This is a genomic window from Micromonospora sp. NPDC005291 (assembly GCF_040607415.1).
Lineage (GTDB): Bacteria > Actinomycetota > Actinomycetes > Mycobacteriales > Micromonosporaceae > Micromonospora.
Genome location: NZ_JBEXGR010000018.1, coordinates 56,007 through 139,834, shown reverse-complemented (window position 1 = coordinate 139,834; position 83,828 = coordinate 56,007). Strand labels below are relative to the sequence as shown.

Here is an 83,828-nt window from a genome sequence, read left to right as displayed (position 1 = left end):
TTCCCCCCCCCCCCCTCGTTTCCCCCGTGCGGGGGGGGGGGGGGGGGGGGGGGGGGGGGGGGGGGGGGGGGGGGGGGGGGGGCGGGGGGCGCGGGGCGCGGGGCGCGCTACGAAGCGGCCGGGCCGGCTCCGCGAATCGCGAAGCCGGCCCGGCCGGTGCTGAAGCGACAGCTCAGCAGTCGTAGTACATGGCGAACTCGTGCGGGGTCGGGCGCAGGCGCACCGGGTCGACCTCGTTGGCGCGCTTCCAGTCCACCCAGGTGGAGATGAGGTCCGGGGTGAAGACGCCACCGTCGAGCAGGTAGTCGTGGTCGGCCTCGAGCGAGTCGAGCACGGCCGACAGCGAGCCCGGCACCTGCTTGACGTCGCCCCACTCCTCCGGCGGGAGGTCGTAGAGGTCCTTGTCGATCGGCGTCGGTGGCTCGATCTTGCTCTTGATGCCGTCCAGGCCGGCCATCATCATGGCCGAGAAGGCCAGGTAGACGTTGGCCGACGGGTCCGGAACGCGGAACTCGACGCGCTTGGCCTTCGGGTTGCTGCCGGTCACCGGGATGCGGGTACAGGCGGAGCGGTTGCGCTGCGAGTAGACCAGGTTGACCGGCGCCTCGAAGCCCGGCACCAGGCGACGGTACGAGTTGATCGTCGGGTTGGTGAAGGCCAGCAGCGACGGCGCGTGGTGCAGCAGACCGCCGATGTACCAGCGGGCCATGTCGGACAGGCCCGCGTAGCCGGTCTCGTCGTAGAAGAGCGGCTCACCGTTGAGCCAGAGGCTCTGGTGGGTGTGCATGCCGGAACCGTTGTCGCCGAACAGCGGCTTGGGCATGAAGGTCGCGGTCTTGCCGTTGGCCCAGGCCTCGTTCTTCACGATGTACTTGAAGAGCTGGAGCTGGTCACCGGCGTGCAGCAGGGTCGAGAACCGGTAGTTGATCTCGGACTGGCCGGCGGTGCCCACCTCGTGGTGCGAGCGCTCCACGTTGAAGCCGCTGTCGACGAGCCGACGCACGATCGAGTCGCGCAGGTCGGCGTAGTGGTCGACCGGCGGCACCGGGAAGTAGCCGCCCTTGTACGCGGTCTTGTAGCCGCGGTTGCCGCCCGGCTCCTCGCGGCCGGTGTTCCAGGCGCCCTCGATCGAGTCGATGTAGTAGAACGACTGGTGCGCCGAGGTCTCGTGGCGGATCGAGTCGAAGATGTAGAACTCCGCCTCGGCGCCGAAGTAGGCGGTGTCGGCGATGCCGCTCGCCGCCAGGTACGCCTCGGCCTTCTTCGCCACGTTGCGCGGGTCGCGGCTGTAGGCCTCGCGGGTGAACGGGTCGTGGATGAAGAAGTTGAGCGCGAGCGTCTTCTGCGCGCGGAACGGGTCGATGAACGCGGTGGCGACGTCCGGGAGCAGGAGCATGTCCGACTCGTGGATCGCCTGGAAACCGCGGATCGACGAACCGTCGAACGCGAGGCCATCGGTGAAGAGGTCGTCGTTGACGGACTCGACCGGCAGGTTGAAGTGCTGCATCACGCCGGGCAGGTCACAGAAACGTACGTCGACGAACTTCACGTCCTCGTTCTTGAGGTATCGCAGCAGTTCCTCGGGATTGGCGAACACACATCCTCCTGGCACGTCCACGGGGTGGCTAGGCTTCTGGCGACGCTATGGCCAAGCGGTTGCCCGGCCGTGTCTCCGTTGTTTCTGCCGTGTTACGTCCCTCGCGGAGCGTCAGCGACGCTCATGTTCACGCCTCGGCCCGCCGCGAAGGCCGCACCGGCTGTGCCAGTCTATGGCATCTGATGCCTTTGGCCCGATTCGGCACACACTGGTGGCGGCACCCGGCGAGCCCTCATCTCGGCGCGGATACCCTTGACCGCTGTGACCAATCCGCACTCCCCGGCAGCGCCGGCCACCGACCCCACCTTCACCCCGCCGAGCCTCGGTCGGCGGTTCGGGGCGCTGATCATCGACTGGGTGCTCTGCCTGCTGGTGTCCAACTTCTTCGCGGATCCGGTGCGCGACGGCTGGGCGCCGGTGCTGGTGCTGGTGCTGGTGTACGGCATCTTCCTCGGCCTGTTCGCCCAGACTCCGGGCATGTACATCACGAAGGTCCGCTGCGTGAACTGGCACGACGGTGGCCGGATCGGGCTGCTCCGGGGGCTGATCCGGGGCCTGCTGCTGGCCCTCGTCGTCCCCGCGCTGATCATGGACGAGCACCGTCGTGGCCTGCACGACCGGCTCGCCGACTCGGTCATCGTCGACGCACCGCGCGGCTGAACCCGCCACCAACGGAAAGAGCCGGACCCGCACGGGTCCGGCTCTTTCCAGGCGTACGCGAAAAAGGGTCAGCGGCCCCGCGACTGGCGGGAGGCGCCCGGCGGCCGCATGTTCTTCGGAATCGCGCCCTTGGGCATCTGCGGCCGGGCGGTGAGTGCCTTGAGTCGCTTGTCCAGCGAGTTGACGTCCTTGCCGGAGAGCGCGCGGGGCAGACGCAGCAGCGTCGTCCGCAGCTTGCGGATCGGCAGCTCGCCCTCGTCCTGCCCGATCACGTAGTCGTGCAGGGGAGCGGAGCCGATCACCTTGGACAGCCGCCGCTTCTCCTGCCCGAGCAGGCCGCGCACCCGCTGCGGGTTGCCCTCGGCCAGCAGGATCACGCCCGGACGGCCGATCACCAGGTGGACCATGTCCATCTGGGTGGTCGAGCTCACCGCCGGGGTCACCCGCCAGTCGCCGCGCATGTTCTCCATGATCTGCGCCGCCGCGCCGGGCTGCCCCTCGGCGGCGTTCATCATCGCCTTGTTGGACCGCAGGTTGAGCACGATCAACACCGCGAGCAGGATGAACAGGATGCCCAGCGGCAGCCAGATCCAGCCCCAGAAGATGACCGCGACCACGGTGAGGGCGAGCGGGAGCAGCACCGCGGCGGCGACCAGGGGCGCGAACCACCGGTCCTGCTTGGCGGTGAACTGGAACACCATCCCGATCTGCTTCAGCCGCTGGCCGAACGAGACCTTCTCTTGGGGCTTTGCCATGCCGCAGAGTCTAGTGGTCGCCGTCGGCCCCGTTGATCCGCGTCCGGGTCCCGACGCAGCTGAGTACCTTACGTCGCCGTACGGGTCCGGACCGGGCGGGTAAGGAGGGTGGCGCCCGCGAAGATGAGGCGCTGTCCCCATGCCGGGGTGGGGCCTTCGCGCGAAGAGTCGTCAACAGAAGACGACGACGCCACGAAGGAGCCCGACATGTTCGGCAACGACGTAGATTTCCTGCTCTCCCTGCACCGTACGCACACCGCTGAGCTGCGCGCCGAGGCGGCAGCGGAACGGCTCGCCCGGTCGCTGCCGCGTCCCGCCGGCCGCACCTGGTTGGGCCGCCGCCAGCAGGCTCGCCACGCCAGCGACGACCGCCGGTGACCGCGCCGGCCCCGCTCGCCCCGACCGACCAGGTGGAGCCCGTTCCGCCCGCTGGTCGGGGCGGGAGCGGGTCAACCGCCTCGCCGCCGGGTCGGGGCGGGCCCGGGGCAGCCGCCCCACCGTTGGCCCGGCGGCGGATCGGCCTGGCCGCTGGCTCGTCCGCTCATGGCATGCTCGGTCCCGTGACCGTACGTGCCGCCAGTTCCGTCCTCATCGGCCGCCAGCGCGAGATCGCGGGGCTGCGGGACGCCCTGGGCCGGGCTCGCACCGGCGAGCCGGCCACCGTGCTGGTCGGTGGTGAGGCGGGTGTGGGCAAGACCCGGCTGCTGGAGGAGTTCGCCGGCTGGGCCACCGACGGTGGGGCGCGGGTGCTGGTCGGCCAGTGCCTGGAGTTGGGCGAGGCGGGCCTGCCGTTCGCCCCGTTCGCCGCTGCCCTGCGCGCGGTGCTCCGCGCCGACGGCCCCGGGGTCTTCGCCGGCTACGAGGCGGAGTTCGCCCGGCTGCTGCCGGAGCTGGGCCGCGCGTCGGCGACGCTGGCCGCGCCGAGCACCGGCCCACTGAACGACGCCCCCCGCGGATACCTGTTCGACCTGGTCGCCGAACTGTTCCAACGGCTCGCCGACGCCCGACCGCTGGTGCTGGTGATCGAGGACCTGCACTGGGCGGACCGCTCCACCCGGGACCTGATCGGCTTTCTGGTCCGGGCGGCCCGGCCGGGCCGGCTGCTGCTGGTCTGCACCTACCGCACGGACGAGTTGCAGCGCGGCCATCCGCTGCGCCCGTTCCTGGCCGAGCTGGACCGGGCGCGCGCTGTCGAGCGGTTCGAGCTGGGCCGGCTGGACCGCAACGGCACCGGCGCGATCCTCGCCGACCTGCTCGGCGCCGAGCCGGCCCCTCGCGCCGTCGACGACATCCACGACCGCACCCAGGGCAACCCGTTCTTCATCGAGGAGCTGGCCGTCGCCGGCGACCCGCTCGGCTGCGCGGCGCTGCCCGAGACGCTGCGTGACCTGCTGCTGGCCCGGGTGGATCGGCTGCCCGACCCGGCCCAGCGGGTGCTGCGGATGGCCGCGGCCGGCGGCACCCGGTTCGCCCACGACCTGATCGCCGAGGTCGCCGGGCTGCCCGAGGCCGAGTTGGAGGACGCGCTGCGCGCCGCCGTCGCCGCCCAACTGGTGGTGGCCGACCCGGACGGCGACTACGAGTTCCGGCACGCGCTGGTCCGCGAGGCCGTGCACGACGAGCTGCTGCCCGGCGAGCACGCCCGGCTGCACGCCCGCTTCGCCGCCGCGATCGAGGCCCAGCCGCACCTGGTGGCCGCCGGCCGCGCCCCGGCCGAGATCGCCCACCACTGGTACGCCGCGCACGACCACCCGCGCGCCCTGGTCGCCGCGCGAGTCGCGGCCTGCGCCGCCGCCGACCGGTACGCCTACGCCGAGCAGCGTCGGCTGCTGGAACGGGTGCTGGAGCTGTGGGAGCTGGTGCCCGACGCCGCCGACCTGCTCGGCATGGACCACCTGGCGCTGCTGGAACAGACCCTGGGCGCCGCCGTCACGGCCGGCGACTTCAGCCGGGCCATCACGTTGACGCGGGCCGGGCTGGCCGAAGTGGACGCCGACGCCACACCGCTGCGCGCCGCCCGCCTGCTGGACCAGCGGGGCCGGCTGCTGGCGTTGCTCGGCAAGAGCGACGGCAGCCGGGAGCTGGGTGAGGCGTACCGGCTGGCGGCCGGCGGCCCGCCCGGCGTGGAGCGGGTCCGGTTGCTCGCCGACATCGCCGCCCACCTGGTCAAGATCGATCCTGAGCAGGCGGCCCGGGTGGCCGCCGAGGCGAGTGTGGACGCCGAGGCGCTCGGCGAGGAGCTGGTCCTGCTGCCGACCCGGATCGCCCTGCTCTGCCACCACGAGCGGGACCTGGAGCATGGGCTGGCCGAGCTGGGCCGGGCCGAGGCCGTCGCCCGTGCGGCCGGGGACACCCCGGCCCTGGTGCTCGCCAAGGTTTTCCGGTCGGACCTGCTCTGCGAGCTGGGTCGCTACGCCGAGTCCGCCGAGGCCGCCGAGGCCGGGGTGGCCGAGGCGCGGCGGGTGGGAATCAGCCGCTCGACCGGGGCGTACCTGCTGTCCAACCGGGCCGAGGCGCTGATCGCGCTGGGCCGGTGGGATGAGGCCGAGGCGGTGTGCGCGGAGGCCGCCCGGATCGACCTGTCCGGTGTCACCGGGCTGCACTGGCTCCAGTTGGGCGCCGGGCTGCGGCTGGCCCGTGCCCACCCGGGCGCCGACGAGCTGGTCGGCCGGGCGCTGGCCTTCCTTGGCCGGCCCTACCTGTGGCCGAACCACCGGCTGCCCCTGCACGAGCTGGGGATCGAGGCGGCCCTGGCCGCCGACGACAAGGTCGAGGCGGTTCGGGCGGCCCGTGCGGCGGTGGCCGACGAGTGGCTGCCGCAGCTGCCCCGCGAGGGCTGGCCGGTGCTCAGCGCCGTCGCTCGTACCGCCGCCCGGCTGGGTGACCAGGAACTGGCCACGGCCGTCGCCGCGCTCGCCGCCGACCTGCCGGCCCGCCACCCAGCCGCGCGGGCGCACGCCGCCCAGGTCACCGCCCTGCTGGCTGCCGGTGACCAGGTGCTGCCGGCGTGGCGGGCGGCGGTGGACGCGTGGCGCGCCGACGGGCAGCCGTACGCGCTCGGCCGGGCGTTGGTGGCGCTGGCCGAGGCAGCCGCCGCCGCGGGCGAGCGGGACGAGGTGTCGGCTGCCGTCACCGAGGCCGCGGAGATCGCCCGGCGGCTGGGTGCGCCGCCGCTGGCCGAGACGGCCGCAACCCTGGCGCGACGGGTCGGCCTGCGCGCGACGGGCCAGGCCGGGCCCGGTGCCGACCTGCTGACCTCCCGGGAACGGGAGGTGCTGCGGCTGGTCGCCGAGGGGCACAGCAACAGCCGGATCGCCGAGCGGCTGTTCATCTCCCCGAAGACGGCCAGCGTGCACGTCTCCCGGATCATCGCCAAGTTGGCCGTGACCAACCGGATGGAGGCCGCTGCCCTGGCCCACCGCCTGGGCCTGCTCAGCCCCACTGACTGACGAGATCACCCCGGCAGGTAGATCCGCCAGCCGTCGATCGTGACAAGGTCCAGGCTGCCCGGGGCCGCGCGTAGCCGCTCGTCGAGCCGGGCCGCCAGCGGCGACCCGGCCGGCGCGACCCAGGCCGGCGCCGCCGCGCGCTCCACCTCCCGCCGGTACGCGGGGTAGCGGTCGAAGCCGGGGCGGAGCGTGTCGTCGACGACGGCGCAGACCACGTCCTCCGCGCTGGCGAAGGTGAGCCGGTTGCAGGTCCAGTAGTCGGCGCGGACGTGTCGTACGCCGAGCTGGCGCAGCGTACTCGCCAGCTCGGCGTGCTGGGCTTCGGCGGCCCGGGTCGCCGGGGCGGTCTGCGCCGCCTGCCAGGTGGCATGGGCGGCGGTGCCCAGCGTGGCGACGAGAACGACCAGCGCGACCGGCCGGGCCAGCGTGGACCCGACACCGCGCCGGTCGGTCATCGACGGGCGCAGACCGTGCCGGGCCACTGTCCACACCGGCCAGAGCAGCCCCGGCAGCGAGATGAGCAGGCAGGACAGATAGCGGGAACTCTCCACGGGGGTGAGCCCGGCGGCACTGCTCACGGTGTACGCGCCGAGGGTGGCCACCGCCGCCAGCACGAGCGCCAGCCGGATCGCCGCCGCCACCCGGGGCGACAGATCCACCGGGCCGGCGGGGTCGGCTGGAGAGGCGGCGTCGGCTGGAGAGGCGGCGTCGGCTGGGGCGGCGGGCGGCCGGCGTAGCGCCCGCCAGGCCGTGGCGGCGGCGGCGACCAGCAGCACCGGCAGGGCGAGCGCCCACCACAGCTGCCAGGTGGCGCACTGCCCGGGAGCGCAGAAGCCCATGCCCAGCGGCGGGCCGAGCAGCAGGCCGCCGTGCAGCCGATCTGCCCAGCCCGCGGTGGCGTTCGCACCACTGGCGGCGAGCACCGCGTGCAGCGGGTTCCGTCCGTTCACCAGGCTGTGCAACAACAGCGGGGCCGCCCCCAGCACGGCGGCCACCCCGAGCAGCGCCCCGGCTGCCCCCCGCAGCTCCCGGTGGCAGAACCCGACGAGCACCGCCCCGGTCGCCACGACGTACGGCAGCACGAGCGGATCAACCCAGAGCATCAGCCCGGCCAGGAAACCCCAGGCCGCCCAGCGCGCCAGCCGCCACCCCGGCCGCCCGGTGGCCAGATCCACGGCGAGTACGGCCAGTGCCACTCCGGCCGCGTTCATCTCGGGATAGCCGCCGCCGGCGATCAACTGGTTCTTGACCACCCGATCGGAGCCGAGGGCCAGCAGCGCCACCACCAGCAACCCGAACCACCGGTCCCCGGTCAGCCGCAGCGTCAACCGCCAGGCCAGCAGCAGGAACAGCACGTACAGCGCCAGCGTGGGCAGCCGCAGACCGAACAGCGACGGCCCTCCGGCCAGGGCGAACACCGGCGCGGCAAGGTACGCCTCCAGCGTTCCCATGTACTGCTGGCCGTAGAACCAGACCGGGAATCCTTCACCCCGGGCGATGTGCAGCGCGGCCAACCCCATGGTGGCCTCGTCGCTGTTCGTCGGCGGCGCGGCGTGCCCCAGCAGCCAGAGGCGGTAACCCACCCCGGCGAGCATGGCCAACCCGGTGAGCCAGCCAACCAACCCGGGACGCGCGCCGGGCCGCGGGCGCGGGGTGCCCGCGCCGCGCGGCTGCTGGCGTACACCGACGGTCACCACACGATCATGGCATCCGGACGCCGAACGGCCCGTGCGGCGCTGCCGGCGGAGTCAGCCCGCGGTGGCGACCGACGTGGCCGCGCGGGCGTCGAGGGCCTGCTGGTAGAGCCGACCGGCCCGGTACGACGAGCGCACCAGCGGCCCGCTCATCACCCCGGCGAAGCCGATCTCCTCGGCCTCCTCGCGCAGCTCCACGAACTCCTCCGGCTTGACCCAACGGGTGACCGGGTGGTGCCGGGCGGAGGGGCGCAGGTACTGCGTGATGGTGATCAGCTCGCAGCCGGCCTCGTGCAGGTCGCGCAGCGCCTGCGAGACCTCGGCCCGCTCCTCGCCCATGCCCAGGATCAGGTTGCTCTTGGTGACCAGGCCGTCGGCGCGGGCCTGCCGGATCACGTCCAGCGAGCGGTCGTAGCGGAACGCCGGCCGGATGCGCTTGAAGATGCGCGGCACGGTCTCCACGTTGTGGGCCAGCACCTCCGGGCGGGAGCCGAAGACCTCGGCCAACTGCTCGGGAACGGCGTTGAAGTCCGGGATCAGCAGCTCGACGCCGCAGCCGGGCTGCAGGGTGTGGATCTGCCGGACGGTCTCGGCGTACAGCCAGGCGCCGCCGTCGGGCAGGTCGTCACGGGCGACGCCGGTGATGGTGGCGTAGCGCAGCCCCATCGAGACCACCGACTCGGCGACCCGGCGGGGCTCGTCGGCGTCGAACTCGGCCGGCTTGCCGGTGTCGATCTGGCAGAAGTCGCAGCGCCGGGTGCACTGGTCGCCACCGATGAGGAAGGTGGCCTCGCGGTCTTCCCAGCACTCGTAGATGTTGGGGCAGCCGGCCTCCTGGCAGACGGTGTGCAGCCCTTCGCGCGAGACGAGCCCGCGCAGCTGGGTGTACTCCGGCCCCATCTTGGCCTTGACCTTGATCCATGGCGGTTTGCGCTCGATCGGCGTCTCGGCGTTGCGCGCCTCGATCCGCAGCAGGCGACGCCCCTCAGGGGCGGCCGTTGCGGTGCTCGCTGCCTGGCCGGTCATCGGCGCGGAGTGCTCGATCGTCACGAAAACGAGCCTACGCCCGACGGCAGGTGTCTATGTACGCCAGGCGACCGGCGTCACGCCGCAGATGTTGTGACGCCCGACACCGGCCTGCCGAAAATGGGCGTCACACGTGCGGGCGTCGGTGCTACGGTCACCGCCAACAGCGACGACGGAGCCGAGTAGCGCCCCGACCCGCCAGTGCAGAGAGCCGCCGGTGCTGAGAGGCGGTCTGGCGCCGGTGCGCGAAGACCCTCCTGAGCTGCGGGAAGAACGGTTGCGGGTCACCCCCGTGCCCAGTAGAGCCCGCCCGGCTGGCCCCGGTCATCAGGCGACGAACGAGGCTCCCGCTTCGGCGGGAGCGAAGGTGTGGTGGCACCGCGAGGTTCCCGCTCGCCCACACCTCCCTGGGGCTGATGCGACGCTTCGCCACCCCAGGGCGGCGAAGGCGTGGCGATCGACCGAGGAGCAGCCCGCCATGCAACGAACCCTGTCCCACCAACTGCACCTTCATGTCGGCGCGACCGTGCGGATCGCCGGATGGGTGCACCGCCGCCGAATGCTCAAGTCGGTGGCCTTCCTGATCGTGCGGGACGCCGCCGGCCTGACCCAGGTGGTCGTCACCGACCCGGCCGTCCGTGCCGAGCTGGAGAAACTCACCGAGGAGACGGTCGTCGAGGTCACCGCGACGGTCACCGCGAACGGAACTGCGCCCGCCGGGGTCGAGCTGACCGACCCGACGGTACGTCCGCTCGGGCCGCCCGCCGTGCCGCCACCGTTCGACCTGTACCGGCCGGCGCTCACCGCGAGCCTGCCCACCCAGCTCGACAACGCACCCACCGCGCTGCGGCACCCCACCCGGTCGGCCGCGCTGCGGATCTCGGCGGCGGCGGTGGCCGGCTTCCGGGCCGCGCTCGACGCCCACGACTTCGTGGAGATCCACACCCCGAAGGTGGTCAGCTCCTCCACCGAGAGCGGGGCGAACGTGTTCGCGCTGGACTGGTTCGGCGGGCCCGCGTACCTGGCCCAGTCGCCGCAGTTCTACAAGCAGCTGATGGTCGGCGTCTTCGAACGTGTCTACGAGGTGGGGCCGGTCTTCCGCGCCGAGCCGCACGACACCGTCCGGCACCTCGCGCAGTACACGTCGCTCGACGCGGAGCTGGGCTTCGTCGTCGACCACCGCGACGTGATGCGCGTGCTGCGCGACACCCTGGCCGGGATGCTGGGCACCGTCGGCGAGCGCGCTGGCGGTGCCCTGGCGACACTCGGCGTCACGCCGCCGGAGGTCCCGGCGGAAATTCCGACGGTGCACTTCACCGAGGCGCTGACTATCGCCGGCGCGCCCGCCGACGAGCCGGACCTCGCGCCCGCCCACGAACGGGCACTGGGGGAGTGGGCACTGCGCGAACACGGGTCGGACTTCCTCTTCGTCACCGGCTACCCGATGGCGAAGCGGCCGTTCTACACCCACCCGGACCCGGCGCAGCCCGCGTACTCGAACGGTTTTGACCTGCTCTTCCGCGGTCTTGAGCTGGTCACTGGCGGGCAGCGACTGCACCGGCACGCCGACTACCTGGCGGCACTGGCCGCGCGGGGCGAGCCGGTCGAGCCGTACGCCGGGTACCTGGACGCGTTCCGGCACGGCATGCCGCCACACGGAGGCTTCGCCATCGGCCTGGAACGCTTCGTGGCCCGCCTGGTGGGCGCAACCAACATCCGGGAAGTCACCGCCTTCCCCCGAGACCTACACCGCCTAACCCCATAACCCCGCCCCCCGCCTGCCGCCCCCCGCGCCCGCCGCCCCCGCCGCCCCCGCGCCCCGCGCAGCCCTCGCCCCGTCGATCTAGGGCAGATCGTCGTGCTTGGAGATCAACGAGCGACGATAGTCCCTAGATCGACGGGGCGACGGGGCGACGGGGCGGCGGGGCCGGCGGGTGCTTAGACCTTGGTCAGGGTGGACAGTCGGCGCTCGACCACTGGGAGGACGTCGGCGACGGTGATCGGGCGGTTCAGCTCGGCGGTGAGCGAGGTGACGCCAGCGTCCCGGATGCCACAGGGCACGATCCGGTCGAAGGACGTCAGGTCGCAGTCGCAGTTGATCGAGAAGCCGTGGAGGGTGACCCCCCGGGCCACCCGGATGCCGATGGCGGCCACCTTGCGGGCCGGCCCCCGGTCGTCCTCGGGCACCCAGACCCCGCTGCGCCCCTCGACCCGGCCGGCGGCCAGCCCGAACTCGGCGCAGACGTCGATCAGCAGCTCTTCGGTGCGGCGGACGTAGGCGACCACGTCCACCGGGTCGGGTAGCCGCAGGATCGGGTAACCGACGAGCTGCCCAGGCCCGTGCCAGGTGATCTTGCCGCCGCGGTCGACGTCGACGACCGGGCTGCCGTCGGTCGGCCGGTCCCACGGCTCGGTGCGCTTGCCCGCGGTGTAGACGCTCGGGTGCTCCAGCAGCAGCACGATGTCGCCGCGCTCGCCAGCTACCACCGACTCGTGCAGGCGCCGCTGCTCGTCCCAGGCGGCCTGGTAGTCGAGCAGGCCGGCACGGACGGCCGTCAGGCCGGAGGTCCTCGTCGTCACGTCCTTCAGCGTAGTCCCGTGACCGGCGATGATCGCTGGTGAGCCGTCTCACCAGGGTGTGGCCACCCTGGCCGTGGGCCTCCGTTCCCGGCCGGCGTCAGGCTGCGGGGTCGGGCGTCAGGCCGTGGTCCGCGTTGGCGGCGGAACCACGCCGATGCCGTCGGCGGACGAGCAGGGCGATGGCGAGCAGCGGCGGCACGGCCAGCGCGAGGTAGAGCCAGAGCGGGGCGGCGAACGGTGACGGCCGGGGCTCCGGACCGCCGAACGCGGCCCGGGTCAGCAGGTCACCCGGCACCGCCAGGTCGTTCGACCCGGGCGGTGCGGTCACCAGCACCTCTCGGCCGCCACCGGGCAGCAGCGCGGCGAGGATGGCCTGCTGGTCTGTGTCGGCCTCCGTCCCGCTCACCTCCTGCACCACCGGGTCGTCGCCGCGCCAACCGACGACCTTGCTGGTCGAGGCGGCGACCGGCAGTGGCTGGCCGACGGCTCGGCCGGTAGTGGTGTCCAGGAACTCGATCCGCATAGTGCGCGCCACCGTCTGCTCCGTCGTGCAGCTGGGCCCCGCACAGCCGTCGAAGGCAAGGAGCGCGATCCGCCGGCCGTCCGGGTGCCAGGCGGCCGGGCCGGCCAGCATCCGCCGATCGCCCAGGTCAACCTGCCAGCGAATGCCGCCGCCGACCGGGTCGATGACGACCAGCCGCTGTCGTTCGGCTAGCGACGCGGTCACGTCGGGGGGACCGGTCACCGCCACGACGTCGCCGCCGGGCGACCAGGCCGCCGCGTGGTGGGCGGCGAAGGTGCCGGCCGCGACGACCTGCTCGGTGCCCTGGTACGGGTCGACGACGAGCAGGTCGTCGGGCTTTTCCGGGTTGTTGAGCTGTTGGTTGTCCGGTCCGTAGGTGATCACTGTGTCGTCGTTGTCACGGGTGCCGAGCACGCGCCGCCCGTCCGGCGACCACGCCAGTGGGCCCACCCCGGGGCTCATGGTGCGGCGCTGCCGGCCGGTGGTGAGGTCCAGCAACTCGCCGGAGCGTGGCCGCAGGTAGTGCCGTCCGTCGGGGGAGAGCAGCCCATGCCCCTCGCCGATGTGCAGCGGGATCAGCCGGTATGCGCCGTCCCGGTCGACCAGCGTCCCGGTCGACTCGAAGTAGCGGGTGCGGTCGGTGAAGAACACGAGTGCGGCCGGGCCGGCAGGCCGCTGCCCGACGGTGGCCTGCCACAGCCACGGATCGTGCACCCGGGACGGCACCGCGCCGGTCGTGTCACCGCCGGCCGCGCTGGCGGTTGGCGCGCTGAGGGAGGCCGCGCTGGCGGCTGGCGCGCTGAGCGCCACGAGCGCCAGCGCGACGCCGACGGCAACGCCGCGCCACAGTCGCCTGCCGGTCTCTCGCATCACCCGATTAAACGCGACGAGGGCCGGTCTCGATGCCCCGGTCGACCGCGCCGCGCCTATCGGTCGGCCGGTGGGATGCGCCAGACCCAGACGTCGTCGACCCGTTGCGGCTCGCCGAACAGGGCGGTGGCGGTACGCCGGAGCGCCTCCTCGTCGACCTCGAACTTCGCGCCGTGCACCTGGTCGGCGAGCACCACCGTCTCGATCTGCCAGTGCTGCAGGTCGGAGCGGACCTCCCGGATGGTCCCGTCGGTGACGATCGGCACCATCCCGGTACGGCCGGCCTGGTCCATCAACGCGCTCAGGGTGCGCGGTACCGGGCCGATCCGGCCGCGCCCGTCCGGCCCGCCGGGGCCGAGGAAGAAGCCGCCCGGAATGGAGAACTCGCCCTGCCGGTGCGACAACGCGTACGCCTGCCAGCGCTGGCCGTCCGGGTAGATGTCCACGGGCAGCGGCACCGGGGTGAGCACCCCGTCCGGTGAGACGTAATCACGCCAGGTGCCGGAGGTGATGAACCGCGGGATGGGCTCCCGCTCGTCGGTGAGCAGCGGGGTGGGCAGCAGCGGAACCAGGGCCACCACGAACCCGAGCGCCCAGGCCAGCTCCGTGGAGCGGTGCCGGGGCGGAGCGGCGCGTAGCTGATCGACGGTGTACGCCAGCAACAGCCCGATCACCGGCGCGACCACCAGAGCCAGCCGGGCCGGCAGCGCGGCGTTCACCACCGGTAGTTGTGCGAGTAGGTCGAACGGCATGGGCAGATCGGTGCGTCGCCCGTCGACCTTGGCGACCGGGCCGAAGGAGAGCACCGTGAAGATCAGCGCGAGGGCGCCCAACGCCCAGAGGGTGGCCCGGCGGCTCGCGTCGGCCTTCCGCCAGAGCGCCACGAAGCAGACGACGGTGAGCACCAGCAGGGGGATGCCGAAGAACGAGTTCTCCTCGGTCGGGTTCGGCGCCAGTGCGGTGCCCAGTCCTGCCTCGCCGGCCAGCGAGCGGCGCGGGAAGGCGGCGAACGCCGCGATGTCCTCGGAGTGGACCAGCGGGTCGAAGCCGGTGCCGTGGAACCGTTGTGGCCCGGCGAAGTGCAGCCACAGGGGGTACGACAGCAGCACGCCGGCCACCACGGCGGTCACCCCGAGCCCGCGCAGGAAGGTGGGCAGCACGGCGCGTGCCTCGGCCCGGTTGGTCGGGTGCAGTGCCCAGATGGCGACGAACAACCCGAGCGCCACTGCGGCGAAGAAGAGCCCTTCGGCGGCGATCGAGAAGGCCACCGCCACCAGTACGCCGAGGATCACTCCGTCGCGAAGCCAGTGCCCTGGACGGCGCAGCGCGAACAGCCGCCAGATCAGCAGCGGCACCAGCCAGCCTGCGGTCCAGTTCAGGTGGGCGTTGGCGTGCGAGACCATGCCGGGGGAGTAGGCGATGAACAGGGCGCCGATCCCGGCGGCCAGCCGGCTGCGGACCAGGTGCCGGGAGAGCAGCCAGTACCAGGTCAGCGCGGTGGCGAGCAGGTTCAGGGTGAGGATCACCAGGAACGTCGCCGGTGGCCCGATGAGGTACGTGAGCGGGGCGAAGACCACCGCGTACACCGTGATCGAGGTGTTGACCGCGAGGTTCACGCCGTCCGGGACGTTGATCAGGTTCGTGAAGAGCGGGTTCTCCCCGTGGGTGACCGCGTGCCCGCCGAAGGCCAGCAGCCACTCGAAGAGCGCCTGGTCGCTGGAGTTGACGGTGATGGTCCGGGTGTTCGGGTCCCGCCACAGCCCACTGGTCACCCAGACGGCGAGCGCGAGCGCCACCAGCGCGACGATCAGGTCGGCGCGGCGGTCCCGGGCGACGCGCGGCGGTGAGCCGGGTGCGGGCTCGGTGGCCAAAGACGGGGAGGACGGCACGCAGCGGACGTTACCAACCGGACCTGGGCGGGCCGGTCATACATGCAAGGAGGGGACCCCTGTTATCGCCTGAGGTAGAGGAGGGACACCTGCTTGACAGTCGATGGTCTGGCGTACACAACGGTGGTCGTAAATGTGTGACTGTGCCCCATGTCATAGCGGCGACACATCGTCGTAACGTCACGGCAATTCGACCGTGACTCAGTTCACAGTTCGCCCCTCAGGAGGCCGTCCGTGCGCCGCTCCTCGTCCACTCTCACCCGGCTGATCGGTGCGGTCGCCGGGCTCGTCCTCGCCGCAGCGGGCGCGGTCGCCATCGCCGCACCCGCCCAGGCGGCCACCCTCACCCAGGTCACCGGGTTCGGCTCCAACCCGGGCAACCTCGCCATGTACGCCTACCGACCGGACAGCCTGCCGGCCAACTCCCCGGCGGTCGTCCTCCTGCACGGGTGCACCCAGAACGCCTCCGGCTACTTCGCCAACTCCGGGTGGCAGAAGTACGCCGACCAGTGGAAGTTCGCCCTGATCGTTGCCCAGCAGCCCTCCGGCAACAACGCCAACTCCTGCTTCAACTTCTTCGAGGCCGGAGACACCGCCCGGGGTCAGGGCGAGGCGCTGTCGATCAAGCAGATGGTCGACCACGCCAAAACGAACTTCGGGGTGAACGGATCCCGGGTCTTCGTCAGCGGTCTCTCCGCGGGCGGGGCGATGAGCGCTGTCATGCTGGCCACCTACCCGGACGTCTTCGCCGCGGGATCGATCATCGCGGGCATCCCGTACCGCTGCGCCACCAGCATGGTCAACGCGTTCAGCTGCATGAGCCCGGGCTCGGACAAGACTCCGGCAGCCTGGGGCGACCTGGTCCGTGGCGCGTACTCCGGCTACAGCGGCCCCCGGCCCCGCGTGGCCATCTGGCACGGCACGTCGGACCCGACGGTCGTCCCGCTCAACGGCACCGAGTCCCGCGACCAGTGGACCAACGTGCGCGGGGTCTCGCAGACCCCGAGCAGCACCTCGTCACTGCCCGGCAACACCAGCCTTGAGGTGTACGGCAACGACGACGTGCGGCTCTACCGGGTCTCCGGGATGGGCCATGGCACCCCGGTCGACCCGGGCTCCGGGGCCGAGCAGTGTGGCACCGCTGGCGCGTACTTCCTGGACACGATTTGCTCGACGTACCGCGACGCGCTCTTCTTCGGCCTGAACAGCGGCGGCACCACCCCCACCCCCACCCCGACCGCAACCCCGACGGCCACGCCCACCCCAACCCCCACCCCGACGGCCACCCCGACCCCGACGCCGACCACGCCGCCCACCTGCGTAACGGCCAGCAACTACGCACACGTCGTCGCCGGCCGGGCGTACCAGTCAGGCGGCTACGCCTACGCGAACGGCTCCAACCAGCGGATGGGCCTCTACAACACCTTCTACACCAGCGCCCTCAAGCAGACCGCCCCCAACTACTGGGTAATCGGCTGCTAACCCACCCACCCCACCCCGGGCGCTGACCCCTGTCGATCATGAAGTTGTTGCCACGACACGCCGAGATGAGTGGCAATAACTTCATGATCGACGGGGGTTCAGGGGTTCAGGGGTTCAGGGGTTCAGGGGGTTCAGGGGGTTCAGGGGGTTCAGGGGTTCAGGGCCGACTGGAGGGCACTGGGTAGGTCGGGGTGGCGGTAGGGGTAGGCGGCCCGGGTCAGGACGCCGGGCAGGACTCGGGTGCTGGTGAGGGCCTCGTGGGCGAAGCCGCCGAGTGCCACCTTGAGCGCCAGCCCTGGAATCGGGATGACCGCCGGTCGGTGCAGCTGCCGGGCCAGCTCCCGCGTGAAGTCCGCGTTGGTCACCGGGTTCGGTCCCACCACGTTGACCGGGCCGGCGATGTCGTCGCGGTCCAGCAGGAAGCGGATCGCCTCCAGCCAGTCGGCCATTGAGATCCACGGCAGCCACTGCCGGCCGCTGCCCAGCCGGCCGGCGATGCCCAGCTTGAACGGCAGCAGCTGCGGCTTGAGCAGCCCGCCGTCGCGGTGCAGCGGCAGGCCGGTGCGTAGACGTACCACCCGTACCCCGGCGTCCTCGGCGGGACGGGTCGCGGCCTCCCACACCCGGCAGACGTCGGCCAGGAAACCCTCGCCGGCCGGCGCGTCCTCCTCGACCACCCGGTCGCCGGTGTTGCCGTACCAGCCCACGGCCGAGGAGTTGAGCAGCACCCGGGGGCGCTCGGCGGCGGGGAGCCCGGCGATGGTGGTCGCCAGTGTGGTGGTGCTGTCCACCCGGCTGGTGCGGATCAAACGCCGGTAGCCGTCGTTCCAGCGCTTGTCGCCGACGCCCGCGCCGGCCAGGTTGACCACCGCGTCCGCCTCGGCGACCACTGCCGGGTCGAGCTGCCCGGCGGCGGGGTCCCACCGACGTTCCTGCGGCGCGCGCGGCGCGCGACGAACCAACCGGGTGACCTGGTGCCCGTCAGCCGTGAGTTGGTCGGTCAGCCGGGTGCCGAGGAAGCCGGACGCACCGGCCAGAAGGATCCGCATGCCCCCATCTTCGCCCGGAACGCCGCCCACGGACGCGCCCCGGCCCCACTCCTCGCCGATCTTGCATTTCGTGTCGCCGTTCTGCCCAGGTAAATCCGTTCTGTCGTGACAGCAACTGCAAGATCGGCGAGGGGTGGGGTTAGGCCGCGTGGGCCGGGCGCAGGTCGGCGAGCAGTCGCTCCACCTCGGCGTACGTCTCGGCGCTCAGCGGGCCCAGCGTCAGAGTTGCCAGGTTCTCCTCGGCCTGGGCCACGGTGCGCAGGCCGGGGATCGGCACGGTACGCGGGCTGCGCGCCAGCAACCAGCCGAGCGCACCCTGGGCAAGGGTTCGCCCGTCGGCGGTGAGTGCCGCCCGGACCTGATCGACGCGGGCCGCCCAGCGCGGCGTCGGGCGGCCGTCGGTGAACCAGTCCAGCCACTCGGGCGCCCGGCCGCGCACGTCGTCCGCGCCGACCGCCCGGGTCGATCCGGTGAGCAGGCCCATCGCCAGCGGCCCGCGGTTGAGGCTGGCCAGGTCGTAGTCGTCGCAGACCGCCAGCACCGCCGCGTTGTCGCGCAGCACCGACTCGTCGTGCTGAATGACGGCGCAGTGCGGGCCGGCAGCCGCGAACGCCTCCGCCGAGGCGGGGTCGTCCGTGCTCCAGCCGTACGCGCGAATCTTGCCCTGGGCGACCAGGTCCTCCAGGGTGCCGACCAGATCGAGCGCGGCGGGCACCGGCAGGTTGTTGATGTGCAGTTGGTAGAGGTCCACGTGGTCGGTGCCGAGCCGGCGCAGCGAATCCTCCAGGCTGCGCACCGCGAAGGCCGGGCTGGCGTCGGTGCCGAGTGCCCGCCGGGTGGCCTCCTCACTGACGTTGCCGAACTTGGTGGCGATCACCGCGCTGTCCCGCCGGCCGGCCAGGGCCCGGCCGAGGATCTGCTCGCTGTGCCCGGCGCCGTAGTTGCTGGCCGTGTCGAACAGGGTCACCCCGAGGTCGAGCGCCCGGTGGATGGTGCGGATCGACTCGTCGTCGTCGACCTCGCCCCAGCCGAACGGCTGCCCGTCGTCGCCCCAGAGTGGGCCGCCGATCGCCCAGCACCCCATCCCGATCGCGCTCACCTCGATGCCGCTGCGTCCCAGCGTCCGTGTCGTCGTCATGGTGACCAGCCTCCAACCTGGAGTGCGCTCCAGGTCAAGCATTATCATCTCGGGGCATGAGCGGTTACGCCCCCTCGGAGGCCGCCCGCCGCAGCGGCTTCAGCCTGGACACCCTGCGGTACTACGAGAAGATCGGTCTGCTCGCCGATGTCGGCCGCACGGCGGGCGGGCAGCGGGTCTTCACCGACGACGACCTGAGCTGGCTGCTGCTGTTCCGCTGCCTGCGCGACACCGGGATGCCGATCGCCCACATGTGTCGCTACGCGTCTCTGGCCCGCGAGGGCGAGCACACCGTGGACGAGCGGCGTGAGCTGCTGCAACACCACGCGGCGCGGGTCGAGGACCAGATGCGCCTGCTCCAGCGCCAGTACGACCACCTCCGGGAAAAGATCCGCTTCTACGAGCGGCTGCCCAGCCCCGACCCGGGGCCGGAGGCTGAGCAGCCGACGGCGGCCAGCCCCTGACGGGACAGCCGTCAGCCGGGCGCGGTCAGGCCGAGGAGTTCCTCGGCCGTTCCGGGTCGACCGGTGAGTGCGTTCAGCGCGGTGACCAGTCGCTTCTCCTCGTAGCGGAAGTGCGACTCCAGCAGCGCGGCCAACCCGTCCAGCTCGGCGCGCACCTGGGCGAGCGGCACTGCCGCGTCGCCGGCGAGCAGCGCCTCGACCCGCTCCAGGATCCCCGCCACCACCTCATGGTCGACGATCAGGTTCGCGATGACCGGGCGCAGCTCGGGGGCCTGGTCGGCGAGCAGCCGGAACGCCCCGCCGTCCTCACCGGTGTGGTGTCGGCCAAGGGCGGCGCAGAAGGTCAGGCAGTGCGCCCGCAGGTCCCGGGAAGGGCGTGCGTCGCCCGTGGTGTCGAGGCTTTCCCTGAGACGGGCCAGTTCCGCGCTGAGCCAGAGGTGGATCTCGATCATCTGATTGCCGACGGCGGCGAGCCGGCCGGCTGGTGAATCGGTTGGGTGCACGTTTGTCCCATGCTGTCCCCGCGCCTCCATGCCCACGACGGCCTTCGTGCCGGGTGCACCGCGACGCTGCGCCGGAGTCTATCCGGGTGGCTCACGGCGTGGTTGGCTCGTCGGGCTCCCGGACGTCGTGCCAGCGCGCACGCCAGGCGGCCTCGTGGGCTTCGTGGGTGGTCCGCTCCTGAAAGACGGCGGACCGCAGCGCGTGCCGGGAATTCGACATCACCAGCACCTCGACGGCCACCAGCCCCACGCAGATCACGGTCGCGAGGATGAGCGTGCCCAGCGCCGGTAGGTGCTGACCGATCGGGAGGGCCACCGCGAGCACCACGATGACGCCGACGCGGGTCCAGCTGACGGTGTGCAGGGTGCGTAGTTGGAACAGCATGTTGACGGTGAAGTAGCAGATCAGCCCACCGAAGAGCATCGGCACGGCCGGTCCCTCGACCCGTTCCGCGATTCCGCCAGCCGGTTCGGTGATCTTGTGGAGGATCTCCTCGTTGCCGATCGAGAAGAGGATCACCCCGGCGATCATCGGCAGGTAGAGGTACGCGTACGCGTCGCGAGCCATCGCCACCCGGGGCTCACCCTCCGCCGCGTGCAGTGCGATCCGGGCGGCGGGCCCGATGAAGTCGAAGTGCGCCCACCAGAGTGCGGCGGTGATCACGATGCCGAGCGTGGCGGCGGCCACCGCAGGCCAGGTGACCGGCTTGCCGAGCAGGTTGCCGCCCACGCCCGTGGAGATCACGGATTCGCCCAGCGCGATGATCAGGATGAGGTCGTAGCGCTCCGTCCAGTGCTCAGCGCTTGTCACTCCCCAGCCCCAGGTGCCGACGATGAAGCCGGTGGCGTACTGGACCACCACCACGGCGATCCACAGCGCGTCGCGGACCATGGCGGCGTCGTCCGGGTCGGTGATCTGCGGCGGGATCAGCGCGGCAGCCAGCAGCAGCGCGATGCTCACCGCCAACTCCGGGGCGAACCGCCGCAGTTGCCGGCGCTCCTGCGGGCTGTCCCGTACCACATGCTGATAGAGGATCATGTGGACGGCGCGGACCACGACGTAGCTGACGGCCACCAGCATCGGGCCGCCGGCGCTCCCCTTCGGGTCGCTGAACGCCTGCGGCAGCGCCAGCGCGAACGCGAACAGGGCGGCCATCGCGATCACCATGAGCACCGGGACGTAGCCCTCGCCGAGCCGGACCCGGGTGGCGACCAGACTGTGCACCACCCAGATCCACCAGAGCACGGCGAGCACCAGGCCGGCGTGCAGCAGTTGCCGTCCGGAGATGTTCGCGGCGGTCGCCCGGGTGATGATGAAGAACGAGAAGACGAAGACCAGGTCGAAGAAGACCTCGAACTTGTCCACCCGGGCGCCGGGAGCGATCGGGACGGCCGGTCCCAGCTGTCCACCCCGCCGGTAGCCGCCCACCGTCCCACTCTGGCAGCGTCCGGCCTGGTCGGAGGCACGAACGGCGATGGCGATGCTGCCGAGCGTTACCTCCGGCCCGGGACGGGAAAACACCAAGACCGCGGCCTCCAGCAGCGGGCCGGTCGGTCCGCCTCACCCCGGACAAGGATGGACAATGACGACGAGCAACCCGATCATCACACCGTTCACGCACGAATCCACCGCCATGGACGTGGTCCAGGGCGTGGACCTCGGCGGCCGGCGGGTGATCGTCACCGGCGGGTCGTCCGGCATCGGCGTGGAGACCGCCCGCGCCCTCGCCAGCGCCGGCGCGGAGGTGACCCTGGCCGTCCGTAACACCGACGCCGGCCAGAAGTCCGCCGACGACATCACCGGCACCACCGGCAACGACCGCATCCTGGTAGCCCCGCTCGACCTCGCCGACCAGGACTCGGTCGCCGACTTCGTGGCCAACTGGGACGGCCCGCTACACGTCCTGGTCAACAACGCCGGCATCATGGCGGCGCCCCTGACCCGGACCCCGCAGGGCTGGGAGATGCAGTTCGCCACCAACCACCTGGGGCACTTCGCGCTCGCCACCGGGCTGCGCCCGTCGCTCGCCGCCGGCGACGGGGCCCGGATCGTCTCGGTCAGCTCCGCCGCCCACCTACGCTCACCGGTGGTCTTCGAGGACATCCAGTACGACCGCCGGGAGTACGAGCCGTGGCAGGCGTACGGGCAGTCCAAGACGGCCAACGTGCTGTTCGCCGTGGAGGCGACCCGGCGCTGGGCCGACGACGGCATCACGGCCAACGCGCTGATGCCCGGCGCGATCCAGACCAACCTGCAGCGCTACGTCACCGAGGAGGAGCTGAACCGGCTTCGCGCGGGCAACGCGGCGGCCTGGAAGAACGTCGAGCAGGGTGCCTCGACCTCGGTGCTGGTCGCCGCCTCGCCGCTGCTCGACGGGGTGGGTGGTCGGTACTTCGAGGACAACCAGGAAGCCGGCCTGGTTCAGCCCGGCGAGCGGAAGGGCGTCGCACCGTACGCGCTGGACCCGGAGGCCGCCGAGCAGCTCTGGCAGGCCTCGACCACGCTGCTGAAGGGCTGAGACTCGCAGACGAAAGGGCGCCCCGGTCGACGACCGGGGCGCCCTTTGGCGTTGGTGTCAGATCAGGCCAGGCCCAGCTCCGACTCGAAGTTGCCGGCCTCCAGCCGCTCCTTGACCGCAGACAGGAAGCGGGCCGCGTCGGCGCCGTCGATCAGGCGGTGGTCGTAGGACATGGCCAGGTAGACCATCGACCGGACCGCCACGACCTCGCCCAGCTCCGGATCGTTGACCACGACCGGCCGCTTGACCACGGCACCCGTGCCGAGCATCGCCGACTGCGGCGACGGCACGATCGGGGTGTCGAAGAGCGCACCCCGGCTGCCCGTGTTGGTCAGCGTGAAGGTCGCCCCGGCGAGCTCGTCCGGGCTGACCTTGTTGGTCCGGGTCCGCTCCGCCAGGTCGGCAACCCGCTTGGCGATGCCGCCCAGGTTGAGGTCACCGGCGTTGTGGATGACCGGCGTCAACAGCCCACGCTCGGTGTCCACGGCGATGCCGAGGTGCTCCGCGTCCGGGTAGGTGATCGTCCCCTCGGTCAGATCCATCCGGGCGTTGACGACCGGGTACGTCTGCAGCGCCTCGACCGCGGCGAGGGCGAAGAACGGCAGGAACGACAGCTTCACGCCGTGCCGCTGCTGGAAGGAGTCCTTCGCCTGCGCCCGCAGCTTGGCGACCCGGGTGACGTCCACCTCGACCACCGTGGTGAGCTGCGCCATCTCGTGCAGCGACTCGTGCAGCCGCTTGGCGATGGCCTTGCGGATGCGGGGCAGCTTCTCGGTGGTGCCCCGCTTGCCGCTCGGCTGCGGCTTCGCGGCCGGCTTGGCCGGAGCCGCCGACGGGGCGGCGGCCTGCTGCGGCGCGGCGGGAGCGGCCTGGGCCGCCTTCGCCTTCTCGGCCGCGTCGAGGACGTCCTGCTTGCGGATCCGGCCACCCACACCGGTGCCGTTGAGCGTGGACAGGTCGACGCCGTGCTCACTGGCCAGCTTGCGCACCAGCGGAGTGACGTACCCGGCGGCCTCCTCGCCGCCACCCTGCGCAGGGGCGGACGGGCGCGGCGGCGTCGCGGCCGGCGCGGCCGGCTGCGAGGCCTGCTCGGTCTTCACCGGCTGCGACGAGCTCTCGGTCTCCGCGGCCGGCTCGTTGTACGACATGCCCGGCGTCGGCTCCTCGACCTTCGGCTCGGGCTTCGGCTCGGCCTTGGGCGCCGGCTTGGCCTCCGCCGTCGGCTCAGGCTTCGGCTCGGGCTTCGTCTGTGCGGGGGCCGCGCCGGCAACGCCGATGATCGCCAGGTCGGCGCCGACCGCGGCGGTCTCGTCCTCGGCGACCTTGATCTCCAGCACCGTGCCGGCGACCGGAGACGGGATCTCGGTGTCCACCTTGTCGGTGGAGACCTCCAGCAGCGGCTCGTCGACCTCGATGGTCTCGCCGACCTGCTTGAGCCAGCGGGTGACCGTACCCTCGGTGACGCTCTCACCCAGGGCCGGCATCTTCACCGCGGTGCCCTCGCCCGAACCGGCGGCGGCCGGGGCCGGGGCCTCATCCTGGGCCACGTCGTCCTGGGCCACCTGGTCGGCGGTGCCCTCGGCGGCGGCCGTCGGCTCGGCGGCCGGCTCGACCGACTCGGCCGGGGCCTCCTCCTGCGGGGCGGCCTCGCCACCGCCGGTCGACTCGCCCTCACCGGAGATGACGGCCAGCTCGCTGCCGACCTCGGCAGTCTCGTCCTCGCCGACGACGATCCGGCTCAGCACACCCGCCGCGGGCGACGGGATCTCGGTGTCGACCTTGTCGGTCGAGACCTCGAGCAGGGGCTCGTCGACCTCGACCGTGTCGCCCTCCTGCTTGAGCCAGCGCGTGACGGTGCCCTCGGTGACGCTCTCGCCGAGCCGGGGCATGGTGACCGATACCGGCATTTTCTGAGACTCCTTCATTCCCCTGGTGGGATCTTCGCCCGTCGCCGGACGCCGCGGTTGGATGATCAGGCGTGCGCGTGCAGCGGCTTGCCGGCGAGGGCCAGGTGCGCCTCGCCCAGGGCCTCGTTCTGGGTCGGGTGGGCGTGCACGAGCTGGGCGACCTCCGCCGGGTAGGCCTCCCAGTTGTAGATGAGCTGCGCCTCACCGATCAGCTCACCCACCCGGGCGCCGATCATGTGCACGCCGACCACCGGGCCGTCCTCGACACGGACCAGCTTCACGAAGCCGGTGGTCTTGAGGATCTGGCTCTTGCCGTTGCCACCCAGGTTGTAGTTGTACGTCTTGACCTTGTCGGCGCCGTACTGCTCCTTGGCCTTGGCCTCGGTCAGACCCACGGACGCCAGCTCCGGGTCGCAGTAGGTGACGCGCGGGATGCCGACCTCGTCGATCACGGCCGGGGTCTGCCCGGCGATCTCCTCGGCGACGAAGATGCCCTGCTGGAAGCCGCGGTGCGCGAGCTGGAGGCCAGGCACGATGTCGCCGACCGCGTAGACGTTCGGCACGCTGGTGCGCAGCCGCTCGTCGGTCAGCACGTAGCCGCGGTCCATCTTGACGCCCTGCTCCTCGTACCCGAGGTTGGCGGTGTTCGGGCCGCGACCGACGGCGACGAGCAGCAGCTCCGCCTCGACGGTGTCGCCGCCCTGGATGGTGAGCTTGACGCCGCTCTCGGTCTTCTCGACCTTCTCGAACGGCTTGCCGACCTTGAAGTTGATCTTCCGCTTGCGGAACGCCCGCTCCAGCGCCTTGGACGACTCCTCGTCCTCGGCGGCGACCAGCCGGGGCAGCGCCTCGACGATCGTCACGTCCACACCGAAGGACTTCCACACGCTGGCGAACTCGACACCGATCACGCCGCCACCGAGCACGATCACCGACGACGGCACCCGGTCCATGGTGAGCGCGTGGTCGCTGGTGATGATCCGCTCGCCGTCGACCTCCAGGCCGGGCAGGCTCTTGGCGTACGAGCCGGAAGCCAGGACGATGTTGCGGCCGGTGTAACGCTTGCCGTCCACCTCGACCACGTTCTTGCCGACCAGCTTGCCGTGGCCCTCGACGATGGTGATCGCCTTGTTGCCCTTCAGCATGCCCTGCAGGCCCTTGTAGAGCCGGGCGATCACGCCGTCCTTGTACGAGTTGACCCCGGCCATGTCGATGCCGATCAGCTCGGCCTTCACGCCGAACTGCTCCGACTCGCGGGCCTGGTCGGCGATCTCGGCGGCGTGCAGCAGGGCCTTCGTCGGGATGCAGCCGTTGTGCAGGCAGGTGCCGCCGAGCTTGCCCTTCTCGACCAGCGCGACCTTCAGGCCCAGCTGGACGGCGCGCAGCGCGGTCGCGTAGCCGCCGCTGCCACCTCCGAGAATGACGATGTCGAAGGTCGCTTCGTTCGGCTCGCTCACGTCCAACTCCCAGGTCGCGTCGCTGCATCGGGGGTCACAGAGGTGTAACACGGACACACCCCACCTCGGTCATCTTGTCACCACTGGGCACAGGGTGCGTACTGAGGTGCCCAACGACACGTCATCGACACGTACCCTTGGCATCCTTGTCGATGACGCAACGTGGGGGAGAGGTCTGTGGGGTTGTTCCGGCGCCGCAAACAGGCGGGTGTGCCGAGCCATGACCGTGCGGCCGATCGAGGCGACCTCGACCATCTGGAGAACTTCATCCGGAGCCGGCGTGGCGTCGAGGCGTTCATCGAGCCGCGCACGACGGTGACGGAGACGACGGTGATCCTGATCGCCGACGACGGGGAGTGGACCCGTCGCCGGATCGACGGTCCGGACGGTGCCCGACGATTCGCGTACCGGATGGGCATCCCGGTGTACGACGTCCGGCTGATGGGCTACCCGCAGCGGATGCGCGACTTCAACGAGCGCCGCAAGCGTCGCCCCGACCGGTACTGAGATTGCAAGGAGGGCCCCCGGCGTCAACGCCGGGGGCCCTCCGCACGTCCGTCAGCCGTTGACGGCGACGTCCTCAACGAGCTGCACCAGGGTGCGGACCGGGACGCCGGTGCCGCCCTTGGTCCAGTAGCCGGCCGGCTCACCGGAGTGGTAACCCGGCCCGGCGATGTCGATGTGCGCCCAGGCCACGTCATCGGCCACGAACTCGCGCAGGAACACCCCGCCCTGCAGCATGTGCCCGGCCCGGTCCATCCCGGCGTTGACCTGCGAGATGTCCGCCACGTCGGAGTCCATGCCCTTGCGCACGTCGTCCGGCAGCGGCATCGGCCAGGCCGGCTCGCCGACGGAGTCGCCGACGGTCCGGACCCGCTCGCACAGCTCCGGGGTGCCCATCACGCCGGCCATCCGCTTGCCGAGCGCGATCACCTGACCGCCGGTCAGCGTGGACGTCTCGAACAGGTAGTCCGTGCCGTCCTCGCAGGCGCGGGCGATGGCGTCGCCCAGGATCATCCGGCCCTCGGCGTCGGTGTTGAGCACCTCGACCCGCTTGCCGTTGTACATGGTGATCACGTCACCCGGCCGGTAGCTGGTGCCCGACGGCATGTTCTCCGCCATCGGCAGGTAGGCGCTGACCGCCACCGCCGGCTTCAGCGCGGCGATCGCCAGCATGGCGGCGCCCACGGCAGCGGCGCCCGCCATGTCGGACTTCATCTCCCACATGCCCTGCGCCGGCTTGATCGAGATGCCGCCCGTGTCGAAGGTGATTCCCTTGCCGACCAGCGCGACGCGCTTGCCGTTGCCGCCACCCTGCGGGGTGTAGGTGAGCTTCACCAGCCGCGGCGGGGCCTCCGAGCCCTGCCCGACCGCGACGATGCCGCCGTACCCGCCAGCGGCCAGCGCCGCCTCATCCAGCACCTCGACGTCGAGGCCCGCGTCACGGGCGGCGCCGGCGACCGCGTCGGCGAACGACGGCGGACGCAGCTCGTTCGGCGCGGTGTTCACCCAGTCCCGGCTGAGCCGGACCGCGCCCGCCACCACCTGCGCCCGGGTGACCTCCGCCAGGGCGCCCGCGTCGCTGGCGTCCGGCACCGCGATGAGCACCTCGGCCACCGGCTCCCGCCGGGTCGGCTGGGGGCGGGTCTTGTAGCCGGCGAACCGGTACCCGCCGAGCAGCGCACCCTCGGCGACCGCGCGCAGCGCGGCCGAGGCGTCGGCGTCGTCCGGCAGCGGCATGGCCAGCGCGACCTTCGGCGCCCCCGCCAGGGCTCGGATCGCCGAACCGGCGGCCCGGCGCAGCGTCTCCGGGGCCGGGGCGGCGCCCAACGGCTCCGGGCCGAGCCCGACCGCGACGACCAGCGGGGCGGTCACGGTGCCCAGCGTGGCCAGCTTGATGACCTCACCCGGCCCACCGGTCGCGCCGAGCAGCGCCAGGGTCTCGGTCAGCTTGCCGTCGAACGCGACGGCGATGCTCTCCGCGCCGCTGGCGAGCAGCAGGGTGCCGGCGAGGCCGCTGGTGGCGCCCTGCTCTCCGGTCTGGCTGTGCACGCCGATCACGATCGCGTCGACGGCGAGCTCGGCCGGGTCGGTGTCGACCAGGCTCAGGTTGGTGGTGCGGGGTGATGTCACTGAAGCTACTCCGGGCGGGCCGGGCCGGTCGCGGCGTCGCGTACCAGCGGTGAAGGTCTCCGGCGGAACCTACCCGCCGGACGTCATGGCTGTCCCGCCGACAGCGCCAGCGGGCTCCCGCCGATGCTAACCAGCTACGTTGCCCCCGGTAAGTTGCCACCCATGACCGACGTGACCTCCGACGCCGCCGCGACCCGGCTGCGCCGTTCCCCGCTGCACGAGCGGCACATCGCCGCCGGCGCCAAGTTCGCCCCCTTCGGGGGCTGGGAAATGCCGCTGGAGTACGCCGGCGGCGGGGTGCTCAAGGAGCACACCGCGGTGCGTGGCGCGGTCGGGGTCTTCGACGTGTCGCACCTGGGCAAGGCCCGGGTGAGCGGCCCCGGCGCGGCCGACTTCGTCAACGCCTGCCTCAGCAACGACCTGGGCCGGATCGGCCCGGGCCGGGCGCAGTACACGCTCTGCTGCGACGACGCCACCGGCGGCGTGGTGGACGACATCATCGCCTACCTGTACGCCGACGACCACGTCTTCCTCATCCCGAACGCGGCGAACACCACCGAGGTGGTGCGCCGGTTGCGTGCCGCCGCGCCCGCACAGGTCACCGTCACCGACGAGCACGAGGCGTACGCGGTGCTCGCCGTGCAGGGCCCCCGCTCGGCCGAGTTGCTGGCCGCCCTCGACCTGCCCACCGACCACGGCTACATGAGCTTCTCCGCCGCGAGCCTGGCCGGGGTGGAGCTGACCGTCTGTCGAACGGGTTACACGGGTGAGCTGGGCTACGAGCTGGTGGTGCCGGCGGAGCACGCGGTGACCGTCTGGGACGCGCTCTTCGCCGCCGGTGCGGCGTTCGAGCTGCGGGCCTGCGGGCTGGCCGCACGGGACACCCTGCGTACCGAGATGGGCTACCCGCTGCACGGGCAGGACCTGTCCCTGGACATCAGCCCGGTGCAGGCCCGCTCCGGCTGGGCGGTCGGTTGGGACAAGCCGGCCTTCTGGGGGCGCGACGCGCTGCTCGCCGAGAAGGCCGCCGGCCCTCGGCGTACGCTGCGCGGCCTGGTGGCCGTCGACCGGGCCATTCCGCGGCCCGGGATGACCATGCACGTCGGCGACACCCAGGTCGGCACGGTAACCAGCGGCACCTTCAGCCCGACGAGGAAGCAGGGCATCGCTCTGGCCCTGCTGAACACCGACGCGAACCTGGCGGACGGCGACGAGGTCGAGATCGACATCCGAGGCCGCCGAGCCCCCCTAAAGCTGACCAAACCCCCCTTCGTCAACCCCTCAGTCAAGTAACCCCACACCCCCAACCCACCCCCACCCCGTTGATCATGAAGTTATTGCCGTGACACGCCGATGGCGGTGGCAATAACTTCATGATCAACGCGTGAGGGTGGGTTGGGTGGGGGTGCGGGGTTAGGGGGTTTTGGGGGTTGGGGGTTCGCCGGAGTCCAGGACCGCTTGCGTCCAGCCGCCCTCGATGACGCCGGTGGCGTCCAGCACCGCCCAGTCGACCACCTCGGTCGCCTCGACCACCACTGGGGCGCCGATCCGGACCGCCGGGTCGGTGGCGGCGTCGCTGGCGCTCACGCCGACGATCCGCTCCGAGGTCTCCCACGAGGTGACGCCCGCCCAGACGTACTCCGGGCCGTCGTCGCCGGGCAGGCCGTACTTGACCACCAGCTGCGACTCCGCGGGGAGTTGGCCGGCGACGAACCGGGCCCGCGCGTCATCCAGCGCGGCTCGGGCGGTGGCGACCGCCCGGCTCATCGCGTCGCCGACGCGGGCGTAGCGCACGTCCGGCTGGATCCCGGAGAACAACGTCGCGCAGGCGGCGGCGTAGTAGCGCCCGTCCGGACCCGGGTGCCCGACCGGCGGGCGCAGGCTCAGGAACGAGTCGGCCTCCGGGTCGGTGGCCGGGTCCAGTTCCAGGCGCAGCAGCACCGGGGCGGTGGCGCCGTGCTGCTCCGGGTTGCCGTACGCCACCGCGATGTCGTGCCCGGTGACCGTGGCCAGCACCGGCAGCTGCACGAACGCCGGCACCTCCTCGCCGGTGAGCCCGTCGGTCCAGTCCCGCAGCAGCCGGCGTGCCGCACCGGTCATCACCGCACCCCAGGCGCGGGTCAGGTGGTCGGGCACCCCCTGGGTCTGCAACTCCAGCAGCCCGAAGCGGCGCAGCCCCTTGGTGGTGAACCACAACCCCTCGGTGTCCGAGGAGTACGGCACCAGCACCCAGTCGACCAGCCGGATGCGGCCCTGCTCGTCGGGGAGTGACCGCAGCGCGGTCGCCGGGTCGAGGAACTGCAGGCCGAAGACGTCCACCACGTCGCTGTCGACGGATTCCGCCACGGCAGCCGCGACCGCCCGGGCCGCCCACTCGTGCGCGGGCGGCCAGCCGGGCCGGTACTCGGCCTGCACGACCACCAGGTGGGTCGCCGCGGCCAACCGGGCCAGTTGCTCCTCGGTGGCGCCGAACGCGGTGAGCAGGTCCGGTGGCAGCTCGGGGAACTCGGAGATCGGACGTGTGTCCACGCTCATCAGCGGGCTGTCCAGCATCTGCCGAGCCAGCCCGTGCACCGGCTCGGCCAGCCGGCCGGTCAGTGCCGCCACCGCGGTCTTCGCGCTGACCTTCGGTAGCCCCGCCATCGGCACCAGGTAGGTCGCGCTGAGCGACTCCGGCACCGGTACGGGCAGGAAGTCGTCCGTGATGAGCATTGGGGTCCCCCGGTGGCCGTGCCGGTGCTGTCGAGCCGAACGCTACCCGGCCCGTCGCGCCCGGTTCAGCCGGACAGCACCAGACCCAGGTAGACCAGCGTGGTGACCACCTCGACGGTCGCGCCGAGGACGTCGCCGGTTATCCCGCCGAGTCGGCGTACCACGTGGGTCAGCAGCGGCACCGCGACGGCGAGCGCGACGGCGACGGCCAGCGGCCCCTGCCACGGGCGGCCCGGCACCGCGGGCACCGCCAGCAGCGCGCCGGCGACCGCGCCGGCGGCCAGTGCCACCGGGCCGACCGTGCCGGCCACCAGCGCGCCGAGCCCGTCCGGTCGGGCCGCCGGCACTCCCCGCCGGCAGGCCACCGTCACGCCGAACCGCCCGGCGGCGGTCGCCGCGACCACCGCCGCGAGACACGCCGGCCAGGACCGCCCCGCCAGGTCCGCGAGCGCCGCCGCCTGCACCAGCAGTACGACCACCAGGGCGACCACCCCGAACGGGCCGACGTCCGGCTTCTTCATGATCTCCAAAGCGGCCGCACCCCGGCGGTACGAGCCGAGCGCGTCCACGGTGTCGGCCAGCCCGTCCAGGTGCAGCCCTCGCGTGAACAGCGCGGCGGCGCCGACCGTCACGCCGGCGGCCACCAGCGGAGGAGCGAGCGCGCCGGCCAGCAGCAGGACGCCGGCCAGCAGCGCGCCGAGCAGCGCGCCGACCACCGGGGCGAGTGCCATCGCGGTGCCGGCCACCGGGCGATCGATCCGTCCGGCCCGTACCGGCAGGGTGGTGAACGTGGTGACCGCCAGCCGGGTTCCCGCGAGGAACCGCGACTCAGCCGGCACGCCAGCCCGACGCCGGCTGCTCGTCCGCCCCGGTGCTGGCCGGTCCCGGCCCGGCCGGCTCCGGCTCGGCGAACTCCGGGTCGGCGTAGCCCGGCTCGGCGTACTCCCGGTCGGTGTAGCCCGGGTCCGGGTAGCCCGGCTCGGTGGACTCCGGCTCGTCGGCGGCCTGGTCCGGCTCCCCGTCGCCACCGAGCGACGGGTGAACCGGCAGCGCGGCGGCCAGCGCCAGCACCGAGCGCAGCAGCGGGAGCGCGACCAGCGCGTTCGCGCCCTCGCCGAGATCCAGCCGCAGGTCGAACAGCGGGGTGAGGCCGAGCACGTCGGCGGCGAGCCGCACCGCCGGGTGTCCGCCATGGTCGGCGAGCAGGCACCAGTGCCGTGCCTGCCCGGCCAGGTCGCGGCTGACCATGCCGGCGGCCACCCCGACCGGGCCGTCGAGCAGCACCGGCACCCGGCGGGCGGTGGCGCCGAGCAGCACGCCGGTGGCCACCGCCACATCGCCGCCGCCCAACTCGGCCAGAATGTCCTTGGCGCCGCGCGACGAGCGGCGGGTGCGGTGCAGGGCGTCGCGTACCGCCGCGCAGCGGATCATCCACGCCGCGTCGTCGATCTCACCGGACTCGGTGATCACCCGGCCCAGCACGGCGGGCGGCTCCGCGCCCGCGGTCGCGGCGAGCACCGCCGCTGCCGCCGCCTCGGTGCCGGCTCCGCACGCCCCCAGCACCAGCAGCTGCACGCCGGCGTCGGCAGCCTGCTCGGCCAGCCGCCAGCCGTAGCGCAGCGCGGATTCCACCTGCTCAAGCGAGAGCGCAGGCTGGTCCTCCATCGGCGCGGCGGCCGGAGTGTCCACCACCTGCAGGCTGGCGCCACTCTCGGCGGCCAGCCGCGCCAACGCGCCCTGGCCGGCGCGGGCCTGCGCGGCCCGGCGCGCCGACTCACCGGCGACGGTGCCGGCCGACGCCCCACCGGCGTGGTCGCCGTGCAGCAGCAGCACCCGCACCGAGCCCCAGGCCTGGGGGGTCGAGGTGCCCTGGGTGGTGGCGGCGAAGCCGACCACCCGGTCCAGCACGCCCAGCCCGGCGCCCGGTACGTCCAGCGTGGCCAGTCGGTCCACCGCCTGCGGGCCCGCGTACTCGTCGGGCATCGGCAGCTCCATGCCCGGTTGGATGACCAGCCCGGTGGACACCATCGGCAGCGCCATGGTCGGCGCGGCCCAGGGGTTGCCGGGCTCCTGGTTCGGGGCGGCCGGCGGCGTGTGGGTCAGCACGTCGGGCAGCTGCACCTCGGGGGTGGGCTCGGTGTCGCCCAGGCTCGCGACGACCGGTGCGGTCGCGGTGGCCGAAGGCACGGTCGTCCTAACGGGGGCCGAAGGCACGGTCGCCGCAACGGGGGCCGCCGACACGGTCGTGGTGGCGACCGGCTTCAGCCAGACCGGCTGGCCGGCGACGACCAGCGCCACCGCGTCGCAGGCGTCGGCGACCGTGCGGTTGGCCGCGCCCAACGCGTCGGTGAACGCCCGACCCAGAGGGGTGGTCGGCACCAGAGACAGCCCCACCTCGGGGCTCACCAGCACCACCCGCGCCGAGCAGGTGCGGATCGCCTCTCCCAGCTCCGCGATCGTCGCCACGTCGTCGGCCGGCTGGTGATCCGGGTCGAGCAGCACGGTCACCCAGCCGCCCAGGTCGTCCACGAGCAGCGTCTCGTTGGGTTCGGCGGACGCGAGCACGTCGGCCAGCCGCCGCGGCTCAGCGGCGGTCTCCTCGGTGGTCCAACTGCCCGGCCGTCGGGCGCGGTGCGCCGCCAGCCGAGTCGCCCACTCGGTGTCCTCCGGGTCGCCCTCGGGCGCGGTGGCGAGGTAGCGGACCACCGGCGCGTCGGCGACCAGGGACTCAGCGAACTCGGACTTGCCGGACCGGATACCGCCGAGCACCAGGACCGTGTTCCACCCGTCTACGGACATGCCCGTACCTTAAGGCCGCCGGAGGTTCCGGTGCCTGCCGGCCCGGTGCTCGCCGTTGTTCAGTCGCAGTGTTCGAACCCGCTGCCGTAACTGACCCCGCCGGTGGCGCCGCCCCACTTCACGCACGTCCCGGCGGCACTGGCCCGCACCGGCCCGGCGTAGTAGTCGAAAGACCCCTTGTCGGTGCTGCGAGCGCGCCCCTGCACCTCCAGGTAGGCCGACGCCGCCGATTTCGTGCCCACCGCGGTGTCCTTGAGGGTTACCACGCAGTTGTTGCCGGTGCCCGAGTGGTACATCAGGAAGACCCGGCCCCTGCGGTGGCCGTCACCGCCGGTCAGCGTCGCCGAGTCGATCATCTGGTAGCCGCTGCCGCACGCCTCCGCCGCCGTGTACGGATTGGGCCGGCCGGCCGCGCTGCCGGTGGGCGTCGGTCGGCTGCTGGCCGGCCCTGTCGGCGTGCTCCCGGGTGCCGTGGTGCGGGGGACCGGGTCACCGCTGACCGGCGCGCCGGGCTGGACGCCAGTGCCGGTGGGCGCGGCAGACGGGGTGCGGCTGGCGACCGGCGTACCGCTGGGCTGGGGCCCTCCGGTGGCCGCGTCCCCGACCGGCGGCGGGACGTCCGCAGCCGACGCCGACTCGCCGGCCAGTGCCGGCGGACGGTCCGTACCGCCAGGCTCCCCGTCGGGCTGCAGTGCCGCCACGGCCCCGGCGACCAGCGCGACGAGGACGACCACACCGACACCGACCAGCAGTGGCCCGCGTCGCCGCCGGGCCGATCCGGTCTGCAACGGGTCCTCTCGGGTCGACCCCGGCTCCGTCATCGACGAGGCCGCGAAGCCCGCCGGCGCGCGCACGGCGGCGGCCCCGATCTGCGCGGGCTGCCCGGCCGGCCTCGGCCCGGCTGCGGGCGTCGATGCGGCCGGCGGCGCGGGGATCGGAACGGGCGGCGTAGCGGCCGGGGTGGCCGGAAGGGCCGAGGGCGGCGTCCCGGGGGTGGGTGCGGCCACCGCCCACGGTGGGCGGGCGGCGACCGGGATGCTGGCCAGGGTCGCGTCACGGGCATCGGCGGCCGCAGCGGCCAACTCAGCGGCGCTGCCGAACCGGTCCGCCGGACGCTTGGCCAGCGCGCGGGCAACCAGGGCGGCGACCGCCGGTGGGGTGTCCGGCGGCAGGGGCGCCGGCTCCTCCTGAGCGTGGCGCAGCGCCACCGCGAGGGGGTTGTCGCCGTGGAAGGGCGGCTGCCCGGCGAGGCAGAAGTACGCCACCGCGCCGAGCGCGTAGATGTCGGTGGCGGCCGAGACCGGCTGCCCGGTGGCCTGCTCGGGGGACATGTACGAGGCGGTGCCGAGCACCATGTTCGCGGCGGTGAGCCCGGCCATGCTGCGGGACCGGGCGATGCCGAAGTCGACCAGCACCACCCTGTCGTCGGCTTTGACCAGCAGGTTGCCCGGCTTCACGTCCCGGTGCACGATGCCGGCGAGGTGGGCGGTGTGCAGCGCGTCCGCGGCCTGAGCCAACACCGACATGGTGGTGGCCGGGTCCAACCGCCCCGCCGCGCGCACCCGGGCGGACAACGGCTCGCCCTCGACGTACTCCATCACCAGGTAGTCGACCCGGCTGCCGTCGGCGAGCTCGGCCTGCCCGACGTCGTGCACCGCGACCACGCCGGGATGCCGCAGCGCGGCCAGCATCCGCGCCTCGGCCCGGAACCGCGCGGTGAACTCGGGGTCGGCGACCAGCGAGGGCAGCAGCACCTTCACCGCCACCTCGCGTTCCAGCAGCACGTCCGTGCCGCGCCAGACCGCGCCCATCCCGCCCGTCGCCACCCTCTCGCCCAGCCGGTACCGGTCGCCGAGCAGCACTCCCCGTGTCAGCACCGGGCCACCGTACCGGCCGGTGCCGACGAAGATTGATCAACCCGTGGGTCGCGGCCGAGGGTGAGCGAGCGGCCGTTGCGCGCCGGGCCGACTACGCTGGCGAGGGTTCGTCCCACGGGGACTTCAGCGGCGAGGGGAGACGCGGCATGGCGTGGAGCTGGCGGTACGAGGGCACGGATGGCCAGACGATCGAGGGACCGGCGGAGTCGTTCAGCAGCCAGGCCGACGCCGAATCCTGGATCGGCCAGAGCTGGCGGGAGCTCGCGGCGTCCGGCGTCACCTCGGTCGCGCTCCTGGAGGACGACCGCGTGGAGTACCGGATGAGCCTGCTGCCAACGGCCGAGTGATGGCCTACGACCGGCCGGGCGCCGACGGGCTGGTCCTCGGCGTACCCAGGGCGGCGTTTCGGCCCAGCCCGGTCTTCCTCGGCCTGGTCGCCCTCTTCGCGGCAAGCGGGGTGCTGGCCTGGAACAGTTACGGCAGCGTCCGGTTCAACGTGTTCCTCTTCGTGGTGTCCGGCTGGCTGGTGTCGCTCTGCCTGCACGAGTACGCCCACGCGGTGGTGGCCTACCGGGCCGGCGACCGGGACATCGCCCACCGCGGCTACCTGACGCTCAACCCGTTGAAGTACACCCACCCGTTGCTGTCGATCGTGCTGCCGGTGGTGGTGGTGCTGCTCGGCGGCATCGGCCTGCCCGGCGGAGCGGTCTGGGTGGACCGGCACGCCATCCCGGGTCGACTGCGGCACACCCTGGTCAGCCTCGCCGGCCCGGCCACCAACGTGTTGTTCACGCTGGTGCTGGTGGCGGTGGTGCGGATCGGCACCCAGTCGGGTGGCCCGGTGGAGTTCTGGGCCGGGGTGGCGCTGCTCGCCTTCCTGCAGCTCACCGCCAGTGTGCTGAACCTGCTGCCGGTGCCCGGGCTGGACGGCGGCAACATGATCCAGCCGTGGCTCAACCCGCAGTGGCGCAAGATGTACGACCTGTTCGCCCCGTACGGTTTCATTCTGCTGTTCGCGCTGCTGTGGAACCCGCGCATCGGCGGCTGGTTCTTCGACGCGGTCTTCGCGGTCGGTGATCTGCTCGGCCTGCCGTCGTGGCTCTACGCGACAGGCCTAGACCTAATCCGCTTCTGGCAAAGCTAACCCGCCCCCTGCCCCTGCCCCCGCCCCTTGTCCCCGCCCTCGCCCCTTGTCCCCGTCGATCTAGGGCATATCGCTGCGTGTTGATCTCCGTCAGCAGTGATATGCCCTAGATCAACGCGGCCGGGGGGCGCGGCGCGCGCGGGGGCGCGGGGCGGGGCGGGGCGGGGGTGGGCCTTACGGGCGTTGGGCCGGGGACTCGGTCTTTGCCGCGTCCCGCTCCGTGACCGGCTCGACGATCTCGTCGATCGCCTTGAGCAGCTCGGCGTCGAGCTTCACCCCGGCCGCCTTCACGTTGTCGTGCACCTGCTCGGGGCGGGATGCGCCGATGATCGCCGACGAGACGTTCGGGTTCTGCAACACCCACGCCACGGCGAGTTGGGCCATGCTGAGCCCGGCCTGCTCGGCGAGGGGCTTGAGCTGCTGGACCCGGGTGAGCACGTCGTCGGTCATGAACCGGGAGATGAAGCCCGCACCCGACTTCTCGTCGGTGGCGCGGGAACCGGCCGGCGGCGGCTGCCCCGGCAGGTACTTGCCGGAGAGCACGCCCTGCGCCATCGGCGACCAGACGATCTGCCCGATGCCCAGCTCCTCGCTGGCCGGCACGACCTCGGTCTCGATGACCCGCCAGAGCATCGAATACTGGGGCTGGTTGGAGACCAGCGGGATGTGCAGCTCCCGGGCGAGGGGGTGGGCGGCGCGCAGCTGCGCGGCCGTCCACTCGGAGACGCCGATGTAGTGCGCCTTCCCGGAGTGGACGACGTCGGCGAACGCCTCCATCGTCTCTTCCAGCGGGGTGCTGTTGTCGTAGCGGTGGGCCTGGTAGAGGTCCACGTAGTCGGTGCGCAGCCGGCGCAGCGAGCCGTTGATCGACTCCATGATGTGCTTGCGGGACAGACCACGGTCGTTACGGCCCGGCCCGGTCGGCCAGTAGACCTTGGTGAAGATCTCCAGCCCTTCGCGGCGCTCGTTCTGCAACGCCCGGCCGAGCACGTCCTCGGCCCGGGTGCCGGCGTACACGTCGGCGGTGTCGAAGGTGGTGATCCCCGCGTCGAGGGCGGCCCGCACGCAGGCGAACGCGGCGTCCTCCTCGACCTGCGAACCGTGGGTGATCCAGTTGCCGTACGAGATCTCGCTGACCATCAGGCCGGAACGGCCCAGGTGTCGGAATTCCATGTACCGACCCTAGCCCCGGCGGATTAACAGCGCTGACCGGCCGCTCAGAGCACCGGGTTCGCGTCCGTGAGCAGCCGGTCGATCTCCGCCAGCACCTCGGCGCGATCACGGTGCACCGGGTCGATCAGCGGCTCGCCGCCCCGGTCCAGCGCACCCCACCGGCCGGTGCCATTGCCGACCAGGAACGCCACCGGGTGGATGACCAGCATCGGATGTGTCGGCGGGACGAGCACCGCGCCGGTGCGGTCCACCACACCACGTCGCCCGGCCACGTCGACCACGGCGAGCCCCTCGTCGGTGAAACCGTCGACCTGCTGGCCATCGGCCAACTCGGTGACGAACCCGTGGTAGCGGGTGGGTACGACGATCCGGCCGGTCCGGTCGACCGCCCCCCATCCCTCGCGCCGAACCGCGGCCAGCCCACGGCGGAACGGTCGTACCTCGGCGAAGTTGGGCGCGACCTGCACCTCGCCGGTCGCGTCGATCGCCGTCCAACCGCCCTCGCCGACCACCCATGCCAGGCCGTCGCTGAACGGGCGCGCTGTCCGGTAGGACGGCGGGATCACCGTCGTACCGAGCGGGTTGATCAGCGACCACCGGTCGGTGTCCGGCCGGCGGACCCAGGCCAACCCGTCGTGGAACGGCTGAGCCTCGGCGTACCGGGCGGGGATGACCAGGTCGCCGTCCTGGCCGGTGTAGCCCCACAGCGGCCCGTCCCGGTCCGGCAGCGGGGGCCGGTCCCGGTCGAGCACCTGGTCCCGACCCCGGGGGTACGGCCCGAAGCCGCCCGCCGTGGCCCGGGCGGTGACGGCGTCGAGGGCCACCCGGATCCGGTCCAGCAGTTCGGCGTCACCGGCACCCCGTAGGTCGAGCGCCTTCTCGAAGTGCTGGCACGCCTCCATCAGCCGATCCTGGTCGTAACACGACCGCCCGGCGTGCTCGTGCAGTGCGGCTCGCAACCGGTCGGGCAGCTCGACCGAGTTGGCCTGGGCGAAGAGTTGGTCAGCCTCGGCGAAGTCGCCGCGCCAGCGCAGGACGTGGGCGAGCCGGGCCTGGGCCAGCGCCGTCCGGCGCAGCTCGCCGGTGGCCTCGGCGTAGGTGAGGGCGAGCCGACCGTCGGCCAGCGCGTCGTCCAGGTCGCCGAGGATCCGCGAGGCCACCGCCCGCAGGCTGAGCAACCGGGCCCGGGCGCGGTTGTCGGTGGCCGAGCCCAACTTCGCGGTCAGCCGCCGCCGGATGGCCCGCAGGTTGTCCGGCTCCGTCAGTTCCTCGCGCAGGGTGACCGGGTCCAACCGCCAGCGGTACGCCGCCAGCACCTGCTCCGGATCGCCCTCGTCGGCCAGCGACGGACGGGTCGCCGCCGGCGGTGCGCCGCTGGGTGGTGCGTCGCTGGGTGGTGCGTCGCCGGGTGGTGCCGAGACCGGCATGCTCTCCCCGTCCGAGCTGGTCCTCGGGCTGGGAACGGCTGAGGCGGGCGGCGCGGACGCGGGCGGGGTCGACGAGGGCGGCGCGGACACGGGGGCTGTCGACGCGGGTGCTGGGGAGGTCGGTGGTGCGGAGACGGGCGCTGGGGCGATCGGTGGGGCCGGCGCGGGCGGCGCGGAGATGGGTGGTGTGGACTCGGGCGCTGCCGACGCGGGTGGTGTGGACTCGGGCATTGCCAAGGCGGGCGGTGCCGAGGCGGGCGGTGCCGAGGCGGGCGGTGCCAAGGCGGGCGGTGCCACGGCGGGCGGTGCCGAGGCGGGCGGTGCTGACACGGGCATTGCCGACGCGGGCGCTGCTGCCGCGGGCGCTGCTGCCGCGGGTGCTGCTGCCACGGGTGGTGCGGACACGGGTGGTGCGGACACGGGTGGTGCGGAGGCCGGCGGCGCGGGCGCTGGCGGCGCGGAGATGGGTGCCACGGGCGGTGCCGAGACCGGCGGCGCGGGGGGAGCAGAGACCGGCCGGGCCGAGAAGGGCATTGCCGAAACGGGCATTGCCGAAACGGGAGGGTCCGCGTCGTCGGACGTTACGGGCAGGGCTGGTAGCGCGGCGGCGACCGACCAGTCGTCGGCTCGCGAACCAGCCATCGGGGCGGCGGTGCTCCGACCGTCCGCAGCGTCCGACGATCGGTCGTGCGGCGCGGCCTCGCCCGTCGGGTCGTGCTTGACCGGATCGATGTCACCAATGGTCCGAGCGGTGACTGGCTGCTGCTCGGCCTCGGCGTCGGCGGCGGCTTCGGTCTGGTGGTGCCGCATCGCGGTGCCAGGTGCGCCGGAGACGGGCCGGTCACGCTCCACCGATGCCGGCTCGGGAGCTGCTGGCTGTGCATCGTCGACCAGGTCGTCCGCCCAGGTACGGGGGGCGCCGGAGACCGGGCGTGCGGGCGGTGCGGAGACCGGCTCGGGGGAGTCGGTAGGTGTCCATCCGTCCGAGTGCTCGTCGGTCACGTCGCGGCGGACGTCGGCGGTCGGTGTCGAGGGGGCCCGGTCCGCTATGGCCGGTGCGGTGGTGAGGTACGGGTCGCTGGCCGTCGACCCACCGTCGGCCGAGTCGGACGACTGCCGGTCCGACGCCGGCTCGCTCTGGTCGGACTCGACCGGCTGAGCGGGGCTGAACCACGCGTCCGGCCCGCGGGTGACAGGAACCGCGTCTGGCTCGCGAGAGGGAGCCACCGGCCCCTCCGAGGGCGGCGGAGGTACGTAGCGACGCGGTGTGCCAGGCGCCAGCGGGAGTGCCAGTTCGGCGTTCTCCACCGGAGGCTGCTGGGTCGTGGGAGTCGGGGCGGCCCGCGTAGCCGGTGGGGCCGGGACCTGCCAGGCGGGAGGCGGCGTGACCGGCGGGCGTGCGTCCGCCGTCGGAGTCGACCGCTCCGCCGAGAGGGGTCGGTCTGGCGAGTGGGACCGCTCCGGCGAGGGGGGCCGCTCTGTCGGAGTCGACCGCTCCGGCGAGTGGGGACGGTCCGGCGAGGGCGGCCGCTCCGACGAGTGGGGACGGTCCGGCGAGGGCGGGCGGCGGTCGGTCGGCGCGGTGCTGCCCAGCGGGTCGCCGGTCCGATGGCGGTCCGCGTGCGGTTCCCCGCCGCGCTGCTGGTCCACCGGACGGTCTCCGGTGTCCGGGCCGGGGTAACGCGGCGGTGGGGTGGGGTGCGCCCCGGCAGCCGGTGCCGGTTCGATCGGCGTCCGGCGCTCAGGCGACAGCGGGGCATCCGACCGATCGTCGGAGATCGGCGGGTCCACCGGCGCGGGCAGGTACTCCAGCCGCAGCCGTGCGGCTGGTGGACCCGAGACGGGCACGTCCGTCGCCGGGGAAACCGGGGCGGCGGACACCGGCCGGTCCCGGCCGGGTGCGGCGGGGGAGACGGGTGCAGGCGACACCGGTCGCTCCGGGGCGACCGGTGGGACTGGCGCGGCCCGGCCTGACGTGGCCGGCGTCGGCGGAGCTGTCGCTGCTGGGCGTACCGGTCGTTCGTCGTACCGCGACGGGGTGGCCGCCGGCCGCTCTTCGTAGCGGGACGGGGTGGCCGCCGGCCGCTCGGGCCGGGCGGCCGGCCGCGACGGCATGTCCGGCTCGGCGCTGCGGCGTGGGTCTGCGGTGCGATGTGGCTCGGCGGTGCGGTGTGGCTCGGCGGTGCGATGTGGGTCCGCGGTGCGGTGTGGGTCGGCGGTGCGATGGCCCGGCTCCCGGGTGCGGTCCGGGCGCACCGGACCCGGTGGCGGCCAGGGCAGGCCGCCGTCCGGGCGCTGGCCCGGCTGCGGCCGAGGCGCGCGGTATCCGTCCTCGCGGTGCCCGTTGTCGCGCTGTCCGTTCTCGCGGTGCCCGTCCTGGCGGTATCCGTCGGGTTGGGCCTCCTCGCGGGTACGCCGGTCCGGGTACGCCTCGGCACGGGCCGCCGCCTCACGGGGCTGCTGCCAGTGCGGGTCGGTGTCGGGTCGACGCCGATCGTCGTCGCGGCGGGGCTGATCCGGCATCTCCGGCTCGGGCCGGCGCCGTCGTCCATCGTTGGGCGACTGTGCCGCGCCGACTCCCTCGTCCGCGCGGTAGCGCCGCTCCGGGCGACGGACGTCGTCGGCGGTCCGGTCCGGGTATCCGTCGGCGCGGTACCGCGCGCGGCCGTCCACGGGCGCCCACTGGTCGGCCCCGTCGGGGGCCCGGTCGTCGGCCGTTCGACCGTCGTGGTCCCGGGTGGGCCGTCCGCCGTAACCGTCGCCGGGGTGCCGCTCGTATCCAGCGGCCGGTCGCTCCTGCGAGCCGCGCCGACGCGGCGCCTCGTCCGGCTCCGGCACCCAGCCGGAGTCGGACCGGGGCGCGGGGGAGGAGGGCGCGGGGGAGACCGGTGGGGTGCCCGGGTAACCCCGGTCCCGCTCGGTCGGCTCCTGCCGCGAGCGGCGGCTGTCGTACCGCTCGGAGGCGGGTTGGTCCCGGTGCCAGGCGGCCTCCCGCGCCGGTCCCCGCTCGTCGGCGGGGCGTCGGTCGGACCAGGCGGTACGCCGGTCCGACTCGGGGGAGCGGCGATCGTCGCGCCGGGGCGGTTCGGGTAGGGGCCGGCGGTACGGCTCATGGTCGTAGCTGCGGGAGTCCGCACTCTCGGGCCGGCCGTAGGCGGACGCGTCGGCCGAACGCTCCTCGCTGCGGGACCGACCGTAGGTTGGTGTCTCTCCCGGCTCGTCGTCCACCCAGGACCGGCTGTGGGGTGCCGGCTCTGCCGGCGGTTCGTCGGCCCAGGACCGGCCGAGGTACGTGCCGTCCGGGCGGGTGGGCGCGAGCGGGGGCACCTCGGCTCGGCCGGTCACCGTCGCCCGGCCGCGCGGTGGCGGCTGGTGGGGCATGCCGATGTCGCCGGGGTAGCGCTGGCCGGGGAACTGGGCGTGCCATTCGGTGGTCGGTTCGACCACCCAGGACGGCTCGTTCGGGTCGGACCACCGGTCGGTGTAGCGGCCGCTCATCCGCCGAGCCCGTCGCCACACCCGACCGCTCGGCCGATCCCCGCCGGAGGTGAGCTTTCCGCGACCGCAACCGAGTGACCGCCGGGCGTCCGGTCGCCGCCTGCCACGCCCCAGTGGCCGGCTCGCGTCCGCTCGCTCACGGCGTTGTCACCTCGTTGCAAATTGTCGCGCTGGGGCCTCGCGTGCCGGTCAGGTCGCCCGCTCCGGCAGGGCGTGGCTGCGGATGGAGGGTAACGGCGTGGGCTCGCTCACCGCCACTGTGGCGCTGCCCATGGGCGCAAACGTTATCCCATTGGTTTCGGACATTTAGTCCTATAACCGAATCTGGTGTCCGACATATCGCACCCCGAAGACTGCCCGGTCCGGGCGGAACCGCCGCCCTCGGTCAGGGATGCTCCATGATGAGGACGGCGAACGTACCCGGAGCGAGCGCCTCGTAGCGGTGCGGGGCGTCACCGGGGAACGTGGCGTAGTCACCGGGGCCGAGTTCGACCGGAGCCGTCTCAGGGCCCACCCGCAGTCGGCCGGCGGCGACCACCACGTGCTCGACGCTGCGGGAGGTGTGCCCGTCCGCGGCTCGGACCGCGCCCGGCTCCAACTCGATCAGGTAGACGTCCCGGCGCAGATGTGCAGGGCCAGCGCTGAGCAGTGTGCCGGTGAAGTCGGCCTGCTCGGAGCGGACCCGAGGCCCGTCACCTGCCCGGATCACCCGTACGCCCTCGTCGGTCGGCTCCACCAGCCGGCTGAGCGGCACGCCGAGTGCGACGCCCAGCGCCCAGAGCGTCTCCACGCTCGGGTTGCCGGTGCCCGACTCCAGTTGGGAGAGGGTGGACTTGGCCACCCCGGCCCGGCGGGCGAGCTCGGTCAGCGAGATCCCGACCCGTTCCCGCTCCCGGCGCAGGGCGGCGGCGATGGTGACCAGCGGGGCAGCCGGTTCCGGAGGCATGCGTTCGCTCCCATGGGATCAACGTTCGGGTTGACGAACAGCGACAGCCTGTTCAGCAAGACGACCCATGCGTACGGTACAACGAACAGCCCGACGTCCGGATGATTCGCGACGTGCTTGCCCTCGGAGCGGCCATGACGGCCGTGCGTGCCGGCCTGGCCTGCCGGGTCAGACCTTGTCGCCGAGCTTGACCTGAGGGGCCGGAGCGCGCATCCGCCGGAAGGTGATCGAGCGCATGACCGCGTAGAGGTAGAGCGAGCCCATCCGCTGACCGGTCTTCGGGAAGCGCTCCCGGACCAGCTTGCTGATCTTGCGGCAGATCAGCACCGAGTCGATGACGACGCCCAGCGCCAACGCGCCCCAGAGCACGTTGGAGATCAACCGGACCAGCGGAGGCATGGCCGCGTTCGACCCGATCAGCACGATCAGCGCGCCGCCGAAGAACCAGGTGCCGACGGTACGCCGGGAGTCGACCACGTTGCGGGCCAGTAGCCGCTCCGGGCCACGGTCGCGGGGGCCACCCTCGCGGCGGAACTCCGACGCGGACTCGGCGCGCAGTTGGCGGCGACGCTCCCGCTCCTCCTCCTTGGTGAGGGGGCGGGTGGGGCCGGCCGGGCGGCGGCCGGCGGTCGGCCGCTTCGGCGTCTCCCGACCCTTGGCCGGGGTATAGCCCCGGGAACGCTCAGCGGCGTCCTCGGGGGTCACCGAGGTGACGGCCTCGTCGACGAGGTCGGTGGACTTGCGGCGAAAGAGCGACGGCACCCGGCAAGGGTAGCCAACGGTCCGCGCCCGGTGCACATCGCGGTGCACCGGGCCCGAACGGCTTCAGATCGCAGCGCGGCGTCAGGCCGGCCTTCATTCGGTCCGGAGCACCGCCTGAGGCGCGGAGGCCGAATTATGTGGCCGCCAGCCGAGCTGGAGTTGTCGCAGCGAACGAGAGGTGGTCGAGGTTACGGACGCTCGGTGTGCGCGCCCAGGTCGGCGAGCTTCGCCTCGAAGTCCTCGTAGCCCCGGTTGATCAGGTCGACGCCGTACACCCGGGAGGTGCCCTCGGCCGCGAGCGCCGCGATCAGGTGGCTGAACCCGGCCCGCAGGTCCGGGATGACGAGGTCGGCGGCGTGCAGCTTGCTCGGCCCGGCGATGACCGCCGAGTGCTTGAAGTTGCGCCGGCCGAAGCGGCACGGGGTGCCGCCGAGGCAGTCCCGGTAGACCTGGATGTTCGCGCCCATCGAGTTCAGCGCCTCGGTGTAGCCCAGCCGCTGCTCGTAGACCGTCTCGTGGACGATCGACAGGCCACGGGCCTGGGTGAGCGCCACGACCAGCGGCTGCTGCCAGTCGGTCATGAAGCCGGGGTGTACGTCGGTTTCCAGCGCCACGGCGTTCAGCTCGCCGCCCGGGTGCCAGAACCGGATGCCACCCTCCTGGCCGAGGTCGCCCAGCTTCGGCGGCCGGGCGTCGGTGACCTCGTACTCGCCGCCGACCGAGCGGAAGACGTTCAGGAAGGTCATCATGTCGGCCTGCTGTGCGCCGAGCACCTCGACGTCACCACGGGTGGCCAGGGCGGCAGCCGCCCAGCTCGCCGCCTCGATCCGGTCCGGGATGGGCCGGTGGGTGTAGCCGTGCAGCTTCGGCACGCCCTGAATCTCGATCACCCGGTCGGTGTGGACCTTGATGATCGCGCCCATCTTCTGCAGGATGCAGATCAGGTCGATGATCTCCGGCTCCACCGCGGCGTTGCGCAGCTCGGTGACGCCCTCGGCCATCACCGCGGTCAGCAGCACCTGCTCGGTGGCGCCGACGCTCGGGTACGGCAGGGCGAACTTCGTCCCGTGCAGCCCGTTCGGCGCGGACAGGTGCAGCCCCTCGGGCCGCTTCTCGACCGTGGCGCCGAACTCGCGCAGCGCCTGCAGGTGGAAGTCGATCGGGCGGGGGCCGATGTGGCAGCCGCCGAGATCCGGGATGAACGCGTGCCCGAGCCGGTGCAGCAGAGGGCCGCAGAACAGGATCGGGATCCGGCTGGAGCCGGCGTGCACGTTGATCTGGTCGGTGCTGGCGCTCTCGACGTTCGCGGGATCGAAGACGAGCTCGCCGTCCTCGGCGCCGTCGGTCACCTTGACGCCGTGCAGGCCGAGCAGACCCCGGACCACCTCGACGTCGCGGATCTTCGGCACGTCGAACAGTCGGCTCGGGCTGTCGCCGAGCAGTGCGGCGACCATCGCCTTCGAAACCAGGTTCTTCGCGCCGCGCACGCGGATCCGCCCTTCGAGCGGAGTGCCTCCGTGCACAACCAGGACGTCGTCGGTCAACGCAACCTCCAGCGCGTCGGTGCTGCCGTGTTGATTGGTGGGGAGCCGTGAACGTTGTCGCTACCCCGGATGCGGCCATATCGAAACGGCCCGCGTGTGTCGTCGCTCCGGCAGCATAGCCCTCGGTGACGAAAAAGGACTCGGTCACATCGGCGTGTGTGGCATTAATCGGTGATCCGGCACTTTTGCGTACCAAGAGCGCTACGGATCGTGATCAGGGCGCCGCCGGTGGTGGAGTGTCCGCGCCGGGCAGGGCGAGCATCTGGTCCAGCGCGACCCGGGCGTGGTGCGCGGTGTCGACATCCACCGTGATCTGGTTGGCCACCCGGCCCGCGACCAGCTCCTCAAGAACCCAGACCAGGTGCGGCAGATCGATGCGGTTCATCGTCGAGCAGTAGCAGACGGCCTTGTCCAGGAACATGACCTGCTTGTCCGGGTGTGCCACCGCCAGCCGGCGAACCAGGTTCAGCTCGGTGCCCAGAGCCCACGCCGAGCCGGCCGGAGCCGCCTCGACGGCCTTGATGATGTACTCGGTCGAGCCGACGTAATCGGCGGCGGTGACCACCTCGTGCCGGCACTCCGGGTGGACCAGCACGTTGACCCCGGGCACCCGCTCCCGTACGTCGTTGACGCTGTCCAGCGTGAACCGGCCGTGCACCGAGCAGTGCCCCCGCCAGAGGATCATCTTGGCGTCGCGCAACTGCTCCGGCGTGAGCCCGCCACCGGGCTTGTGCGGGTCGTAGAGCACGCAGTCGTCCAGCGACAGGCCCATCTCCAGCACCGCCGTGTTGCGGCCCAGGTGCTGATCGGGCAGGAAGAACACCTTCGAGCCCTGCTCGAAGGCCCAGTCCAGGGCGCGCTTGGCGTTGGAGGAGGTGCAGACCACGCCACCGTTGCGGCCCACGAAGCCCTTGATGTCGGCCGAGGAGTTCATGTACGTCACCGGCACGGTCTCGCCGGCGATACCCAGCTCGGTCAGCGTGTCCCACGCGGCCTCGACCTGGCCCAGGACCGCCATGTCCGCCATCGAACAGCCCGCCGCGAGATCGGGCAGGATCACCCGCTGGGCGTCGGTGGTGAGGATGTCGGCGCTCTCGGCCATGAAGTGCACACCGCAGAAGACGATGTACTCCGCGTCTGGACGCGCCGCGGCCTCCCGGGCCAGCTTGAAGGAGTCGCCGGTCACGTCGGCGAACTGGATCACCTCGTCGCGCTGGTAGTGGTGCCCCAACACGAAGACCTTGCTCCCCAGCTTCGCCTTCGCGGCCGTGGCGCGGGCCACCAGATCCGGATCGCTGGGCGCCGGCAGGTCGCCCGGACACTCGACGCCGCGCTCGGTGTCGGGGTCGCTGCCCCGACCGAGCAGCAGCAGAGCGGTAGCCGTGTTCGAGGGTTCCACCCAGGTCGAAGTCACGTAGCCCATGGTCCCACAACGCGAGCGCGACGCAGCTTCGCTCGGTGTGGGCTGCCACACTGCTCGGCATGCGCGTGCTGCTCTGCCCGGACAAGTTCGCCGGCACCCTGCCCGCTCCGGAGGTGGCCGCCGCGGTGGCCGCCGGCTGGCGCACCGTCACCGACGAGGACGACCTGCTGATCCGGCCGCTCGCCGACGGCGGGCCGGGTTTCGTGGAGGTGCTCGCCGAGGCCCTTGGCGGCCGGCTGGTGCCGGTGTCGACGGTCGACCCGCTGGGCCGGCCGGCGGCCGGTGAGATCCTGCTCACCGCCGACGGGGCGACCGCCTATCTGGAGAGCGCCCAGGCGTGCGGGCTGCACCTGCTCTCCGCGACCGAACGCGACCCGAAGACCACCACCTCGTACGGGCTGGGCCTGTTGGTGGCCGCCGCGGTGGAGAGCGGTGCCCGGACGGTGGTGATCGGGCTGGGCGGCTCCGGCACCAACGACGCCGGAGCCGGAATGCTCGCCGCGCTGGGCGTGACCCCGCTCGATGCCACGGGCGCCGCGCTGCCGTACGGCGGGGCGGCGTTGGCCCTGGTCGACGCCCTCGACGGCGCGCCCCGGCTGCGGGGCGTCCGGCTGGTCGCGGCCACCGACGTGGACAACCCGCTGCTCGGCCTGCACGGCGCGAGCAACGTGTTCGGCCCGCAGAAGGGCGCCGACCGCGCTGACGTGCTGCTGCTCGATGCCGCGCTGGAGCGCTTCGCGGCAGTGCTGGAACGGGATCTGCCCGGCTGCCCGGCGGGGCTCGGCACGCTGCCCGGGGGCGGTGCCGCCGGTGGCATCGGCGCGGCGCTGCTCGCCCTGGGCGGCGGGTGCGAGTCGGGCATCGGCCTCGTCACCCGGGCCACCCGACTGGACGCCGCCCTGGACACCGCCGACCTGGTGATCACCGGTGAGGGGTCGTTCGACCACCAGTCGCTGCGCGGCAAGGTGGTCGCCGGGGTGGCCGGCGCAGCCCGCGACCGGGGAGTTCCCTGCGTGGTGGTTGCCGGGCAGGTGAGCACCGGCCGGCGGGAGGCCGCCTCGGCCGGGGTGACCGACGCGTACAGCCTGGTTGAGCACTTCGGTGGCGAGGAGCGCGGCGGGCTCGACGCCGCGCTGAGCCGGCCCGCGGAAGGGCTACGTGAGCTGGGCGCCCGGCTGGCCCGGCAGTGGAGCCGCTGAGCGTTTCGGCCGCACGGCCGACCCGCTTGGGACCGGGCCGACCTGCGGCGGCGGTCACGGCACGCGGGTGAGCCCGGCCGGGGCGGCGTACGATCGGCAGAGGACCACAACCGGGAATCACTGGACGGCGCGCGGCGTTGGCCAGTGCGTCCGGACCCAAACCGCGCAGGGAGACTTCCACGTGACCACGCCAGCGCAGACCGAGTCGACCGAGGCCCAGGCCCCTACTTCCGTCGTCCTCACCGACGTCGCCGCGGAGAAGGTCAAGGCCCTGATCGAGCAGGAGGGCCGCGACGACCTGCGGCTCCGCGTCGCCGTGCAGCCGGGCGGCTGCTCCGGCCTGCGGTACCAGCTCTTCTTCGACGAGCGTTCGCTCGACGGTGATGTCGTCACCGATTTCGGTGGTGTCGGGGTCGTCGTCGACCGCATGAGCGCCCCGTACCTTTCCGGCGCGACGATCGACTTCGCCGACCGGATCGACGCCCAGGGCTTCACCATCGACAACCCCAACGCGGGCAGCTCCTGCGCCTGCGGTGACTCGTTCAACTGAGTCACACCACACACCAGCACGACGGGGCCGTCCTTCGGGACGGCCCCGTCGTCGTATCACTGGGAGCGGTTCCGGGGTGGCCCTGGCGGGTCGGTTGCCGTTGTCCGACCGACCGGTGACCGTCGAGTTACCGGGCCGGTAGGCTGACCGCGCTCTGCTCCCTACCCCGAGGGTTCACATGAAGATCGCCGTCACCGGCTCGATCGCCACCGATCACCTGATGAGCTTTCCTGGTCGCTTCGCCGACCAGCTCATCGCCGATCAACTGCACAAGGTGTCCCTCTCCTTCCTGGTGGACGACCTGGTGCTCCGCCGCGGCGGCGTGGCGGCGAACATCTCCTTCGGCATGGGTCAGCTCGGGCTGCGCCCGGTGCTGCTCGGCGCGGTGGGGGCGGACTTCGCCGACTACCGTTCCTGGCTGGAGCGCCACGGCGTGGACTGCGACTCGGTGCACATCAGCGAGGTGGCGCACACCGCCCGGTTCGTCTGCACCACCGACACGGACATGTGCCAGATCGCGTCGTTCTACGCCGGTGCGATGAGCGAGGCGCGCAACATCGAGCTCGCACCGGTCGCCGACCGGCTCGGCGGTCTGGACCTGGTGCTGGTCGGTGCCAACGACCCCGAGGCGATGCTGCGGCACTCGGCCGAGTGCCGCACCCGTGGGTACGCGTTCGCCGCCGACCCGTCCCAGCAGCTCGCCCGGATGGGCGGCGAGGACGTGGTGGCGCTGATCGAAGGCGCCGAGTACCTGATGACCAACGACTACGAGAAGTCGCTGCTGCAGAGCAAGGCCGGGCTGAGCGACGACCAACTGCTGGACCTGGTCAAGGTGCGGGTCACCACGCTGGGCAAGCACGGTGTCGAGATCGCCGGGCGTGGCATCGACCCGATCCACGTACCGATCGCGCGGGAGATCCGGGCGGTCGACCCGACCGGGGTGGGCGACGGCTTCCGGGCCGGCTTCTTCACGGCGCTCTCCTGGGGGCTGGGCCTGGAGCGGGCCGCCCAGGTCGGCTCGCTGCTCGCCACGCTGGTCCTGGAGACGGTGGGGACCCAGGAGTACGACGTCCGCCGCGACCTGTTCGTCAAGCGCCTGGCGGAGTCCTACGGCGACACCGCAGCCGACGAGATCCGCCCCCACCTCCTCCCGTAACCCCGTAACCCCGTAACCCCGTAACCCCGTAACCCCATACGCCGATCATGGAGTAGTGGTGGCCTGATTGCCGCTGTACGCGGCTTTTGTACCCCACCACAACTCCATGATCGGCGGGGTTGACGGGGTCAGTGGGTGCGACGGATGTCGTAGGCGGGGCCATCGGGGCCCTTGATGGCGGCTACGAACTCCTGGCCTCGCATCCGGCACCAGGCGGGGATGTCCACCGCTGCGGCCGGATCGTCGGCGAGCACCCGGACCACCGTGCCGACCGGCACCTGGGGCATTCGTCGGGCCGCCGCGATCACCGGCAGCGGGCAGCGTTGGCCCCGGCAGTCGAGCACCTCGTCCGGCATCGTCACAGCCCCACCACCCCGGCCTCGGCGCGCAGGTCGGCGACGATCCCGGGCAACTCGGTGAGGAACCTCTCGACGTCCGCCTCGGTCGTCTCCCGGTGCAGGCTGACCCGCACGTTGCCGTGCGAGAGCACCCCCATCGCCTCCAGCACGTGCGACGGGCGCAGCGTGGACGAGGTGCAGGACGAGCCGGACGACACGGCGAAGCCCCGCCGGTCCAGTGCGTGCAGCAGCGCCTCGCCGTCGACGTACAGGCACGAGAAGGTGACCAGGTGGGGGAGCCGGAGCACCGGGTCACCGACCACCTCCACATCGGGCACCTCCGCCGCGACCCGCGCCCGGATCCGGTCCACCAACGGGCCCAACCGGGTCGCCTCGACCGCAGCGTCGGCCGCCGCCGCCCGCAGGCTCGCCGCCGCCGCCACCACCGCGGGCAGGTTCACCACCCCGGGGGTACGCCCACCCTCCCGCTCGTCGGCCGGCCAGGGCGACTCCCAGCGGGTGCCCTTGCGGACCGCCAGCACTCCCACCCCGGGTGGGCCGCCCCACTTGTGAGCGCTGGCGGTGAGCACCGACCAGCCGGCCGGCAGGGGCACCCGGCCGACCGACTGCGCGGCGTCCACGTAGAGCGGCACCCCCATATCGGCGCAGGTGGCAGCCGCCTCGGCGACCGGTTGCACGGTGCCCACCTCGTGACTGGCGGTGATCAGCGCGGCCAGTGCGACCCCGGGGGCCCGAACGGCGGCCGACCACGCGGCCAGGTCCAGTCGGCCCAACCGGTCGACCGGCACCGCAGTGGCGGCCCCGCCCGCCGCGACGTGCCGCTCCGCGGTGTGCAGCACCGCCGAGTGCTCGATCGCCGAGTGCACCAGTGTCGACCCGATCCGGCGCCGCCCCGCGAGGCCTCCGAGCACCGCGCCATGGGCTGCGGTCGTACCGCTGGGGGTGAAGGACACCTCGTCGGCGCGGACGCCGAGCGTCAGCGCGGTGGCCTCGCGGGCGGCGTCGAGCAGTTGTCGTGCCCGGCGGGCCTGGGCGTAGAGCTTGCCCGGGTCGGCCCAGCCGTCGTCGAGGGCGGCCAGCAGCGCCTGCCGGGCGACCGGATGCATCGGCGCGGCGGTCGCCGCGTCCAGGTAGACCGGGGATGCGCTCACGGTGCCACCTTTGTTCGCGGCTGTGGGGCTCGCAAACCCGGCTCACTCCTCGCACTCACAGGGTTGCCTTTTGTTCGCGGCTGTGGGGCTCGCAGACCCGGCTCACTCCTCGCACTCACAGATCCCTACGCTATCGCGGCGGTATGCCTAGGATCCCCCCGATGGGGGGCGGACAGTGACCCCACCACGGTCGAGTCCGTCATGGTCGAGTAATCTGCGACCGTCGGTGACGCCTTTGCCGCCGGTGCTGAGGAAAGACGCACCGCGGCGCGCTAGGGAGGCAGGACCAGGTGGTCGCAAGGAGTTCGGAGGTACGGCCGTCGGCCGTACGGCACAGCGCTTACCCAGGGGTCGGTGGACGCCGGGGGCGTGGTGCTGGTCGGGTGGCCGGGCTCGGTCTCGGTGGCGTGGCGCTGCTGGTCCTGCTCACGGGCTGTGATGTTGGTCAGACGTTTGACGGCTTCGGCTGGCCGCAGGGCGGCATCTCGCCGGAGTCCCGGCGGATGTACGACCTGTGGATCGCCTCCTGCGTCGCCGCGCTCGCGGTCGGCGTCTTCGTGTGGGGCCTGATCTTCTGGTGCGTCGTGCGCTACCGCAAGCGTGGCAACGCGCTGCCGGTGCAGACCCGCTACAACATGCCGATGGAGTTCCTCTACACCATCGCGCCGATCCTGATCGTCTCCGTGCTCTTCTACTACACGGCGATCGTGCAGACCGACGTCGACAAGTTGTCGAAGAACCCGGACGTCACGGTCGAGGTCGTCGCCTTCAAGTGGAACTGGCAGTTCAACTACCGCGACGGCCAGGGCCCCGACGCCCGCACCACCGCGTCGACGCTCGGCACCAGCGAGGTCATCCCGGTGCTGGTGCTGCCGACCAACCGGTCCATCCGGTTCGAGGAGACCAGCCGCGACGTCATCCACTCGTTCTGGGTGCCGGAGCTGCTGTTCAAGCGGGACGTCATGCCGGGCAAGATCCGCAACGTGTTCGAGGTTTCCAGCCTCGACGCCGAGGGCGCATACGTCGGGCGCTGTGCCGAGTTGTGCGGCAGCTACCACGCGTTCATGAACTTCGAGCTGCGGGTGGTTTCACCGGAGAAGTACGACCAGTTCCTGGCTGCCAAGCAGGGCGGCAAGTCCACCCAGGACGCCCTGAGTGAGATCGGTCAGGAGCCGTACGCGGAGACCACGCGGCCGTTCGACACCCGGCGGACGCAGTCCAACTTCAACCCGGACGACGCTCCGGCCGGCACGGGAAGCTGAGGCAGCCGCATGAAGACCGAGTGGCGTATCTTCCTGATCATCGCCGGGTTCCTCCTCGGTGCGACCATCCTCTACGGCGCCTGGACGCACGGTGAGTCGGGCGGCGTCGAGTGGGTGGGCACCGTCGCCCTGCTGCTGTCGTTCCTGCTCTGCACGATGTGCGGCGGCTTCTTCTGGTTCGTCTCCCGCCGGATCGACCTGCGCCCCGAGGACCGTCCGGACGCCGAGATCGCCGACGGTGCCGGTGAGGTCGGCTTCTTCAGCCCGGGCAGCTACTGGCCGTTCGGTCTGGCGCTGGCCGCCGCGCTCGCCGCGCTCGGTTTGGTGTTCTGGCAGTACTGGCTGATCGGCGCCGGTCTGCTGGCGGTCATCTTCGCCGCCTGCGGGCTGCTGTTCGAGTACTACAGCGGCACCCGACGTACCGCCGAGCACTGATCCACCCGGTCGCCGACGCGACCGACCGTTACGTCACGAAGGCCCGCATCCCCACTGGGGGAGCGGGCCTTCGTCGTGCCCCGGTCCGTGTGGGGCTCGGACGTGTGGGGCGCTGCGCTCGCGCCGGGTGATCGACTCCACATCGGCGAGGTGGGGGGTGATAACGCGGCGGGATGCCGCAACGTCGACGATCTGGAGGTGACCGAGACGCTGCACGACCCGGGTGGTGGTCTCAGGCGGCGTGGCGGCGGCTCGGCTGGCGGCGTCGGCGGTCGGCCAACCGGGTGACGCGGAAGGCGAACGTGGCGATCACCACGGCGGCGCCGCAACCGGTGCAGACCAGCTCGGGACAGTCGGTGCCGTGGCCGTCGACGCAGGGCGGCGCCTCGAACGGTGCTACGCCCTCGCAGACGTCGCAGTAGAGCTCGCGGTGCGACACAGGCGTCTCCTTCATCTCACTCCAGGCGAACCGCCTCCGGATGCGACAGCAGCGCGCAACGGAAACGGAGAACTACTCGGCTGTAGTTTCCCACGCGGGTCCGACAAATCCCCGCGCGCCGTCGACCCCGGACAGCATCGAGGGCCCCGAGTCGCGCCCACCCACGCCTGCTGAGCGGCGGGGGTCAGGCGGTGGCGGTCTCGATCCAGCGGTCGAGGGTCGCGGCGGCCGCGCCGGAGTCGATCGACTCGGCCGCGCGAGCCAGGCCGGCACGCAGCGCCTCGATGAGGTCGCCGTCGAGCGGGCCCTGGGTGGCCAGCGCCGCGGCGGCGTTGACCAGCACCGCGTCCCGGACCGGGCCAGTCTCGCCGGCCAGCAGGCGACGGGCCACGCCCGCGTTGTACGCGGCGTCACCGCCCCGCAGGTCCGCGAGGGTGGACCTGGGTACCCCCAGGTCCACCGCGTCCAGCACAGCCTCGCGTACGGTGCCGCCCTGGGCCGCCCAGACCCGGGTCGGTGCGGCCGTGGTGAACTCGTCCAGCCCGTCCTCGCCACGCATCACCAGGACGGAGTCACCGCGGGCGGCGAACACATCGGCCATCACCGGGGCCATCCGCGGGTCGAAGCAGCCGACGGCGCCAGCGCGGGGTCGGGCCGGGTTGGTCAGCGGGCCGAGGAAGTTGAAGACGGTGGGCACGCCCAACTCCCGTCGAACCGGGCCGGTGTGCCGCATCCCCGGGTGGAACCGGGCCGCGAAGCAGAACCCGATGCCGGCCTCCGTGACGCAGCGGACGATCGCATCCGGATCGAGGTCGAGCGGGACGCCGAGGAACTCCAACAGGTCGGCCGTGCCGCAGGAGGACGAGGCAGCCCGGTTGCCGTGCTTGGCCACCCGGACGCCGGCGCCGGCCACCACCAACGCGGCCATGGTGGAGATGTTGACCGTGTGGGCGAGGTCACCGCCGGTGCCCACCACGTCCAGCGCGGTGGAACGCAGCTCCTCGGGGAGGTCGACCGGGACCGCCCGGCTCAACATCGTCTCGACCAGCCCAGCCAGCTCGGCCGACGTCTCACCCTTGGCCCGCAGCGCCACCGCGAAGCCGGCGACCTGCGCGGCACCCGCCGAGCCGGCCATGATCTCGCCCATCGCCCAGGCGGTGTCGGCGGTGGACAGCTCCTCGCCGCGCAGCAGCGAATTGAGCAGGTGCGGCCAGGTCCGATCGCCCATGGGGGCCTCCCGAGCGTGCGAAATGCGGGTGGGCTGGAACGGGCGCCGACTGATCCGGCGCCGTGACGGTGCCGGAGAGCTTGGGGACGTCAGGCGGGTGCGTGCGTCCGCAGCAGCTCGGCCACCGTGCCGCCGGTGGTCACCGGGTCGAGCGGGTGCACCAGCGTCGCGTCGACCTCGGCGTACGCGGCGAGCCATCGGTCGGCGGCGCGGGCGATCACGAGGCAGGTCGGGGGAGCGTCGTCCCGGTCGTCCTTGACCTGCCGGGCGATGCCGATGCCGCCGCCCGGGCTGGCCTCACCGTCGAGCAGCAGCAGGTCGATCTCGTAGTCGTCGACCAGCCGGATGGTCTCGGCGTAGGTCGACGCGTCGACGAACTCGATCTGCAACCCGGGCGCGGGTCGGGTGCCGACGGCCAACCGCATCCGATCACGGACCTGCGGGTCGTCGCTGTAGAGCAGGACGGTGCAAAGACGATCGCTCATTCCGGCACTCCGGTTCCACCTCGTAGCTGCCCGCTGATCGTACCGGTCGGCGTGATGCAGCCAACATCCCGCCCGTCGCCACCCGTCCGGCGTGCCGTCCGCGCAGCTCAGGCGGTCGCGGCGTCGGCTGCGCGGTCGCGGGCCTCCTGGCGGTCCAGCTCGCGGTCGACCCGGCGGGCCTCCCGCTCGGACTGCTTGATCCACTGCACCACCAGAACCGCGAGCATGGTCACACTGACGAACTCACCACCTGCCCAGAGGATGCCGCCGGCGACCACCTGGTCCGCCCAGGGGTCGACCCAACCCAGGTTGAGTGACGGGTACCAGTCGCCGCCGAAGAGCGTGGTGCTCTGCATGACGGTGAGGCCGAGCACGGTGTGGAACGGCACGGAGAGCAGCATCAAAAGCGCCCGCGCCGGGTACGGCCAGCGGCCGGGCAGCGGGTCGAGGCCGAGCAGCGGCCAGAAGAACACGCAGCCGGTCATGATGAAGTGCGCGTGCACCAGCTCGTGCGCCCAGGCGTGTTCGAGGGTGAAGCGGTACAGGTCGCTGAAGTACAGCACGAACGGGTTGACCACGAAGATGGCGAACGCCACCAGCGGAAAGCTGTAGACCCGGGCGACGCGGCTGTGCACGATCGCCAGCAGGCGCTTGCGCGGCCCGACCGGCAGGGTCCGCAGGGCCAGGGTCATCGGTGCGCCCAGCGCCAGGAAGATCGGCGCCACCATGGACAGCACCATGTGCTGGATCATGTGCACGGACAGCAGTGCGGTGTCGTACGCGTGCAGCCCGCTGACCGTGACCAGCGCGATGCCGCCCAGCCCGGGGCCGAGGAAGAACACGGTGCGGGCGATCGGCCACCGGTCGCCACGCAGGCGCATTCGGTGCACCCCGTAGAGGTACAGGCCGGCGGCGAGCACCAGCCCGAGGGCCAGCCAGCTGTCCAGCCGGGTCTCGGTCAGCACCGCGCCGACGGTGAACGGCGGCGGGGCCGAGGTGGCGGCGAAGATCGGATCGACGTGCAGCACGCTTTTCAGGCTAGGCCAGGCGAACCGGACCCTGACGGTGGGGCCACGGAAGGCGCAGGTTTGCCACCCCGCTGATCGCCGGCCCCGGTCAGGGGCAATAATGACGGCGTGACCGCGGCCCCAGCCATTGACAAGAGCCGGATCCACTCTCTGACCCGACCGAACATGGTCAGCGTCGGGACGATCGTGTGGCTCTCCAGTGAACTCATGTTCTTCGCGGCGCTGTTCGCGATGTACTTCTCGATCCGCGCGGCAGCGCCGGAGCAATGGGAGAAGCACACCGAGGCGCTGAACATTCCGTATGCGACCACCTTCACGGTGATCCTGGTGCTGTCCTCGGTGACGTGCCAGCTCGGCGTCTTCGCGGCGGAGAAGGGCGACGTCCACGCGCTACGGCGCTGGTTCACCGTCACGTTCGTGATGGGCCTGATCTTCGTGCTCGGCCAGCTGAACGAGTACCGGCACCTGGTCGCCGACGGCGTCAAGATCAACGGAGACGGGTACGGGTCGGTGTTCTACCTGACCACCGGCTTCCACGGCCTGCACGTGACAGGCGGCCTGATCGCCTTCATCATCTTCATGGTCCGTACGACCATGGGCCGGTTCACTCCGGCGCAGGCGACCTCGGCGATCGTCGTGTCGTACTACTGGCACTTCGTCGACGTCGTGTGGATCGGGCTGTACGCCATGATCTACTGGCTCCAGTGATCTTGCGCGTCACATTCCGCGCTGCTGCTCCGTCCCCTGAGACAGGTCCAACCGGTTAAGGACACCGCTCATGACTTCTGACAACGACCGCCGACGCGGTCTGCTCGCGCGGTTGCGCGCGCGGCCGGCCGCGCGCAGCAGGGGCCGCCGCCGGCTGGGCGCCGCGGTCCGGCTGATCGCCGCGCTGATGCTCGCCGGCGGCGCCTACACCGTCTTCGCCCCGGGTGCCCAGGCGCAGGACAACCCGCAGCTGACCGGCGCCGCCGCCGAGGGCAAGGCGCTGTTCGACGTGAGCTGCGTGACCTGTCACGGCCGTAACGCCCAGGGTGTCGAGGGCCGCGGGCCGAGCCTGGTCGGCGTCGGCGCGGCCTCGGTCGAGTTCCAGGTCAGCTCCGGGCGGATGCCGATGGCCCGCCAGGAGGCCCAGGCGCACCGCAAGCCCCCGCTCTTCACCGACGAGCAGACCCGTCAGCTGGCTCAGTATGTCCAGGAGCTCGGCGGCGGCCCGGTCGTCCCAGAGGGCGATGAGCTCCGCGAGGGCGGCAACGTCGCGTCCGGCGGTGAGCTGTTCCGGATCAACTGCTCGCAGTGCCACGCGTTCGGTGGTGGCGGCGGTGCGCTCTCCTCGGGCAAGTTCGCCCCGAGCCTGCACCCCGCGACGGACCGCCAGATCTACGCGGCGATGCTGAGCGGCCCGCAGAACATGCCGGTGTTCGGCGACAACCAGCTTCGGCCGGAGCAGAAGGCCGACGTCATCGCCTACATCCAGGAAACGCTGAAGAACGACCAGGACCCGGGCGGCTTCAACCTCGGGCGGTACGGCCCGTCCACCGAGGGCCTGGCGATCTTCCTGGTTGGCATCGTGGCGCTCGTCTTCGCCAGCCTGTGGATTGCGGGCAAGTCGTGACCGAGCGGATCATCCGATTCAGTGCTGTGGTGCCGCTCGGCGCCACCCGTAGCGAGGTGACGGCATGAGCACCCACACCGAGCACCCGGCCCCGCAGGGCCAGGAGCCGCTCGATCTGAACGCGCCCGGGGTGACCCGTTTCGACATCGTCCGTGAGGGCGCGCGCCGGGACGACATCGAAATCGTCCACTACGAGCCGCAGGTGCTGCCTGGCACCAAGGCCGAGCGCCGGCTGACCCGGGTGGTGGCCGGGCTCTTCCTGATCACCGGCCTGGCGGCGACCGCGTTCCTGGCCATCTACATCTGGTGGCCGTGGCAGTACGAGCCGGGCCGTGGCGGCGACAAGTTCTACACCCCGCTGCTCGGTTTCACCCTCGGCGTGGCGCTGCTCGCCGTCGGCTTCGGCATCCTGACCTGGGGCAAGAAGTTGCTGCCCAAGGAGGTCTCGATCCAGGACCGGCACGAAGGTGCGGTGGACTCCGAAGGCCGCACCATCACCGGCCAGACCATGCTCTACATGGCCGACGAGTTGGGCGTGAAGCGTCGCCCGCTGCTCGGCATCTCGCTGCTGGCCGGTCTCGCGCCGGTCGGCGCGGTGGTCGCGGCGCCGCTGGTCGGTGGGATGATCTCCAACCCCCACAAGGACAACCAGATGTTCCGCACCGGCTTCGCCGCTGCGAACACCGGCGAGAAGATCCGGCTGGTCCGCGAGGACGGCCGGCCGATCCGCCCGGCCGACATCAGCGCCGGTGGTCAGCTGACCGTCTTCCCGGGCATCGAGCACGGCGTGAGCAACAGGCACGCCGACTCGCCGACGCTGCTGATCCACCTGCGGGACTCCGACGCGCTGACCTCGCGCCAGGCCAACGAGCGGGTTGGCCACGGCGACTACATGTGGGGCAACTACGCGGCGTTCTCCAAGATCTGCACGCACGCCGGCTGCCCGGCCAGCCTGTACGAGCAGCAGACCAACCGGCTGCTCTGCCCGTGCCACCAGTCCCAGTTCCTGATCACCGACAACGCCAAGCCCGTCTTCGGCCCTGCCAGCCGGCGGCTGCCGCAGTTGCCGATCGAGGTGGACTCTGAGGGCTTCTTCGTGGCGAAGTCCGACTACACCGAGACCGTCGGGCCTGATTTCTGGGAGCGGCCATGAAGCGTCGAAAGCTTGACCTTGCGGCGACGCCGGGCAAGGCCGCGGTGGGAGTGGACGACCGCTTCCAGGTGGCCACCCCGCTGCGCAAGCTGCTGAACAAGGTCTTCCCGGACCACTGGTCGTTCCTGCTCGGCGAGATCGCGCTGTTCTCGTTCGTCGTGCTGCTGCTGACCGGTGTGTTCCTGACCCTCTTCTTCGAGCCGGCGATGACCGAGGTGGTCTACGACGGCAGCTACGCCCCGCTGCAGGGCACGCCGATGTCCGCCGCCTACGCCTCCAGCCTGGACATCTCGTTCGACGTCCGTGGTGGCCTGGTGATGCGGCAGATGCACCACTGGTCGGCGCTGCTGTTCATGGCCGCGATCGTCGTGCACATGCTGCGGGTCTTCTTCACCGGCGCCTTCCGCAAGCCGCGGGAGACCAACTGGATCATCGGCTCGCTGCTGTTCTGGGTCGGCTTCCTGGCCGGCTTCACCGGCTACTCGCTGCCGGACGACGGCCTATCCGGCACCGGCCTGCGGATCGCCTCGGCGATCATGCTGTCCATCCCGGTGATCGGTTCCTGGGTCACGTCCTCGATCTTCGGTGGCGAGTTCCCGGGCACGATCATCATCAGCCGGTTCTTCATCGCCCACGTGCTGCTCATTCCGGGTCTGCTGGTTGCGCTGATCAGCGTGCACCTGGGTCTGGTCTTCAAGCAGAAGCACACCCAGTGGCCCGGCCCCGGCCGGACCAACGGCAACGTCGTGGGCGAGCGGATGTTCCCGCGGTACGCGCTGAAGCAGGGCGGCTTCTTCATGGTCGTCTTCGGCGTCATCGCGCTGATGGGCGGCCTGTTCCAGATCAACCCGATCTGGCTGTTCGGCCCGTACGAGGCGTGGGTGGTCTCGGCCGCCAGCCAGCCCGACTGGTACGTCATGTTCCTCGACGGGTCGACCCGACTCATGCCGGCCTGGGAGATCAGTATCCCGCTCGGTGACGGGTACGTCATCCCGCCGCTGTTCTGGCCGACGGTCGTGCTGCCCGGCATCCTCGTGGGCCTGTCGACGATGTACCCGTTCCTGGAAGCCCGGCACCTCAAGGACCGCAAGAGCCACAACCTGCTCCAGCGGCCCCGCGACGTCCCGGCCCGGACCGCGGTCGGCGCCATGGCCGTCTCCTTCTACATCGTGCTGACGCTCACCGGCGCCAACGACGTGATCGCCGACAAGTTCATGATCAGCCTGAACGCGATGACCTGGGCTGGCCGGATCGGTCTGCTGGTGGTCCCGCCGATCGCGTACTACGTCACGTACCGGCTCTGCCTGGGTCTGCAGCAGCACGACCGGGAGGTGCTCGCACACGGCGTGGAGACCGGCATCATCCGGCGCATGCCGGACGGCCGGTTCGTCGAGGTGCACCAGCCGCTCAGCGCGTCGAACGGGCACGCGGACGGTCACGGCGAGCTGGAGTACGTCGGCTGGGTCGTACCGAAGAAGATGAACCGGCTGGGGGCCCTCGGCCCGGCCATCCGGGGCTTCTTCTACCCGATCGAGAAGCCGGTCGAGGCGCCGGTCTCCCCGGGTCACCCGCCGGTCGAAGCCCGGCCCGAGCGCGAGGAGATCGGCAGCGGCGAGAGTCGCCGCTGACCGCCCAAACGCACCGTTACGTGGCGCCCGCCGGAAATCCGGCGGGCGCCACGTCGTATCCGTACCCACCGCCCATCCGACCAGGAGTCGGACGGCCACGGTGGGACCGGTCGACCCCGCGCGACGGGCGATCGCAGGAATAACCCCGGTGAGCCGGGTATCCGTGCGGTCCAACGTCTCAAGGGGGGGAAGCATGTTGGGTATCAAACGCCTCGGCCTGTTGGCCGCGCTGGTACTGGTCGGTGTCGCGCCGGCCGCGGCCGCGCAGGCCGCGGCACAGCCGTCGACGCAGGACACCCAGTACCTGCAGGCGGTACACCAGGTCAACCTGTTCGAGATCACCGCCGGTGACCTGGCCCAGCAGAAGGGTCAGGACCAGGGGGTCAAGGACCTGGGCGCGATGCTGAAGACCGACCACACCCAGCTGGACCAGACGGTGCAGCAGACCGCGTCCCAGCTCGGGGTGGAACTGCCGAACGAGCCCAGCGCCGATCAGCAGGCGGTCATCGACAAGTTGAACAACGCCAGCGGCGCGGAGTTCGACCGGCTCTGGGTGACCAGTGAGCTGGCCGGTCACGTCCAGGCCATCCAGGCCACCCAGACGGAGATCTCGCAGGGCTCCGAGCAGTCGGTGGTCCAGTTGGCTCAGACCGCCCTGCCGATCCTGCAGGCGCACTACGACGAGCTGGTGCAGCTCGCCAACCAGTTGGGCATCCCGGTTCCGCAGACCAGCGCCAGCGGTACGCCCAGCCCGGGTGGCACTGGCACTGAGTCGCCGGCTCCGGGCGGCACTGGCACCGAGTCTCCGGCTCCGGGTGGCACCACCGAGTCCCCGGCTCCGGGCGGCGGCACCACCGAGTCGCCAGCTCCCAGCGAGAGCTGACATAGCGGCAGCAGACGGCCGGTCCACCCGCACGGTGGACCGGCCGCTGTGCGTCCGGCGCCGGCCGACAGGCGGTCGGCGCGGCCATCGGGGTCAGTCGGCGCTGGCCAGGCCGATCGCGAACGCCTCCTCCAGGTCGTGCTGGGAGTAGGCCCGGAACGCGATGTGCGACTCGGTGTTGAGCACGCCCGGGACCTTGGAGATGCTGCCCGCGATGACCTGGGCGATCTGGTCGAACTCGCGGACCCGGACGATGGCGATGAGGTCGACGTGCCCGGCCACCGAGTAGACCTCGCTGACGCCGGGAAGGTTGGCCAGGTTCTCTGCCACCTCGGGGATCGCGTCGGTGGCGCAGTCGATCAGCACGATCGCGGTGATCACGGGGCATTTCTCCGTTCGTCGGCGTCGTCGCCCATGCTAGATGTTTCCGCCTGGGCCTGGAGTCGGGAGTGGTCGGGGCTCAGCCGTGCGCGGTCAGGTCGTCCCCGGCCCGGATCGCGTCGCGCAGCCGCTCGCCGTCGCGCACGGTCGCGCCCGGCCAGACCACGGTGCGCCATACGTCGCCGGCCACCCGCGCGCCCGCGCCGACCACCGACTCCACGCAGCGACCGGTCACCGTGGCGGACGGGTCGACGAGGACACCGCCGGCCGCGGCGTGCAGGTTGGCCGCCAGGTAGTCGGCCGGCGTGCCGGTGTCGTAGAAGGTGCCCGCGTAGGGCACCACCTCCAGGGCGCCCGCCGCCTCGGCCGGGCGCCAGAGGGCTCGGACCAGGTCGGAGACGACGACCGGCAGGTCCCGGACCAGTCGCCAGGGAAGCAGCGAGAAGCCGGTGAAGCAGTGCCCGGCGAAGGTGCCCGGTGCCGCCGGGTCCGGGGCGGGTTGGCCGAGCAGGCGTACGGTGTGCCCGTCCCAGCCGTCGAGCAGAGCAGCCACGTCCGGGCCCGGGGGAGCCGCCGGGTCGGCGAGATACGCGTCGGCGTTGCCGACCAGCACGGGCCGCCCGTCGATCCAGTCCCGCAGGTTGGCCACCCCGCCCGCCGTGCCCAGCGGGTCGCCCGGCTCGACGGACAGGTGCGCGCGGTCGCCGACGTGCGCGACCACCTGGTCGCCGAGATAGCAGGCGTTCACCGCGACCCGGGCGGGACCGACCAGGCCGAGCCCGGCCAGCCGGGCCAACGCCCGGTCCAGCAGTGCCACGTTGCCCACCGGGCAGAGCGCCTTGGGCACCCGTTCGGTGAGCGGGCGCAGCCGGGTGCCCTCGCCGGCGGCGAGCACCACCGCGCACAGCTCCGCAGGCACGCCAGCCGCGCCGGTCATGGCGTGTTGTCAGGAACCGGTGGCGGGAACTGCCCGGCCAGCGGCCCGATGTCGTAGTAGGCGAGCAGCCGGGCGGTCGGCCAGGTCAGCTTGGGCAGGTCGTCCAGCGGGTGCCACGCGGCCTCGAAGACCTCCGCGCCGTCGACCGCCAGCTCGGTGCTGGACGCCGGCACCTCCGTCTCGAAGACCATGTCCACCCAGCCCTTGGCGTGCACGATCGCGTTCGGCAATGCCGGGCGCAGCCGGGACGGGGGGAGTCGGATGCCGGATTCCTCGAACAGCTCGCGGGCCGCGCCGACCACCGGGGCCTCGCCGCGATTCAGCAGGCCGGCGGGGAGCGACCAGCCCTTGCCGGGCGGCTGGCGCAGCATCAGCAACCGGCCCGCGCCCGTCGCCTCGGCGTCGCGGACCAGGGTGACCGCGCCGACGATGTACTTGGGCACGGCCAGCCGGACCAGGCGTCGACGCACCGGCAGCGGCAGCCGGTAGAAGGCCTGGTAGAACATGGCCCGACCGGTGGCGCGGGAGCGGGGGATCATGACTCCAGGCTAGTGGTCACGAATGTTCTTCGGACGCGCTGGGGCCCGCCCAGTCACTGTCGATGGTCGACCAGGTCGATGAGCTGGCGTACCACGGTGTCCGGTTCGATCACCCGGTCGAAGACCGCGACCAGCAGGGTTTCCAGGTCGGGGTAGCCCAGTTCCTCGGAGAGGCGCAGCAGCGGCAGGTCACTGGCGAGGCCTCGGTTGTGCTGACGCAGGGTGAGCCCGATGGTGGCCCGGCCGAGGCGGACCTTGTCGCTGATCGTGATGCCCGGCTCGGTGTGCTCGGCGAACCACCGGTTGATCTGCATCTGCGCGTTCGGCGACTTGACGAAGCTCAGCCACTCCTTGCGGGGGCCGCGCGGCGCCACACCGGCCTCGAAGCCGTTGTCGCCGTCGTTCTCGGTGAAGATCTCCACCACGTCGCCCTCGCCCAGCTCCGAGCTCAGCGGGGCCAGTCGACCGTTGATCCGGGCGGCGAGGCAGTGGTCGCCCCGTTCGTTGCCCAGCTCGTAGGCGAGGTCGACGGGCGTGGCATTGGCCGGCAGCATGACCTGCCGCCCGTCGGCGAAGACCTGGATCTGGCCCTCGGCGAGGTCGCAGCGCAGCGACTCGAGGAACTGCGCCGGGTCGGCGGCGTCCGGCTCCCAGTCGAGCACCCGGCGCAGCCAGTCCAACTGCTCGGCGCGGGCCGCCGCGCTGCCGATGCCGCCGGAGCGCGGGAAGCGGAAGTCGGCGGCGATGCCGTACTCGGCCGAGCGGTGCATCTCCTCGGTGCGGATGAGCACCTCCACCGTGCGGTCCTGTGGGCCGCAGACGCTGGTGTGCAGCGAGCGGTAGAGGTTGTTCTTCGGTGAGGCGATGAAGTCCTTGAAACGGCCGGGCATCGGTCGCCAGGTGCCGTGGATCGCGCCCAACGCGGCGTAACAGTCGGTGGGCGGGCCGTCGACCACCACCACGATGCGGGGCAGATCGTACGGGGCGGTGTGCTCTCCGGCGATGGTGTCCTTCCAGATCGAGTAGAGGTGCCGAGGGCGAGGGCTGACCTCGGCGTCGACTCGGCTGCGTTTCAGCGCCACCCGCGCCCGGGTGACCACCGAGTCGAGGTACGCGTCCCACCCCGGCCGGTCGTGCACGTGCCGGGCCAGCCGGGCGTGCTCGTCGGGCTCCAGGTGCAGCAGCACCACGTCGTCGAGCTCACGCTTGAGGGTCTGGATCCCCAGCCGGTCGCAGAGGGGGACCAGCACCTCCTGGGTCTTGCGGGCGATCCGTTCCCGCGACGACGCGGAGCGCACCCCGAGGGTGCGCATGTTGTGCAGCCGGTCGGCCAACTTGATGATCAGCACCCGGACGTCCTTGGCGGCCGCGACGATCATCTTGCGGATCGTCTCCGCCTCGGCGGCCTTGCCGTAGAACGCCTTGTCGAACTTGGTCACCCCGTCGACCAGGTGGGCCACCTCGCCGCCGAAGTCCTCGGAGAGCGCCTGGAGGGTGTAGCGGGTGTCCTCCACGGTGTCGTGCAGCAACGCCGCGACCAGGGTGGTGGTGTCCATCCCCAGCTCGGCGCAGATCTGGGCCACCGCGAGCGGATGGGTGATGTACGGTTCCCCGCTCTTGCGGAACTGCCCGCGGTGCATGTTCTCCGCGATGGTGTATGCCCGGCGCAGCACCGCGGGATCGGTGCCGGCGTGGATGCCCCGGTGGGTGCGAACCAGTTGGGTGACCGGGTCGGAGTCGGTGGTCGGCCAGGTGAGCAACGACCGCAGCCGACGGGCGAGCGGCAGCTCACCCGGCTGGGTCGGAAGGGCGCCCCCCAGGGCGGCGCCGTGTCCGGCGTCGACGTCCACGAGGGACACCTCCTCACCCCGGCTCCGCGTCGCCGAAACCGGCGGCGGGGAGCAGGCCCACGAATCGGGCAGGACTGCACTTCTCTAACAGCCTAAGCGAGCCGACGTAGTCCGATCGGTCAGTTGGTCATGAGCGTTCGGTCGAGAGTTGGTGGGACGAGGCGTTCTCGGCCTTCGCCAGCAGGTCACGGAACCGCCCCGCGCCACCCACCGGGGAGGACCAACCGGAGGACATCTCGACGAGTCGGGTCTCCGGTCGCTCCAACCAGGACAGGATCCGCTCGGACTCCTCGGCGGTGGCCGCCGGCACCGGGCCGTGCCCGCCCGACACCGTCTCGGCGGTGGCCCGGATGGCGGTCAGCGTGGGCCGTGGGTGGACGCCCGGCGGGGACACCCCCGCGCCGGCCAGCCGGCCGTGCCGCACCAGCGCCAGCTCCCAGCCGCCCCTGGCGGCCGGCCGTGCCGCGGCCAGCTCGACGATCCCGGTGAGCGCGGCCAGCCGCTGCATCCGCACGGTGGCCCGCAGCACCGCGGCCAGCCGGGACCGCACCACCGCGGCGTCCTCGTAACGCTGGTCGCGGGAGAGCACGTCGATCCGGGCGAGCAGCGCGTCCACCACCGGCTGTGGGTCGCTGGCCGTGGCGGTGCGGAAGGGCGCGGCGGCGCTGTCGTCGTACTCCTGCGGGGTGATCTTGTGCTCGCAGGGCGCCGGGCAGCGACCCAGCTCGGCCAGCGCGCAGGCCGGCGTGACGGTGCGCAGCGAGAGCCGGTGCGTGCACTGGCGCAGCGGCACCGCGTCGTGGAAACCGGCGGCCGCCAGCTCCGCGGCCCGCCGGGAGGTGAACGGCCCGAGGTAGGCGGTGTCGGTGGGGGAGAGGTCGCGGACGATCGAGAGCCGAGGGTACGGACCGTCGGTGAGCTTGAGCCAGACCATCCGCTCCGGGTATTTCGACCGCCGGTTGTACGGCGGGGCGTGCGCGGCGATCAGCCGCAGCTCGCGGACCTCCGCCTCCAACGAGTGCGCGCACTCCACCGCCTCGACCCGCTCGGCCGCGGCCAGCATCTCGGAGATGCGTGCCCGCTTCTCACCGGCCGTGAAGTAGCTGCGCACCCGGGTGGCGATGTCGACGGAGGTGCCCACGTAGAGCGGTCGGTCGTCGGCGGCCCGGAAGATGTAGACCCCGGGAACCTTGGGCAGCCCCTCGGCCAGGTGCCGTTTGCGGCGCTGGGTCGGGGTGACCGCCCGGGCGAACTCGATGGCGTCGCCCACCGTGTCCACCTGGTGCCCGCCGAGCCGGCCGATCAGCCCGTGCAGCACGTCGACGGTGGCCTTCGCGTCGTCCAGCGCACGGTGGGTGGGCTGGACGGCGGTGCGGAAGTAGGCGGCCAGGGTGCCCAGCTTGCGGTTGGGCACCTCGTCGCGGGTCAGCACCCGGCGGGCCAGCGCCGCCGTGTCCAGCACGCGGGGGTTGGGCCAGGGGTAGCCGTGTTTCGCGCAGGCGGCCTTGAGGAAGCCCACGTCGTACGGGGCGTTGTGCGCCACCAGCACCGCGTCGGCGATGAACTCCAGGAAGCTCGGCAGCACCTGCTCGATCGGCGGCGCCGGCACCAGCATCGCCTGGGTGATCCCGGTCAGCACGGTGATGAACGGCGGGATCGGCTGCCCCGGGTTGACCAGGGTGGCCAGCACGCCGAGCTGTTCGCCGCCGCGCACCTTGACGGCGCCGATCTCGGTGATGCCGCCGCCGTCCGGCGCGCCGCCGGTGGTCTCCAGGTCGACCACCACGAAGGTGGTCGCGTAGAGCGGCAGCGCCGGGTCCACCCCGCCCACCGCCGGGTCGAGACCAGCGAGGGACTCCTGGACGTACTCCGCCTGTGCCATCGGCGGCACGCTAGCGCGCCGGTCCGACACTCCCGTCACAGCGGCCCCACCAGTGTGCATGGGGCTAGGATGAGAGATCGGCTCACCACCGGGCGGTGGGCCCGTTCGCGGTGGGAGACTTGCCACATGCCCCTCACCGAGCCGAACGACGACCACCTCCCGCAGGAGGATCTGGTCGCGCGCGATGGTGCTGCGGGCAACCCGGACGACAACGTAGTCAGCCAGACATCAGGCCCATTCGGCCCGACGGCAGCGGGCGACGGGCCCGCGATCGAGCCGGAGCCGACCCTGCCGGAGCCGGTCCGGCAGCGGATCGTGGCGCTGACCGCCGCGGTGCTGCCCACCCTGCCCGCCGACGAGGTGCCGGTGCCGTTGCGCCGAGTGGCCAAGTTCGCCCCCAACCGGCGGGCCCGGCTGGGCGCGCCGGCCATCGCCGCCCAGCTCACCGCCGACCCGCTGTTCCGGCAGCGGGTCACCGCCCGCGTCCTGGCCGACGCCGGTGACCTCGGTGCTGCCGTCGTCGAGGGCACCGCGCCCGCCGCCGCCGACCCGGTCGAGGTCGCCGCGCTGGCCTACCTGACCCGGCCGCGCGGCTGGCGAGAGTTGATCGAGGCCAGCGGTGCCGCCGTGCGCGCCGAGGCGGACAGCGCGGTCGTTGCCGAGCTGGTCCGTGAGGCCGAGCAGCGAGCCACCCGCGCCGAGCACGACCGGGCGGTGGCCCGGGTCGAGGCGGAGAAGCTCCGCGACGAGCTGGCCCGCGTCCGTGAGGAGCTGGGTCAGCTCCGCGAGGAGTCCCGGCAGGTGGCCCGTACCCTGCGGGAGACCCAGGCCCGTGAGCGCAAGGCCACCGAGCTGTTGGCCACCGAGCGCGGCCGGGCCGCGCGCGCCAGCGCCGACGTGGACGCCGAGCTACGCCGTGCCCGGGCCCGGCTGGCCGAGGCGGAGGCCACCGCCGGTGTGGCCCGTGCCAGCGCCAAGGAGTCGCGCTCGGTCGACGACGCCCGGCTCTGGCTGCTGCTGGAGACCATCGGCCAGGCCGCCGTCGGGCTGCGCCGGGAGCTGGCGCTCGACCCGGTCGACAAACTCCCCGCCGACTTCGTCGCCGACGCGTTCGCCGAGCAGCCGGGCACCGCCCCGGCCGGCCCGTCCGCCCGGGCCCGCGACACCGACGACCCGGCCCGGCTCGACCAGCTGCTCGCCCTGCCCAGGGCACACCTGGTGGTGGACGGCTACAACGTCACCAAGCGGGGCTTCGGCGAGATGTCCCTGGAGCAGCAGCGCAAACGCCTGATCACCGGGCTGGGCGGGATCGCCGCGCAGACCGGCGACGAGGTCACGGTGGTCTTCGACGGTGCCGAGCGGATGCACGGTCTGCCGCCCGCGCCGCGCGGCGTACGGGTGCTCTTCTCCCGCAAGGGCGAGACCGCCGACGAGCTGATCCGGCGGCTGGTCCGCGCCGAGCCGTCGGGGCGCCCGGTGGTCGTGGTCTCCTCCGACCGTGAGGTCGCGGACGGCGTACGCCGGCACGGGGCCTACCCGCTGGGTGCCGACTCGCTGCTGCGGCGGCTCGCCCGATCCTGACCACACCCCGACCGCAGGCCGTGATCGACACGAGGTCGGCGATGTAGGGGTGTCCGGCCGGTCGGGATACCCCGATATCGCTGATCTGGAGTGGATCTCGCCCCCAACGGTCGGTCGGGTGGGGTTTCTGTCGTACCCGGTGGTTAGCGTCGATGTGACCGACGGTGCTCGGGTCGCGACGACAAGGCGCGGGCCGGGCATCTGCCGAGCCGATCAGGAGGCGTGATGCTCATCGACTGCGAGGGGTGCCCGACCCAGGGTGGCGGTTGTTCCGGCTGCCTGGTGGCCGCCCTGTTCGACGAGACGTCCCCGGCGGCCGGGCTGGTCGCTGCCGAGGTTCAGGCGATCGAGGTGCTCGCCCGGGCCGGCTTCGACGTGGAGGTGCTGGCCGCGCCCGCGCGTCCCGGGGCCGCCCGCCAGCGCGCGCCACGTCGCGTGGCCTGACCGCCACACCGCACCCGAAGCGGGCTTTTCGCGGGCCATAGGATGGGCGGTCACGGCGGGAGGAGCGGCCAGATGAGCGGGGTACGACGCGACGACGGCACGCCCGCCGGCAGTGGCACGCCCGCCGGCAGTGGCGGGAAAGCTCGCCGAGCGGCGAGCACGGCGGTGCCCCGGTGACCCCGCGCGGGTGGGCGCTGCTGACCCTGGCCGGCTTGACCGTCGCGCTGCTGGTGATCGCCGCGCTGTTCATTCCGTGGCACCGACCGCCGGCACCTCGGGCCGACCAACTGGCCGCGCTGCGTGACCTGCCAGCCGAGCAGGTGGCCAAGGGGCGGGAGTTCCGCGCCGCGCTGCGTCCCGGCGGCTACACCGCGCTCGCGATCGGGCTGCTGGTCGCTCTCGCCCTCGGGTTGACCCCGCTGGGCAGTCGCCTGGTCGAGCTGGTGGGCCGGCCGTTCGGCGGGCACTGGGCCGCGCAGGCGGTGCTCGGCGGGTTGGCCGTGGTGCTCGTCGCCGACCTGGTGACGCTTCCGTTCGCCGCTTGGCGCCAGAGCGTACTCACCCGTTACGGGCTGAGCACCAACGGCTGGAGCGGCTGGGCGGTCGACCTGCTCAAGTCGTACGCGGTCAGCGCGGTGATCGGCGCGGTGGCGCTGGTCGGCTTCTACGCGGTCATCAGGTTCGCGCCGCGCTGGTGGTGGGCGTTCGGCGCGGCTGGCGCTGCCCTGCTGGTGGTGCTGCTGTCGTTCGTGCTGCCGGTGCTGGTGGAGCCGGTGTTCAACCGGTTCACCCCGATGGAGCAGGGCCCGCTGCGCACCGAGCTGATGAGCATGGCCGCCCGCGACGGCGTGCCGGTGCGCGACGTGCTGGTCGCCGACGCCTCCCGCCGCACCAAGGCGGTCAACGCGTACGTCTCCGGTCTCGGTCCGACCCGGCGGGTGGTCGTCTACGACACGCTGCTGCACGAGGCGACCCCGGCCGAGGTGACCGCCGTGGTGGCCCACGAGCTGGGGCACGCGAAGGACTCCGACGTGGCGGTCGGCACGTTGACCGGTGCGCTGGGCGCAGCGGCAGCCGTGGTGGCGCTCTACCTGCTCGGCTCGTGGGGGCCGCTGCTGCGGCTGGCCGGCGTCGACTCGGTCGCCCAACCGCGTGCGTTCCCACTGCTGCTCGCCCTCGTCACGGTGGCCGGGTTGGTCGCCGCCCCGGTGCAGGCGCTGATGTCGCGTCGCGTGGAGGCACGCGCCGACGCGCACGCGCTCGCGCTCACCCGTGACCCGGTTGCCTTCGAGTCGATGCAGCGCCGGCTCGGCTCGGTCAACCTCGGCGACCCCGACCCGCCCCGCTGGGAATACCTCTACTCGGCCTCGCATCCGTCCACCGTGGAGCGGATGGCCGCCGCCCGCGCGTACGCCCGGGAGGCCGGCCGATGAGCCGCACGCTGCTGATCACCAATGATTTTCCGCCCCGCCCCGGCGGAATCCAGTCCTTCGTGCACAACCTCGCGGTGCGTCAGCCGGCCGGCTCGGTGGTGGTGTACGCGTCGAGTTGGCGCGGTTCCGCGAAGTTCGACGCCGACCAGCCGTTCGAGGTGATCCGGGAACGCACACGCGTGTTGCTGCCTACCCCGCTGATCGCCCGTCGGGCGGCCCGGCTGGCCCGTGCGTACGACTGCGACACGGTGTGGTTCGGCGCGGCGGCCCCACTGGGGTTACTCGCCGCGGGCCTGCGACGGCGTGCCGGCGTACACCGGGTGGTGGCGCAGACCCACGGCCACGAGGTCGGGTGGGCGGCGTTGCCGGCCGCCCGGCCGGCGCTGCGTCGGATCGGTCGGGGCGTGGATGTCACCACCTATCTCGGTGAGTACACCCGCAGCCGGTTGGCCCGCGTGCTGGACGGGGTGACCGAGTTGCGCCGGCTCGCGCCCGGGGTCGACGTGGACACCTACCACCCGACGGTGGACGGTGAGCAGGTCCGGGCCCGGCTCGGGTTGACCGACCGGCCGGTGGTGGTGTGTGTGTCCCGGTTGGTGCCGCGCAAGGGGCAGGACATGCTGATCCGGGCACTGCCGGAGATCCGCCGCCGGGTGCCCGACGCGGCGCTGCTGATCGTCGGCGGCGGGCCATACCGGGCGACCCTGGAAAAGCTGGCCCGGCAGACCGGTGTGGAACGGGACGTGGTGTTCACCGGCTCGGTGCCGTCGGCCGAGCTGCCGGCGCACTACGCGGCTGGCGACGTCTACGCGATGCCGTGCCGCACCCGCAACCGGGGGCTGGATGTGGAAGGGCTGGGCATCGTCTACCTGGAGGCGTCCGCGACCGGCCTGCCGGTGGTGGCCGGTGACTCCGGGGGTGCTCCGGACGCGGTCCGCGAGGGGGAGACCGGTTACGTCGTACGCGGCCGCGACGTCGCCCAGCTCGCCGACCGGGTGGCCCGGCTGCTGGCTGATCGTGACCTGGCCCGCCAGATGGGCGCTGCCGGCCGGGCGTGGGTGGAGCGGGAGTGGCGCTGGGAGGCGCAGGCGGAACGGATGGCAGCGCTGCTCGCCGGCTGACCGCCGCCCGCGCTCAGTCGACGGGGTCCGCGCGTACCGGGGCGTAGCGGGGCACGTACTCCTGGCCCGTGAGCTTCTGGATCGCCGCCATCACCTCGTCGGTGACCGTCCGGATGTCGCGTGGCCCGTTGATCCGTTCGGCGACCGGGATCGGCGCGCCGAACCGCAGGGTGATCGGATGTCGACGGGGCAGCCGCGCGTCGACCGGCAGCACCTCGGCGGTGCCGAGCACGCCGACCGGGATGATCGGCACCCCGGCGTCGCGGGCCAGCCGGGTCATTCCGACGCGGCCCCGGTAGAGCCGCCCGTCCGGGGAACGGGTGCCCTCCGGGTAGACGGCGACCAGGCCGCCGCCGCGCAGTACCGGTACGGCCGCGTCGAGGGCGCGCAGGGCGGCCCGGCCGTCGGCGCGGTCGACCGGGATGGCGCCCATGCCGGAGACGATCTGCCGATTGAGCCAGCCGCCCGGACCTCGGCCGGTGAAGTATTCGGTCTTGGCCCAGAAGGTCACGTGTCGGGGCGTCGCGCTGACGAGGAACAACTCGTCGGCGACGGACAGGTGGTTGCCGGCGAGGATCGCGCCGCCGTGCCGGGGAATGTGCTCCAGCCCCTCCACCCGGGGCTGCCAGCCCAGCCGCAGTGTGGTGCGGACGGTGAGCTTGGTGAGGTCGTACAGCAGGGGCACGTGTTCTCCGGGGATCGGGGGTTCAGGCGAGCGTCGGACCGAGATGGACGTCGAGCACCGCGCGCAGCAGGGCGTCGTCGTCGGCGGCGCCGGTGGCCAGCGGCAGGCTGCCCCAGGCCCAGAGCTGGGCGATGCCGTGCAGGTTGGCCCAGAGCGCGCCGGCCAGCACCGGTGCGGGCGCGTCGGTCGGCCGACGTACCTGGGCCACGAGATCTGCCAGAACGGCGAACAACGGCAGGCTCGTCTCACGCAACCGTAGCCGGCCGCTGTCCAGAAGGTCGTGGCGGAACATCAACTCGAACATGCCCCGGTGGGCCGCCGCATAGTCCAGGTACGTCCGGGCCAGCGCGGCCAGTTGGGTACGCGGGCTCGGGCCGGCGTCGCGCATCGTCGCCTCGACGTGGGCAGTGAGGTCGATGAAGCCCTCCCGTGCGATGGCGGAGAGCAGGTCGACGTGGGTGGGGAAGTAGCGGCGCGGTGCGCCGTGCGAGACCCCGGCGTGGCGGGCGATCTCCCGCAGTGACACCGCCGACTGGCCCTCCCGCAGCACCAGGTCCACCCCGGCGGCCACCAGCCGCGTTCGGACGCCTGCCTCCTCCACGCTCATAGACACTGTCTACCAGGAGGCGTAGACGCTGTCTACGCAGCGCGCTGTGCAGCGGGCCAGGTGGCTATTCCTGGATGAGCACCGACCAGCGGTTGTCCCCGGCATCGTCAGTGACGGTGACACTCAGCTCATAGCTCTGATACAGCTCGATTTTATTCAGGGTGTGGGGGGTTCCGTCCGACGTGCAGGGCACCTCGAATTGACCCAGGGGCTCGTACGAGAGGTTGATGGTCCCCGCGCCTCGGCAGACCACCGAGACCCAGAGGGTGCCTCTCGTGACCGTGACACGGCCGACGATTCCGCTTCCCACCATGTCGGAAACGTCAAGAAGCTCGCGCGCCCCGTCGACCCGATCGAGCGTCGGCATGCTGGCTGCCGTCCGCGGTAGGGCCGTTGCCGTTGTCGTTCTCGCACTGCCCGTGGAAGCGGACGAGCGAGGTGTGGAGGGGGCGGGTGCCTCGGTGCAGCTGGACAGGGCACCTGCCATCACGAACGCCAGAATCACACGTGCCCGCATGTGTTCCCTTCGCTGAGGACCGTCTGCGATGAACCGCCGTCATGAATCGTTCAGCGGATGCGGGCCAGGATGCGGTCGGCGGGCGCCGGGCGACCGAAGTGCCAGCCCTGCGCGGCGTCGCAGTCGATCGCCCGCAACCGCTCGGCCTGCCCGGCGGTCTCCACCCCCTCGGCGGTGACCGTCAGGTCGAGGGCGTGCGCCAACGAGACCAGCGAGGCGAGGATCCGCTCGTCGGTGCGCCCGACCGTAGGCGATCGCAGCCCGGCCACGAACTCCCCGGCCACCTTCAGCTCGGTCACCGGCAGGTCCCGCAGGTACGCCAGGTTGCTGTAGCCGGTGCCGAAGTCGTCGATGGCGATCCGCACCCCGAGGTCGGCCAGCACCCGCAGAGCGCGTACCGGCTCCTCGGCGGTGCTCATCATCGTGCTCTCGGTGATCTCCAGTTGGAGCCGCTCCGGCGGCAGGCCGGTCTGCCGCAGGAGGGCGCGGACCTCCTGCACCAGCCCGGGTCGGTGGACCTGCCGTACCGCCAGGTTGACGCTGACGAACGGCGCCGCAGCGCCGCCGGCCGACCAGGCCTCCGCCTCGCGGCACGCCTCGGCCAGCACCCAGCCGCCCAGCTGCACGATCAGGCCGGTCTCCTCGGCCAGGCCGATGAAGCTGTCCGGCCGCAGCACCCCCAGCTCCGGGTGGCGCCAGCGGACCAGCGCCTCGACGCCCACCAGGCTGCCGTCGCGCAGTGAGGTCAGCGGTTGGTAGTCGAGGTAGAACTCGCCCCGCTCCAGTGCGGCCGGGATGGCCGCGGAGAGCGCGTACCGGGCCAGTTCACGTTGGTTGCGCTCGGCGTCGTAGAGCGCCCAGCGTGCCCCACCGGCGGACTTCGCCCAGTGCAGGGTGCTGTCGGCGGCCCGCATCAGGTCAGTGGGGTTGGCACCGGCCACCTGGCGCTCGACGATGCCGATGCTCGCCGAGATCTGCAGCTCGTGCCCGTCGACCAGCGCCGGTGCCCGTACGGCGGCCAGCGCGGTCTCGGCCACCGCCACCATGTCGTCGGTGCCGCCGGTGTCTTCCACCAGGATGACGAACTCGTCCCCGCCGAGCCGGGCCACCAGGTGCTCACCCATGGCCTGGCACAGCCGTTCGGCCACCGTGACCAGCAGCCGGTCACCGACCTGGTGCCCCAGGGTGTCGTTGACGACCTTGAACCGGTCCAGGTCCAGGAAGCACACCCCGACCCGCTGCGCGCCCCGGCCCGGCTCGTTGAGCGCGGCGGTGAGCCGCTCGGTGAACAGCGTCCGGTTGGGCAGACCCGTGAGTGGGTCGTGGGTGGCCTGATGCCGGAAGCGGGCCTCGCTGGCTCGCAGCGCCCGCTCGGCCTGCGTACGGGCCTTCATGGCGGCCCGGCGGATCGACTCCTGCTGGTCGAGCGTCCGGTCGCGCAGCGCGCGGGCGTAGCCGGTCGCCACGGCCGCCAGCAGCCGGGCCATCCGGTCCTCGACGTCCTCGGCCACCAACCCCAGGTCGCGCACCAACCGGAGCTGGATGACCTCGACGGTACGACCCAGCCCTTCGGCGGAGGCGATGTGCGCGGCGACCAGCTCGGCACCGACCCGATGCCCGGCACGCAGGTCGAACGGCTCGGTGAGCAGCGCGCCAGCCAGGTCCCCGGTGAGCCGGTCCAGCAGGGTCTCGAGCTGGGCCTGGGTCATCGGCAGGTAGCTGGTGCCGGAGACGGCCTTCGCCCAGGCCCGCGCGAACGTGCCCGGGTAGGAGGCCGCCCCGGGCGACTCAGGCACCGAGTCGCCCGACGCCACCCATGAAGACCGCGCGCTCGGCGTCCTCCGCGCTCTCCGGAGTGTCCGGTCGCCACTGCGGCACCCAGACCACGCCGGGGTCGATCAGCTCGAACCCGTCGAAGAGCGCGGTCAGCTCGGCGCGGCCGCGCACCCACAGTGGGTTGTCGGTACGGCGGTAGACCCGCTCCGCCTCGGCGCGTTCGTCGTCGCTGCGCCCGTCGTCGCTGGCCTGGGACAGCACCAGGTAGCTGCCGGGGGCCAACGCGTCGCGCAGCGTCCGCAGCAGCTCCGCCGGTCGATCGTCGTCGGAGACGAAGTGCAGGACGGCCACGATCATCACGGCGACCGGCTGGCTCAGGTCGAGCAGCTTGCGGACGTCCGGATGGGTCAGGATCTTGTCCGGGTGCCGCAGATCCTCCTGCACCACCGCCGTTCGGTCGTTTCCGGCGAGGATCTCGCGGCTGTGCGCCACCGCCACCGGGTCGACGTCCACGTAGACCACCCGCGACTCCGGGTCGCGCCGTTGGGCGATCTCGTGCACGTTGCCGACGGTCGGGATGCCCGAGCCGATGTCCAGGAACTGCCGGATGCCGGCCTCGGCGAGGTGGTGCACGGCCCGGCGCAGAAACGCCCGATTGGCCTGGGCCATCAGCGGCGCCTCGGGCACCGCCGCGACCATCGCCTGCGCCGCGGCCCGGTCGGCGGCGAAGTTGTGCGAGCCGCCGAGGTAGTAGTCGTACATCCGCGCGACGCTCGGGCGCTCGATGTCGATGGTGTCGGGTGCCCAGTCCGGCCGCTGCATGCGTTAACCCCTTGAGTCCGCGACGCGGGCGTCGTCGCCCGCGCGGGTATTGTGCACCCGCCACGCACGCCAGACCATAGCGCGCCGAAGGTTGCCCGCCGACGTCGGTCGATACGCGACGGTCCGCGCCTGCCGAAGCTGGCACGGACCGTCGGTCGCGACATCCCGCTCGACGAGCGGGGGCAGATCAGAACTTCGGGGCGTCCGGTGCCTCGAGCAGGCCGAGCCGGAGCGCGGTCATCAGGGCCTGAGCGCGGTTGGCCGCTCCGAGCTTCTCGTAGAGCTTGGAGATGTGCGTCTTGGCCGTGGACTCGCTGACGAACAACTGCTTGGCGATGCCCGCCACGCTCATCCCGTCGGCGAGCAGCCGCAGCACCTGCCCCTCCCGGGGAGACAACTGCGGACCCGACGGCGCGAGCCGGCGCTTCATCGCCTCGGCCAGGTCGGCGGCGGTGAACGCGCTGGGGGAGGAGGCGGCATGCCGTGCGGCGGCCACCACCTCGTCGGCCGGGGCGGTCTTCGGCACGAAGGCGCTCGCGCCAGCCTCCAGGGCACCGAAGAGCTGGTCGTCGCCGGCGTACATGGTCAGCACCACGATGCCCATCGACGCGCTGGACTTGCGCAGCGCGCGGGTGGCCTCCAGGCCGCTGCCGTCGGGCAGCCGCAGATCCATGATCACCACGTCCGGCTGCAGGGCGCCGGCCTGGCGTACCCCCTCTGCCGCCGTGGCGGCCTCACCGACGACCTCGAACTGACGGTCGCGCTCGAAGGCGTGCCGGAGGCCCTTGCGAATCAGGTCGTGATCGTCAACAAGGAGGACCTTGGTGCGGGCGGCCGGTGTCGGACTTGTGGTCATCCTCGGGTTACTTCCCTTCAGGTGCTGCGCTGTCGCGCACGTTATCGCGCCGGGACGAGGTGCCGAGAACCACCGCCACGGTTGTGCCGCTGGGTTGCCGCGGCCTGATCTCCAACCGGCCCCGGATACGTTCCGCCCTCTCGGCCATGATCGCAAGACCGTACCGTCCGTCGGGGCGCTGGTCAGCCATCCCCTGACCGTCATCCGACACTTCTATTTGCGCGTACGGGGGGTCGACCTCACACGTGACCCACAGATTGGAGGCTCCAGCGTGCTTGCGCGCGTTGGTCACCGCCTCCTGCGCGATGCGCAGCAACTCGGCCTCGGTGGCCGCCGGCAGCCGGGCGGTGGACTCGTCCAGCGAGAGGTGCACCCGCAGACCACCGGAGGCACCCACGGTGCGCGCGTACTCGGCGATCGCCGCGGCCAGCCCGCCCTGCCGGTCCACCTCGCTGCGCAGCTCGAAGAGGCTCAGCCGCAGCTCCTGAATCACCCGGGTCACCTCGCCGCGCAGCGTACGCAGGGCCTCGGCGGTCTCGTCGGCGTCGTCGAAGACGGTGGCCAGGGCGTTGTCGATGCCGTAGCCGACCATCACCAGCTCCTGCGCCACCCCGTCGTGGATCTCCCGTGCCAGCCGCTGCCGCTCCTCGTTGGTGGCCAGCGAGCGCACCTCGTCGAAGAGTAGCGCCGCCTCCAGCCGCAGCGCGGCCGGGTGGGTCAGCGCGGTCACCCGGGACACCACCGGCGGCGGGTACGCGTGGGCGACGTCCGCCTCCAGCACCACCAGCCCCACCGTGCGCACCCCGGCGACCAGCGGAACGATCAGCGCGGACACGTCGCCGCCACGGTGCGTGCGGGACTGCGATCGCGCCGCGGTCTGCGCCTGCTGACTGGCCCAGGCGTCGGCGATCGCCGAGTCCGCGTCCAGCGTCGTCTCCCAGTCCACCCGGTCGACGCCGGCCTGGGCGAGCACCACGAGCCGACCGCCGCCGCTGGCCGACAGCACCGCGCCCCGGTCCGCCCGGGCCACCGTGCGCAACTCCTCCAGCAGGTGCTCGGAGATGCCGCCCGGGTCCAGGGTCGCCCCGGGCAGCTGTCGGGCCACCGTACGCAGTTGGGTCAGCAGCCGGGTCGCCTCGGCGTACGGCTGCGGTTTGCCCTCACCGCGGACCGCCATGACCCGGTGCAGGGTGCCGGCGGCGTAGAGCCCCAGCGCCGCCAGGATCAGCCACTGCGCGCAGACCGCGAGGTAACCCGGCTGGCCGAGCTGGAGCCCTCCGCCAACCTCGGTCACCGCGCCACTGACCAGCAGGGTGGCGGCGGTGACGGCGAGCAGGGCGGCGCCCTCGGAGAAGCGGCGGCGCAGCGCGGTGACGGTCACCGGGACCGCCAGGTAGGGGAGCATCGCCGACGCGCCCAGTCCGTCGACCGTGCCGCCGATCGACGCGACCGCGGCCACGTGGCTCGCGGCCAGCCCCAGCACCACCACCTCGGCCACCCGGCTCAGCGGCCCGATCAGCCGGTGCTGCGGGGCCAACAGGGACGGGAGCCCGGCGACCGCCAGCAGCGCGATCCACCACAGTTGGGCGACGTCGCGGGTGGCGAACAGGGTCAGGATGGCGACCAGCGCCAGCATCACCAGGCGGGCGGCCGCGGCGAGGGGATGCGGGTGCGGTGCGGTGGCTGTGGATGCGGGCACGTGACGGATGGTAGTCAGCCCCGGTAGATATCGGCGATCTCCGCCGCGTACGTCTTGTGGACGACCTGGCGTTTCACCTTGAGCGACGGGGTCAACTCGCCGGTCGCCTCGGCGAAGTCGCGGGGCAGGACCCGGAACACCTTGATGGCCTCGGCCTTCGAGACGGCCTGGTTCGCGGTGTCGATCGCGGTCTGGATCTCCTTGCGAAGGCCCTCGTGCTCGCGCAGTTGATCGAGGGAGGTGTCGGCGGGCAGCCCGGCACTCTCCAGCCAGGTCGGCAGCGCGTCCTCGTCGATGGTGACCAGCGCCGCGATGAACGGCTTCGCATCACCGACCACGACACACTGGCTGATCAACGGGTGGGCCCGGACCAGGTCCTCCAGCACCGCCGGGGCGACGTTCTTGCCGCCGGCGGTAACGATCAGCTCCTTCTTGCGGCCGGTGATGGTCAGGTAGCCGTCGGAGTCGAGCTGGCCCAGATCACCGGTACGGAACCAGCCGTCGGAGCTGATCGTCTCGGCGGTCGCCGCCTCGTTGCGCCAGTAACCCTGGAAGATCAGCTCACCGGAGATCAGGATCTCGCCGTCGTCCTCGATCCGCACGGCCACGCCGGGCAGCGGGCGGCCGACGGTGCCGATCCGGGTGCCACTGGGCAGGTTGGCCGCGGCGGCGGGCGAGGTCTCGGTCAGGCCGTAGCCCTCCAGGATCGTCACCCCGACGCCGCGGAAGAAGTGACCGAGCCGGGCGCCGAGCGGGGCGCCGCCGGAGATGGCGTCCCGGCACCGACCGCCGAGCGCGGCACGCAGCTTGCCGTAGACCAACCGGTCGAAGACCGCGTGCTGGGCGCGTAGCGCCAGGCCGGGTCCGCGCGGGGTTTCCAGCGCCTCGCTGTACGCGATGGCGACCTGCTCGGCGCGGGCGAAGATGCCGCCCTTGCCGTCGGCCTCGGCCTTCTGCTTGGCCGCGTTGTAGACCTTCTCGAACACCCGGGGTACGGAGAGCACGAAGGTCGGCCGGAAGTCCTGCAGCTCGGCGACCAGGTTCTTGGTGTCGGCGCAGTGCGCCATGGTGGCCCGTGTCTGCACGACGCCGATCTGGATCAGCCGGGCGAAGGCGTGCGCCAGCGGCAGGAAGAGCAGGGTGGACGCGCCGGCGTTGAACAGGTTCGGCAGCACCGGCACCGCGTTGGCGATGTCGGCGTACATGTTGCGGTGGGTGAGCACGCAGCCCTTGGGTCGGCCGGTGGTGCCGCTGGTGTAGATGATCGTGGCCAGGTCGTCGGCGCGGACGGCCTTGCGCCGCCGCTCGACCTCGGCCAGCTCGACGCTGGCACCGGTCGTGACCAGCTCGTCGACCCCGCCCAGGTCGATCTGCCAGACGTGGTCCAGCTCGGGCAGCCGGTCGCGGACACCGGCGACCAGGGCGGCGTGCGCCTCGGTCTCCACCACGATGGCGACCGCGTTGGAATCCTCGAGGATCCACGCGGCCTGCTCGGGGCTGGAGGTCTCGTAGATCGGCACGGTGACCGCGCCGACGGTCCAGATGGCGTAGTCCAGCAACGTCCACTCGTAGCGGGTACGGCTCATCAGCCCGACCCGGACACCCGGCTCGATGCCGGCGGCGACCAGCCCGCGGGCCACGGCGGCGACCTCGTCACGGAACTGGAGGCAGGTCACCTCGGCCCAGGTGGTGGCGGTGCCCTCGGTGCCCGGCGTGGGGCGGGCGAACTGGACAGCGTCGGGCGCGACCTCGGCGTTGTCCCAGACCGGATCGGTGAGGTTGGCCGCGTCGCCAACGGTGACGATCGGCGGGACGGAGAACTCGCGCACCTGCACTCCTTCGTGCTCGCACTGGTCGGGCTGGCCGTCACCGTGAGGGTGTCGGCTGTCTCGAAACCTACCCGGCGGGCGGTCCAGGCGGAGTAGGCAGGATGCCCGGTGGGACTTCGTGGCGGTTGGGCCGACGCTGCCGGTGGGGGTGCCGAGCCCCGCTGCCCCGTGCGGCGGGGGCGGCGCGACGTGGGGGCGGTACCCGCCGGGTAGCCTCCCCCCATGGCGGACTCCTCCACCCAGTCGATCATCATCGGCGCCGCACCGGATCGGGTGACGGCGGTCATCTGCGACTTCGCGCGCTACCCGGAGTGGACCGACGCGATACGCCGCGCCGAGGTCGTCGAGGAGTACGAGGACGGGTACGCCAGTCAGGTGCACTTCACCATCGACGCCGGGGTGATGGCCGACGAGTACGTGCTCGCCTACGAGTACGCCGAGGACCTGTCCCGCATCGAGTGGCACCTGGTGACCCCCTCGAAGATGCAGAAGACCCAGCGCGGTTCGTACGACCTGGTGGGTAACCCGGACGGCAGCACCTCGGTGACCTACACGCTGGAGGTCGAGCTGTCGGTGGGAATGCTCGGGATGTTTCGGCGCAAGGCCGAGAAGATGATCATGGACACCGCGTTGAAGCAGCTCAAGCGCCGGGTAGAAGCAACCGGTGCGGCGCAATGACGTGTCCGGTGACACGGTAGAGGAGCCGAGGGTGGGCGGAACGGAACCGGGTTCGGCCCGGGAAGAGGCGGAGCGGCTGGTCGCCACCCTGCTCGCGGGGGCGCGACTGGCCTCCGCAGGCTCGGCGGGAGGCGCCTTCGGCTCGTTGGGCGGGCTGCTGTCTGGTGTCCTCGGTCACAGTGCCGGCCCGGACGGGCGTTCCGGCACCAGCGGTGCTTTCGCCACTGGTTCGGCGGAATGCTGCGTCTGCCCGGTCTGTCGGGGCATCGCCGCGTTGCGGGACCCGAGTCCGGAATTCGCCGAACGCCTCGCGACCGGCGCCGGTGACCTCGCGGCGGGCGTCGCCAGCCTGCTCCGCGCGTTCTCGCCGGCCGAGCCGCCCGCGACGAGCCCGTCCGAGCCGGCATCCGAGTCGAACGCCCCGGCGTCGTCGGCACCCGCCGCGAGCACCGACGGCGTGTTCCCGGAGCCAGCCCGGAACGACCCGTCCACCACCGCCGGCGACGATCACGTCTGGCGCGATGCCACCCGTACCGGGCATGATTCTCAGCCGGCGCCGGAGCGGGACGTCTGGTCGGTCGCCACACGGACGGCGGACTCACTCGCCCCGGCCGCCGCACCACCCGTCGACGAGGCCGGGTCGGCGACCGAACCGGCACCGACCACCCGTCCCGTGGTGCCCGCGTCGCGGGTACCCGACGACACCAGCGCGGAAGCACCGGGCGACGGCGCCTGAGCGCGGGACATCCCGACCCGGACCGGCATACCGCCGGGACGCGGGCCGGACAGCAACAGCAGAGGGGAGCGCCAGCGGTGACGCTGACCATCGGAGTCGACGTCGGTGGCACGAAGGTGGCCGGCGGTGTCGTGGACGACACCGGCACGGTCCTCGTGCAGACCCGACGGGACACTCCCGCCGATGACGTCGGCAAGACCCGCGACGTCATCATCGAGTTGGTCGGCGAGCTGGCTGCCGGACGGACGATCGAGTCCGTCGGCATCGGCGCGGCCGGCTGGATCGACGCCAGCCGCTCGACCGTGCTCTTCGCCCCCAACCTGGCCTGGCGGGACGAACCGCTGCGCGAGTACGTCAGCACGGCCGTCGGCTTGCCCGTGATCGTGGAGAACGACGCCAACGTGGCAGCCTGGGCCGAGTTCCGCTACGGCGCGGCCCGCGACGCCGACGACTCCATGGTCATGTTCACCATCGGCACCGGCGTGGGCGGCGGCATCGTGCTCGGCGGGGAGCTGATGCGGGGCGCGCACGGCATCGCCGCGGAGCTGGGCCACATGCTGGCCGTGCCGGACGGGCACCAGTGCGGCTGCGGCCGGCTGGGCTGCATCGAGCAGTACGCCAGCGGCAGCGCCCTCGTCCGTTTCGCCCGGGCCGGCGCCCGACAGGAGCCCAACCGGGCCACCGCGCTGCTGGACCTGGCCGGCGGTGAGGTCGAGGCGATCACCGGCCCGATGGTGACCGCCGCCGCGCAGGGTGGCGACCCGGTCTCCGCCGAGGCATTCGCGCAGATCGGCCGGTGGCTGGGCACCAGCCTCGCCGACATGGCGCAGATCCTCGACCCGCAGACCCTGGTGGTCGGCGGCGGTGTGATCGACGCCGGTGACCTGCTGCTCGGGCCGACGCGCCGCTCGTACCTCGACGCGCTCGCCCAGCGCGGTCGTCTGCCGGTGGCCGAGGTGCTCCCGGCCGAGCTGGGCAACAGTGCCGGTGTGATCGGCGCCGCCGACCTGGCCCGCCGGATCTGAGGCGGTCCGGGATGAGCCAGGATGCGGGCGTGCCACTGCGCGTGGTGTCGTACAACATTCACAGCCAGCGCGACGACACCGCCGCGCTGGCGGCGGTGGTCCGGGCCGTGGCGCCGGACGTGGTGATCGTGCAGGAGGGGCCGCGCCGGTTCCGGTGGCGGCAGAAGTCCGCCACGTTGGCTGAGTCGTTCGGCCTGGTGGTGGCCGCGGGCGGGCTGCCCGCGCTGGGCAACCTGCTGCTGACCAGCCTGCGGGTCCAGGTGCGGGGCACCCGGTGCCAGCGCTTCCCGCTGACCCCAGGCCGGCACCTGCGTGGCGCCGCGTACGCCGACTGCCGGGTCGGCGACGCCCGGTTCACCCTCGCCGGTTCGCACCTGTCCACCGATCCGGCCGAGCGTCCCGGGCAGGCCGCCGAGTTCAAGCGGGGGCTGGACGCGGCGACCACCCCGGTGCTGGCCGGAGCCGACCTCAACGAGGGCCCGGACGGGCCGGCGTGGGCCACCGTGGCGCGCGGGTTGACCGACGCCGCGGTGGCGGCCGACCGGGCGGATCGGCTCACCTACTCCTGCGCCGACCCGCGCCGACGTATCGACGGCCTCTTCGTCGACCCGCGGATCACCGTGGTCGACTACGACGTGGTGGACACCCCGCAGACCCGCCTGGCCAGCGACCACTTCCCGGTCCTGGTCGACCTGCTGCTGCCCACCACCGGCTGACCCCCAACCCCGGCTCGACCGTCGATGTGTCCGCGTCAGGGCTGGACATCCGGCTCCGTTGTGGAGAGGATTTCGCGGCGACCGGCACGCGTGCCGTACAAAAGGAGATGCCCCGGTGTCCACCCCCACCGACCACGGCCGGC

General features: G+C 72.3%; 72 protein-coding genes and 1 pseudogene (1 of these 73 only partly in view). 30 read left to right on the top strand and 43 right to left on the bottom strand.

What is annotated here, in order from left to right; genetic code table 11:
* Positions 1-172 precede the first annotated feature (172 nt).
* A complete protein-coding gene (gene glnA / locus ABZT18_RS23215; RefSeq protein ID WP_179780309.1) occupies positions 173-1,597 on the bottom strand; it encodes a type I glutamate--ammonia ligase in 1,425 nt (474 codons plus the stop codon).
* Positions 1,598-1,858: 261 nt separating this feature from the next.
* Between glnA and ABZT18_RS23210 the strand changes: the two genes are divergently transcribed.
* Positions 1,859-2,257, top strand: a complete 399-nt coding sequence (locus tag ABZT18_RS23210) for an RDD family protein (RefSeq protein WP_354994966.1) — start codon at positions 1,859-1,861, stop codon at positions 2,255-2,257.
* Positions 2,258-2,325: 68 nt separating this feature from the next.
* Here the strand turns inward: ABZT18_RS23210 and ABZT18_RS23205 are convergent, their stop codons facing one another.
* A complete protein-coding gene (locus ABZT18_RS23205; RefSeq protein WP_354994965.1) occupies positions 2,326-3,012 on the bottom strand; it encodes a DUF4191 domain-containing protein in 687 nt (228 codons plus the stop codon).
* A gap of 207 nt (positions 3,013-3,219) precedes the next feature.
* Between ABZT18_RS23205 and ABZT18_RS23200 the strand changes: the two genes are divergently transcribed.
* Together ABZT18_RS23200 and ABZT18_RS23195 are read left to right on the top strand one after the other, a co-directional pair.
* Entirely contained in the window at positions 3,220-3,390 is a 171-nt protein-coding gene (locus ABZT18_RS23200; RefSeq protein ID WP_354994964.1) for a hypothetical protein, read from the top strand.
* 182 nt (positions 3,391-3,572) lie between these two features.
* Positions 3,573-6,461 carry an AAA family ATPase gene (locus ABZT18_RS23195; RefSeq protein WP_354994963.1) on the top strand — a complete coding sequence of 963 codons (2,889 nt, stop codon included), beginning with the start codon at positions 3,573-3,575 and terminating at the stop codon, positions 6,459-6,461.
* 5 nt (positions 6,462-6,466) lie between these two features.
* On the opposite strand, the gene ABZT18_RS23190 is transcribed toward ABZT18_RS23195, so the two are convergent.
* Together ABZT18_RS23190 and lipA are read right to left on the bottom strand one after the other, a co-directional pair.
* Positions 6,467-8,083 (bottom strand): hypothetical protein, encoded by a 1,617-nt coding sequence (locus tag ABZT18_RS23190; RefSeq protein WP_354994986.1) that lies wholly within the window; start codon positions 8,081-8,083, stop codon positions 6,467-6,469.
* Positions 8,084-8,209: 126 nt separating this feature from the next.
* Complete coding sequence (gene lipA, locus ABZT18_RS23185; RefSeq protein WP_354994985.1) at positions 8,210-9,181, bottom strand: lipoyl synthase; 972 nt, start codon at positions 9,179-9,181, stop codon at positions 8,210-8,212.
* A gap of 478 nt (positions 9,182-9,659) precedes the next feature.
* Between lipA and aspS the strand changes: the two genes are divergently transcribed.
* On the top strand, positions 9,660-10,946 hold the full coding sequence (gene aspS / locus ABZT18_RS23180) for an aspartate--tRNA(Asn) ligase (protein ID WP_354994962.1): 1,287 nt from the start codon (positions 9,660-9,662) through the stop codon (positions 10,944-10,946).
* Positions 10,947-11,119: 173 nt separating this feature from the next.
* Here the strand turns inward: aspS and lipB are convergent, their stop codons facing one another.
* From lipB to ABZT18_RS23165, 3 genes are all read right to left on the bottom strand, one after another.
* Positions 11,120-11,761, bottom strand: a complete 642-nt coding sequence (lipB, locus tag ABZT18_RS23175; RefSeq protein WP_354994961.1) for a lipoyl(octanoyl) transferase LipB — start codon at positions 11,759-11,761, stop codon at positions 11,120-11,122.
* Positions 11,762-11,858: 97 nt separating this feature from the next.
* Complete coding sequence (locus tag ABZT18_RS23170) at positions 11,859-13,154, bottom strand: hypothetical protein (protein ID WP_354994960.1); 1,296 nt, start codon at positions 13,152-13,154, stop codon at positions 11,859-11,861.
* Positions 13,155-13,210: 56 nt separating this feature from the next.
* Positions 13,211-15,043 (bottom strand): DUF2079 domain-containing protein, encoded by a 1,833-nt coding sequence (locus ABZT18_RS23165; protein ID WP_354994959.1) that lies wholly within the window; start codon positions 15,041-15,043, stop codon positions 13,211-13,213.
* Positions 15,044-15,277: 234 nt separating this feature from the next.
* On the opposite strand from ABZT18_RS23165, the gene ABZT18_RS23160 reads away from it, so the two are divergent.
* On the top strand, positions 15,278-16,525 hold the full coding sequence (locus ABZT18_RS23160; RefSeq protein WP_354994958.1) for a PHB depolymerase family esterase: 1,248 nt from the start codon (positions 15,278-15,280) through the stop codon (positions 16,523-16,525).
* Between the two features lie 149 nt (positions 16,526-16,674).
* Here ABZT18_RS23160 and ABZT18_RS23155 read toward each other — a convergent pair whose 3' ends face one another.
* Positions 16,675-17,574, bottom strand: a complete 900-nt coding sequence (locus ABZT18_RS23155; RefSeq protein WP_354994957.1) for a TIGR01777 family oxidoreductase — start codon at positions 17,572-17,574, stop codon at positions 16,675-16,677.
* Between the two features lie 139 nt (positions 17,575-17,713).
* A complete protein-coding gene (locus tag ABZT18_RS23150) occupies positions 17,714-18,712 on the bottom strand; it encodes an aldo/keto reductase (protein WP_354994956.1) in 999 nt (332 codons plus the stop codon).
* A 56-nt stretch (positions 18,713-18,768) separates the two neighbouring features.
* Between ABZT18_RS23150 and ABZT18_RS23145 the strand changes: the two genes are divergently transcribed.
* Positions 18,769-19,176: a MerR family transcriptional regulator gene (locus ABZT18_RS23145; RefSeq protein ID WP_354994955.1), complete on the top strand. Its 408-nt coding sequence runs from the start codon at positions 18,769-18,771 to the stop codon at positions 19,174-19,176.
* An 11-nt stretch (positions 19,177-19,187) separates the two neighbouring features.
* Here ABZT18_RS23145 and ABZT18_RS23140 read toward each other — a convergent pair whose 3' ends face one another.
* On the bottom strand, positions 19,188-19,679 hold the full coding sequence (locus ABZT18_RS23140; protein ID WP_354994954.1) for a hemerythrin domain-containing protein: 492 nt from the start codon (positions 19,677-19,679) through the stop codon (positions 19,188-19,190).
* A 91-nt stretch (positions 19,680-19,770) separates the two neighbouring features.
* Positions 19,771-21,108, bottom strand: coding sequence for a low temperature requirement protein A (locus ABZT18_RS23135; RefSeq protein WP_354994953.1), 1,338 nt, complete (start codon positions 21,106-21,108; stop codon positions 19,771-19,773).
* Between the two features lie 154 nt (positions 21,109-21,262).
* Here ABZT18_RS23135 and ABZT18_RS23130 point away from each other — a divergent pair, with 154 nt between their 5' ends.
* Positions 21,263-22,198, top strand: coding sequence for an SDR family NAD(P)-dependent oxidoreductase (locus ABZT18_RS23130; protein WP_354994952.1), 936 nt, complete (start codon positions 21,263-21,265; stop codon positions 22,196-22,198).
* 62 nt (positions 22,199-22,260) lie between these two features.
* Here the strand turns inward: ABZT18_RS23130 and sucB are convergent, their stop codons facing one another.
* Both sucB and lpdA read right to left on the bottom strand, forming a co-directional pair.
* The gene (gene sucB / locus ABZT18_RS23125) at positions 22,261-24,105 is read right to left on the bottom strand and encodes a 2-oxoglutarate dehydrogenase, E2 component, dihydrolipoamide succinyltransferase (protein ID WP_354994951.1); all 1,845 of its coding nucleotides are present in this window, start codon (positions 24,103-24,105) and stop codon (positions 22,261-22,263) included.
* Between the two features lie 65 nt (positions 24,106-24,170).
* The gene (lpdA, locus tag ABZT18_RS23120) at positions 24,171-25,562 is read right to left on the bottom strand and encodes a dihydrolipoyl dehydrogenase (RefSeq protein WP_354994950.1); all 1,392 of its coding nucleotides are present in this window, start codon (positions 25,560-25,562) and stop codon (positions 24,171-24,173) included.
* A 177-nt stretch (positions 25,563-25,739) separates the two neighbouring features.
* On the opposite strand from lpdA, the gene ABZT18_RS23115 reads away from it, so the two are divergent.
* Positions 25,740-26,069: a hypothetical protein gene (locus ABZT18_RS23115; protein ID WP_354994949.1), complete on the top strand. Its 330-nt coding sequence runs from the start codon at positions 25,740-25,742 to the stop codon at positions 26,067-26,069.
* 51 nt (positions 26,070-26,120) lie between these two features.
* Here the strand turns inward: ABZT18_RS23115 and ABZT18_RS23110 are convergent, their stop codons facing one another.
* A complete protein-coding gene (locus tag ABZT18_RS23110; RefSeq protein WP_355252492.1) occupies positions 26,121-27,695 on the bottom strand; it encodes a leucyl aminopeptidase in 1,575 nt (524 codons plus the stop codon).
* Positions 27,696-27,857: 162 nt separating this feature from the next.
* Here ABZT18_RS23110 and gcvT point away from each other — a divergent pair, with 162 nt between their 5' ends.
* Positions 27,858-28,988, top strand: a complete 1,131-nt coding sequence (gene gcvT / locus ABZT18_RS23105; RefSeq protein ID WP_355252489.1) for a glycine cleavage system aminomethyltransferase GcvT — start codon at positions 27,858-27,860, stop codon at positions 28,986-28,988.
* A 120-nt stretch (positions 28,989-29,108) separates the two neighbouring features.
* Here the strand turns inward: gcvT and ABZT18_RS23100 are convergent, their stop codons facing one another.
* The 4 genes and pseudogenes from ABZT18_RS23100 to ABZT18_RS23085 form a co-directional block, all read right to left on the bottom strand.
* Positions 29,109-30,407: a DUF2314 domain-containing protein gene (locus ABZT18_RS23100; RefSeq protein WP_354994946.1), complete on the bottom strand. Its 1,299-nt coding sequence runs from the start codon at positions 30,405-30,407 to the stop codon at positions 29,109-29,111.
* A gap of 65 nt (positions 30,408-30,472) precedes the next feature.
* Positions 30,473-31,246, bottom strand: coding sequence for an adenosylcobinamide-GDP ribazoletransferase (locus tag ABZT18_RS23095; protein WP_355252486.1), 774 nt, complete (start codon positions 31,244-31,246; stop codon positions 30,473-30,475).
* Positions 31,236-33,206, bottom strand: a complete 1,971-nt coding sequence (locus ABZT18_RS23090) for a bifunctional adenosylcobinamide kinase/adenosylcobinamide-phosphate guanylyltransferase (protein ID WP_355252483.1) — start codon at positions 33,204-33,206, stop codon at positions 31,236-31,238. Before ABZT18_RS23090 ends, ABZT18_RS23095 begins: the two co-directional genes overlap by 11 nt.
* A 413-nt stretch (positions 33,207-33,619) precedes the next feature.
* Positions 33,620-35,083: pseudogene (locus tag ABZT18_RS23085) on the bottom strand (protein kinase); the annotation flags it as partial.
* A gap of 146 nt (positions 35,084-35,229) precedes the next feature.
* On the opposite strand from ABZT18_RS23085, the gene ABZT18_RS23080 reads away from it, so the two are divergent.
* Both ABZT18_RS23080 and ABZT18_RS23075 read left to right on the top strand, forming a co-directional pair.
* On the top strand, positions 35,230-35,430 hold the full coding sequence (locus ABZT18_RS23080) for a hypothetical protein (protein WP_354994943.1): 201 nt from the start codon (positions 35,230-35,232) through the stop codon (positions 35,428-35,430).
* Positions 35,430-36,227: a site-2 protease family protein gene (locus ABZT18_RS23075; RefSeq protein WP_355252480.1), complete on the top strand. Its 798-nt coding sequence runs from the start codon at positions 35,430-35,432 to the stop codon at positions 36,225-36,227. The genes ABZT18_RS23080 and ABZT18_RS23075 overlap by 1 nt, the downstream gene beginning before the upstream one ends.
* A gap of 174 nt (positions 36,228-36,401) precedes the next feature.
* Here ABZT18_RS23075 and ABZT18_RS23070 read toward each other — a convergent pair whose 3' ends face one another.
* The 6 genes from ABZT18_RS23070 to nadA all read right to left on the bottom strand — a co-directional run bounded on the left by ABZT18_RS23070 (position 36,402) and on the right by nadA (position 46,991).
* Positions 36,402-37,400: an aldo/keto reductase family protein gene (locus ABZT18_RS23070; protein WP_354994941.1), complete on the bottom strand. Its 999-nt coding sequence runs from the start codon at positions 37,398-37,400 to the stop codon at positions 36,402-36,404.
* Between the two features lie 44 nt (positions 37,401-37,444).
* A complete protein-coding gene (locus tag ABZT18_RS23065; RefSeq protein ID WP_354994940.1) occupies positions 37,445-42,325 on the bottom strand; it encodes a WG repeat-containing protein in 4,881 nt (1,626 codons plus the stop codon).
* 385 nt (positions 42,326-42,710) lie between these two features.
* The gene (locus ABZT18_RS23060) at positions 42,711-43,271 is read right to left on the bottom strand and encodes an XRE family transcriptional regulator (RefSeq protein ID WP_354994939.1); all 561 of its coding nucleotides are present in this window, start codon (positions 43,269-43,271) and stop codon (positions 42,711-42,713) included.
* A gap of 168 nt (positions 43,272-43,439) precedes the next feature.
* The gene (locus ABZT18_RS23055; RefSeq protein ID WP_354994938.1) at positions 43,440-44,033 is read right to left on the bottom strand and encodes a DUF3043 domain-containing protein; all 594 of its coding nucleotides are present in this window, start codon (positions 44,031-44,033) and stop codon (positions 43,440-43,442) included.
* Positions 44,034-44,221: 188 nt separating this feature from the next.
* The gene (gene murA, locus ABZT18_RS23050; protein WP_354994937.1) at positions 44,222-45,577 is read right to left on the bottom strand and encodes a UDP-N-acetylglucosamine 1-carboxyvinyltransferase; all 1,356 of its coding nucleotides are present in this window, start codon (positions 45,575-45,577) and stop codon (positions 44,222-44,224) included.
* Positions 45,578-45,791: 214 nt separating this feature from the next.
* The gene (gene nadA, locus ABZT18_RS23045) at positions 45,792-46,991 is read right to left on the bottom strand and encodes a quinolinate synthase NadA (protein WP_354994936.1); all 1,200 of its coding nucleotides are present in this window, start codon (positions 46,989-46,991) and stop codon (positions 45,792-45,794) included.
* 68 nt (positions 46,992-47,059) lie between these two features.
* Between nadA and ABZT18_RS23040 the strand changes: the two genes are divergently transcribed.
* The 3 genes from ABZT18_RS23040 (at position 47,060) to ABZT18_RS23030 (ending at position 49,905) form a co-directional block, all read left to right on the top strand.
* Positions 47,060-48,199: a glycerate kinase gene (locus ABZT18_RS23040; protein ID WP_354994984.1), complete on the top strand. Its 1,140-nt coding sequence runs from the start codon at positions 47,060-47,062 to the stop codon at positions 48,197-48,199.
* Between the two features lie 181 nt (positions 48,200-48,380).
* Positions 48,381-48,749: an iron-sulfur cluster insertion protein ErpA gene (gene erpA, locus ABZT18_RS23035; RefSeq protein WP_354994935.1), complete on the top strand. Its 369-nt coding sequence runs from the start codon at positions 48,381-48,383 to the stop codon at positions 48,747-48,749.
* 178 nt (positions 48,750-48,927) lie between these two features.
* A complete protein-coding gene (locus tag ABZT18_RS23030; RefSeq protein ID WP_354994934.1) occupies positions 48,928-49,905 on the top strand; it encodes a carbohydrate kinase family protein in 978 nt (325 codons plus the stop codon).
* A gap of 128 nt (positions 49,906-50,033) precedes the next feature.
* On the opposite strand, the gene ABZT18_RS23025 is transcribed toward ABZT18_RS23030, so the two are convergent.
* Entirely contained in the window at positions 50,034-50,267 is a 234-nt protein-coding gene (locus ABZT18_RS23025) for a sulfurtransferase TusA family protein (protein ID WP_354994933.1), read from the bottom strand.
* Positions 50,264-51,415: an aminotransferase class V-fold PLP-dependent enzyme gene (locus tag ABZT18_RS23020; protein WP_354994932.1), complete on the bottom strand. Its 1,152-nt coding sequence runs from the start codon at positions 51,413-51,415 to the stop codon at positions 50,264-50,266. Before ABZT18_RS23020 ends, ABZT18_RS23025 begins: the two co-directional genes overlap by 4 nt.
* A 290-nt stretch (positions 51,416-51,705) precedes the next feature.
* On the opposite strand from ABZT18_RS23020, the gene coxB reads away from it, so the two are divergent.
* Entirely contained in the window at positions 51,706-52,677 is a 972-nt protein-coding gene (coxB, locus tag ABZT18_RS23015) for a cytochrome c oxidase subunit II (RefSeq protein ID WP_354994931.1), read from the top strand.
* Between the two features lie 9 nt (positions 52,678-52,686).
* Positions 52,687-53,112, top strand: a complete 426-nt coding sequence (locus ABZT18_RS23010) for a cytochrome c oxidase subunit 4 (RefSeq protein ID WP_354994930.1) — start codon at positions 52,687-52,689, stop codon at positions 53,110-53,112.
* A 232-nt stretch (positions 53,113-53,344) separates the two neighbouring features.
* Here the strand turns inward: ABZT18_RS23010 and ABZT18_RS23005 are convergent, their stop codons facing one another.
* The 4 genes from ABZT18_RS23005 to ABZT18_RS22990 all read right to left on the bottom strand — a co-directional run bounded on the left by ABZT18_RS23005 (position 53,345) and on the right by ABZT18_RS22990 (position 56,301).
* On the bottom strand, positions 53,345-53,551 hold the full coding sequence (locus ABZT18_RS23005; RefSeq protein WP_354994929.1) for a hypothetical protein: 207 nt from the start codon (positions 53,549-53,551) through the stop codon (positions 53,345-53,347).
* Positions 53,552-53,735: 184 nt separating this feature from the next.
* Entirely contained in the window at positions 53,736-54,779 is a 1,044-nt protein-coding gene (gene trpD, locus ABZT18_RS23000) for an anthranilate phosphoribosyltransferase (RefSeq protein ID WP_354994928.1), read from the bottom strand.
* 89 nt (positions 54,780-54,868) lie between these two features.
* A complete protein-coding gene (locus tag ABZT18_RS22995; RefSeq protein ID WP_354994927.1) occupies positions 54,869-55,264 on the bottom strand; it encodes a hypothetical protein in 396 nt (131 codons plus the stop codon).
* 107 nt (positions 55,265-55,371) lie between these two features.
* Positions 55,372-56,301 (bottom strand): cytochrome c oxidase assembly protein, encoded by a 930-nt coding sequence (locus tag ABZT18_RS22990; protein WP_354994983.1) that lies wholly within the window; start codon positions 56,299-56,301, stop codon positions 55,372-55,374.
* 99 nt (positions 56,302-56,400) lie between these two features.
* On the opposite strand from ABZT18_RS22990, the gene ABZT18_RS22985 reads away from it, so the two are divergent.
* The 5 genes from ABZT18_RS22985 (at position 56,401) to ABZT18_RS22965 (ending at position 61,571) form a co-directional block, all read left to right on the top strand.
* On the top strand, positions 56,401-57,000 hold the full coding sequence (locus tag ABZT18_RS22985) for a heme-copper oxidase subunit III (protein WP_130403103.1): 600 nt from the start codon (positions 56,401-56,403) through the stop codon (positions 56,998-57,000).
* A 70-nt stretch (positions 57,001-57,070) separates the two neighbouring features.
* Positions 57,071-57,907, top strand: coding sequence for a cytochrome c (locus ABZT18_RS22980; protein WP_354994926.1), 837 nt, complete (start codon positions 57,071-57,073; stop codon positions 57,905-57,907).
* A 64-nt stretch (positions 57,908-57,971) separates the two neighbouring features.
* Positions 57,972-59,060: a Rieske 2Fe-2S domain-containing protein gene (locus ABZT18_RS22975; protein WP_354994925.1), complete on the top strand. Its 1,089-nt coding sequence runs from the start codon at positions 57,972-57,974 to the stop codon at positions 59,058-59,060.
* Positions 59,057-60,688 (top strand): cytochrome b N-terminal domain-containing protein, encoded by a 1,632-nt coding sequence (locus tag ABZT18_RS22970; protein ID WP_354994924.1) that lies wholly within the window; start codon positions 59,057-59,059, stop codon positions 60,686-60,688. The genes ABZT18_RS22975 and ABZT18_RS22970 overlap by 4 nt, the downstream gene beginning before the upstream one ends.
* A gap of 193 nt (positions 60,689-60,881) precedes the next feature.
* Positions 60,882-61,571, top strand: a complete 690-nt coding sequence (locus ABZT18_RS22965; protein ID WP_354994923.1) for a DUF4142 domain-containing protein — start codon at positions 60,882-60,884, stop codon at positions 61,569-61,571.
* 93 nt (positions 61,572-61,664) lie between these two features.
* Here ABZT18_RS22965 and ABZT18_RS22960 read toward each other — a convergent pair whose 3' ends face one another.
* The 5 genes from ABZT18_RS22960 to ABZT18_RS22940 form a co-directional block, all read right to left on the bottom strand.
* Complete coding sequence (locus ABZT18_RS22960) at positions 61,665-61,952, bottom strand: Lrp/AsnC ligand binding domain-containing protein (RefSeq protein ID WP_074313163.1); 288 nt, start codon at positions 61,950-61,952, stop codon at positions 61,665-61,667.
* A 79-nt stretch (positions 61,953-62,031) separates the two neighbouring features.
* On the bottom strand, positions 62,032-62,889 hold the full coding sequence (locus ABZT18_RS22955; RefSeq protein ID WP_354994922.1) for a sugar phosphate nucleotidyltransferase: 858 nt from the start codon (positions 62,887-62,889) through the stop codon (positions 62,032-62,034).
* Entirely contained in the window at positions 62,886-63,428 is a 543-nt protein-coding gene (locus ABZT18_RS22950) for an NUDIX domain-containing protein (protein WP_354994921.1), read from the bottom strand. Before ABZT18_RS22950 ends, ABZT18_RS22955 begins: the two co-directional genes overlap by 4 nt.
* Before the next feature lie 53 nt (positions 63,429-63,481).
* The gene (locus tag ABZT18_RS22945) at positions 63,482-65,278 is read right to left on the bottom strand and encodes an HD domain-containing protein (RefSeq protein ID WP_354994982.1); all 1,797 of its coding nucleotides are present in this window, start codon (positions 65,276-65,278) and stop codon (positions 63,482-63,484) included.
* Positions 65,279-65,405: 127 nt separating this feature from the next.
* On the bottom strand, positions 65,406-67,160 hold the full coding sequence (locus tag ABZT18_RS22940) for a DEDD exonuclease domain-containing protein (protein ID WP_354994920.1): 1,755 nt from the start codon (positions 67,158-67,160) through the stop codon (positions 65,406-65,408).
* A 126-nt stretch (positions 67,161-67,286) separates the two neighbouring features.
* Between ABZT18_RS22940 and ABZT18_RS22935 the strand changes: the two genes are divergently transcribed.
* The 4 genes from ABZT18_RS22935 to ABZT18_RS22920 all read left to right on the top strand — a co-directional run bounded on the left by ABZT18_RS22935 (position 67,287) and on the right by ABZT18_RS22920 (position 71,739).
* On the top strand, positions 67,287-68,741 hold the full coding sequence (locus ABZT18_RS22935) for an NYN domain-containing protein (protein WP_354994919.1): 1,455 nt from the start codon (positions 67,287-67,289) through the stop codon (positions 68,739-68,741).
* Positions 68,742-68,966: 225 nt separating this feature from the next.
* Positions 68,967-69,185 (top strand): hypothetical protein, encoded by a 219-nt coding sequence (locus ABZT18_RS22930; protein WP_354994918.1) that lies wholly within the window; start codon positions 68,967-68,969, stop codon positions 69,183-69,185.
* 173 nt (positions 69,186-69,358) lie between these two features.
* Positions 69,359-70,618, top strand: a complete 1,260-nt coding sequence (locus tag ABZT18_RS22925) for a M48 family metalloprotease (RefSeq protein WP_354994917.1) — start codon at positions 69,359-69,361, stop codon at positions 70,616-70,618.
* Positions 70,615-71,739 (top strand): glycosyltransferase family 4 protein, encoded by a 1,125-nt coding sequence (locus ABZT18_RS22920; RefSeq protein WP_354994916.1) that lies wholly within the window; start codon positions 70,615-70,617, stop codon positions 71,737-71,739. Before ABZT18_RS22925 ends, ABZT18_RS22920 begins: the two co-directional genes overlap by 4 nt.
* 13 nt (positions 71,740-71,752) lie before the next feature.
* On the opposite strand, the gene ABZT18_RS22915 is transcribed toward ABZT18_RS22920, so the two are convergent.
* The 8 genes from ABZT18_RS22915 to ABZT18_RS22880 form a co-directional block, all read right to left on the bottom strand.
* Positions 71,753-72,424 carry a lysophospholipid acyltransferase family protein gene (locus tag ABZT18_RS22915; protein WP_354994915.1) on the bottom strand — a complete coding sequence of 224 codons (672 nt, stop codon included), beginning with the start codon at positions 72,422-72,424 and terminating at the stop codon, positions 71,753-71,755.
* A gap of 22 nt (positions 72,425-72,446) precedes the next feature.
* On the bottom strand, positions 72,447-73,031 hold the full coding sequence (locus tag ABZT18_RS22910; protein WP_354994914.1) for a TetR/AcrR family transcriptional regulator: 585 nt from the start codon (positions 73,029-73,031) through the stop codon (positions 72,447-72,449).
* A gap of 64 nt (positions 73,032-73,095) precedes the next feature.
* On the bottom strand, positions 73,096-73,398 hold the full coding sequence (locus ABZT18_RS22905; RefSeq protein ID WP_354994913.1) for a hypothetical protein: 303 nt from the start codon (positions 73,396-73,398) through the stop codon (positions 73,096-73,098).
* A 200-nt stretch (positions 73,399-73,598) separates the two neighbouring features.
* Positions 73,599-75,257, bottom strand: a complete 1,659-nt coding sequence (locus ABZT18_RS22900) for a bifunctional diguanylate cyclase/phosphodiesterase (protein ID WP_354994981.1) — start codon at positions 75,255-75,257, stop codon at positions 73,599-73,601.
* A 79-nt stretch (positions 75,258-75,336) separates the two neighbouring features.
* Positions 75,337-76,146, bottom strand: coding sequence for an SAM-dependent methyltransferase (locus ABZT18_RS22895; RefSeq protein ID WP_354994912.1), 810 nt, complete (start codon positions 76,144-76,146; stop codon positions 75,337-75,339).
* A gap of 187 nt (positions 76,147-76,333) precedes the next feature.
* The gene (locus tag ABZT18_RS22890; RefSeq protein ID WP_076467977.1) at positions 76,334-77,002 is read right to left on the bottom strand and encodes a response regulator transcription factor; all 669 of its coding nucleotides are present in this window, start codon (positions 77,000-77,002) and stop codon (positions 76,334-76,336) included.
* Between the two features lie 7 nt (positions 77,003-77,009).
* Positions 77,010-78,701 (bottom strand): GAF domain-containing sensor histidine kinase, encoded by a 1,692-nt coding sequence (locus ABZT18_RS22885; protein WP_354994911.1) that lies wholly within the window; start codon positions 78,699-78,701, stop codon positions 77,010-77,012.
* A 14-nt stretch (positions 78,702-78,715) separates the two neighbouring features.
* A complete protein-coding gene (locus ABZT18_RS22880; protein ID WP_355252476.1) occupies positions 78,716-80,530 on the bottom strand; it encodes a long-chain fatty acid--CoA ligase in 1,815 nt (604 codons plus the stop codon).
* 222 nt (positions 80,531-80,752) lie between these two features.
* On the opposite strand from ABZT18_RS22880, the gene ABZT18_RS22875 reads away from it, so the two are divergent.
* From ABZT18_RS22875 to ABZT18_RS22855, 5 genes are all read left to right on the top strand, one after another.
* Positions 80,753-81,208, top strand: a complete 456-nt coding sequence (locus ABZT18_RS22875; protein WP_354994909.1) for an SRPBCC family protein — start codon at positions 80,753-80,755, stop codon at positions 81,206-81,208.
* 31 nt (positions 81,209-81,239) lie between these two features.
* Positions 81,240-81,944, top strand: a complete 705-nt coding sequence (locus tag ABZT18_RS22870; RefSeq protein WP_355252473.1) for a hypothetical protein — start codon at positions 81,240-81,242, stop codon at positions 81,942-81,944.
* A 77-nt stretch (positions 81,945-82,021) separates the two neighbouring features.
* A complete protein-coding gene (locus tag ABZT18_RS22865; RefSeq protein ID WP_354994907.1) occupies positions 82,022-82,969 on the top strand; it encodes an ROK family glucokinase in 948 nt (315 codons plus the stop codon).
* 11 nt (positions 82,970-82,980) lie between these two features.
* Positions 82,981-83,685 carry an endonuclease/exonuclease/phosphatase family protein gene (locus ABZT18_RS22860; RefSeq protein WP_355252470.1) on the top strand — a complete coding sequence of 235 codons (705 nt, stop codon included), beginning with the start codon at positions 82,981-82,983 and terminating at the stop codon, positions 83,683-83,685.
* A gap of 115 nt (positions 83,686-83,800) precedes the next feature.
* Positions 83,801-83,828: the 5' end (the start) of an NAD(P)-binding domain-containing protein gene (locus ABZT18_RS22855; RefSeq protein WP_355252467.1), read on the top strand. The gene runs 1,379 nt beyond the window's last position; only the first 28 of its 1,407 coding nucleotides appear in the window; it begins with the start codon at positions 83,801-83,803; the stop codon falls past the right edge of the window.

Coding starts and splice junctions, on each gene's coding strand:
- ABZT18_RS22930 (WP_354994918.1), top strand. CDS start 68,967: ATGCTCATCGACTGCGAGGGGTGCCCGACCCAGGGTGGCGGTTGTTCC.
- ABZT18_RS22900 (WP_354994981.1), bottom strand. CDS start 75,257: ATGACCCAGGCCCAGCTCGAGACCCTGCTGGACCGGCTCACCGGGGAC.
- sucB (WP_354994951.1), bottom strand. CDS start 24,105: ATGCCGGTATCGGTCACCATGCCCCGGCTCGGCGAGAGCGTCACCGAG.
- ABZT18_RS22905 (WP_354994913.1), bottom strand. CDS start 73,398: ATGCCGACGCTCGATCGGGTCGACGGGGCGCGCGAGCTTCTTGACGTT.
- ABZT18_RS23155 (WP_354994957.1), bottom strand. CDS start 17,574: ATGCGGATCCTTCTGGCCGGTGCGTCCGGCTTCCTCGGCACCCGGCTG.
- ABZT18_RS23145 (WP_354994955.1), top strand. CDS start 18,769: ATGAGCGGTTACGCCCCCTCGGAGGCCGCCCGCCGCAGCGGCTTCAGC.
- ABZT18_RS22940 (WP_354994920.1), bottom strand. CDS start 67,160: ATGGCACAGGCGGAGTACGTCCAGGAGTCCCTCGCTGGTCTCGACCCG.
- ABZT18_RS22995 (WP_354994927.1), bottom strand. CDS start 55,264: ATGAGCGATCGTCTTTGCACCGTCCTGCTCTACAGCGACGACCCGCAG.
- ABZT18_RS22895 (WP_354994912.1), bottom strand. CDS start 76,146: ATGCAGCGGCCGGACTGGGCACCCGACACCATCGACATCGAGCGCCCG.
- ABZT18_RS23150 (WP_354994956.1), bottom strand. CDS start 18,712: ATGACGACGACACGGACGCTGGGACGCAGCGGCATCGAGGTGAGCGCG.
- ABZT18_RS22965 (WP_354994923.1), top strand. CDS start 60,882: ATGTTGGGTATCAAACGCCTCGGCCTGTTGGCCGCGCTGGTACTGGTC.
- ABZT18_RS23040 (WP_354994984.1), top strand. CDS start 47,060: ATGCGCGTGCTGCTCTGCCCGGACAAGTTCGCCGGCACCCTGCCCGCT.
- trpD (WP_354994928.1), bottom strand. CDS start 54,779: ATGGGCGATCGGACCTGGCCGCACCTGCTCAATTCGCTGCTGCGCGGC.
- ABZT18_RS23030 (WP_354994934.1), top strand. CDS start 48,928: ATGAAGATCGCCGTCACCGGCTCGATCGCCACCGATCACCTGATGAGC.
- ABZT18_RS23130 (WP_354994952.1), top strand. CDS start 21,263: ATGACGACGAGCAACCCGATCATCACACCGTTCACGCACGAATCCACC.
- ABZT18_RS22890 (WP_076467977.1), bottom strand. CDS start 77,002: ATGACCACAAGTCCGACACCGGCCGCCCGCACCAAGGTCCTCCTTGTT.
- ABZT18_RS22875 (WP_354994909.1), top strand. CDS start 80,753: ATGGCGGACTCCTCCACCCAGTCGATCATCATCGGCGCCGCACCGGAT.
- ABZT18_RS22955 (WP_354994922.1), bottom strand. CDS start 62,889: ATGACCGGCGCGGCTGGCGTGCCTGCGGAGCTGTGCGCGGTGGTGCTC.
- ABZT18_RS22950 (WP_354994921.1), bottom strand. CDS start 63,428: ATGATCCCCCGCTCCCGCGCCACCGGTCGGGCCATGTTCTACCAGGCC.
- ABZT18_RS23065 (WP_354994940.1), bottom strand. CDS start 42,325: ATGAGCGGCCGCTACACCGACCGGTGGTCCGACCCGAACGAGCCGTCC.
- ABZT18_RS22970 (WP_354994924.1), top strand. CDS start 59,057: ATGAAGCGTCGAAAGCTTGACCTTGCGGCGACGCCGGGCAAGGCCGCG.
- ABZT18_RS23070 (WP_354994941.1), bottom strand. CDS start 37,400: ATGGAATTCCGACACCTGGGCCGTTCCGGCCTGATGGTCAGCGAGATC.
- ABZT18_RS23090 (WP_355252483.1), bottom strand. CDS start 33,206: ATGTCCGTAGACGGGTGGAACACGGTCCTGGTGCTCGGCGGTATCCGG.
- ABZT18_RS22975 (WP_354994925.1), top strand. CDS start 57,972: ATGAGCACCCACACCGAGCACCCGGCCCCGCAGGGCCAGGAGCCGCTC.
- ABZT18_RS22860 (WP_355252470.1), top strand. CDS start 82,981: ATGAGCCAGGATGCGGGCGTGCCACTGCGCGTGGTGTCGTACAACATT.
- ABZT18_RS22920 (WP_354994916.1), top strand. CDS start 70,615: ATGAGCCGCACGCTGCTGATCACCAATGATTTTCCGCCCCGCCCCGGC.
- ABZT18_RS22935 (WP_354994919.1), top strand. CDS start 67,287: ATGCCCCTCACCGAGCCGAACGACGACCACCTCCCGCAGGAGGATCTG.
- aspS (WP_354994962.1), top strand. CDS start 9,660: ATGCAACGAACCCTGTCCCACCAACTGCACCTTCATGTCGGCGCGACC.
- ABZT18_RS23010 (WP_354994930.1), top strand. CDS start 52,687: ATGAAGACCGAGTGGCGTATCTTCCTGATCATCGCCGGGTTCCTCCTC.
- ABZT18_RS23080 (WP_354994943.1), top strand. CDS start 35,230: ATGGCGTGGAGCTGGCGGTACGAGGGCACGGATGGCCAGACGATCGAG.
- gcvT (WP_355252489.1), top strand. CDS start 27,858: ATGACCGACGTGACCTCCGACGCCGCCGCGACCCGGCTGCGCCGTTCC.
- ABZT18_RS23060 (WP_354994939.1), bottom strand. CDS start 43,271: ATGCCTCCGGAACCGGCTGCCCCGCTGGTCACCATCGCCGCCGCCCTG.
- ABZT18_RS22910 (WP_354994914.1), bottom strand. CDS start 73,031: ATGAGCGTGGAGGAGGCAGGCGTCCGAACGCGGCTGGTGGCCGCCGGG.
- ABZT18_RS23075 (WP_355252480.1), top strand. CDS start 35,430: ATGGCCTACGACCGGCCGGGCGCCGACGGGCTGGTCCTCGGCGTACCC.
- lipA (WP_354994985.1), bottom strand. CDS start 9,181: ATGACCGGCCAGGCAGCGAGCACCGCAACGGCCGCCCCTGAGGGGCGT.
- ABZT18_RS23100 (WP_354994946.1), bottom strand. CDS start 30,407: ATGCTCATCACGGACGACTTCCTGCCCGTACCGGTGCCGGAGTCGCTC.
- ABZT18_RS22980 (WP_354994926.1), top strand. CDS start 57,071: ATGACTTCTGACAACGACCGCCGACGCGGTCTGCTCGCGCGGTTGCGC.
- ABZT18_RS23205 (WP_354994965.1), bottom strand. CDS start 3,012: ATGGCAAAGCCCCAAGAGAAGGTCTCGTTCGGCCAGCGGCTGAAGCAG.
- ABZT18_RS23200 (WP_354994964.1), top strand. CDS start 3,220: ATGTTCGGCAACGACGTAGATTTCCTGCTCTCCCTGCACCGTACGCAC.
- ABZT18_RS23170 (WP_354994960.1), bottom strand. CDS start 13,154: ATGCGAGAGACCGGCAGGCGACTGTGGCGCGGCGTTGCCGTCGGCGTC.